Annotated in this window: 87 protein-coding genes, 2 tRNA genes and 1 other annotated feature (2 of these 90 cut by a window edge); of the genes, 50 read left to right on the top strand and 39 right to left on the bottom strand. The window is 67.0% G+C overall.

All coding sequences use genetic code 11. The features are described 5' to 3' along the window. Together GGQ62_RS08345 and GGQ62_RS08340 are read left to right on the top strand one after the other, a co-directional pair. On the top strand, window positions 1-108 hold the 3' end of the coding sequence (locus GGQ62_RS08345) for a catalase (RefSeq protein ID WP_152578476.1). The gene continues 2,007 nt to the left of window position 1, outside the view; 108 of the gene's 2,115 nt are visible here — the last part of the coding sequence; its start codon lies beyond the left edge, outside the window; the stop codon is at window positions 106-108. 146 nt (window positions 109-254) lie between these two features. Then, window positions 255-1,388 (top strand): aldose epimerase family protein, encoded by a 1,134-nt coding sequence (locus GGQ62_RS08340; protein WP_152578475.1) that lies wholly within the window; start codon window positions 255-257, stop codon window positions 1,386-1,388. Here GGQ62_RS08340 and GGQ62_RS08335 read toward each other — a convergent pair. From GGQ62_RS08335 to GGQ62_RS08280, 12 genes are all read right to left on the bottom strand, one after another. Next, complete coding sequence (locus GGQ62_RS08335) at window positions 1,378-2,643, bottom strand: sugar MFS transporter (protein ID WP_152578474.1); 1,266 nt, start codon at window positions 2,641-2,643, stop codon at window positions 1,378-1,380. The two genes, GGQ62_RS08340 and GGQ62_RS08335, sit on opposite strands and share 11 nt — an antisense overlap. Continuing rightward, window positions 2,636-3,559 carry a Gfo/Idh/MocA family protein gene (locus GGQ62_RS08330; RefSeq protein ID WP_152578473.1) on the bottom strand — a complete coding sequence of 308 codons (924 nt, stop codon included), beginning with the start codon at window positions 3,557-3,559 and terminating at the stop codon, window positions 2,636-2,638. Before GGQ62_RS08330 ends, GGQ62_RS08335 begins: the two co-directional genes overlap by 8 nt. Continuing rightward, entirely contained in the window at window positions 3,556-4,533 is a 978-nt protein-coding gene (gene araD1 / locus GGQ62_RS08325) for an AraD1 family protein (protein ID WP_152578472.1), read from the bottom strand. The genes GGQ62_RS08330 and araD1 overlap by 4 nt, the downstream gene beginning before the upstream one ends. Window positions 4,534-4,620: 87 nt before the next feature. Beyond that, complete coding sequence (locus tag GGQ62_RS08320; RefSeq protein ID WP_152578471.1) at window positions 4,621-5,655, bottom strand: hypothetical protein; 1,035 nt, start codon at window positions 5,653-5,655, stop codon at window positions 4,621-4,623. After that, window positions 5,652-6,710 carry a saccharopine dehydrogenase NADP-binding domain-containing protein gene (locus GGQ62_RS08315; RefSeq protein ID WP_152578470.1) on the bottom strand — a complete coding sequence of 353 codons (1,059 nt, stop codon included), beginning with the start codon at window positions 6,708-6,710 and terminating at the stop codon, window positions 5,652-5,654. The genes GGQ62_RS08320 and GGQ62_RS08315 overlap by 4 nt, the downstream gene beginning before the upstream one ends. Further along, on the bottom strand, window positions 6,707-7,762 hold the full coding sequence (locus GGQ62_RS08310; protein ID WP_207790528.1) for a polyprenyl synthetase family protein: 1,056 nt from the start codon (window positions 7,760-7,762) through the stop codon (window positions 6,707-6,709). The genes GGQ62_RS08315 and GGQ62_RS08310 overlap by 4 nt, the downstream gene beginning before the upstream one ends. Continuing rightward, complete coding sequence (locus GGQ62_RS08305) at window positions 7,759-8,553, bottom strand: hypothetical protein (RefSeq protein ID WP_152578469.1); 795 nt, start codon at window positions 8,551-8,553, stop codon at window positions 7,759-7,761. The genes GGQ62_RS08310 and GGQ62_RS08305 overlap by 4 nt, the downstream gene beginning before the upstream one ends. A 29-nt stretch (window positions 8,554-8,582) precedes the next feature. Then, entirely contained in the window at window positions 8,583-10,763 is a 2,181-nt protein-coding gene (locus GGQ62_RS08300) for an NAD(P)-binding protein (RefSeq protein ID WP_152578468.1), read from the bottom strand. An 84-nt stretch (window positions 10,764-10,847) separates the two neighbouring features. Next, window positions 10,848-12,839: a hypothetical protein gene (locus tag GGQ62_RS08295; protein WP_167649536.1), complete on the bottom strand. Its 1,992-nt coding sequence runs from the start codon at window positions 12,837-12,839 to the stop codon at window positions 10,848-10,850. Between the two features lie 175 nt (window positions 12,840-13,014). Continuing rightward, window positions 13,015-13,158 (bottom strand): hypothetical protein, encoded by a 144-nt coding sequence (locus GGQ62_RS08290; protein WP_153401407.1) that lies wholly within the window; start codon window positions 13,156-13,158, stop codon window positions 13,015-13,017. A gap of 34 nt (window positions 13,159-13,192) precedes the next feature. Beyond that, window positions 13,193-13,345: a hypothetical protein gene (locus GGQ62_RS08285; RefSeq protein ID WP_153401405.1), complete on the bottom strand. Its 153-nt coding sequence runs from the start codon at window positions 13,343-13,345 to the stop codon at window positions 13,193-13,195. Between the two features lie 51 nt (window positions 13,346-13,396). Then, window positions 13,397-13,549, bottom strand: a complete 153-nt coding sequence (locus GGQ62_RS08280) for a hypothetical protein (RefSeq protein WP_153401403.1) — start codon at window positions 13,547-13,549, stop codon at window positions 13,397-13,399. A 427-nt stretch (window positions 13,550-13,976) separates the two neighbouring features. Between GGQ62_RS08280 and GGQ62_RS08275 the strand changes: the two genes are divergently transcribed. Continuing rightward, entirely contained in the window at window positions 13,977-14,312 is a 336-nt protein-coding gene (locus GGQ62_RS08275; RefSeq protein ID WP_152578466.1) for a UrcA family protein, read from the top strand. Between the two features lie 69 nt (window positions 14,313-14,381). On the opposite strand, the gene GGQ62_RS08270 is transcribed toward GGQ62_RS08275, so the two are convergent. The 6 genes from GGQ62_RS08270 to GGQ62_RS08245 all read right to left on the bottom strand — a co-directional run bounded on the left by GGQ62_RS08270 (window position 14,382) and on the right by GGQ62_RS08245 (window position 23,285). Further along, window positions 14,382-15,788, bottom strand: a complete 1,407-nt coding sequence (locus GGQ62_RS08270; protein WP_152578465.1) for an alpha,alpha-trehalose-phosphate synthase (UDP-forming) — start codon at window positions 15,786-15,788, stop codon at window positions 14,382-14,384. Next, complete coding sequence (locus tag GGQ62_RS08265) at window positions 15,785-17,596, bottom strand: glycoside hydrolase family 15 protein (RefSeq protein WP_152578464.1); 1,812 nt, start codon at window positions 17,594-17,596, stop codon at window positions 15,785-15,787. Before GGQ62_RS08265 ends, GGQ62_RS08270 begins: the two co-directional genes overlap by 4 nt. Continuing rightward, entirely contained in the window at window positions 17,593-18,336 is a 744-nt protein-coding gene (otsB, locus tag GGQ62_RS08260) for a trehalose-phosphatase (RefSeq protein ID WP_152578550.1), read from the bottom strand. The genes GGQ62_RS08265 and otsB overlap by 4 nt, the downstream gene beginning before the upstream one ends. A gap of 176 nt (window positions 18,337-18,512) precedes the next feature. After that, window positions 18,513-19,355 carry a universal stress protein gene (locus tag GGQ62_RS08255; RefSeq protein WP_152578463.1) on the bottom strand — a complete coding sequence of 281 codons (843 nt, stop codon included), beginning with the start codon at window positions 19,353-19,355 and terminating at the stop codon, window positions 18,513-18,515. Between the two features lie 9 nt (window positions 19,356-19,364). Next, on the bottom strand, window positions 19,365-20,849 hold the full coding sequence (locus GGQ62_RS08250) for a SulP family inorganic anion transporter (protein WP_207791810.1): 1,485 nt from the start codon (window positions 20,847-20,849) through the stop codon (window positions 19,365-19,367). A gap of 70 nt (window positions 20,850-20,919) precedes the next feature. After that, window positions 20,920-20,972: a sequence feature (sul1 is cis-regulatory element that is thought to sense ions involved in sulfur or methionine metabolism; They are found in Alphaproteobacteria), on the bottom strand. Between the two features lie 63 nt (window positions 20,973-21,035). Further along, window positions 21,036-23,285 carry a fused MFS/spermidine synthase gene (locus tag GGQ62_RS08245; protein ID WP_341533749.1) on the bottom strand — a complete coding sequence of 750 codons (2,250 nt, stop codon included), beginning with the start codon at window positions 23,283-23,285 and terminating at the stop codon, window positions 21,036-21,038. 923 nt (window positions 23,286-24,208) lie between these two features. Here GGQ62_RS08245 and GGQ62_RS08240 point away from each other — a divergent pair. The 3 genes from GGQ62_RS08240 (at window position 24,209) to GGQ62_RS16605 (ending at window position 32,664) form a co-directional block, all read left to right on the top strand. Continuing rightward, entirely contained in the window at window positions 24,209-24,679 is a 471-nt protein-coding gene (locus GGQ62_RS08240) for a hypothetical protein (protein WP_152578462.1), read from the top strand. 763 nt (window positions 24,680-25,442) lie between these two features. Then, window positions 25,443-26,564, top strand: coding sequence for a D-alanyl-D-alanine-carboxypeptidase/endopeptidase AmpH (gene ampH, locus GGQ62_RS08235; RefSeq protein WP_207791809.1), 1,122 nt, complete (start codon window positions 25,443-25,445; stop codon window positions 26,562-26,564). Window positions 26,565-26,586: 22 nt separating this feature from the next. Continuing rightward, on the top strand, window positions 26,587-32,664 hold the full coding sequence (locus GGQ62_RS16605) for an autotransporter outer membrane beta-barrel domain-containing protein (RefSeq protein WP_167649534.1): 6,078 nt from the start codon (window positions 26,587-26,589) through the stop codon (window positions 32,662-32,664). Window positions 32,665-33,028: 364 nt separating this feature from the next. On the opposite strand, the gene GGQ62_RS08225 is transcribed toward GGQ62_RS16605, so the two are convergent. Next, on the bottom strand, window positions 33,029-35,185 hold the full coding sequence (locus GGQ62_RS08225; protein ID WP_152578459.1) for an alpha-galactosidase: 2,157 nt from the start codon (window positions 35,183-35,185) through the stop codon (window positions 33,029-33,031). 146 nt (window positions 35,186-35,331) lie between these two features. Between GGQ62_RS08225 and GGQ62_RS08220 the strand changes: the two genes are divergently transcribed. Beyond that, the gene (locus GGQ62_RS08220) at window positions 35,332-37,284 is read left to right on the top strand and encodes a beta-galactosidase (RefSeq protein WP_152578458.1); all 1,953 of its coding nucleotides are present in this window, start codon (window positions 35,332-35,334) and stop codon (window positions 37,282-37,284) included. 25 nt (window positions 37,285-37,309) lie between these two features. Here GGQ62_RS08220 and GGQ62_RS08215 read toward each other — a convergent pair whose 3' ends face one another. Then, window positions 37,310-37,543 carry a hypothetical protein gene (locus GGQ62_RS08215; RefSeq protein ID WP_152578457.1) on the bottom strand — a complete coding sequence of 78 codons (234 nt, stop codon included), beginning with the start codon at window positions 37,541-37,543 and terminating at the stop codon, window positions 37,310-37,312. A gap of 252 nt (window positions 37,544-37,795) precedes the next feature. On the opposite strand from GGQ62_RS08215, the gene GGQ62_RS08210 reads away from it, so the two are divergent. Continuing rightward, the gene (locus tag GGQ62_RS08210; protein ID WP_341533837.1) at window positions 37,796-39,175 is read left to right on the top strand and encodes a sodium:solute symporter family transporter; all 1,380 of its coding nucleotides are present in this window, start codon (window positions 37,796-37,798) and stop codon (window positions 39,173-39,175) included. 245 nt (window positions 39,176-39,420) lie between these two features. Here GGQ62_RS08210 and GGQ62_RS08205 read toward each other — a convergent pair whose 3' ends face one another. Then, window positions 39,421-40,005, bottom strand: a complete 585-nt coding sequence (locus GGQ62_RS08205; RefSeq protein ID WP_152578455.1) for an NAD(P)H-dependent oxidoreductase — start codon at window positions 40,003-40,005, stop codon at window positions 39,421-39,423. A gap of 111 nt (window positions 40,006-40,116) precedes the next feature. After that, window positions 40,117-41,754: an OFA family MFS transporter gene (locus tag GGQ62_RS08200; RefSeq protein WP_152578454.1), complete on the bottom strand. Its 1,638-nt coding sequence runs from the start codon at window positions 41,752-41,754 to the stop codon at window positions 40,117-40,119. A gap of 566 nt (window positions 41,755-42,320) precedes the next feature. Here GGQ62_RS08200 and GGQ62_RS16695 point away from each other — a divergent pair. From GGQ62_RS16695 to GGQ62_RS08145, 12 genes are all read left to right on the top strand, one after another. Further along, window positions 42,321-43,643 (top strand): tyrosine-type recombinase/integrase, encoded by a 1,323-nt coding sequence (locus tag GGQ62_RS16695; RefSeq protein WP_152578453.1) that lies wholly within the window; start codon window positions 42,321-42,323, stop codon window positions 43,641-43,643. A gap of 74 nt (window positions 43,644-43,717) precedes the next feature. Beyond that, on the top strand, window positions 43,718-44,677 hold the full coding sequence (locus GGQ62_RS08190) for a hypothetical protein (protein WP_152578452.1): 960 nt from the start codon (window positions 43,718-43,720) through the stop codon (window positions 44,675-44,677). Window positions 44,678-44,771: 94 nt separating this feature from the next. Continuing rightward, a complete protein-coding gene (locus GGQ62_RS08185; protein WP_152578451.1) occupies window positions 44,772-45,020 on the top strand; it encodes a helix-turn-helix domain-containing protein in 249 nt (82 codons plus the stop codon). Window positions 45,021-45,238: 218 nt separating this feature from the next. Further along, window positions 45,239-45,562: a hypothetical protein gene (locus tag GGQ62_RS08180; RefSeq protein WP_152578450.1), complete on the top strand. Its 324-nt coding sequence runs from the start codon at window positions 45,239-45,241 to the stop codon at window positions 45,560-45,562. Beyond that, window positions 45,559-45,939: a hypothetical protein gene (locus GGQ62_RS08175; RefSeq protein ID WP_152578449.1), complete on the top strand. Its 381-nt coding sequence runs from the start codon at window positions 45,559-45,561 to the stop codon at window positions 45,937-45,939. The genes GGQ62_RS08180 and GGQ62_RS08175 overlap by 4 nt, the downstream gene beginning before the upstream one ends. Beyond that, window positions 45,936-46,895 carry a CHC2 zinc finger domain-containing protein gene (locus GGQ62_RS08170; RefSeq protein ID WP_152578448.1) on the top strand — a complete coding sequence of 320 codons (960 nt, stop codon included), beginning with the start codon at window positions 45,936-45,938 and terminating at the stop codon, window positions 46,893-46,895. The genes GGQ62_RS08175 and GGQ62_RS08170 overlap by 4 nt, the downstream gene beginning before the upstream one ends. Beyond that, a complete protein-coding gene (locus GGQ62_RS08165; RefSeq protein WP_152578447.1) occupies window positions 46,892-48,406 on the top strand; it encodes a DUF3987 domain-containing protein in 1,515 nt (504 codons plus the stop codon). The genes GGQ62_RS08170 and GGQ62_RS08165 overlap by 4 nt, the downstream gene beginning before the upstream one ends. 294 nt (window positions 48,407-48,700) lie before the next feature. Beyond that, window positions 48,701-49,363 carry a hypothetical protein gene (locus GGQ62_RS08160; protein WP_152578446.1) on the top strand — a complete coding sequence of 221 codons (663 nt, stop codon included), beginning with the start codon at window positions 48,701-48,703 and terminating at the stop codon, window positions 49,361-49,363. Next, entirely contained in the window at window positions 49,284-49,484 is a 201-nt protein-coding gene (locus tag GGQ62_RS16770; RefSeq protein WP_424022219.1) for an HGGxSTG domain-containing protein, read from the top strand. Before GGQ62_RS08160 ends, GGQ62_RS16770 begins: the two co-directional genes overlap by 80 nt. A 115-nt stretch (window positions 49,485-49,599) precedes the next feature. Next, on the top strand, window positions 49,600-50,271 hold the full coding sequence (locus GGQ62_RS08155; RefSeq protein ID WP_152578445.1) for a recombinase family protein: 672 nt from the start codon (window positions 49,600-49,602) through the stop codon (window positions 50,269-50,271). Between the two features lie 996 nt (window positions 50,272-51,267). Further along, window positions 51,268-51,603, top strand: coding sequence for a hypothetical protein (locus GGQ62_RS08150; RefSeq protein WP_152578443.1), 336 nt, complete (start codon window positions 51,268-51,270; stop codon window positions 51,601-51,603). Further along, entirely contained in the window at window positions 51,600-51,836 is a 237-nt protein-coding gene (locus GGQ62_RS08145) for a hypothetical protein (protein WP_152578442.1), read from the top strand. The genes GGQ62_RS08150 and GGQ62_RS08145 overlap by 4 nt, the downstream gene beginning before the upstream one ends. A 136-nt stretch (window positions 51,837-51,972) precedes the next feature. On the opposite strand, the gene GGQ62_RS08140 is transcribed toward GGQ62_RS08145, so the two are convergent. After that, a tRNA-Thr gene (locus tag GGQ62_RS08140) sits at window positions 51,973-52,048 on the bottom strand. Between the two features lie 129 nt (window positions 52,049-52,177). Here GGQ62_RS08140 and GGQ62_RS08135 point away from each other — a divergent pair. Together GGQ62_RS08135 and GGQ62_RS08130 are read left to right on the top strand one after the other, a co-directional pair. Next, window positions 52,178-52,750 carry a hypothetical protein gene (locus tag GGQ62_RS08135; RefSeq protein ID WP_167649533.1) on the top strand — a complete coding sequence of 191 codons (573 nt, stop codon included), beginning with the start codon at window positions 52,178-52,180 and terminating at the stop codon, window positions 52,748-52,750. A gap of 62 nt (window positions 52,751-52,812) precedes the next feature. Further along, window positions 52,813-57,588: an NAD-glutamate dehydrogenase gene (locus tag GGQ62_RS08130; protein ID WP_243446676.1), complete on the top strand. Its 4,776-nt coding sequence runs from the start codon at window positions 52,813-52,815 to the stop codon at window positions 57,586-57,588. 19 nt (window positions 57,589-57,607) lie between these two features. Here the strand turns inward: GGQ62_RS08130 and GGQ62_RS08125 are convergent, their stop codons facing one another. Then, a complete protein-coding gene (locus GGQ62_RS08125; RefSeq protein ID WP_152578544.1) occupies window positions 57,608-58,480 on the bottom strand; it encodes a P1 family peptidase in 873 nt (290 codons plus the stop codon). 86 nt (window positions 58,481-58,566) lie between these two features. On the opposite strand from GGQ62_RS08125, the gene GGQ62_RS08120 reads away from it, so the two are divergent. From GGQ62_RS08120 to GGQ62_RS08085, 8 genes are all read left to right on the top strand, one after another. Further along, window positions 58,567-59,661, top strand: a complete 1,095-nt coding sequence (locus GGQ62_RS08120) for a type III polyketide synthase (RefSeq protein WP_243446232.1) — start codon at window positions 58,567-58,569, stop codon at window positions 59,659-59,661. Window positions 59,662-59,672: 11 nt separating this feature from the next. Then, complete coding sequence (locus tag GGQ62_RS08115; RefSeq protein ID WP_243446231.1) at window positions 59,673-60,371, top strand: methyltransferase domain-containing protein; 699 nt, start codon at window positions 59,673-59,675, stop codon at window positions 60,369-60,371. Continuing rightward, window positions 60,368-61,474 carry an NAD(P)/FAD-dependent oxidoreductase gene (locus tag GGQ62_RS08110; RefSeq protein ID WP_152578440.1) on the top strand — a complete coding sequence of 369 codons (1,107 nt, stop codon included), beginning with the start codon at window positions 60,368-60,370 and terminating at the stop codon, window positions 61,472-61,474. Before GGQ62_RS08115 ends, GGQ62_RS08110 begins: the two co-directional genes overlap by 4 nt. A 53-nt stretch (window positions 61,475-61,527) precedes the next feature. Beyond that, on the top strand, window positions 61,528-62,598 hold the full coding sequence (locus GGQ62_RS08105) for a succinylglutamate desuccinylase/aspartoacylase family protein (RefSeq protein ID WP_167649532.1): 1,071 nt from the start codon (window positions 61,528-61,530) through the stop codon (window positions 62,596-62,598). A 34-nt stretch (window positions 62,599-62,632) separates the two neighbouring features. Further along, window positions 62,633-62,707, top strand: a tRNA-Thr gene (locus tag GGQ62_RS08100). Between the two features lie 25 nt (window positions 62,708-62,732). Then, on the top strand, window positions 62,733-64,019 hold the full coding sequence (locus GGQ62_RS08095) for an MFS transporter (RefSeq protein WP_167649531.1): 1,287 nt from the start codon (window positions 62,733-62,735) through the stop codon (window positions 64,017-64,019). Then, window positions 64,019-64,360: a TIGR04076 family protein gene (locus tag GGQ62_RS08090; protein ID WP_152578437.1), complete on the top strand. Its 342-nt coding sequence runs from the start codon at window positions 64,019-64,021 to the stop codon at window positions 64,358-64,360. The genes GGQ62_RS08095 and GGQ62_RS08090 overlap by 1 nt, the downstream gene beginning before the upstream one ends. After that, entirely contained in the window at window positions 64,357-65,418 is a 1,062-nt protein-coding gene (locus GGQ62_RS08085) for an aldo/keto reductase (protein ID WP_152578436.1), read from the top strand. The genes GGQ62_RS08090 and GGQ62_RS08085 overlap by 4 nt, the downstream gene beginning before the upstream one ends. A gap of 48 nt (window positions 65,419-65,466) precedes the next feature. Here the strand turns inward: GGQ62_RS08085 and GGQ62_RS08080 are convergent, their stop codons facing one another. Then, a complete protein-coding gene (locus tag GGQ62_RS08080; protein WP_167649660.1) occupies window positions 65,467-68,748 on the bottom strand; it encodes an amidohydrolase family protein in 3,282 nt (1,093 codons plus the stop codon). A gap of 217 nt (window positions 68,749-68,965) precedes the next feature. On the opposite strand from GGQ62_RS08080, the gene GGQ62_RS08075 reads away from it, so the two are divergent. Then, window positions 68,966-71,827, top strand: a complete 2,862-nt coding sequence (locus GGQ62_RS08075) for a TonB-dependent receptor domain-containing protein (RefSeq protein WP_152578435.1) — start codon at window positions 68,966-68,968, stop codon at window positions 71,825-71,827. Between the two features lie 192 nt (window positions 71,828-72,019). Here GGQ62_RS08075 and GGQ62_RS08070 read toward each other — a convergent pair whose 3' ends face one another. Together GGQ62_RS08070 and GGQ62_RS08065 are read right to left on the bottom strand one after the other, a co-directional pair. Beyond that, window positions 72,020-73,471, bottom strand: coding sequence for a KAP family P-loop NTPase fold protein (locus tag GGQ62_RS08070; protein ID WP_152578434.1), 1,452 nt, complete (start codon window positions 73,469-73,471; stop codon window positions 72,020-72,022). A 79-nt stretch (window positions 73,472-73,550) separates the two neighbouring features. After that, window positions 73,551-75,254 carry a DUF885 family protein gene (locus tag GGQ62_RS08065; RefSeq protein ID WP_152578433.1) on the bottom strand — a complete coding sequence of 568 codons (1,704 nt, stop codon included), beginning with the start codon at window positions 75,252-75,254 and terminating at the stop codon, window positions 73,551-73,553. Between the two features lie 147 nt (window positions 75,255-75,401). Between GGQ62_RS08065 and GGQ62_RS08060 the strand changes: the two genes are divergently transcribed. The 3 genes from GGQ62_RS08060 to GGQ62_RS08050 are packed head-to-tail and all read left to right on the top strand — an operon-like array spanning window position 75,402 to window position 80,828. Further along, window positions 75,402-76,175 carry an ImuA family protein gene (locus GGQ62_RS08060; RefSeq protein ID WP_152578432.1) on the top strand — a complete coding sequence of 258 codons (774 nt, stop codon included), beginning with the start codon at window positions 75,402-75,404 and terminating at the stop codon, window positions 76,173-76,175. Beyond that, the gene (locus GGQ62_RS08055; RefSeq protein WP_152578540.1) at window positions 76,129-77,598 is read left to right on the top strand and encodes a Y-family DNA polymerase; all 1,470 of its coding nucleotides are present in this window, start codon (window positions 76,129-76,131) and stop codon (window positions 77,596-77,598) included. The genes GGQ62_RS08060 and GGQ62_RS08055 overlap by 47 nt, the downstream gene beginning before the upstream one ends. Then, complete coding sequence (locus GGQ62_RS08050; RefSeq protein WP_152578431.1) at window positions 77,595-80,828, top strand: error-prone DNA polymerase; 3,234 nt, start codon at window positions 77,595-77,597, stop codon at window positions 80,826-80,828. The genes GGQ62_RS08055 and GGQ62_RS08050 overlap by 4 nt, the downstream gene beginning before the upstream one ends. On the opposite strand, the gene GGQ62_RS08045 is transcribed toward GGQ62_RS08050, so the two are convergent. From GGQ62_RS08045 to typA, 4 genes are all read right to left on the bottom strand, one after another. After that, window positions 80,822-81,460 carry a beta/alpha barrel domain-containing protein gene (locus tag GGQ62_RS08045; protein WP_152578430.1) on the bottom strand — a complete coding sequence of 213 codons (639 nt, stop codon included), beginning with the start codon at window positions 81,458-81,460 and terminating at the stop codon, window positions 80,822-80,824. The two genes, GGQ62_RS08050 and GGQ62_RS08045, sit on opposite strands and share 7 nt — an antisense overlap. Window positions 81,461-81,524: 64 nt before the next feature. Next, window positions 81,525-82,106, bottom strand: coding sequence for a urate hydroxylase PuuD (locus GGQ62_RS08040; protein ID WP_152578429.1), 582 nt, complete (start codon window positions 82,104-82,106; stop codon window positions 81,525-81,527). Window positions 82,107-82,551: 445 nt separating this feature from the next. Next, complete coding sequence (gene folE, locus GGQ62_RS08035) at window positions 82,552-83,166, bottom strand: GTP cyclohydrolase I FolE (protein ID WP_152578428.1); 615 nt, start codon at window positions 83,164-83,166, stop codon at window positions 82,552-82,554. Between the two features lie 171 nt (window positions 83,167-83,337). Then, complete coding sequence (typA, locus tag GGQ62_RS08030) at window positions 83,338-85,173, bottom strand: translational GTPase TypA (protein WP_152578427.1); 1,836 nt, start codon at window positions 85,171-85,173, stop codon at window positions 83,338-83,340. Window positions 85,174-85,443: 270 nt separating this feature from the next. On the opposite strand from typA, the gene GGQ62_RS08025 reads away from it, so the two are divergent. From GGQ62_RS08025 to ftsH, 4 genes are all read left to right on the top strand, one after another. Continuing rightward, window positions 85,444-86,334: a helix-turn-helix domain-containing protein gene (locus tag GGQ62_RS08025; protein ID WP_152578426.1), complete on the top strand. Its 891-nt coding sequence runs from the start codon at window positions 85,444-85,446 to the stop codon at window positions 86,332-86,334. Window positions 86,335-86,340: 6 nt separating this feature from the next. Continuing rightward, the gene (locus GGQ62_RS08020) at window positions 86,341-87,243 is read left to right on the top strand and encodes a tetratricopeptide repeat protein (protein ID WP_152578425.1); all 903 of its coding nucleotides are present in this window, start codon (window positions 86,341-86,343) and stop codon (window positions 87,241-87,243) included. Window positions 87,244-87,250: 7 nt separating this feature from the next. After that, on the top strand, window positions 87,251-88,249 hold the full coding sequence (gene tilS / locus GGQ62_RS08015) for a tRNA lysidine(34) synthetase TilS (protein WP_152578424.1): 999 nt from the start codon (window positions 87,251-87,253) through the stop codon (window positions 88,247-88,249). A 63-nt stretch (window positions 88,250-88,312) separates the two neighbouring features. Then, the gene (gene ftsH / locus GGQ62_RS08010) at window positions 88,313-90,262 is read left to right on the top strand and encodes an ATP-dependent zinc metalloprotease FtsH (RefSeq protein WP_152578423.1); all 1,950 of its coding nucleotides are present in this window, start codon (window positions 88,313-88,315) and stop codon (window positions 90,260-90,262) included. Between the two features lie 202 nt (window positions 90,263-90,464). On the opposite strand, the gene GGQ62_RS08005 is transcribed toward ftsH, so the two are convergent. From GGQ62_RS08005 to GGQ62_RS07995, 3 genes are all read right to left on the bottom strand, one after another. Next, complete coding sequence (locus tag GGQ62_RS08005; protein ID WP_152578422.1) at window positions 90,465-90,953, bottom strand: GNAT family N-acetyltransferase; 489 nt, start codon at window positions 90,951-90,953, stop codon at window positions 90,465-90,467. Next, window positions 90,953-92,290, bottom strand: coding sequence for an MFS transporter (locus GGQ62_RS08000; RefSeq protein WP_152578421.1), 1,338 nt, complete (start codon window positions 92,288-92,290; stop codon window positions 90,953-90,955). The genes GGQ62_RS08005 and GGQ62_RS08000 overlap by 1 nt, the downstream gene beginning before the upstream one ends. A gap of 83 nt (window positions 92,291-92,373) precedes the next feature. Then, window positions 92,374-92,850 carry a MarR family winged helix-turn-helix transcriptional regulator gene (locus GGQ62_RS07995; protein WP_152578420.1) on the bottom strand — a complete coding sequence of 159 codons (477 nt, stop codon included), beginning with the start codon at window positions 92,848-92,850 and terminating at the stop codon, window positions 92,374-92,376. A 245-nt stretch (window positions 92,851-93,095) separates the two neighbouring features. Between GGQ62_RS07995 and GGQ62_RS07990 the strand changes: the two genes are divergently transcribed. Genes GGQ62_RS07990 through GGQ62_RS07980 form a run of 3 tightly spaced genes read left to right on the top strand, consistent with a single transcriptional unit; the run spans window position 93,096 to window position 98,969 of the window. Then, window positions 93,096-94,331 carry an efflux RND transporter periplasmic adaptor subunit gene (locus GGQ62_RS07990; RefSeq protein WP_207790524.1) on the top strand — a complete coding sequence of 412 codons (1,236 nt, stop codon included), beginning with the start codon at window positions 93,096-93,098 and terminating at the stop codon, window positions 94,329-94,331. Window positions 94,332-94,335: 4 nt separating this feature from the next. Continuing rightward, the gene (locus GGQ62_RS07985; RefSeq protein WP_152578419.1) at window positions 94,336-97,545 is read left to right on the top strand and encodes an efflux RND transporter permease subunit; all 3,210 of its coding nucleotides are present in this window, start codon (window positions 94,336-94,338) and stop codon (window positions 97,543-97,545) included. After that, window positions 97,542-98,969 carry an efflux transporter outer membrane subunit gene (locus GGQ62_RS07980; RefSeq protein ID WP_152578418.1) on the top strand — a complete coding sequence of 476 codons (1,428 nt, stop codon included), beginning with the start codon at window positions 97,542-97,544 and terminating at the stop codon, window positions 98,967-98,969. The genes GGQ62_RS07985 and GGQ62_RS07980 overlap by 4 nt, the downstream gene beginning before the upstream one ends. A 299-nt stretch (window positions 98,970-99,268) precedes the next feature. Here the strand turns inward: GGQ62_RS07980 and GGQ62_RS07975 are convergent, their stop codons facing one another. Continuing rightward, a complete protein-coding gene (locus tag GGQ62_RS07975; protein ID WP_152578417.1) occupies window positions 99,269-100,327 on the bottom strand; it encodes an alpha/beta fold hydrolase in 1,059 nt (352 codons plus the stop codon). Between the two features lie 103 nt (window positions 100,328-100,430). Between GGQ62_RS07975 and gatC the strand changes: the two genes are divergently transcribed. From gatC to GGQ62_RS07955, 4 genes are read left to right on the top strand one after another with little or no spacing between them, the layout of a single operon-like run. Next, complete coding sequence (gene gatC / locus GGQ62_RS07970) at window positions 100,431-100,718, top strand: Asp-tRNA(Asn)/Glu-tRNA(Gln) amidotransferase subunit GatC (RefSeq protein WP_152578416.1); 288 nt, start codon at window positions 100,431-100,433, stop codon at window positions 100,716-100,718. Continuing rightward, window positions 100,719-102,185, top strand: a complete 1,467-nt coding sequence (gene gatA, locus GGQ62_RS07965) for an Asp-tRNA(Asn)/Glu-tRNA(Gln) amidotransferase subunit GatA (protein ID WP_152578415.1) — start codon at window positions 100,719-100,721, stop codon at window positions 102,183-102,185. A 4-nt stretch (window positions 102,186-102,189) separates the two neighbouring features. Beyond that, window positions 102,190-102,612 (top strand): GtrA family protein, encoded by a 423-nt coding sequence (locus GGQ62_RS07960; RefSeq protein WP_167649530.1) that lies wholly within the window; start codon window positions 102,190-102,192, stop codon window positions 102,610-102,612. Next, the gene (locus GGQ62_RS07955; RefSeq protein WP_152578413.1) at window positions 102,609-103,556 is read left to right on the top strand and encodes a glycosyltransferase family 2 protein; all 948 of its coding nucleotides are present in this window, start codon (window positions 102,609-102,611) and stop codon (window positions 103,554-103,556) included. Before GGQ62_RS07960 ends, GGQ62_RS07955 begins: the two co-directional genes overlap by 4 nt. Window positions 103,557-103,558: 2 nt before the next feature. Here GGQ62_RS07955 and GGQ62_RS07950 read toward each other — a convergent pair whose 3' ends face one another. Both GGQ62_RS07950 and GGQ62_RS07945 read right to left on the bottom strand, forming a co-directional pair. Then, window positions 103,559-104,194, bottom strand: a complete 636-nt coding sequence (locus GGQ62_RS07950; RefSeq protein ID WP_207790523.1) for a class I SAM-dependent methyltransferase — start codon at window positions 104,192-104,194, stop codon at window positions 103,559-103,561. A 19-nt stretch (window positions 104,195-104,213) separates the two neighbouring features. Further along, the gene (locus GGQ62_RS07945) at window positions 104,214-105,893 is read right to left on the bottom strand and encodes a hypothetical protein (protein ID WP_152578411.1); all 1,680 of its coding nucleotides are present in this window, start codon (window positions 105,891-105,893) and stop codon (window positions 104,214-104,216) included. A 187-nt stretch (window positions 105,894-106,080) separates the two neighbouring features. Between GGQ62_RS07945 and gatB the strand changes: the two genes are divergently transcribed. After that, a complete protein-coding gene (gatB, locus tag GGQ62_RS07940; protein ID WP_152578410.1) occupies window positions 106,081-107,592 on the top strand; it encodes an Asp-tRNA(Asn)/Glu-tRNA(Gln) amidotransferase subunit GatB in 1,512 nt (503 codons plus the stop codon). A 22-nt stretch (window positions 107,593-107,614) separates the two neighbouring features. Next, entirely contained in the window at window positions 107,615-108,358 is a 744-nt protein-coding gene (locus tag GGQ62_RS07935; RefSeq protein ID WP_152578409.1) for a dimethylargininase, read from the top strand. On the opposite strand, the gene GGQ62_RS07930 is transcribed toward GGQ62_RS07935, so the two are convergent. Further along, complete coding sequence (locus GGQ62_RS07930; RefSeq protein WP_152578408.1) at window positions 108,355-109,614, bottom strand: cysteine desulfurase-like protein; 1,260 nt, start codon at window positions 109,612-109,614, stop codon at window positions 108,355-108,357. The two genes, GGQ62_RS07935 and GGQ62_RS07930, sit on opposite strands and share 4 nt — an antisense overlap. Window positions 109,615-109,726: 112 nt before the next feature. Here GGQ62_RS07930 and GGQ62_RS07925 point away from each other — a divergent pair, with 112 nt between their 5' ends. Further along, window positions 109,727-112,471, top strand: coding sequence for a TonB-dependent receptor (locus GGQ62_RS07925; RefSeq protein ID WP_243446675.1), 2,745 nt, complete (start codon window positions 109,727-109,729; stop codon window positions 112,469-112,471). 4 nt (window positions 112,472-112,475) lie between these two features. On the opposite strand, the gene serB is transcribed toward GGQ62_RS07925, so the two are convergent. After that, window positions 112,476-113,366 (bottom strand): phosphoserine phosphatase SerB, encoded by an 891-nt coding sequence (gene serB / locus GGQ62_RS07920; protein WP_243446230.1) that lies wholly within the window; start codon window positions 113,364-113,366, stop codon window positions 112,476-112,478. On the opposite strand from serB, the gene miaA reads away from it, so the two are divergent. Both miaA and GGQ62_RS07910 read left to right on the top strand, forming a co-directional pair. Further along, complete coding sequence (gene miaA / locus GGQ62_RS07915) at window positions 113,350-114,264, top strand: tRNA (adenosine(37)-N6)-dimethylallyltransferase MiaA (protein ID WP_341533836.1); 915 nt, start codon at window positions 113,350-113,352, stop codon at window positions 114,262-114,264. The two genes, serB and miaA, sit on opposite strands and share 17 nt — an antisense overlap. 276 nt (window positions 114,265-114,540) lie before the next feature. After that, window positions 114,541-115,343, top strand: partial view of a collagen-binding domain-containing protein gene (locus tag GGQ62_RS07910; protein ID WP_167649529.1) — the 5' portion only. It continues 352 nt past the right edge of the window; 803 of the gene's 1,155 nt are visible here — the first part of the coding sequence; the start codon lies at window positions 114,541-114,543; its stop codon lies off the right edge, out of view.

Raw genomic sequence — 115,343 nt, 5'->3', positions numbered from 1 at the left:
GCCGATGAAGGCGTGGCGACGATGGATGGCGACGCGGCGGGCTTTGTCGAAGCCGCCGCCGGTGGCCGCGTCTGGGCACGCGAGCCGGATGTGCGCACGGTCTATTGATCGACCGCCAGGGCGTTGCGCAGGTCAGGGCCGGATGCAGCACATCCGGCCCTGATGCTGTCCGGACGGGCGAAGGAGGCTTGAATGGCGCCGCCGGAGCCGGCAACCGTAACGCGGTGACCCGGGTCTGCCGGTGGGGAGAGTTCATGCGGTCTTTCGTTGTTGCAGCCGGCTTCGGCGCGGCCCTGGTGTCGGGGGTCGGCAACGCCGCCACCGCCGAACGCACCCGCTTCGGGACGATGCCCGACGGCCGGGTGGTCGAGGCTATCACCCTGACCGGCCGCAACGGCGTCAGCGCGCGCATCATCACCCTGGGCGCCACGCTGCAGGCCTTCCACGCGCCGGATCGCAACGGCCGCGTCGCCGATGTGACGCTGGGCTATGACGACCTTGCCAGCTATGTGGCGAAGCCGAATTACTGGGGCCAGACCATCGGCCGCTACGCCAATCGCATCGCCGGCGCGCAATTCGTGCTGGACGGCAAGACCGTCCGCCTCGATCGCAACAATGGTGTCAACGCACTCCATGGCGGCGCCGATGGCTTCGACAAGCGGCTGTGGAGCGTCGAATCGGTGACACCCGGCCCCATAGCCCGCGTCGTGCTGGCGCTGACCAGCCCCGCCGGCGACCAGGGTTACCCTGGCAAATTGTCGACGCGGGTGACCTATGCGCTCGACGACCAGGGCGCGCTGACCATCGATTTCGATGCGACCAGCGACGCGCCGACGGTGGTCAACATGACCAACCATGCGCTGTTCAACCTGGCCGGCGAAGGCGGGCCCGATGGCACGGCGCGGCACCGCCTGACCATCCCGGCGCAACGCTACACCCCTGTCAACGCCGTGCTGATTCCGACCGGCGAGCAGCGCCCGGTTGCCGGGACGGTGTTCGACTTCACCCGCCCGCGCCCGTTGTCCGACGGGCTGCGCGACGGGCGCGACCCGCAGATCGTCTTTGCCCGCGGCTGGGACCATAATTGGGTCCTCGACAAGGGCCAGACGGCGGAGCCCGGCCTGGCGGCGCGGCTCGAAGACCCCGAATCGGGCCGGGTGCTCGAAGTGCTGACCACCGAACCCGGCGTGCAATTCTATGCCGGCAATTTTCTCGACGGCAGCCTTGTCGGCAAACAGGGCCATCTCTACCGCATGGGCGACGGCGTCGCGCTGGAGCCGCAGAAGTTTCCCGATACGCCCAACCAGCCGGCGTTCGGATCGGCGCGGGTCGATCCCGGCCGGCCCTATCACCACCGCATGGTCTATCGCGTCTCCGTCATGCCCTGACAGCCGGCGTCCGCGCCCCCCAGAGCGCGTAGAACAGCACGTAAAGCTCGCACGCCGCCGTCAGCAGGAACGACCGCTGCAGGCCATAGCGGTCGGCCAGCCAACCCTGGACAACGACCAGCGCGCCGCCGGCGATCGCCATGATCAGCAGCCCCGATCCCTCCTCCGTCAGTGGCCCCAGCCCGCGGATGCCGAGGGTGAAGATCGTCGGGAACATGATCGAATGGAACAGGCCGACAAGGATCAGCGCCCACATCGCCACCAGCCCGGTGCTGAACACGGTTACCATCATGACGATGAAGGCACCGACCGAAGCCGCGGCGAGCAGCGTTTCGGCGGGGATCCGCTGCATGATCGCCGCGCCCGCAAAGCGCCCGACCATCATCCCGCCCCACAGCAGCGTCAGGTAGCGACCGGCCTGTTCCGCCGTCAGATCGGCGATGTCGGGCTGCGACACGAAGTTGACGAACAGGTTGGCGACGCCGATTTCGGCGATCAGGTAGATGAAGATCGCCGGGATGCCGAACACCAGGTTGCGGTGGCGCCACAGCGAATGCTGGCGGCGGTCGGCCTTGGCGGCGCGGCGGGTGGCGCTGCCCATCGCCGGCAGCGGGAAGCGCGCGATGACCACGGCGAGCACCACCAGCACCACCGCCACGATGGCATAGGGCAGGATCACCGACCGGGCGTCGGCAAGGCGTTCGGCACTGGTCAGCACCGTGCCGCTGCGGGCCGTGCCGCCGACCGATCGGCCGAGGATGAGATAGGCGCCGAACAGCGGCGCGAACATGGTCCCGGCCGAATTGAGCGCCTGCACCAGATTGAGCCGCGACGACGCCGTTTCGGGCGGGCCGACCACAGCGACATAGGGATTGGCCGCCACCTGCAGCAAGGTGATGCCGCTGGCGATGACGAACAGCATCGCCAATGTCACGCCATAGGACGGCAGGCTCGCCGCCAGCGTCATGCCGAGCGCGCCGGCCGCCATGACCAGCAGCCCGATGACCAATGATCGCTGGTATCCCACCCGCTCGATGAGCTTTGCCGAGGGTATCGACGCGACGAAATAGGCGATGAACCAGACGCTCTCGATCAGCGTCGTCTGGGTGTAGCTGAGGTCGAAGACGCTGCGCAGGTGCGGCAGCAGCGTGTTGTTGATGACGGTGATGAACCCCCACATGAAGAAGAGCGTGGCGAGCAGGGTCAGTGCCGCGCGGTAGTCCGCCGCTGGGCGAGCGGCCGCGGGGTCAGTCATCGAACGCCTCGACCTCGCGGCGAGTGGCCCGCAGAAAGGCATCGGCGACATGCCGCAGCGGCGCCACATCGACATCGCTTTCACCCGCCGCGACCAGATCGGCAAAGTGATCGTAAAGCCCGCGATATTCCGCCTCCGGCGGCAACGGCTGCGCCGCACCATCGATCGTCAGCATGCTGCCGCCTTCGGACAGCACCGCGCGTCCGGCGTCGGTTTCGATCACGATATCCCAAGTCTGCGGCCCGGTCTGGCGCCAGTCGAAAACAGCATGGATCGGTGTTCCCGCCGCATCGGCAAAGGTCAGGTCGGCGGCGATCGGCGCGGCGCGGTTGGCCGGCACTTCGAGCGTCCCGTCCGTCAGGAAGAATGGCGGCAGGATCGCGGTGGCGATCGACAGCGCGTTGATGCCGGGGTCGAATACCCCCATGCCGCCGGCCTGCCAGATCCAGTCCTGCCCCGGATGCCAGTAGCGGACATCCTCCTTCCAGGTGATCGCGACCCGGCGCAGCGTCTTGCCATCGCACCACGCCCGCGCCGGCGCGACGCCTGCGGCATGGCGCGAATGCCAGCTGGCGAACAGCGTCACGCCCTGGTCGCGTGCAACGGCGCGCAAGATCTCGACTTCGGCAAGCGTTGCGCCCGGCGGCTTTTCGAGCAGCACATGCTTGCCCGCCAGCAACGCCGTGCGCGCCGCGGCAAACCGGACCTGCGGCGGCTGGCACAGCGCCACGGCATCGATGGTTTCGGCCGCGAGCATGTCTTCGAGGCTGGTGTGGCCGGGCAGGCCTTCGACCCGGCCATGGCGACTGGCGCTGGCGACCAGGGTGAAGCGCGGCGACGCCCGCAGGACGGGAACATGCTGGTCGCGCGCGATCTTGCCGATGCCGACAAGGCCGATGCGGATCGGGTCGCTCACAGGCTGCGGACCGTCACCGTTTCGGGCTGGACGATCGCGATCGGGTTGCGCACCGGCAGGCGGAACGGCGCCGCCGCGATCTCGAAGACATCGCCCTCCTGCGTTTCGACCTCGCCGAACGACAGCGTCGCGGTTCCGAAGAAATGGACATGGAGGTCGCCCGGCCGCCGGAACAGCCCGTATTTGAAATGGTGATGCTCCAGATTGGCGATGCTGTGCGACATATTGGCTTCGCCCGACAGGAATGGCTTTTCCCAGATCACCGAGCCTTCGCGCCGGATGCGGCTGGTGCCGCGCAGATCCGCCGGCAGGTCGCCGAGCAGCAATTCGGGACCGAGCGCCGCATTGCGCAGCTTGGAATGCGCCAGCCACAGATAATTGCCGCGCTCGGTGACATGGTCCGAAAATTCATTGGCCAGGGCATGGCCGAGCCGCACCGGCTGTCCGGCATCATCGATCAGGTAGATGCCGGCAATTTCGGGCTCCTCGCCCGCGTCCTTGGCAAAGGCTGGCGACAGCAGCGGCGCATCGGGGCCGACGAGTTGCGAGCCATCCCCCTTGTAGAACCATTCGGGCTGGACGCCGGCTTGGCCGGGGCCGGGCTTGCCGCCTTCCACCCCCATCAGGAACATCTTCATCGAATCGGTCGGCGCCGGATTTTCAACCGCGGCGCGGTGCATCCGGTCGCGCCCTTCGGCCGACCCCAGATGCGTCAGCCCGGTGCCGGTCAGCAGCAGGTGCGCGGGGTCGGGATGGTCGATCGGCGCCAACAGCGTCACGTCGGCAAGGTCGATGGCCTCGCCCGGCCCGCGGCGTTGGACCAGCTGCCGCAGCGTCGTGCCCGCCGCCAGCGCCGCCTGCGCCAGCGCCAGTACGCTGTCCGCGCCGGCCACCTCCCGGACGCCATCGTCGCTCAGCGCCGCGACGCCGCGGCTGCCGTCGGGGCGGCGAAATTGCACCAGGGATATTGTCATCGCAGGGCTTCTCCGGTCGCGTCACGTCTGGAAGCGTGTCTCGCATCGGCCGGCTGGTAACGCAATCATCGCGCGTGCCCGCGCTGGTCAAAGACCCAGGTTCCTGAGGTCGCCGAAATGAATGTCGACCTGCATTTCGAACGCCGCAAGGGCCTTGAACCGCTCGCTGCGCGGCGCTGCAACCGCCGGCGCCAGCGGGCCGCCGGCGTCCGGCGTCGGTGCCGATATCACAGACGGCGGCGGGATCGCCGTGCCATCCGCCAGCCCCAGCGTGGCGATGATGTCGACACTGGCATTGTCGAACACATCGACTTCGCCGCCGGAAAATTCGATCGACGAAAGCGGGTCGTCGATCTGCCACTGCGCCGACACCAGCGACTGGAAACAGGCCTGGGTCGGGTCCTCGGCATCGCGGATCTGCTTGAGTACCGTCGTCGAATAGAGTCCGGGGATCAGGTCGTCGAGGAATTCGAGGATTTCGTCCTCGATGTCGGTGATCCCCGTGCCGGCGTGGAGCAGCGACCAGGGGAAGGACAAGGTCGCGGCCGGTGCCGCGCCGGAGACCGGACCGGTCGGCGCCGACTGCTGAAGCGGCGCGTCGGTGCGCATCGCGATGATCGGCATCTGCCGCTGCTGCGTATTGCTGTCGAACACCGGAAAGCCGGGCATCTCGACCTCGCCGTGAAACGCGCCGCCGGACATGGTCGTGCGCGTGATGCTGCCGACCATTTTCGGAAATCCGATCACCGTCTGGCCGCTGATCGCCGAAGTGCCGTTGGTGACGCCGATGAACGGGAAGCCCCAGGTCAAGCCGACGGGGATCCAGAGATTGAAGAAATTGCGATAATGGACCAGCGGCACCATGACGAAATACTCGTCTTGGATAGCATAGCCCATGTTCTCGTGGCCGGCGCAGAACATCTTGGGATAATGACTGATTCCGACATAGACGAATGGCACGAGCGGCTTGAAGCGGTGGCCGTTGCCAAGGTTGAGGAAGGTGTTGCACCACCGCTGCAGATTGTCTTGCGTCGCCTTCAGCACACAGGCGTTGACGCTGACCTTGGGGAAAAAATAGGGCGGCGGGTTCTGCTGCCCGTCGAAGGATTCGACATAGGTCATGGCTGCTCCTTGAGCACTTCGGCACAGCCGAGCTTGAGGATGAAATCCCCGCCGAACCGCCGGGTCGGGGTGGAAAAGCCGGGCGCGCGGTTGCCGGCAAGCACCGCGCGGACGATGGCATCGGTGGTGACCGCGGTCACATCATGGCCGTCGTCGACGCGCAGGCGGAGGCGCGTGACGCGGCGCCAGCGATCGTGGCAATGGGCGACAAGGACGAAGCCCGTGTCGAGCCCCGCCACGTCTTCCTCGCCGGTCGCCGGCCACAGTTCCGCCAGCGCTGCCGGCCAGCCTGCCGCCGGGCCCTTCAGGTGCGGTGCCAGCAGGCCACCGGCGCGCACCAGCAGCTGGGCGGGCCGCGCGGCCTCGGCATAGGTTTCGATATTGGCGATTCCTGTGCTGAACTCGCCGGTGATGACTTCGGGCCAGGTCACTGCCACCGCGTCCACGGGACCTGCGCCGAAATCGAACTCCCGAACCCTGTGGCCCGATGGCGAACAGACGATCTGCCCGCCGCGCCGCGCCCGCACATGTTCGTCGTTCATCGCCACGATCGTCCGCACCGATCCGCGCACCAGGCGGCTGTGGCGCGACGCTGCCAGCTGCACCGCCACGGTGTCGGGGTGGCGCGCTGCGGCAAGCGCCAGAAGGCCTTCGGTGGCGACGATGCAGACCCCGGCGCCGGGCATCAGCATGACACCCGCCGCTGCGGCCGCCTCGGACAACGCCATGGCCTCGGCGAACACCGGCCATTCCCCGGTGATGTCGAGATAATCGGCGCCGACCCGCAGGCACGCTGCCATCATCGGCCCGGCGGTGTGGACGAACGGCCCGGCGGCGTTGACCACCACCGCCATGCCCGCCAGCCCGGCGTCGATCGCCGCCGGATCGTGCAGCCCGAACGCCCGCCACGGCCGGCCGAGGCGTTCCCCCAGTGCTGCCAGCAACGCCGCGTTGCGCCCGGCGAGGGTGAAATCGACGCCACTGGCCACCAGCCGCGCCGCGATCAACGTCCCGCTGAAGCCGGTCGCGCCGTAAAGAAGGACCCTGCCGGTCATGTCCGTTCGAACACCCAGGGCACCAGCCCTTCCAGAAAGTCCCTGTCGCGCGATGGCGGCAGATGGCCGAAGGCACGGTCGAATTCGTGCGATGCGGCGCCGGCCAGCGCGACCGCGACCTCGCGGACATGGTCGATCGACCCGGTGCGCGCGATGACCCCGGCAATCTCCTCCACCATCGCCGGCGTGCGGTCGGCGCGGGCAAGCGCGAGGAAGGCGTCGATCGCCCGGCGGTCGGCATCGTCCGCAACCGTGCGCGCATGGATCAGCACCAGCGTCCTCTTGCCTTCGAAAAGATCGCCATTGGCTTCCTTGCCATAGGCGGCATCGGCGACAAGGTTGAGCAGGTCGTCCTGGATCTGGAAGGCGGCGCCGAGGAAGAAACCGAAGCGTGTCACCGCCGCGCCGTGCGCTTCGAAGCCGCCGGCACCGATCAGCACGCCGATCCGTGCCGGCCAGATCGTCGACATCCACGCCGTCTTCTTCAGCACCATCTCGAAATAATCGGCCTGGGTCAGGTCGACCCGGTTGCAGTCGCGCCAGCCGAGTTCGAGCGCCTGGCCTTCGGCGGTTTCGCGCGCCATCTGCTGGGTCGCGGCAAGCACCTGCCAGGCGACCGCCGCGCCATGGTCGCGGACATTGTCGATCAACGGCTGCAGCGCCATGACGATCATCGCGTCACCGGCGTTGATCGCCAGCGGCACGCCATGCGCGACATGCAGCGTCGGTGCGCCGCGGCGCACCTCGCTGCCGTCCTCGATATCGTCATGGACCAGCAGCGCATTGTGGAAGATCTCGATCGCCGCGGCGCTGCCGACCACGTCGGCCAGCCGCGCACCATGGGCGCAGGCCGCGGCGATGCAGATCGATGGGCGCATCATCTTGCCGCGCCGGCGCGGATAGTCGGTGACGAGATCGCCGAGATAGGGCGCCTTCGCCGACGCTGCCAGATAATGATCGACCCGGGCCCGCGTCGCGGCGCCATATTCGCGCAGCAGCGCCGGCACGATGTCCGGCGTCTGCCGCGCGGGCCCGGGCTGCGCGGCCATCATGCCGCAGTGTCGCCCGGCTTCTCCTCCGGCGTCCCGTCCGTTCCGCCTGTCGGCTCGCCGCCCGGCGCCTCCGGCAGCACCTCGATGGCGAGCGTGCCGAGGAGCTGGCCGGTGCCGGCATCGGTGATGTCGCCGGCATAGGCGCCGGCCGGCTGGTCGTCGGGGATGGTGATCAGCGCGATGATGCCGCTGCCGACATGCGCCGCCCGAAGGCTGACCCGGGTGATCGGTAGCGCCGTGCCGGCAACCGGCGCCAGTCCCGCGATCGACAGCATCGTCGGCGCATCGGGCTGGCGCAGCGGTACCGGCACCGCCGTTGCCTTGCGGCGGCCGCGAAACAGGCACGCCAGCGTGGCCGGCTCGGGCGGCGGCGGCTTGCTGGGGGTCGGTGTGCCACCCGGCTGGATGGCCTTGCGGATGGCGGGGTCGTTGAGCACCGCCGCCATCAGATCGAAGCCGGTGACGCTCAGATCCTGCGCCAGCTTCAACACCCGCTTGCCGAGGCGCGTCACATCATTGGGGACATCGTCGACATGGTAATTGCCGGCGCTGAACCGGTCTGCAGCGGCGCGGCCATGGGCAAGATTGAGGCCGATGACGTCATAGCCGATCCGCACCGCATCGGCGACGATCCGGCTGACTTCGGGCGAGGTCGCGATCGCTTCGGGTTCGGGACAATCGACGCCCGGGCCGTCATCATCGCCGCTGCCCTTGCGCCAGCCGGTGCGATCAGGCGCCGTGCGCCCGGGCTCGGGGCGTGCCTTGCGCGGGGGGTTCGTGTCGCCTGCCATGCCGCCTGTCCTTGCTGTATCGGGGATGCCTAGGGGTGGTCGTAACCGATGATCCGTTCCAGAGCGGGGGCGCCCGACAGGGCATGTGCGGCCAGCCGCCCGGCCATCACCGCTGCCTCCGTACAGCCGGTGTTGAGCCCGCAATCGGTCCAGTCTCCGGCGATGGTCATGTTGTCGTAGGTCATGTCCAGCGGCGAGATGCGGTACGCCAGGCTGCCGGGAAGGGAGAGCACATAGCGGTCGCTGGGGTTGACGTTGGCGCGCCAATATTGGCTGTCGAAGCGCGCCGGTCCGCTGGACTTGTCGTCCGGATCGGGGCTGGCGAGCAGGTCCCAGCGAAAGCCGTCGGCGACCGCACCCGGCCACAAATGCCCGGCCTGTCCATCCAGGAACCGGATGGCGCTGGCCTTGACCTCGGCCGCTTGCTGCCCCGGAAAACCGGCATCGGACGCGCCTGCCGCATCGGGCAGCACGCCGCAGAAATAGACCGACGTAGCCGGCGGGACCGGCCAGGCTTCCTCCGGCACGACATGCGCCATGTCGCACCAGGTATCGAACGGCTTGGCGAACGCCGATGCCAGCCATGGCGGGCCGTCCCAGCCGAGCTGTTCCAGATCCTTGTCGAGCCAGATCTGGAACGCCTGTGTGGCAACGGTCTTGACCCTGGCGACCATGTCGCGCCAGCGGGCATCGCGCGCCAGGATCTCGCCAGCCACATCGGGCACCGCCCCAACGCTGACCCCCAGCACCACCATGTCGAAATCGCGGCCGACCTCGAGCCGCAGCGTGCCCGCCCGGTGCGTGTTCCAGTGCGATTCGAAATCGATTCCCGCGGCCGCCAGCTTATCCCCGTCGACCAGCTGGTCGAATTGCGGGGCCGCCGGCCAGCACGGCCGCCCGGCCACCGTCACCAGCGGATCATAGTCGCCGTGCGTTTCGGCCTGCACATCGAAATCGAGCGCGGTGACATGGGTCCGCTCCCCCGCCGCCAGCGCGCCGCCGGGCGGCACGCCGATATTGGTCAGCCGATGGAAGAAGTTGAAGCGCACCCCGCGTTCGCGCAGCACATGGTAAAGCGGCGCGAACACCACATCGCCCATGCCGGCGCGCATCCGCCAGAACATCGCGCCGCGATAGCCGAAGAACATCCGCAGCGCGCCGCGCATGCCCTGGCCCGCGGCGATCCCGGGCTTGGCCGCGTCACCGTCTTCATAGGCGAGCGCGAGGTCGTACAGTCCCTGGACGAACGGCGACGTGACGGCGCGTTCGGACGCGCCGTGCCGGCGCAGCCATTCGCGGCAGTCGTAATCGTTGATCGCGTCGAGCCCGCGCGCGTCGGTCAGCAGCCCGTCGCGGAAACAGCCCACCATCGTTGCGACCACCAGATCGGCCATTTCCCAGACATGCCGGTGCGGATCATCCGCCACGACATGGGCTTCCAGCCAGTCGCGCAGGCCGCCGGCGACGCCATCGACGAGCCGCAGCAGCAGCGAATCATAGCCCTTGGGCAGATTGCCGATCGCCACCCGCAACAGGCCTAGGGCCTCGACCAGAACAACGCCGCCGGCAAAGGCGCCGCGGCCGAGAAGGTCGCGCACCGACTGGACCACTTTGTCGGGATCGGGGTCGGGGTCGGCCGCTTGCGGCGGGCAGGGCCGGGCGCCGCCGACCCGGCCGACGTCGACGTCGAGCAACAGGGTCATCAGCAGATTGACCGCGGCGCCCAGATATTCGGCCAGCGACGATACCCGGTGCGGGGTTTTCGAATCGGAGAGGGCCAGGTCTCCGGGCCGTCCAGGGCGCGATGCGAAACGCCCGTTCCAGCGTTGCCAGCCGCCGTCCTCATGTGCAGAAAACAGCCCGATATCGGGTTCAGGCAGGAAGGCATCCTGCCAGTCGCCGAAGTCGGGCGTGGACCGCGCCGCTTCGGCATAGGTCTCGCGCATCAGCGCAAAGGCGTTCTCGTAAAAGCCCATCCAGACATGCAGGCCATGTTCCTCCACCCGCCCTGCCGGCCCGCGACCCGACGCGCCCTTGCCGCCGAGCCGCCAGCCTAGTTGATAGACGGTGACTTCGAACTTGCCGGCGTGTTCGGGGCGAGTCAGCTCATAGGCCGCCGCCATCGCGCCGCAGCCTCCACCGACAATGGCGATCCTGGTCGGTGTCGACAGATGCCCCCCCCCTTCATTCGAAGTGTTCAAACGGAGCATAGCCCAATTCGCCAAGAAACGATCTATTCCTTTGGAGTATCGCCCGATGGGCAGCGAACGTGAGCCCCTCGTGATTTCGACCTGCTACGCCACCGCGGCGGACGGGCGCAAATCCGTGCTGCCGCGATCGCGATCGAGTAGCGCAAAGGCCGCGCGCAGCTGCTTGCGCTGTTCGCTGCTGCGAAAATACCAGAGGCCGAGCGCCGCGCCGCCGAGCGCGTCGAACTCCAGCATCGCGGTGCGGCCTTCGGCCAGCCGGCCACTGCGCGCGAGGCTGGCAACCTTGACGGCATGGGCCGGCAGATAGCCGGGCCGCACCCGGATCGCTTCGGCCTGCACGATCGCTGCCTCGTCGAACCGTTCGAGAAAGAACAGGCAATTGCCCATGCCCGACAGCTGGAACGGCCGATAGACCGAGCGGGGGTTGAGCCGCAGCGCCTTTTCGAACCGTTCGAGTCCGCGCGCCGGATTGCCGAGTTCGACATCGAGCCAGCCGCCCCAGAAGATGCTGTGGACATGTTCGGGGTTCATCGCCATCGCGCGTTCGATCAATTCGCGCGCCGGTGCCAGGTCGGCGCCGATATTCATCATCATGCCGCCGACATTGACCAGCACGGTCTGGTCGTCGGGGCTGAGCTGCAGCGCGATCTCCCCCAGTTCGCGGGCGCGGCTGGTGGCGCCGTCCAGATCGTCGGTCCATTGGTTGAGGCGCAGGGCGCCGTGGCAAAAGGCAGCGACCGAAGCGGCCCAGCCCGATCGCGGGTCGAGCGCGAAGGCACGTTCGGCGACGTCCCGTGCCTCCGTGATCGAGGCGCGCGAATAGGTGTTGAGCAGGCCGGATGCCCGCATTGTCAGCTCGTAGGCGCCCGCCGTCGCCGCCGGGCGCACCGTGGCGCGGCGCATTTCGGCTTCGGTGATTGTCGAATCGATCGCGCTGGCCGCGGCATTGGCAACCCGGTCCTGCAGGTCGAAGACGTCGGCGAAATCGCCATCGAAGCGCTCGGCCCAGATCTGCTCGCCGCTCATGGCCTCGATCACCTTGACCGAAATCCGGACCTTGTCGCCGCCCTTGCGGACACTGCCTTCGAGCAAATAGCGAACACCGAGTTCCCGGCCGATCTGCTGCACCGTGCGCCCGCTGTCGCGATAGCTCAGGCTCGATTGGCCGGCGATGACGAACAGCGACGAAAAGCGCGACAGCACCGTGCTGATTTCCTCGACCATGCCGTCGGCGAACACTGTCTGCGACGGGTCGCCCATCAGGTCGGCGAACGGCAGCACCGCAATCGACGGCTTGTCGGGCAGTGCCATTTCGGCACCGGTCGCCAGCGCCACCGCGGTGCTCGGAACGACCAGGGGTTCGGGAACCGCTTCGATCGCAGCGCGCAGGGCGGCACTCGCCGGCCCGTCTCCATCACGGGCCAGCATATCCTCGAACAATCGCAGCCGCCGGCGCGCCGCCGCCGTGTTGCCGCGCGCCATTTCACAACCGATCGCCGCCGCCGCCACGGCTTCGTCGCGCGGGTCGCGCAGTAGCCAAGCGTCGGCCATGGCCAGCGCGGCGGGTACATCGCCGGCGGCGCGGGCCAGCGCCATGTGGCGCAGCACGGCGGCGGCCAGGCGGGCATCGAGCGCGGCACGGCATCCGCGCAGCCAGTCATCGAACGTGTCACCGAATTCATGGCCGTCGAGAAGCGGCTCCGCGCCGATCCGCGTAATGGCTTCGGCCAGGCCCGCGGCGTCGTCGCTCTTCAGCGCCCGGTCGAGGGCGTGCCAATCGCCATCGAGCCCCGAGCCGAGGCCGACCCATTCGCGGTCGGCAATGATGGCGTTGCCCAGGGCGCCGCGCAATTCCACCAGGCACTGGCGCAGGCTGGCGCGCGCCTGTTCCTCGGCACGGTCGGGCCAGAACAACCCGGTCAGGCGTTCGCGGCTGGCGCGCTGCTGGTTGGCGAGGGCGAGATAGCCGAGCATCGCGCGGGCGCGCCGGCCGATGGTGACGGCCCGGCCGTCGACCGACAGGCTGGGGCTGCCGAACAGGCAGAGGGTCGCTGGCCTGGGTTCGACGGACTGCATGTTCCCACCATTGCCTTGGCAACCGGAGATCGCGCGGTCGCTATTCCCCGATGATCGGCCGGAAAATATCTTAACCATGTCTGTCCGGCAAGGTTGTGCGCCGGGCCTTTGCGCCGCAGGCAATATCGCTGCGGGGCGGGGCCCGGCGCACGACCGGCCGGGGACGCGAATGGCATCATGCTTGCATTGTCGTATCGGGCATGACGAGCAGCGCGACCTGGGTCACGGCGGCAGCGGGCCGGTCGAGATCGACGATGGCGGCGCTGACCGAAGCCAGGCTGAAAACCAGGGCGGCGACGGTTGCGAAGAAGGTCTGCATGGCGTGTCTCCTGTGAAAATGGGGTTGGGCGGGGTCAGGCGCGCAGCGACGCTTCGATGCTGGCGAAGGTGACGGGCGCGGGGTTGCTCGCCAGCGCCGCGACGGTGGCATCGACATCGATGGTGGCGGCGCCGACCGAGGCAAAGCTGAGGACGGCGGTGACGAAGGTGGCGATCAGGGTCTTCATGGGATGTCTCCAGGAATTGGCGGTTGGAAGGGTAAGGCTGTGGCGGACGGTTCAGGCGCGCAGCGATGCTTCGATGCTGGCCAGGGTCGTGGGACCGGTGTTGCTGGCGAGAGCGGCCGTGGTGGCGTCGAGATCGATCGTCGCGGCGCCGATCGACATCAGGCTGAGCGAGAGGGCGGCGACGAAGCTGAAAATGGCGTTCATGGTGGGTCTCCTCGGGGTTCGGCTGGGAACCATTTCCCGTTTGCCGATGCCCCGGTTCTAGGGAGGCGCCGTGAAGCCAGGCCGCGACGCGGCGTGAAACGCGCGTGATTTCGCGTCAAAAGTTCGGAACTTGCAGAAAAATGTGCGTGGCCATCCGGCCCGGCGGCGGGGGCGAGCCATCCGTTGCGACGCGGGGCCGTCGTGCCCGGCGCAGCGCGGCCATCATATTGGCCGCTATAATGGCGACTGTGCAGCCGGCGCGTGTCCGGCGTCTTTTAGCGACCTTTTGACGATTGTTTCACGCAACGATGCCGTGTCGGTTCACGGCGCCTTGCGACAAGGCGGCATCCGGAATGGCCCAGCCCTTTCGGTACCGCCGGGGCACCCTCGCCCCGGCGGGCTTCAACGAGAAAAGGGAGTTTCCGCCATGACCACCCCCGCCTTCGCCAAGCCCGCCTTCAAGTCGATCGTCCTGCTGCCGTTCACGATGCTCGCCCTCGCCGGCGCTGCTGCTGCCGTCGAGCAGCGCTCGGTCCAGGTCAGCTACGCCGGCCTCGATCTCGCCACGCCGGCCGGTGCCGCGATCTTCCAGCAGCGGATCGATTCCGCTGTCCGTTCGATCTGCGCGCCCGCCATCAGCGGCGTCCGCGGTGTCGCCGATTCACAAAATTGCCGGCGCGAAGCGGCTGCCGGCGCCCGCGCCCAGCAGCGGCGGGTGATCGCCGACGCCCAGCAGGAGCGCCAGGTTCTCGCCTCGCGCTGAACCCATTTGTCTCGTCGCGGCGCAACGCCTCCGTATCACCCGATACGGAGGCGTTGTTGCGCATGCCGGTCAGGCGTGGGCGTGACCCGCTGTGTCCGCGCGGAGCGGCAGCTGTTCGAGCGTGGTGACGAAATCGGTGCGCCACTTGACGACATCGTCGGTGACGACGCCTTCGATCATCCGCGTCCAGCGGCGCTGGCGCTCCTCGAGCGGCATGGCAAGCCCGACCTTGATGGCGTCGGCGATCTCTTCCTGGCTGTAGGGGTTGATGAGCAGCGCTTCGGGCAGCTGCAACGCCGCGCCGGCGAATTTCGACAGGATGAGGACGCCGGGGTCGGCCGGGTCCTGGGCCGCCACATATTCCTTGGCGACAAGGTTCATGCCATCGCGCAGTGGCGTGACGATGCCGATCCGCGCGCTGCGGTAAATGGCAGCGAGTTCATGACGGCCATAGCCGCGGTTGACATAGCGGATCGGCACCCAGTCGATTTCGGCATAGGCGCCGTTGATGCGGCCCGACAGCGTGTCGAGCTTGCTGCGGATTTCCTGGTAGGAGCCGATGTCGCCGCGCGTCGGCGGCGCGATCTGCAGCAGGAACACCTGCTGGCAAAGATCCGGATTGTCGGCGAGAAAGCGCTCGTAACCCAGAAAGCGCTCCTCGAGACCCTTGGAATAATCGAGCCGATCGACGCCGATGATCATCTGGCGACCGTCGATGCTCGCCGCGATGCGTGCGCGGGTGGCCAGCGCCGCAGGGCTTTCGGCGGCGGTCTGGAAGGCCGCCGTGTCGATGCCGATCGGAAAGGCGCCGATGCGGATCGTCTTGCCGAAGGCGGTGACGCTGCCGTCCTCGACCGGCGCTGCGACCTCGCGCGCCAGATAGTCCTGGAAGGCCTCCAGCCATTCGCCGGTCTGGAAGCCGACCAGATCATAGTCGAACAGCGTGGCAACCAGCGCCTGGTGATGGGGCAGGGTGGTCAGCAGGCGCGGTGGCGGCCAGGGGATATGGAGGAAAAAGCCGATGCGGTTGGTGATGCCGCGTTTGCGCAGTTCCATGGCCAGCGGGATCAGGTGATAGTCATGGACCCAAATGACGTCATCGGGTTCGATGATCGGCACCAGCGTGTCGGCAAAGCGCTGGTTGACGCGGGCATAGCCGGCATCGAAGGTCCGGTCATATTCGGTCAGGTCGATGCGATAGTGGAACAGCGGCCACAGGGTCCGGTTGGCATAGCCGTGATAATATTCGTGGATGTCCTGTTCTTCAAGGTCGATGGTCGCCGTCGTGATGCCATCCGTGCGCGCCAAGTTGAGATGGCCGGTGAATTCGGCGGTGCTCTGGCCGCTCCAACCGAACCAGAGCCCGCCATATTCACGCAGCGCCTCGGCGAGCGCGACGGACAGACCGCCCTGGCCGCCGACCGGCTGCCCCGACGGCGCGGTGACGCGATTGGAAACGACGATCAACCGGCTCATCGCACAGCGCTCCATCGCTTGCTCAGCATCGCGGCACAATTGATCAGGCCGACGAGCGAATAGGTCTGGGGGAAATTGCCCCAGGGTGCCCCGGTTTCGAAATCGCTGTCCTCCGACAACAGGCCCGAATGTGTCAGCCGGCTGATGGCGGTGTTGTAAAGGTCGCGCGCCTCGGCCGTCCGCCCGACCAGGTGCAGCGCCTCGATCAGCCAGAAGGTGCAGAAGTTGAAGGCCGTCTCGGGCGTGCCGAAGTCATCGGCATCGGCGTATCGCAACATCGCAGTGCCGCGCCGCAGCACCTTTTCGATTGCGGTGAAGGTCGCGAGGAAGCGCGGATCATCGGGCGCGAGAAAGCGCAGCTCGATCATCTGCAACAGGCTGGCATCAAGCTCGGTGCCGCCGAGCGTCGCCGTGAAATGGCCGAGATCGGCGTTCCACGCCTCGGTCTCGATGCGGTCGCGGATGATGTCGGCGCGGGCCTGCCAATGGGCGGCACGTTCCGGCAGCCCCAGCACGCCCGCGGCATTGGCGAGCCGGTCGCAGGCGGCCCAGCACATCAGCACCGAATAGGTATGGACACTCGCACGGGTGCGAAATTCCCACAGGCCAGCGTCGGGCTGGTCGTGAACCGCAAAGGCACGGTCGCCGACGCGTTCGAGCGACTGGAAGTCGGCCCGCGTCGCCGGGCGCAGCAGGCGCTGGTCGAAAAACGCCTGCACGTTCGACAGCACGACCTGGCCATAGACATCGTGCTGGATATGCTCCTGCGCCTGGTTGCCAACGCGAACCGGCCCCATGCCACGATATCCCGGCAGGTCCGCGGCGATGCGTTCCGGCAGCAAGGCTTCGAAGCCGACACCATAGAGCGGCTGGATATGGCCACCCTGGGTCTCGTCGACGATATTGCGCAGGAAGCCGAGATAATTTTCGAGCACGTCGAGCGCGCCGAGCCGGTTGAGCGCCTGAACGGTGTAATAGGCGTCGCGCAGCCAGCAGAAGCGATAGTCCCAGTTGCGCCCGCTGTCGGGAGCTTCGGGGATCGATGTGGTCAGCGCGGCGACGATGGCGCCGGTTTCTTCGTGAACGCAGAGTTTCAGGGCGATGGCGGCACGGATGACGACACCCTGCCATTCGAGCGGCGTGGCAAGGCCGCGTGCCCATTCCTGCCATTCGGCCAGCGTGGCGTCGTGCATGTCGCGGGCGGTCGACCGCAAACTGCCGGCAAAAGGCTCGTCGGGACCGAGGAAGAAGCTCGTCTCCTGCTCCAGGCGGAACCAGCGCTCATCGAGGACATGGCCGATCGCGGCGTCGGTCGTCAGCCGCATCGGCTGGCCGGGGACAAGGTAGCGGATATGGTTCGACCCCGATGTCCGCTCGGGCGCTGCGCGACTCCAGCCCATGGTCGGGCGCAGGCGGACGCGAACCCGCGGCGTCCCGCGCAGCGGGCGAACCTGGCGCAAAAAGGCCGTCGGTCGATAGGTGCGGCCCTGGCGCGCGAACCGCGGTGCGAAATCGACGATCTCGATGCTGCCGCCGTCGGTGTCGGTCAGGATGGTGTGCAGGATGGCGGTGTTGCGGCGATAGCTCTGGGTGGCCGATGCGAAATTCTCGATATCGATCGCCCAGATGCCATGGGCATCATCGGCGTCCGGATCACGGCCACCGAGCAGCGCCGAAAAGAACGGATCACCGTCGACGCGCGGCAAGCACGCCCAGACATAGCGTCCCTGGCGGTCAACAAGAGCCGTGACGGCACAATTTCCGATCGGCGCGAGGTCGATCGTGCCCCATTGTTTCGCATCGCTCATGAAAATTCCATCGCCTTGACGCTTTCGGCCAGCCACATTTCGACGGCGGTGACATCGTCGAGACGGAAGGTCGCCGCCGTAGGTCGCGGTTGCGCGACCAGCACGCCATGGCCACCCAGCCGCGCCGCCGCTGCAAAGCCCGCCTCGTCGGTCACGTCGTCGCCGACAAAGATCGGACGGGCGCCGTGGAACGGTGGTTCGGCCATGAAGGCGTCGACGGCGCCGCCCTTGTCCGGTCCCGGTTCGCGGATCTCGATCACCATCTTGCCGGATTGCAATTCGAGCCCATGGCGGGCGGCCGCTTGCTGCGCGGCGTCGCGCGCAGCGGCTTCAAGATCGGGCGCGGTCCGGTAGTGCAGGGCCAGGCTGGCGCCCTTGTCTTCAAGCAGCAGGCGCGGCAGGCCGGTCACAAGGGCGAGCAGTTCGCGGCGCGCCTCGGCAAGCCCGGCACCTGCCATTGTTCGTGTTACCAGCCCCTTAGCGCTGCGACGTTCCAGCCCATGGACGCCGGCAATTGCCAGCCCGGGAATGGCGACGATGCGATCGATCGTTGCGATACTGCGACCGCTGACGATGGCCAGGCGCCCCTCCAATGCCTGCTGCAAGCGGATGATCAGCCGGCGGATCGTCACGCCCAGGATCGTGTCGTCCGGGCGCGGAAACAGCGGCGCAAGCGTACCGTCGAAATCGAGAAACAGGGCGTCCTGGCCGGCGACAACGGCTTTGGGCCGTTCCAGCATGTCAATCACGAATAGTCCCCACGGATCACGGAGTTCGATGATTACAACTCCGCAATGGCCGTTCGGTTGCACGAATACCGAAATCCAGATCGCGCAAGCCGCTTTGCCGGCACGGCTTGGGCACCCGATCGCTGCGACTGAAGTGGCGTTTCCAGTGGCTGCGGGCCGCCTGCAAGCTATCGGACCAGCAGGATCGGCACGTGCACGGTGCGAACCATCGCCGTCGTCGTGCTGCCGACAATCAGGGTGCGCAACGGCGAATGGCCATAGGCGCCCATTACCAGCATCGTGTCGCCAAGGCCGGCGACAGTTTCGGCAATGGCCTTTTCGGGGCTGTCGTCGATGATATGGACCTCGGCATCCGGGAGCCGGGTCGTCGCCGGTGCCAGCCGGTCACGGTGGGCATCACCCTTCGCCCCGGCCATGACGATATGGACGGGCAGACCCGCGAACAACGGGGACTCCGCCACCTGCGCGACGGCCTTGATCGCCGACGCGCTGCCGTCGAAGGCAATGGTGACGCTGGTCGGCAGCTTTTCCCAGCGCGATGCGATAAGCACCGGGCGTATGCTCGCCCGGACGACGCGTTCGACACTCGATCCGATATGGTCCTGGGCCATCTGGTGGTCCGACCCGCGCTTGCCGATGATGACCAGCGTCGCGTCGGCCTCGCGCGCGGTGACGGTTTCGACAACGCTGCCGTGGCGCAGCAGCGATGTGACATCCGACACGCCCGCGTCCCGCAGCCTCGCTTCGGCATCGGCGAGGATGCTGCGCCCCTGCGCGATCGCGATGCGGCCGGCGGACTGGTCGATTCGGGTCAACTCCTCGAGCAGCTCCGATTTGACCCCGAGGCCGATGGCACCGCTGAGATCGTGCCGCGCTGCCACGGCATCCTTGCGCTGGACAACGTGGAGCAGTTCGACCGAGGCGGACAGCCGGGTCGCGACCCAGGCCGTCAGATCGATGACGCTGACGCCATAGGCCGACGCGTCGAGGCAGGCGAGAATGTGGCGCATGGCGAATTCCTAATGGGCAGCAAGGCTGGCTTCGGCGCCGGAGTTGTCGTGAATGGCGAAGCGTTCGACCAGCGTGGCGCTGGCATCGCTCAGGCCGAGCACCTCGACTTCGGCACCTTCGCGGCGGAACTTGAGGATGACCTTGTCGAGGCCACCGACCGCCGAAATGTCCCAGAAGCGGGCGTTCGACACATCGATGACGACGCGATCGACGACCTCCTTGAAGTCGAAGGCCGCGACGAAGCGGTCGGTGGAGGCAAAGAACACCTCGCCGGTCATCGTATAGGTGCGGGTGCGGCCATCGCTCGAAAGTGCCGGGATGACGGTGAACATGCGCTGCACCTTGCTGGCAAAGAACAGTCCGCTGAGGATCACGCCGGCAAGAACGCCTTGCGCCAGATCATGCGTCGTCACGACGACGACGACCGTGGCCAGCATGACGACGGATGACTGCCACGGATGGACCCGCAGGTTGCGGATCGAGCTCCAACTGAAGGTGCCGATCGACACCATGATCATCACGGCGACCAGCGACGGCATCGGGATGCGGCTGACCAACGGGCCGAGGACGACGATGAGGAACAGCAGGAAGACACCCGACACCATCGTCGACAGCCGGGTCGAGCCGCCCGATTTCACGTTGATCACCGACTGGCCGATCATCGCGCAACCGCCCATGCCGCCCAGAAAGCCAGTGAAAAAATTGGCGATGCCCTGGCCCTTGGTTTCGCGGCGCTTGTCGCTGCCGGTATCGGTCAGATCATCGACGATCTGCGCCGTCAGAAGCGATTCGAGCAAGCCGACGGCTGCCATCGTCAGCGAATAAGGCAGGATGATCTGCAGCGTTTCCCAGGTCAGTGGCACATCGGGAATGAAGAAGAACGGCAGCGCCGAGGGCAGTTCACCCATGTCGCCAACGGTGTTGACCTGAATCCCGCCGTAGATCGCCAGCACCGTCAGCACGACGATTGCCACGAGCGGTGACGGTACGGCCTTTGTCAGCAGCGGGAACAGATAGATGATGGCAAGGCCACCGGCGACCATCGCATAGGTCTCCCAGCCGACCCCGGTCAGCTGCGGCAGCTGCGCCATGAAGATCAGGATCGCAAGCGCGTTGACGAAGCCGGTGATCACCGACCGCGACACATATTGCATCAGCAGGTCGAGCCGCAGAAAGCCGGCGATGATCTGGATGACGCCCATCAGGATGGTGGCCGCAAAAAGGTAGTCGAGGCCATGGTCCTTGATCAGCGGCACGACCAGCACGGCGATGGCGGCGGTGGCGGCCGAGATCATGCCGGGCCGACCGCCGACCAGCGCGGTGATGACGGCAATCGAAAAGGAGGCGTAAAGCCCGACCTTGGGATCGACGCCGGCGATGATCGAAAAGCCGATGGCTTCGGGAATCAGCGCCAGCGCCACGACGATGCCGGCGAGGATATCCCCGCGCGGGTTGGAAAGCCATTCGCGGCGAAGCGAGGCGATGGACAGCATTGAGAGTGTAACCTGATAGAATGGCGGGGCCGTCGGGCCCATAGTGGGCGCGATCAACAGTGCCGCCAATGGTTGTCCGAGGGATAGGCGCCCGGCCGAGCCACCCGGTCAACCGGGTCCGTCACATCCGCGCCATAGCCTGTCGCGGCACCGGATGGCAATGGCATTGCCGGCACGGCCGGAATCCTATTCGATATCGGGCTTGAACTTGAGGATCGGCAAGACGCTGGCAAAATCGTCGCTCCACGCGGTCACGCCGCTGCGGCCCTGCACCGGGCGCCAATCCTGCGCCGGGCTGCTTGCCTGCAGCGCGTCGAGGCGTTCGGGATTGCGGCTGAGCGCGATCCATGTCGACGCGGAGAACATTTCGCCGGGGCGCTCGACGCCGGGGTGATAATCGCGCAGCACCGCGGTCCAGCCTTCCTGTGCCGCGATCGCCGCAATCATCGGCTCGAGATCGAGGAAGCGGTTGGAGACATGGACGAGCAGCAGGCCGTCGCGATCGAGTGCCCGGCCATAGACGCGAAAGGCCTCGCGCGTGACGAGGTGCAGCGGAATGGCGTCGGACGAAAAGGCATCGACGGCAAGGATGTTGAGCCCGGCAGCCGGCGCCTTGGCCAGCGTCAGACGGGCGTCGCCGATGACGATGGCCAGATCGGGATTGCAGCGCGACACATAGCTGAAGCGCTGCCGCGCGATGCGCACGATGACCGGGTCGATTTCATAGGCGATCCAGCGCTGGCCGGGGACAGCATAGCAGCTGAGCGTGCCGGTGCCGAGACCGACGAAGCCGATACGCGCCGCCGGGCCGTAAAGGCGCGGCGCGGCGGCCATCGCAAGCCCGACACCGCTTTGCGGGGCATAATAGGTCATCGGCACCGCCGCCAGCGCCGGGACCAGTGATTGCTGGCCATGCATTGTGGTGCCGTGGAGGAGGGTGCGGCTGAACTGGCTTGGGCGGTCCTCGATCGTGTAGACACCGAAGAAGCTGCGCTCGCGATTGTCGTTGCGCGATGTCTGGTACCAGCCGCCCAGCGCCATGATGATCATCGCAAAGATCCAGGCGAACAGACCGCGCCGGCCGATCGCGGTGACGGCGACCGCAGCCAGCGCAAGGACGACCAGGATGGTGGCGACGGGCAGCCGCGCAAAACTGTAGGCGGGGGCGATCCCCAACCCGCCCGCGGTGCTGGCCGAGGCGACCAGCGCCAGCACGGCGCAGGCAAAACGCGCGCCCGGCCGCGCCCAGAGCCGATGGGCCCAGGGGCCGATGTTCTGCGCCGGCACCACCAGCGCGGCGGTGACGAGCAGCAGCGGGTGTTCGAATGGCCAGCGGAAGATCTGCGGCGCCACCAGGGCGCAGAACACCCCGCCAAGCGCGCCGCCGACCGACAGCCAGAGGTAGAAATCGGTCAGCGCGTCGGCGCCGGGACGCTCCTGCGCCAGCGTGCCGTGCAAGGCCAGCGCGACGATGAACAGCAGCAGGATACCCGCCGCGGCAAAGATCGTCGCGGCGGCAGGACCGGAGGCCAGGCACGCCCAGCTGCCGAACAGCAGCAGCGCCGGCGGCGCCAGCCGAACAGCGATGCGCGTGTACATGGCCCCCCGCGCGGCAAAGGCCAGGACGAAGCTGAGCAGATAGACGCCGAGCGGCACCACCCACAGCAGCGGCATCGCCATGATGTCCGTGGTCAGGTGCGTCGTCGTCGAAAGCAGCAGCGCCGATGCGATGAAGGCAAGCAGGGTCCAGCGCCCGCGCATGGTCCAGGTGATGACCGAAGGGGTCGCCGCGGCCGGCGCCGCGCTGCCCTGGCCCACCGCCAGGCCGCAAAGCGCCACCAGCACGCCAAGGCAGACAAAGCCCGCCGACCAGAACAGCGACTGGTGCCCCAGCCGCAGGAACGGTTCAACGAGCAACGGATAGGCGACAAGCGCTGCAAAGCTGCCGAAGTTCGACGCGGCATAGAGAAAATAGGGGTTTGCGGCGTCACGGTCGGAGGAGCGCGCGAACCATGACTGCATCAACGGCGCCTGCGCCGACACCGTGAAGAACACCGGCCCGATCGACACCGCGAGCAGCCCGATCAGCCACAATGTCTGCGACCCCGCCGCCGCCGGATACCAGCGGGCAATGGCAATCGGCAGGGTCAACGCCGCCGCCGCGAAAACGGCGAGGTGGATTGCCAACTGTCGTCTGACCGCCAGCCGCGACAAGGCATGAGCGTAAAGATACCCCGCGAGCAGGGTCACCTGGTAGAACAGCATCGCCGTGTTCCACACCGACGGCGACCCGCCGAGCACCGGCAACACGCTGCGCCCGAACATCGGCTGCATGAGGAACAGCAGGAACGATCCGAGCAGGATCGTGAAGGTGAACAGCGGCCGAAGGCGCGTGGACAGGCCCGCAGGGCGGGTAGGCGCGATGGCTTCGGTCACGAGCAGGAGATAAGCGGCCGTCTGCCCAACCGGCAAGCACCAATGCAGCCGGCGTGGCATCGCGTCAGTCGCGAGGCAGTCGATCTGGCCATCGCGTCAGCCGCGTTCAGGGGATTGCGAATGGTGCGCTTGGGGGCATCGAAAATCCTGCCTATCTATATGGTTCTGATAACCAAAATTCGACTGCGAAACAGCAGGCCCCAAAAGCCCCCAAAGAAAACTCTCTCGCACTTGGGCGAGCATTTTCGGTCGCCCGACGTGCTGTTCGGCGAACGCATTTCGCACCGATCGTCTGCGTCGCGGACACCAGCGGATGCGCTGGTTGCTCGCCTCTTCCGTCGCGCTAGACCTCAAGCGCGATGCGCCACCGTATCATGTGGTGTGCCAGACCAAATCAGCCTGTGCATCCCACCTTGCACGACCGACTGCATCACGTTTGGCCGCAGGGCTGCGATGCAAGTTCCTCCCGAATGGCGGGCGGTGGGGCAAATGTTACCGTTGAGATCCGCCGCCCGGGCCTGAGGCCGTGGCGGGCAATTGCTGCCGTCGGACACATTACACTGCCGCCGGGGCGGTTTGTGGGCTGGGTGAGCCAGGGGGCGGGACGCAGCCGGGCCGGCATGCCCGGGCGCCAGGCGCGGCCGGGTGCCAGATCCTCAACTGCCATCGGGCGTCTACGATCACCGCTCTCTGCTCGTGTGAACCGCTGAGTTCCGTCGGACCAAGGGCAGGCGAAAACATGCCTGCGCACCGCCTTGCCTGACGCACAGCCATCTCAATGAGGAGGAATGGATCATCTCAGCGAGGAAAGCGCCACGGCTTTTGGAGGCGCCCAATTGGCTCACGGATGTCGAGCGCCTTGTCTCGAACGGCGAGACGGTTTAATTTGTTAATCATCGGTCAATCATCAGCCGGGGGGATCGATGAAAGCCAGGACGATACTGCCAGTACTGGTTCTCTTCAGCGCGTCGCCGGGGTCGGCAGATGCCTTGCACCTTAGTTGCGAAGGCAGTGGCAATGCCACCGATTCGGATTACGTCAGAACCGAGACGCGGAGTTCGGACGGAAGGACAAAGCAATCCAGCACACTGGTCGATAATTTGAAGAGTTTTTCCGGGGAAGTAAAGGTCGAAATCGTCGATGGTGCCGGCCGCGCCTACCTGCCGCGCGCATTTCTGCCGGCACTGACCCGTGGCAAGGACGGGTGGTTCGACCTGAAGAATTTGAGCGAGACCGACAAGGCCGTCACGGCGAAGATCGCCGTCGGCATGATGAACAGACCCAATTTGCAGATCGATCGGTTGACCGGGTCGATCGCCGTGGACGGCAGCATGGGTAATTTTGCCGGTCATTGCCGGCCTTATGATCCGGCTACATCAAAGCGGGCCTTCTGAGCGCATGACTTGCCGGAGCCACGGTCATGTCGGGCTACAGCCTTGCGAACAAGCCTCGCAGTGTTCGCGGCCTCGCTGACAAAAGCGGGTGTTCCGTCCGCAGCTTTGCCGGCCGCGTCGCCGTCACTGCCGGCTCTCGAGGCCATGCTGGAGACAGGACCGGCCGGAACGCGCAACGGCCTCGTTCTCACCATGCCGGACGGCGCGCCGCTGCGATCGCGCCGGACGAACAGAGAATCCCGCCGCAAATACCCGGATATTCGCGAAAGCGACCGGCTATGCCGACCCGTCCGTCCTGCAGCGCGCCACAAAGGGAACCGGGATCCGGCGTGAACGCGCGGACCGGGCGCTGTCCGGCTGTCTGATCACGAAAAACGGGCGCACGCCGGTCCTTTTGGTGCTTGCCAAGGACATGCCCGACGGCACCGACGCGCAGGCAAGTGCCGGTGTCGACAAGGCACGGATTGCTATTGCCAAAGCCTTTTGAGGGCAAATTTGTCAGCGTTCTGGCTCAAGGATTCGTTGGAATACCAAGTGAGCCGAAACGGTGCAGGCAGGGCGGAATAGTACAGGTTCGCAAAAACCGGATCTGCCCGCCTTGCTTGGAGACAATATTTGAATGGGAAACGGTGGCCGTCCGGATGCCGCGAACCGAATATCATAGAGCCGCGGCAAGCCGAAGACTGTTACATCGACTGGTGTTCCATTTCTCAAGATCGATGCATATTTACCTTCAGGCAAGATATGCGGGGGGTTTGGGGACATGGCGCGAACTTTGGTGAAATCCGTCCTGGCGATGGTTGGCCTCCTGATGTCGGCGCGGGGCCTTGCAGCGCCACCGGCGGATCGGGTCGTCGAGGCGGCCGGATTGGCCGGCGAGGTCATGTTCCTCGAGTCGGGGGCGCCGGGCATGGTGCTTACCATCGTGCGCAACGGCCAAAGCACGGTGCTGGGCTATGGTGAAACCGAAAAGGGCAATGGCAAAGTGCCGGATGGCAGGAGCCTGTTCCGGCTCAATTCGGTCACCAAGGTCTTTGTCGGCGAAGTGGCGGCCGCGTTGGCGGCGGAGGGCAAGCTGCACCTCAGCGATCCGTTGCAACGCTATGCCGGCAGTTACAAGGTGCCGGCGTCCGGCGTGCGCCAGGTCACCTTGCTCGACCTCGCCACCCATTCCGCTGCGATGCCGCGCGAACTGGACGATATGCCCGACGGCGCCAATCCGCGCGCCTGGCCGACCCGCGCCGACCGATGGAAGTGGTTGCCCGGCTATGATCTGCCCTGGGCACCGGGGCGCATCGCCTCCTATTCCAATGTCGGTTTCGATCTGCTGGCGGACGCCGTGGAGATTGCCGGCGGGCGGCCCTATGCGGACCTGCTGAAACTCCACGTCACCGGCCCGCTCGGCATGGTCGACACCGGGCTTGTTCCGACACCCGACCAATGCGCGCGGCTGATGGTCGGTTCAGGGCTGGGTGGTAGCTTTCCCTGCGGCGACACCCGCGCCACCGGCGGCAGCGGCGGGCTGTACAGCACCGGCGACGACATGGGTCGCTGGCTGGTCCATGAACTCGCCGATCCCGATGGCAGCCTGGGCGTGAGCCATGCCGTCTATCGCCAGCGGCAGGCGCTGCAGGCGGCGATCGGCTTCGACGAGGCCGGGCCGATGGCGGGGCTGGGGATGGGCTGGGTCGCCGTGGACGGCAACGGCATCACCCCGGCGCTGCTGACCAAGACCGGCGGCGGGCTGGGCTTCATGACCTATATGGCGATGGCACCGGGGCGCGGCGTCGCGGTGTTCGTCGTCGTCAACCGCGCCGACTTCGCGATGTTCGGGGATATCACCCGGATGGTCAACGGCCTGATCGCCAACCTCGTGATACGCTGAGGGCTTGCCGGGGGAGAGGGCGATGAACCAGCTTCGGGGGGGGCATATGCTGGCGATCGGCGGCAGTGCCCTGCTGCTGCTTCCCGCGCCCGTTCGCGCGCAGTGCAGCAACAGCCCGGCCCCTGCGCCGCCGCCGCCGCTGACGTTCGACGTCGGCAACCAGGGCTTTGGCCCCGGCGTGCCGTATAATCTGGTCAACAACGGCGTCGAAGGCTGTGCCGGCAGCGATGGCGGCGTGGACACCGACGGTGGCCCTGGGTTTGCGGGGCAAGCGGCGGGGCCGATCAGCAGCACTGCGACCAACATCGCCATCGGTGGCGCGTCGGTGTCGGCGCCGGGCGAATATGGCTACGGGCTCGAAATCGTCGCCGGCGGCGGTGCCGGCGGCAATGGCGGCGATGCCGGCGCCGCGGCGTTTTCTTCGGTCAGGGGTGGGGACGGGGGTGCCGGCGGCGCGTCGGCACGCATCGATATCGCCTTTTCGGGGACGATCGGTCCCAGTGCCGGCGGCAATCTGGCGGAGACGGGCCTGTATGTCGTGGCGCGCGGCGGCAACGGCGGCAGCGGCGGCAGCACCGGCACCTTCGGGGCGGGCATGAAGACCGGCGGCACCGGCGGCGCCGCCGGGGCAGGGGGCACCATCCTGGCGTCGGGCAGCGGCAATGTGACCGTCGCCGGCTATGCCCTGACTGCGCTGGCGATCGGCGGCACCGGCAGCAGCGGCGGTTCGATCACCACGACCGATGCGGTCAACGGCCTGCAGGGCGGCGCCGGGGGTGCCGGCGGCCTAGGCGGCAGCGCCGCGGCGCGCTGGGGCAATGGCAGCATTTCGGCGGGCTATGGCGGGCTGTTCGTGACCGGCAGCGGCGGCGATGGCGGTGCCGGCGGGTCGGCCGGCGGCGCGTCCTCCAACGCCGGCGGCGACGGCGGTGCGGGCGGCAATGGCGGCAGCGCGTCGGCGATCATCGACACGGCGACGATCAAGGTATCCGGCGGCTTCACCCCCGCCGATGGCGGCATCGTCGCCTGGGCGGTCGGCGGTGCGGGCGGCGCCGGCGGGTCGACCGGGGGCGCCATCGGGTCATCGGCTGGCAATGGCGGCAATGGCGGCGGCGGCGGCACCGCCGCCGCATCGGTGCTGGGTGGTGCCGACGTCACCGGCGCGGGCAAGGACCCGATCTCGGCGATTTTCGTCAACGCCAATGGCGGCGCCGGCGGTGCCGGCGGCAGCGCCGATTCGGTCGTCGGCGAGGCGGGCGGCGGCGGTTACGCAGGTGCTGGCGGCAGCGCCTCGCTCGTTGTCGGCAGTGCGACGCAGACCGGCACCGTCACTGCGCGCGGCGCGCTGACCAATGCTGCGCTGGTGCAGAGCGTCGGCGGTGGCGGTGGCGGTGGCGGGCAGGCCGATTTCAACGCGCAGGGCGGTGCCGGCGCGGCGGGCGGCAACGGCGGCGTTGCCAGCGCCCAGATCGTCAACGGCATCATGCTCGCCAATGGCGCGTCGAGCAGCGCGCTGATCGTGCAGAGCATCGGCGGCGGCGGCGGTGTCGGCGGCAACACCGTCGACATTGCCCTCGGCTACAGTGTCGCCATCGGCGGCAACGGCGGGCTGGGCGGCGACGGCAATGCCGTCACGCTCACCCTGGGGGCAGCGAGCATCCTCGGCGCGCTCGATCCGTTCGGCGACGGCGGAGTCCTGGCGCAAAGCATCGGCGGTGCGGGTGGCGCGGGCGGCAGCGCGACGTCGACCGGCAGCGCCGCGTTCAGCATGACCATCGGTGGCGACGGCGGTAGCGGCGGCATCGCCCGCGACGTGCTGGTCACCAGCGCGGCACTGGTCGGCACCTATGGCGACCATGCAGCAGGCATCGAGGCGCAATCGATCGGCGGCGGCGGCGGCAAGGGCGGCGCGGCGACGTCGTTCAACGTTACGCTCGCGGTGCCGGCGGTGGCGATCGCGGTCGGAGGCAAGGGCGGCATCGGCGGCGTCGCCGGCAACGCGACGATCGACAACACCGGCGAGGTTTCGACCTTCGGCGCCGATGCCTATGGCCTGAAGGCGCAATCGATCGGCGGTGGTGGCGGCAGCGGCGGTGCGGCGGTGGCGCGGGCGGTGACGCTGTCGCCCGACAAGCGCATCCCGGCGGTGTCGATCTCGGTGGCGATGGGCGGGTCGGGCGGGTCGGGCAACCGCGGCGGCACGGCGAGCCTCACCAACGGCGGCATCATCACCACGGCGGGCGACGGCGCGCATGCGATGATGGCGCAATCGATCGGTGGCGGCGGCGGCACGGGCGGGGACAGCACCGCCGCGTCCTATTCGGGCGGCGACGACGGCGCCGTCAAGATTTCGGTGGCCGTTGCCGTCGGTGGCGCCGGCGGCGAAGGCGGCATCGGCGGCGCCGCAACCGCGACGAACAGCAACCTGCTGCTGACGCTGGGTGCCGATGCCTATGGGCTGGTGGCGCAAAGCGTCGGCGGCGGCGGTGGTATCGGTGGCGGCGGCGATGCCACGGCGACGGCAGGCAAGGCCAAGGCCGGGTTCAGCGCGGCGATCGCGGTGGGCGGCGGCGGCGGCACGGGCGGCAACGGCGGGACCGCCGGAGCCACCAACAGTGGCGGCATCGCGACCGGCGGTGACGGCGCCGACGGCATTTTCGCGCAAAGCGTCGGCGGCGGCGGCGGTGCGGGGGGCGGCGGCGTCGGCGCCGCCAATGGCCCGACCCTGTCGATCAGTGTCGGTGTCGGCGGCAATGGCGGCGCCGGCGGCGATGGCGGCGGCGTCAGCGTGCAGAACGCCGGCGGTATCGTCACCCGCGGCACCGACGCGGCGGGCCTGTTCGCGCAAAGCGTCGGCGGCGGCGGGGGCAAGGGCGGCAAGGGCGGGGCGACATCGGGCGGGGTCAATCCGATCAACCAGGCCAAGTCGCTCGCGGATACGCTCGCCGCCGGCTTCAACCTCGGCGGCAACGTCACGCAGCCCGTCGACGGCATTTTCAAGATTGCCGGCATCGGCAACGAGATCCTGAAATCGGCGCAGGAGCTGTCCGCAATCGCCAAGCAGCTTGCCGGCGGGCCATATAGTATCGGCGCCGCCGCAAACCTCGATGTCGCGGTGTCGGTCGGGGGCAGGGGCGGCGCGGCGGGGACGGCCGGCGGCGTGCAGGTCGCCAACAATGGGCAGATCGCTACCTTCGGGGCCCAGTCCGACGGCATTTTCGCACAAAGTGTCGGCGGCGGCGGTGGCAAGGGCGGCGCTGCCAGCTCCACCGACAAATCCGCCGACGATGGCCGCAACCAGGCGGCAGTGGGTGTGGGCGGTGCGGGCGGCGCCGGCGGCAATGGCGGTGTCGTCGATGTCAGCAATGCCCGGGACGCACGGGTCGATACGGGCGGCGTGCTGGGGTTCGGCATCGTCGCGCAATCGGTCGGCGGCGGCGGCGGCGGCGCGGGGTTGGCGGGCACGGTGGCGGGTTCGCTGCGCAGCCTGTCGGTCAGTGTCGGCGGCAGCGGCGGGGCGCAGGGCAGCGGCGGCGCCGTGGCCATCGAGAACGACGGCATCGTCAGCACCGGCGGCAAGCACGGCATCGGCATGTTGGTGCAATCGATCGGCGGCGGCGGCGGGCTGGTGCGGACGATGACCACCGACCAGACCTTCGACCCGGCGCTGATCGTCGACAACCCACAGGGGCGGCTGGGCGATGTCCACGGCCTGACCCTGTCGTTCGGCGGCGGCGGCAACCCCGTCGGCAACGCCGGAACCGTGGTGGTCGACATGGCGGGCAGTGTCGCCACGGCGGGGCGCACCGCCCATGCCATCGTCGCCCAGTCCATCGGCGGCGGCGGCGGCGCGGTGTTCGGCGGACAGTTGCTGGCGAACAACGTCGCGACCAACACCGGCACCGGCAACGGCGCTGCGGTCGCGGTCACTTTGACCGCCGGTGCCAGCATCGCCACGATCGGCGACGCGGCCTATGGCATATTGGCGCAATCGATCGGCGGCGGCGGCGGGCTGGCGGGGGACCTTGCCAATGTCGGCAATGCCCGGACCGGCGTCGACGCCAGCGGTATCATTGCGGCGGGGACCGGATCGGCGGCGAATGTGACCGTCGCGCTGACGGGCGCGAAGCTTGCCACCCAGGGCCGTTATGCGCCGGCGGTGCTTGCGCAATCGGTCGGCGGCGGTGGTGGCCTGCTGGGGTTCGCCGACCTCCTGATGGCGGGCACCGCCGGCGGCAGCGGTGCCGCCGGCGAGACGGTCATGGTCAAGCTGGTGGCGACCAGCATCAGCGCCACCGGCGTGCGCTCGCCGGGAATCGTGGTGCAGAATGCCGGATCGACGAGCGGCACATCGGTGCTCAGCATCGATGCGACCAGCGCCGTGACGGGCGGACTGTCCGACGTCCCGCAATCGCCGCAACCGGTGATGGCGGGGGCGATCGCGATCCTGGGCGGTGCCACCAACACCATCAACAACGCCGGCCTTATCGCCGGCATCGACGGCACCGCTGCCGCGGCCATTGCAATCAATTCGATCGGCGGGCCGACCGTCCTCAACAATTCCGGGACCGTCACCGGCTCCTTCCTCAACGGCGCCGGGGCCAATGTCGTCAACAATCTCGATGGCGGTGTCTTCGACGCGCGCGATGTCATCAACCTTGGCGTCGGCGGCCGCTTCAACAATCTGGGAACCCTGGAGATCGGCGGGGTGGGGCGCAACGCAACGACGGTCCTGACCGGCGATTTCGTTCAGGGCACGTCGGGCCGGCTGGTGATCGCAGCGGACATCGTCACCGGCGCGTCCGATGTGCTGGCGATTACCGGGCGCGCCCAGATTGCCGGCGCGATAAATGTTCACCCCACGACCGTGACCAATCGTTCGGTCACGGTGCTGACCGCCACCCAGGGCGTGACGCTCGATCCGGCGCTTGTGGCCGCACCGCGGATCGGGCTCTATGCGCTGCCGGTGACGGTTGTCGGCAACGCCTTGCAGATACAGCCAAGGGCGTTCTTCAGCGAAAGCGCCACCGGCCTGGGGCGCAATCGGCGGACGGTTGCAGACCACCTCCAGGCCCTGTTCGAAAGCGGCGCCAGCTTCGACGCCGGGTTCAACGCGCTCGCCGCGGTTCGTGATCTGGCCGATTACGACCGGGCCTTGTCGAGCCTGTCGGCAGGCGCGCCGGGGGCAATCGCGGCGTTTCGCTTCGTCGCGAGCCAGGACTTCGTCGCCAATATGGAAAGCGGCTGTTCGACGTCGCACAGCGTCCAAGGGAACTGCGTCTGGTCACGCGCGCTCGGCAGCAGCACGGTCCAGCAAGGTTCCGTCGATTCAGCCGGGTTCAACGTCCGCGCCGGTGCGTTGCAGATCGGCGCGCAATTCCAGGTCGCCGATGACTGGTCGGTCGCCGCGTCGGTGGGTTATGAGCACAGTCGCTTCAGCGGCGAGACCAGCCCGTTCGAGGCGGATGGTGATTCGGCGCTCGTCGGCGCCCATGTTCGCTATCGCCAAGGGCCATGGCAGATCTCGGGAGCGGTCGACGCCGGCTACGGCTGGTATTCCGGCACGCGGACCATCGCCGTGGCGCAAACCGGCAGCAGCGCGACCGCCTCGCGGCGCGTCTGGCAGATCGGCACGCATGGACGCCTGGCGTATGAGCAGACCATCGGCACCGCTGCGTTCATCACGCCCTTCGCCGACTTCCACCTCGTCCATGTCCGGAGCGGTGGCTATACCGAGCGCGGCCCGTCACCCTTCAATCTCACCGTGCTGTCGCACGGCCGCGTCGCTCTCGGCGGCACCGCCGGTGTCGAGGTCGGCGGCAGGATCGCACTGTCGGGCGACAGGATCATGCGCCCGTTTGCGCGTGCAGCAGTCGCGCGTCTCAGCAATGACTGGACCGTCGAGGCACGATTGGCGGCGCTGTCACCGCAGACGCCGACATTCCGCATTGAAACGCCGACCCCGGGCACGCTGGGCCGGTTCGCCATCGGCGCGGAGCTGCTCGGCAAGCGCGTCGACTTGCGCGTGCAATATTTGCCGGAATTTGGTGCGAACTATCGTGTTCACGCAGGGATGGCGCGATTGTCCTACCGGTATTGACGGACGGCGGGAAGGCGACTTGCCGCGCAATCCGTCGCGCTGGGCAAGGTCGCATCGCCAATTGATCCAATTTGCGATGTCGCCGAACAGGTTGGTTGCAGAGGGTCACTGGAAGCACCGGAGCCGCCCTCGAGCGGCTCCGGCGCTCTGGACCGAGGGTTGACGGCGCTGCCCGGTCCGCCCGCTTTTATGTAGGCGTTGGTCAGCTTGTCCGCCTGCGGGACCGTGAAAGGGCGTTGCAGGCGATGCGGTGTTCGCGCGAGCACCTTGTTGCCACATGCAGTGGTGACCATCGACCCGACTGTCCGATCATTGAAAAGTCACCTCTATCGGTGCAGCAATGCAAGCCTCACCCACCCCTGATTCAAGCAAAGTTGTTGTGACTGCTGCTTGCCTGCGGGGCGCAACCTTCAATGCGCCGAAGGTGCAGGATGATCGCCGTCCCCGGATGCAGCCGCGGCATCTGCACGCCGGCCTGCATCAGGGCCGCGCCGCTGAACACGCCGCCATCGGCAAGCGGCCACGGCGTGCGCAGCGGCTGCGGCCAGACCGGCTTCAGCGCATAATCGGCAGCGGCATCGAGCCCCGCCAAGCGCAGGGGCTCGGCGAAATAGCCACGCTGTTCCGTCACCAATGTCCAGGATACCAGCGCGTCGCTGCGATCGGCGGCGACGATGGCGAAGGCGTTGGCGCCGGCCATCGCCTCCAGCCGGACAAGATCGCCCGAATGGATCAGTGTGCGGTGCGCCTTGTGCAGCGCGACGCCCGCGGTCAGCTCGATAGCGTCCGCTGCATCGACATCACGCAGGTCGAGTTCCATGCCCATATGGCCGAACAGCGCCGTTGCAACGCGGAGCGCCATCGACAGCTTGCGACCGGTGATATGGCACGTGGCGGGGCCGACATGCGCGCCCATCACCTCTGCCGGAAAGAAATGCGAAAAGCCGCGCTGGATGGCAAGGCGATCGAGGGCATCGTTCGAATCGGAGGTCCAGATCCGGTCGGTACGAGCAAGCACGCCATAGTCGGCGCGGCCACCGCCCGACGCGCAGCTTTCGATCTCCACCCCGGGATGCGCCGTCCGTAGCTGGTCGAGCACCGCGTACAGGCCGTCGACATGCGCCACTGCCCCTGCGCGACCGTCGGCGCCGCCGGGGTGGCTGAGGTCGCGGTTCATGTCCCATTTGAGATAGGCGATGGGATATTCGCGGAGCAGCGTGTCGATCGCGGCGAACATGTGCGCACGCACCGCCGCCTGGCCGAAATCGAGCACCAGCTGGTTGCGGAATGACAGCTGCGGCGCCGGCGGCGCCCCGAGCACCCAGTCGGGATGAGCGCGATAGAGATTGCTGTCGGGATTGACCATTTCGGGCTCGACCCAGAGACCGAATTCCATGCCGAGCCCGGTGACATGGTCGACGAGCGGGTGCAGGCCTTCGGGCCAGACGGCAGGGTCGACAGTCCAGTCGCCGAGCCCGGCGCGATCGTTACGGCGCCCCAGGAACCAGCCGTCATCTAGGACGAAACGTTCGACCCCAACCGCGGCGGCGCGGCTTGCCATGTCGATCAGCACCGCCGGATCATGATCGAAATAGACGGCTTCCCAGCTGTTGTAATGCACCGGGCGCGGCTTGGCGCGCAACCGGTCGTGTTCGGGCCGGGACCGCAGGTAACGGTGGAAGTGCTGCGACAGACCCGACAAGCCAGCCTCCGACACGCTGGCGAACAGCGGCGGCGAGGCGCGGGTCGCGCCAGGCGCCAGCCGGACCTCGCCGGGGAGGAACAGCGCGCCCATGGCGACGCTCCCCCGGCCGTCGGCGAGGGTTTCGACCGCCAGCCGGTGGTTGCCGCTCCAGCCGAGGTGAAAGCCATAGGCAAGGCCGTGCGCCTCGGTGACATCTGCACCTGTCGCGATCAGGCCGGGGAAACTGTCATGGCTGGTGCGCCCGCGGCGGTTCTCTCGCAGCCAGATGCCCATGCTGCGGTGGAGCGCCCGGGTCATGAACTCACCGGCCCAACGGCCCTCGAAGCCGATGATGCGATCGACGCATCCCGGTAGCGGCAGCACGGGCGCCGCCAGCTCGTCGACGGTCAGCGCGGCGTCGCCATTGTTGGTCAGCGTCGTCGTCGCCGCCAGCACGTCGCCATGGAGCGCCAGCGTGTGCACCAGCGTGAGGCCGTGCGCCGGGTCGACGCTGGTGATGACGAGATGGCCGGGTCCGGCGTCGACCGCCGTGACCAGCGCCCAGCTTGCCCAGTCGCGGCCGTCGCGGTGCGCCGCAAGGCCCGGTCGCCCGGGACTGCCCTGGCCGGCAAGCGGGGTCAGCGCCAGCACTGGCTCCACCGCCGGCGAAGCATTGGCCTCGGCCCGCTCCCCCAGCCTTGTCAGCGCGCCGAGGTCGGTGTGATCGGGCAGCCGGGGGCCCCAGTACGTCACCGTCGGCAGGCCGCTGGCGAGGCCCAGCACAAGCGTGACCCCGGTTCCGTCGATGCGGACATGGTCGGGCAGATCGGCGGCCATCGGCAATCCTTTGTCGCGCGCTGTGCCGCGCCCTGTTCAATTATATGATAAATAGGCTGGAACTGTCCACCGCGGCAGGGCAATGGAGCGCATTCACCGCTGCCGCAAGTCGTGCTGTCTTGCGATCGCTTCGACAGGAACCCGCTATGCTCGGCGTCTGCTATTATCCCGAACATTGGCCCGAGGACCGGTGGGCCAATGATGCCGCGCGCATGCAGCAGTTAGGGCTGCGTTATGTCCGGATCGGCGAATTTGCGTGGAGCCGGATCGAGCCCGACCCGGGCCGCTACGACTTCGCCTGGCTCGACCGGGCCATCGCGACGCTGGGCGACGCCGGACTGAAGGTCGTCATGTGCACGCCGACGGCGACGCCGCCGAAATGGCTGATCGATGCACATCCTGAGATCCTTCCGGTCAACCCTGGCACCGGCCGGGTGCGCGGCTTCGGCTCCCGCCGACACTATGACTTTTCCAGCCCGGCCTGGCTGGCGGCCGCGCGCACCATCACCGAGGTGCTGGCGAAGCGCTATGGGGACAACCCGCACATCGTCGGCTGGCAAACCGACAATGAACTCTGCTGCCACGACACGGCGCTCAGTGCCTCGCCGGCAGCGCGCGACGGCTTTCGCGCCTGGCTTGCCGAGCGTTATGGCAGCATCGCGGCGCTCAACACCGCCTGGGGGAATGTCTTCTGGGCGATGGAATATCGCAGCTTCGACGAGATCGCGCTGCCCGTCGCCGCGGTCACCGAAACCAGCCCGGCGCACCGCATGGCCTGGTACCGCTATGCCTCCGCCGCTGTCGTCGCCTTCCACGATGATGCCGTTGCGATCCTGCGTGCCCATGCCCCCGGACGCTTCATCACCCATAATTTCATCCCGATGCACGAAACCGGCGTCGACAATCATGCAGTGGCGGCGTCGCTCGATTTCGCGTCCTACGACAATTACCCGCTCGGCCGCGCCGACTTGGCGCTCGCCGACATGGCGGCGGAGGATTTCCGGCCGTGGATGCGGACCGGCCACCCCGATTTCCAGGCGGTGCTGTTCGACCAGACACGCGGGCTGACCGGGCGGCCGTTCTGGATAATGGAGCAACAGCCCGGGCCGGTGAACTGGGCCCGTCACAACCCGCGCCCGGCCCCCGGGATGGTGCGGCTGTGGAGCTGGGAGGCTTTCGCCCATGGCGCCTCGGTCGTGAGCTTCTTCCGCTGGCGCCAGGTGCCCTTTGCCCAGGAGCAGATGCACGCCGGTCTGCTGCGCCCCGATTCGACCGAGGCCGAAGCCTGGCCCGAGATCGCCCGGCTCGCTGCTGAGCTGAACGACATCGGGCTGCCCGCACCCACCCCCGCGCCGGTGGCAATGATCGTCGACATCGAGGCGCAATGGCTCTCTGCAATCGAGCAGCAAGGCGCCGGCTATGACTACACCGCCATCCTCTGGGCTTGGTACGGCGTGCTGCGGCGGCTTGGCCTGGACGTCGATTTCGTGGCCCCCGGCGCCGACCTGTCGGCGTACAGGCTTGTGGTCGCGCCCTGCCTCGCGATGCCGACGTCCGACACGGTGACGCAGTTGCGCGACACCCCGGCCATGGTCGTCATCGGGCCGCGATCGGGTGCCAAGACGCGCGATGTTACCATCCCCGACGGCCTGGCACCGGGGCCGTTGAAATCGCTGGTCCCTGTTCGGGTGTTGTCGGTTGAAACGCTGCGACCCGATTGCCCCGGCAGCATTTCGTACGGCAATGCCGATCATGCCTCGACGCGCTGGCGCGAAGCGATCGACCCGGGCACAACCCGGATCCTTGGCCGCTATGAGGACGGCACGCCGGCGCTGGTTCGCCAAGGGCGAGTGCATTATCTTGCGACGCTGACCGATGACGCGTTCCTGACAGCGTTCCTTGCCGATTTGTGCAGCGAAGCCGCAATTCCAGTTACACCGGTCGGTGGCGGCTTCCGGCTGCGCCGCCGGGGCAACCTGACGTTCGCCATCAATTATGGCGACACACCGGTTCTGGCCCCCGCCCCCGACGGCGCCGCGTTCATCCTCGGTGACCGCACCGTCGGCGCACGCGACCTGTCGATCTGGACGGTTGGCTGAACCTGGATGCCATCGTACGCCGCTGTCAAAAGGCGACCGCAGCACCCCCGATCCGCGTGCCTTTAGAGAAGGCGTCGGTGACCAGCCAGGATGGCGTCAAATGACACTCATCGCGGCTGGCGGCGATCGCCGGCAGGTTTCGGCCACGCGCGTTTTTGCCGATGCCGACCAGCGCCAGGCCAGGCCAATGGGTTTGTCCATGGAAGACCTTTCCGCTACATTTGTCTGATAAATCGCCGGTCTGGTCACGAATTGTCATTCCGGGGGGGGTTCGAAGGGGCACGCATGACTGACAACACCGCGCACGGCGCGCCGGCGGCAACAACGCCCGCCGGCGAGAGCGATGTCGCGATCGATCGTCCGCTGCGTCCTCGCGCCTGATCCAGTGCCACAGGAAACGACAGCGGCCGGTCAGGTCGCGGTGTTCATCGCGATCACCCTGCTTATCGGCATTGCCACCTGGCTTAAGGTCCGGGGACCGGCCACGTCCCGGGATCGCACAGGCAAGGACGTGTTTCTTGCCGGCGGAACGCTGACCTGGCTCTATATCGCGGGTTCGATAACGTTGACCAACCTGTCGACGGAGCAGCTCGTCGGCATGAACGGAAACCAGATGCTGCTGCTGGCATGGTGGGAACTTGCCGGCTTTCTCGGCTTGATGATCCTCGGTTTCGTGTTCGTGCCCATCTATTACCGGAACAACTGCACCACCGTCACCGAACTGCTCGAGCGGCGGTACAAGGGGGGCAGCATCCGGACGGTCATTTCGGCGATCTTTCTGCTCGGGAATCTTCTCATCTATCTGCCGGCCGCGCTCTATTCGGGCAGCCTGTTCCTGAAATCGATGTTCGGGGTCGATTGGCCACTGCTGTGGTTCGCCATTCCCATGGCGGTGATCGCCGCGCTCTACACGATCAGCGGCGGGCTGAAGGCGGTGGCGGTCATGGACACATTTTCCGGCATCGGTGTTCTGGCGATCGCGCTGCTGGTCGTGGTGCTGGCGCTATACGCGGTCGACTTCGACCTTTTCAGCGGCGTCCCTGCCGAGCGCGTTTCGATGATCGGGTCCAACCAGTCGCCGATTCCATTTCACACGCTCTTCACCGGCATGCTCTTCATCCAGATCTTCTACTGGTCGACCAACCAGAACATCACGCAAAAGGCGATGACGGCGCCGTCGGTGCGCGAGGCGCAGAAGGGCGTGCTTGCGGCGGCGGCCGTGCGCGTCGTGGTGATCCCGGCGATCGTCGTCATTCCTGGCGTTGTCGGCTACAAGCTCTTCGGGCCGATGGGCGATGCGAGCTACGGCCGGGTTGTCGCGCATGTCCTGCCCGGCTGGATGTCGGGCGCATTCGCCGCCCTGATGGCCGCCGCGGTGATCGCCCATACCAGCGCCATCCTCAACAGCTCGGTCGCGCTCTATGCGCTGGATTTTCATGACAAGTTCGTCCGGAAGGTCGAGAACTTCTGGAAGCTGGCTGCTTGGGCGTCGGCCATTTTCACCATTTCGTCGATCGCCTTGGTGCCGGCCTTTGAAAGCGCGAAAAGCATCATCAATTTGCTGCAGGAGCTGAACGGCCTGTCGTCGATGCCGATCCTTTCGGCCTTCATCGCGGGTTTGCTGTTCGTGAATGTCGACGCGCGCGCCGCGGTGATCGGCCTGCTTTACGGCGTTGCCGCCTATGCGGTGCACAGCTTCATTCTCTACAAGCCCGGAATGCTCTTTCCTGAGCAAACCTTCTACCAGCACATCGGCCTTCCCTGGCTTCACTACATCGATGTCATGGTCGCGGTGCTGGCCAGTTCGGTGCTCGTTGCACTCGCCGCCAACCGGCTGATTTTCGGTAATCGCGCGCGCTATGTCGGACCGGGGGCGCGATCGCGTCGGTAAAGCAGAAGGGTTGTTGGCCCATCTGCGCCACGGAGACGCCAAGACCAAGCACGCCGCGCTGGCCGTTGCCGCGTGTGACGATCCGCACGCCACTTGCGCCATTCGGCGCCGGCGAGACGCCGCCCGTCACCATGTCGCTGAAGAACCGCCATCGGCTCGCGGACTCGTCGGCAAGGGTCTCGATCACTTCGTCGGTTCCACTGCGACCGTTGCCGGCGCGCAGGAACGGCAGGCCTGGTGCAGGGTCACGACACCAGCTTGCGCGCCGCGGCCTTGAACCCGTCGATCATCGTCGGCGTGGCGCCGCGGATCGGGCCGATGGTTTTCATATGGGTGACCTTCAGGCCGACGAAATCGAGTATCTGCCGGCGCAGGACGTTCAACCAGCCGTTGCGATAGCCGAACCACAAATACCATCCCGGCGTGTCGGTGGTGATCAGCACCCGCGACGTCCGGCCTTCGAACAGCTTCTTGGGGAAATGCCCGTCGCCTTCATAGGCAAAGGCGATGCCGGGCAGGAAGGTCCGGTCGATCAGGCCCTTGAGCTTGGCCGGCGCGGCACCCCACCACATCGGGTGGACGAGGATCAGCGTATCGCACCAGCGCAAGGCATCGAGGAACATGACCAGATCGGGCTCATGTTCCTGCCGCGTCCTGTAACCACCGGCGAGATTGGGATCGAAGGCCAGCGCCGAGAGGTGCAGGGTCTTGACCGCGGCTCCGCGTGCCTCGGCCGCTTCGGCGGCGATCGCCGCGAGCGACCCGCACAGCGATCCGGCATCCGGATGGCCATCGAGGACGAGCACGCGAGACGCGGCAGATATTGTCATGATGCGGTTTCCCCGGCGTAGATCGCCCGCCGGTTACGAAATTTGGCGGCAAGGGGATAGGTGAGCGCCGTTCGGTGCGACCTTGCGGCCCGGTCAGTGTTGGGCCTGCTCCTAATCCAGCAGAACCGCCACCTTCTCCAACGTCCGGATGATGCCCCAGGCAATGGGAACAAGAACCGCGGCCCAGCAGATCGCAAGGACTATGGTTATCCGGCCGCTTCGCGTTAACGCTTGGTTGGTACTGACCGCGGTCGTCGGGGCCGGAACCGTATCCGCTGTCTCTTCCGCGCAGTGAAATCGCTTATCGACGGGGCGGATCATCAGATTGGCGATAAAGGCGGTCAACAAGAGTGCCGCCAGCGCCTGATAGATCGACGGGTAGACCAGATCGCGCGGCGTGCCGGCGGCCAGGGCGGTGTCGCGCATGCGGCTGACGATGAGGGGGCCGATGATCCCGGCCAGCGACCAGGCGCTCAACAGGCGGCCGTGGATGGCGCCGACATAGCGTGTTCCGAACAGGTCGGCGAGATAGGCCGGCACGGTGGCAAAGCCGCCGCCATACATCGACGCAAGGGCACAGAAGACGACAACGAACAGGCCGAGGCTGGTCCCGGTCAGCGTCGGCGCAACGAAGCCATATAATAGGGCGCCGAGCGCGGTCATGATCGCAAAGGTCGCCTTGCGCCCCAGCCGGTCCGATGCCGACGACCAGAGCGGCCGGCCGCCGATGTTGAACAGGCTGATCAGCCCGACAAAGCCCGCACCGACCGCAGCCGCGGCGGCCTTCTGATCGGTGTCGAAGGCGGTGAAGGCGACATCGGCACCGATAAGACGCCCGCCAAAAATCTCCTGCAGCATCGGGGAGGCGATGCCGATGATGCCGATGGAGGCCGAGACATTGAGCAGCAGCACCAGCCACACCAGCCAGAACTGCGGTGTGCGGTGCGCGTCGCGCAGATGCACATGGAAGCCTGTCCCGACACCGGTTTCAGCACCGGGCGATGTCCAGCCGGCCGGAGCCCAACCGGCGCGTGGCACGCGGTAACCCAACGCCCCTGCCATCATGAAGACGAAATAGATCGCAGCAAGGCTGAGCATGGTCTGCCAGACGCCGACCTGGCTGTCGTCGGCGAAGTGCCGCATCAACAGATCGGCGAGCGGGCTGCCGACCATGGCGCCGCCGCCAAAGCCCATGATCGCCATTCCCGTCGCCAGGCCGCGCCGATCGGGAAACCATTTGATGAGCGTCGATACCGGCGAGATATAGCCGATCCCGAGGCCGATCCCGCCGATCAGCCCGGTGCCGAGCCAGATCAGCCAGAGCTGGTGAACCGCGACGCCATAGGCGCCGATGGCCATGCCGCCGCACCAGCAGCAGGCAGCGACCACACCGGCGCGGCGGGGGCCGACGCGTTCCAGCCAGCCGCCCCAGAGCGCCGCGGCTGCGCCCAGGACGACGAAGAAGATCGAATAGGTCCAGACGAGATCGCCGACGCGCCAATCGCAAGTGGTCGTCGTCAGCGCGTCGGCCAGGGTCATGCCGGTGCAGACGACCGGGTCGCTGACGCCGATTGCGCGGGCAAGCGGCAGCCAGAAGACGCTGAAGCCATAGGCCATGCCGATACACAGGTGGATCGCCAGCGCACAGGGCGGCACCAGCCAGCGATTAAAGCCAGGCGATGCCACCGTTCGGGCCGCGTCGAGCCATTTCAAGTCGCCTGGCGAGGCGCGGCCAAGGGCCTCGGTCATTGCGTACCCTTGTTGGCGGTGACCACCGTCGGAGGTGGTTGGTCTTTCCCATGTGTTTAGCGGCAGCCACCCGGGATGGGCAAGCGGCGGGCGTGTGGCAATGCAACGCCCCAATCCTGGACATTTGGGGGCGCTTGGCCGCCTCGCGGAGAAGACGTGTTCATCCTGGATTGATGGTGGGCGCCAGCTGCTCCGATACGCCGACGGCCGGACGAGGCGTGCCATGGTTGACGCCGTGGGTGACTTGAGACTCAGGCAACTGCTGTGCCGCGCACGCCTGCCCCCCGGCGACGCCTACGACGCGCATCGAATGACCAATGTCGCGCACCGGCAAACAGTCTGAAAAGCGGACTGTGGCGAACGGAGAAATGGTGCCGCTTAGGTGACTCGAACACCTGACCCCATCATTACGAATTAGGTGTTTTGCCCGATCGCATGTTTTCTGTGGTCGGTCATGGCCTGCTTTACCCCCATGAAAAGCTTGGCACTCTGAAAGTTTTGTATCGCATCGCTTGTTGTGGTTTGATATGCCGTGATTGTCCGGTGATTGACGGGAAGCGAATACGGTGGCGGTCGGGAAGCTTACTAAACGGTCGGTCGAGGCGCTGGCGACGCCTGAGAAGGGGCGGGCGTTCCTGTGGGATGATACCCTGAAAGGCTTCGGGGTGATGCTGACGCACAAGGGGCAACGCTCCTACGTCGTGCAATACAGGATCGGCGGCCGGGAAGGTACGACGCAGCGCGCCACCATTGGGCAGCACGGCAACCCGTGGACGCAGGAAACCGCGCGGGCGCGTGCTGTCGAACTACTCGATTTGGTCCGCCGCAAGATTGATCCGGTGCAAGCCGATCGGGACCGGCTGGCGCTTGAGCGGGAAGGCAAGGCTAACGACGAGCGTTACGCGTTCTCGACGGCCGCAGACCTGTACATTGCGCACCTTCGGCAAAAGGGTCTGAAAAGCGCCGACGAGATTGCAGCAATCTTTGAGCGCGACCTGAAGCCTCATTTTCTGCAAAAGCCGCTGCACAGGATCAAGCGCGCCGATATCCACACCTGCACGGCGGCCGTTGGCCTTCGTAGCAAGTCATCTGCCAATCGCGCCCATAGTTGGCTTCGCGCCATGCTCAATTGGGCAGTCGATCAAGACCGCTTCGGCATTCACGTTTCGCCTATGGAGAAGATGGCGCAACCGTTCGAAAGCGGCAAGCGCGAACGGGTGCTGACGGATGCAGAGTTGTCGATAATCCTCGACTGCATTCACGAACTTTCAGAGCCGCATTCGTCGTTCATGCTCATGCTCGTTTTCACGGCGCAACGCCGGAACGAGGTCGCGGGTATGCGCTGGGAGGAACTTGATATTGATAGCCGGCAATGGCTGATTCCTGGCTCCCGCACCAAAAACAAGATTGAGCATCTGCTCCCGCTGAGCCTAAGCGCGGTCGAGGCAATCGAACTGACTGAGCCGGAACTTGCTCGTAGGCAGGGTTTCGTTTTCACGTCGAACGGCAAAAAGGCCGTGGCCAGCTTCTCTGAGTGCAAGCGCAACCTCGACAAGCTTATCGCCGATCGTCTCAAGCGCGATGCCGACGAGGCCGGCGTTGATTACGTGCCCATGCCTAGCTGGGTGCTGCATGATCTGCGGCGGACGGTCGCCACGGGCCTGCAACGAATGGGCACAAGGATTGAGTACACAGAGGCGCTTCTCAACCATGTGTCCGGGTCGACTGGCGGCCTCGTCGGGATCTATCAGCGTTACAAATACTGGCCTGAGAAGGTCGACGCCATGGCCGCTTGGGATCGCCAGATTGATGAGATTCGCAGCGGCAAAGGTCTAACTCATGCAGCCGGGCGGGATAATCCGACCGCGCCGCAAGAGCGTGCCGCATGAAAGGGGCGTCTGTGCCAGCCGGGCCAGTTCGCCGAATTACGGCCAAGGTTGTTGCGGAGGGAGAAAACGCCGCGATGGCGGCGCACATCGCCGGGCCTGCGCGCTACGGGGTGTTGCAGGGAATTGAGGTCGACTTCAGGAATTCACAAATTCCACCTGACTGGGAGCCTTACGCCTGGTGGTGTGTGTGGGACGGCGGCCGGACGCGGCCGAGCCTGTTGTTTCCAAACGAGGCGGCCTTCGGGCTTGCTCATTTGCGCGACGCCAAGGGGTTAGCCGACGACACTGCGGAGCCGATATTGCTGCAACCGGGCGACAAGATTTCCGTCGATCGCGTCGAAACCGAGAAAACCGATAACCGATTCCATCATCCTCACGACGCCGAAACAAAGCTGGTGTTTCTGAAGGTTGTCCGCGCTGATGGCACGCAGGAACTGCCCCCGGTGCCGCTGCCCTTCTACGGCACGTCGCGCATGTTGAGGGGTGCCAAGCGTTCCAATTTCGATAACATTGTCGAGAGGGCGATTGCGTCAGCATCGATGGGAGCGGACAACCCGGCCGACGCTTGGGACAATCCGTATGTTGACTGGTGGTCGAAGCCTCTGGCGGTCCATGCTGCAAGCGAAGCGCGGGAGGCGCACCGGGCGTACTGGGAATTGCATTCGAAACTTGGGGCAGACAGTGGCGGCCTGCTGATGGCGCACGTTCGGCAGCTTGCTAACAGCGCCGCACTTGCTGGTTTCCTAATGGCAAAAGCTGAGGCGGAAAAGCCCGAGCGCATGGCCGCGCCTATTTTTTCAGCCGGCCAAAAGGGGGCCGACGCGGTGCGCCGCGATGACTGGCGCGATAAGGCGCGGGCGCTTTGGATCGAGCACCCTACGGCTACCGTCAACTTCGTTGCCGTGAGGATTGCGGAAGGGACTGAGGACGAAGTGCGCTCGATTGCGCGGGCAATAAAGTCGCTGGCACCGGCTTCATCCCGCACGAACACTAGGACGAAAAGAAAACCTGACAGCCCGGCGGGCCGTCCATGACAGTCCGCTAGCTAGTCGTTCAAGGTCCCTGAAAGAGCCGGCATTCCCCCTGTTGTGGTTGGACTTGACCTTCCACAGCGGCAGGGAGATTGCCATGTCCGACAACGCCTTTCCCAAGTTACCAGTTGAACTTCCATCCGGCGCAAGGCCCGCGCTGAACACCGAACAAGCGGCCGCTTACTGCGGCCTCGCTGCAACAACGATGGAAACCCTGCGCTGTCGGGGCGGTGGTCCGCGCTTCGTCCGCTACGGCCGCAAAGCAATCCGGTACGTCATGTCCGATCTTGACCAATGGATGGCGGCTCGCACCGTTGGCAGCACGTCCGAAAACCTTGCAGCGTAGGTGGACGCTGAAAGGGGGACGCCCCAAAACGTAGCGGCCCGGCCACTTTTGACAGTGAACCGGGCCGGAATGGTTAAGAATATGCTCGCCAGCTTTCCTGCCAATCTCGATACCGCAGAGCGCAGCGCGGCGCAACATTTCCACGATCGGCTGGTAGCGGCGCGGGGCCTTTGGTTGCAGCAAAAGCGCGGCGCACTCCCACAACGGGAGGGCTCCAAATGAACAAGGGGCCTAGCGATTACTTCGCAGCCGACACGCCGGACGATTGGTCCGCTGGCGTCGTTGTGCGGCTTCCTCGACAAGTGCGCCGGGGGATCGTCATCGAAGCCAGAGAGGGCGTCTTTGCGAACGGCTCTCCCTACGCGTTTGTCTGGTACGAATTCCAGCTTGGGCGCGGCACGATCGGCAAAGTCTCGGGCTATATCTGCCCGGTCAAGTCAATGTCCGAAGCCAAGCGCCTTGCGAAAGAGCGCGGGTTGCCGTTCATCGACCGCACCCGCGTTACGTCAAGTGCGCCGGCTCCGCTTCCTGGTGCCGCATGAGCGCTGGTCTCAGCACGGATGACGCCGCACGCGTCGGCAAGTTGCTTGCACATCGTGACAGCGTCTGTGGTCCTGAGCGGGCTGCGGCCGAAGGCCGTATCGAAGCGATAGCCGGTCGGTATGGGCTCACGGCGGGGCAGGCTGTTGCGGCCGTCCGGCGGCCTATGTTGTCGGCTGGGTGGCGTTCGCTGCCGGTGGCGCTTGAGCCTAACTGGAAGCGCAAAGTAACGCTGTGCCGCGATTGCATTGATCTGTTCACCAGCCGGGAGCGCGACTTCATACGGTCGATCGACAGCCAGCGCGCCGCGCCTTCGGAGCGGCAAGCGTCGTGGCTGGATGCTCTGCACAGGCGGGCACTGAAGGCGGTGCAGCCATGAGTCCGCTGCAACGTATCGATATCGACGCCCTCAAGGCAAGCGTGTCGCTTGCCGATGTTGTCGGCCGCCGGGTGAAGCTTCGGCGTGTCGGTCGCGAGCTGGTCGGCCTGTGTCCGTTCCATGACGAACGGACGCCCTCGTTCGGCGTCAACGATGACAAGGGCATGTTCCATTGCTTCGGCTGCGGCGCGAATGGTGACGTAGTGCGCTTCGTGATGCAGAGCGAAGGCCTGTCGTTCCTCGACGCGGCGCGCTGGCTTGGCGCTGGCGAGTGGCCGGCGGTCGATCCTGTGACACGTCAAGCGGCCGTGGTGGCTGACAGTGCCGAACGTCTCGCCAAGATTGCCGACGCCAAGGCGCTATGGGCCTCTGCCATAGGCACGCCCTCGACGCCGGCCGAATACTACCTCCGGCATCGCGGCATCGTCATGCAAGCGCCCTGGTCGATCCGCTACGCCTCGACATGGTTTTGGAAGGACTACGAAACAGGCGAATGCAGCGCCAACCGGCCCGCGATGATCTGCGCTGTTCAGGACGTGGCCGGGCAAGTTGTCGGGGTGCAGCGGGTGTTTATTGATCCGCACGGCCGGGGCAAATTCCCCATGTCGAACCCCAAGCGCAGCCTTGGCCGCATCATCGGTTGCGCGCTCCGGCTTGGGCCGCCGGCAACCGATCATGTCATTGTCTGCGAAGGCCCTGAGGACGGGCTAACGCTGTCGCAATGCCTGCCTGCCGTGCCCGTATGGGTGGCCATGGGCACTTCAGTCATGCCGCTGCTTGAACTGCCCGATAGCGTCCGGGTGGTCACGCTGGCGGGCGACAACAACGCGCCGGGGCGGGCCGCTGTCGACGCCGCAGCCGCAGCCTTTACCGGCAAGGGCTTGGAGGTCCGGACGATGTTTCCGGATGCCGCCTTTGCCGATTTCAACGACGAGTTGAGGAATATTCGCAAATGAGCAACGCAGCCGCGCGAGCCTTTGAGGCCGCAGCGCCGGTTAACCCGGTGCCCGATATGTCGGTGCTGTCGGCCGGGCGTCGGGAGCCTCCCGCGTTCCCGACCGATCTATTCTCGGAACGCCTTTGGCAGATTGCCAGAGAGTATGCGGACGGCGCTGGGGCACCCGTCGATTATGTGGCTTCGGCGATGTTGTCAGTAGCGGCGGCAACAATCGGCGGCGCTCGCAAGGTGCAGCCGTTTCGTGGGGTGTCCTGGTACGAATCGTCAATCTTGTGGATTGGCGCGGTCGGTGATCCGTCATCGAACAAGAGCCCGGCACTCGGTGCCATTGTCGAACCTTTGCGCGATATCGAGCGCGACCTTGCACCGGGCTACGCAGACGATCTGCGCCGCTGGGAAACCGACGAACTGACGGCCAAGCTTGAACATGACGCATGGGCCGCGACGGTGAAGGATGCCAATAAATGCGGGCACTCTGTCCCGGTCATGCCGCAGTCTGCGGTTGCACCAGCCAAGCCGCAGCGGCCTCGTCTGATGACACAGGACGCCACGCCGGAAGGCATCGCGGCAATCATGTTCACCAATCGCCGCCTGGTCTGTTATCGCGACGAACTCACCGGCTGGTTTCAGAGTTTCGAGCGATATTCGCCTGGCGGTCGGACGCAGTGGCTAGAAGCGTATGGCGGGCGTCCGCTTGTTGTCGATCGCAAGGGCGCTGATGCGCCGCTGGTGATCCCGTTCAATGGCGTGTCTGTTCTCGGAGGCATCCAGCCGGACAAGCTAGGGTCGATCGTATTGGCGGGCGATGACGACGGCTTGGCGGCCCGGTTTCTGTGGGTCTGGCCTCGCCCTATGCCGCAGAAGCGGCCTCGTCCGCACTCCGACGAATCCTTGTGGCCGGTGATGCTGCGAAGGCTTGTCGCGCTGCCTATGAGCGTCAGTGAGAGTGGGCACCCATGTTCCTTAATCTTGCCGCTCGATGACGACGCAGCGGACGCGTTCGACCGTTGGACGGCGGCAAACAAGGCCTGCGCCCATGACGGCGGCGCGCTCTACAAGGGCTTCGTCGGCAAGCTGACTGGCGCTGTTTTGCGAATTGCGATGGTGCTGCAAATGCTCGATTGGGCGGAATGGGGCGGGCCTGAGCCTCAGTCGATTGCGCTATGCCATGTGGCGACGGCCTGCACCTTCGCAGACAGTTATGCAAAGCCGATGGCGCTCCGGGTGTTTGGCGATGCCGTGTTGCCTCTGCCTGAGCGCAACGCCGCGACAATGGCGCGGTGGATTGTCGATAATCAAAGCCGATCGATCAACCTTAGCGCGCTCCGCCGGCTCAAGCTGCCCGGCTTACGCGACGAGGCGGCAATCGACGCGGCAACAAAGGTCCTGGTCGACGCGGATTGGTTGACGTTCACGGGGCAACGCGCTGGCGACACGCCGGGCCGCGCTCCGAAAAACTACATGGTCAATCCGCTCGTCCACACTCTCGACCGGGGGGCGCAAGAATGACGGACGATACCCCCGTGCAGTTAGTGCAGATAGGTCAGATAGCGCCGGTTAGCGGGCGTTCCAGTCGGCCACGGGGCCTATCTGCCCTAACTGACCTATCTGCACGCACCAGCCGTCGCGCTCTGTCGGGCGTCGATCATGCCGCGCGGCGGCTCCCCCAGTCCGTGAAACTGAAAGGAAATGCGAATGGCGACTAGGAAACGGAAACTGCCGGCGGCTCCCGCTCCGGTGCCCGTATCGCCGCGCGTGCCAGATAGCGACGAGCGGAAGGCAATTGCCGTAGCCGCTGGCAGTGTGCTGAAGCGCAAGCGGCGCTTTAACATCGAACTGACTGGCAACGTCATGTCGGCTACGCATGACGATACAAACGGGTTTAGCGCGCGGGCAATGGACGCGTTCGGTACATCATCGCCCGAGTTTGCGTCGCACATCATGGGCAGGCTCTCTGTGTGCCTGCGAGCGCATCAAGGGGACGGGCCGTCGACGCAAGCTAGCCAGCAAGAGATCAACGCCGCGCTCGCATTTGTCGACGGATATGAACCGGCCAATGAGGTCGAGGCGATGGCGGCGGCAACGCTCTATGCGGCGAACGATATGGCGCTGGTGATGCTGGCGCGGGCCAAGCAAGCCACCGACATTGCGAACCTGGAAGTGGCGGCATCGGTGGCGCTGCGCCTGCTGAGGGCGACGACGGCGCAAATGGAGGCGCTGGCCAAGCTGAAGCGCGGCGGCGAACAAACAGTGAGGGTAGAACATGTGCACGTTCATGCAGGCGGACAAGCTATCGTCGGAAACGTCACCGGGGGAGGGGGTGCCGGAAATAGCATCGGACAATCCCACGAGCCCGGCCGATCGCCTGAGGGCGTCACCCCGTTGCTTGGCGTCGACCCGGCGGGGGACGTTGTGTCAGTCGCCGGCCATGCCGAACGGGCGCTGTCGGATTCACGGCGGGCTTAATCCGGGAGCGCCGAAGGGCAACCGCAATGCCTGGAAGCATGGTCGACGATCGCGCGAGGCAATCGAGTTGCGGCGGCTGATGCGGTTGCTGGCGAAAGATTGTCGAGACGCTCTGTCGTGATCGGGCGCGACATGGGCGGGAAACAAAATCGTTACGCAAGGATACAATGATGCCGATAGCCTCTTGTGCAATCTCAATACATCCGTATAGTGATTATACACATGGGGACGAGACGATGAAAACGCTGGTTTCATACATCCGGGTTTCGACACAAGCGCAGGGGCGTTCGGGCCTTGGAATCGAAGCGCAGCGCGAAATGCTTCGCCGGTTCGCCGACGCAGAGGGCTGCGAAGTCATCGCCGAATATGTCGAGGTCGAGACTGGCAAGGGCGGTGACGCCTTGGAGCGCCGTCCGCAGTTGGCCGCCGCATTGGCCGCAGCGCGCAAGGCTGGCGGCGCGGTCCTGGTTGCCAAGCTTGATCGCCTGTCGCGCGACGTCCACTTTATCAGCGGCCTGATGGCGCAGCGCGTGCCGTTCGTCGTTGCTGAACTTGGTGCCGACACCGACCCGTTTGTTCTCCACCTCTATGCTGCCCTTGCCGAAAAAGAGCGGGCGCTCATTTCGGAGCGGACCAAGTCCGCGCTGGCGGCCAAAAAGGCGCAGGGCGTAAAGCTGGGCAACCGTACCAACCTTGGCGAAGCGCAGGCGTTGGGATCGGATAGCAACCACCGGGCCGCCGTTGCCTTCGCTGCCAACGTGCTGCCGATCGTTCGCCAGATTGAGGCAAGCGGCGCGACATCGCTTCGTGCGATTGCGGCGGCCCTGAACGCTCGCGGCATTCGGACGGCTCGCGGCGGGGATTGGCACCCTACGACGGTGCGGAACTTGGTTGCGATGGCGGCCTAGTTAGCCGCTGGCGACGCCTTCCAACGACCGTCGCGGCCGCCATTTCATTTTCGGGTTTCCTCACAAACGTTTCCGCTAAACGTCGGGTGAGGTTCGCACTTGAAGCCGCACTCATAGTCGGCGCTGTCCGGATCGGGCATCAAGCGCGTCGCATTGATCGCCGATTGTTGGCAGGCCTCGAATGTCTGAAACGGCCCGATCGTCTGCGAGACGGCAAGGTTGTTTTTGTCAGGGTACACCCATGCTTTCCAGTCCGCAGATGGGGAGCAAGCGGGAACAATTACCATGGCTGTGATTACAGCGGCCCGGCACCTGCTCATGGTTTTGGACGTTTTTCAGGGTCCAAGCCAACCGCCCGCCTGAACCGGGCCATTGTGCTTTGGACCGAGCGGCCTGTATTTAAATCCAAAATAGCCATCGCTGTGTGCATGCGTAAGATTGGCGGCATATCCTGGTCGCGCCCTGCCGCCGCTAAAGTTGCCATCGCATCATCGGCAGATAAGTTGCCGGCAAAGCGTGACCGCAACTCTTTTAATCGCTCCGGGGTCACAGAATTTTGCATAATCTGCTCCGAATAATATTGCCGGTGAATTTACAGGATAACCGCTTGCCGCGCGAAAATTGTTGGCGAGGTCATTCTAAATCGCATTTAGGGTAGGCTAGACTAGACGACCAAAGCTTTGCCGATGATCCGCCGCACAGCCTCTGGTCGCGATGGCGAATCCGCCTGAGCCGCTGCCCACAGGTCTAGCGCGGCAAGCTGCGCCGGCTGTAACCTCACGACTACTTGCACACCCTTACCAGTCGGCTTTGGGCCGCGTTTCCGTGCTAGCAAAGTTTCTTGTTCGGTCATTTCATCCGTGGTAGCACGATTGCGAGCGGGGCGAAAGTTAGGGCTCTCGATCCGGCTCTAACTTCAAATGTCGCGGGGAAACTAAAATGGCTAACACCTCACTACGGGCGGAATCCGCCTGCTCCACTGTCGCTGGCGACACTGTGGCGGCGCTCTTTCCGCAATGGGTTGAATCAGTGCGGACCTATTCTGCTCTCGACGGCGAAGCCGACAACCCGGAATGGCGCGGCCTGGTCGAACGTGCCGACGAGGTGATGTTGAGGCTGATGCGAGTCCCGGCTGCGACTGTCGAGGACATGGCGATAAAGTCCTATCTCGCTATCCGGCATGAACTCGGGCCTTGCCGCACCGAATTTGATATCGACTTCAGCGGCGGCCTGATGACTGACGCGACCCCGCATCGGGCGCTGATCGCGGACGCGGTGCGGCTTTCGCCGACGCTGGCGGTTGCGCTTGCCCATTTTGCGGCGGGCGTATGACGCTGCTCTTTGTCGACGGTAAACCGTCAATCGAGCGCCGGGGCGACATGTGGCAAGTGACGCTCACCAGCGGCGATACCTGCCACCGCTTTGCGCTGACGCGGCATGCTATGAGCCACCTAGCCCACGTCGGCAGTCTGCTAATCACCGAGGCGACGGCGATCGATAGAAATGCCCGGCTTTCAGTCGTGAACATCGATCAATCAAAAAAACGCAGCGGCCGAAAGAAGTGAGCGGCGCAGCTTCGGTCTGCCGATGATATCTGAACGAATGCGGGCGCGCGGCTGCACGGCGCTTGTCCGGTGATTGTCCAACCAATCGCCGCGCCGGCTGGCTCGTCGAATTTCAGGGCTAAGTCATTGAAAAGAATGGTGCCGCTTAGGTGACTCGAACACCTGACCCCATCATTACGAATGATGTGCTCTACCGGCTGAGCTAAAGCGGCATGTCCCGGGTATCGGGGGCGCATAACAGCCGGTTTCGCCAATCGCAAGCGCGGTGCGTGGCCGGCGCGGCAAATCGTGGCGCACGGCGCCGTTATGGCAGGGGTAACGTTGACTGGCAGGACCGGTACATGCGCGCCCGAACGATCATTTCCGCCGATTCGAACTTCGACATGCCGCCGCGCTTTCCGGCGCCAGAGCGAAGGCGGGCGGGGCAGGCGGTGGCGGCCTGGGCGGCGGCGGGGGCGGCAGCGGGCGCCGGGGAGGTGCCGGGGTATGACAGCCACAGCATCATCGTCGATGATCCGGGCGGTGCCGCCTGGATGCGGCGGGTCGGCGGCGCGATCACCGACACCTTCGGCCTGGTTGCCGACCTGCCGCTCGACCGGCGCGATGCATTGACCGGCGAATTGTGCGCCGCGTGCGACCTGCTCGCCATCCATCCCGCGCCGCTGCATTTCGACGCCAGTCTGACGGGGCCGCAATCGGCGTGGATCCTGCTTCGCGGTGTCGCGCTACCGCTGGCACAGGGCGCGCGGGCGCAGATCGTGCTCAGCTGGCGCGAAGTGCTCAATCGCACCGCAACAGCACGACTGCGACGCGATTTGACCTCGGCGCTTGAACTTTCCGGTCGATTTTCGACAAGTTTGGACCCTTTTGCACTTGAAACGCTGCCGAAACCGCCCGACGTGTCGCCAAGATAAGCTTGCCCCCGCCCGAATCCCGGACGCATAAGCCGCGCGCAAGCCCCAGCCGGAGCAGAGACGTGTCGGTCAAGCCAAAACCATCTTCCCGCCCGATCCTGCCCGAGGTGGCGCGGCCGCTGGAACGCGCCCTGTTCGAAACGGCGCTACCCGGCGAAATCGACGATCTCGACGCCGACAGCCGCGCCGCCATCGCCGATTTCGTTGCCGCTGCCGCCAGCCAGCGCGCGCCCGGTGTCGCGATCGTTCATCTCGAGCCGGCGTCAAACGACGAGACCGCGCCCGGCCGTCGCCGCATGATGCTGGCGATGGTCGGCGATGACCGGCCGTTCCTGGTGTCCTCGGCGTCGGCGGCAATCACCGCCGCCGGGCTCGATATCGAACGGCTGCTCCACCCGGTCGTCGACGTGCGCCGCGATGCCGATGGCCGGCTGCAGGACGTCGTCGGGCTGGCCAGCGGCGCGGTTGCCCCCGGCGTGTCGCGCGAATCGCTGATCTATGTCGAGATCGAGCGCACCGGAGCACGCGCGCGCGCCGAACTCGTCAGCGCGCTGGAACATGTCATCGCCGATGTCGCGGTGGCGGTCGATGACTGGCCGGCAATGCAGGCGGCGTTGCGCAAGGCGGCAGCGGAACTGACCGAGAACCCGCCGCCGGTCGCCCCGCATCGCGCTGCCGAGGCCGTGGCGTTCCTCGAATGGCTTGCCGCCGACAATTTCACCCTGCTCGGCGTACGCCGCTACGAATTGTCGGGGGATCTTGACGATCCGACGATGGTCCCGGTCAGCGACACCGGCCTCGGCCTGTTGCGCGACCCCGATTATCCGGTGTGGACGGGTGAACGCGGCCCGTCCGACACGCCGCGCGCGCTGAAGGCGCTGCTGGCGACGCCCGAGCCGCTGCTCATCACCACCGCCGGCGCCGTCGTCAGCGTCCACCGCCGCGTCAACGGCGACCTGGTCTCGGTCAAGGGCTTCGATCGCCAGGGCCGGGTGGTTTCGGAAACACGCTTCCTCGGCCTTTACACGTCCGCTGCCATTTCGGCGTCGCCGCGCCAGGTCCCGGTGCTGCGCCGCAAGGTCGCCGAAGTCATCGACCGGCTCGGCTTCGGCGCCACCGGCCACAGCGGCCGCACGCTGCTGCACGTCATCGAGACCTTTCCCCGCCAGGAGCTGACCGAAGCCAGCACCGAGCGGCTGGAGGTCATGGCGCTCGGCCTGTTGTCGCTGCTCGACCGCCCGCGGCCCAAGCTGTTCGCCCGCGCCGACCCGTTCGGCCGCTTCATGTCGGTCCTCGTCTATGTGACGCGCGACAGCTACACGAGCGCGCTGCGCGAATCGGTCGGCAACATGCTGGCCGACGCGACCGGCGGCACCGTCAGCCGTTTCGAGATCGAGCTGCGCGCCGAAGGCCTTGCCCGCGTCCATTACATCGTCAACGTTCCCGATCCGGCGCGCTTCGACTGGGTGTCGGAAGCCGAGCTCGACCGCCGGCTGCGGCAGCTGGTGCGCGGCTGGGAACAGGATCTGCAGTCCGCGCTCGTCGCCATCGCCGGCCCGACACGCGCCGCCCGGCTGACCATGACACATGGCCGGGCGTTCTCGCTCAGCTATCGCGCCCAGCATACCCCGGCCGAAGCCGCGGCCGACATCGTCGCGCTGTCGACGCTGCACGAGGAGGCCGGCCGTGTCGTCCGCATGTTGCCCAACACCACCGATTCGCAAGGGCAGGTGCGGCTGAAGATCTATCGGCTCGGCAAGATCATCTCGCTGTCCGAAGCGGTGCCGGTGCTGGAAAATTTCGGCCTCAACGTCATCGAGGAGTTTCCATTCGATCTGGCCGGCGGGGCGCTCGGCCGCATCCATGACTTCATGCTCGAAGTCGGCGATTCCGCCGTGCTGGACGATTGGGACGCCTTGCGCGCCCGCGTCGAACCCGCGCTGACAGCGGTGCTGACCGGGACGCATGAAAACGACCTGTTCAACGCGCTGATCGTCGCCGCCGGGCTGGAGGCGGAAGCCGCCAACTGGCTGCGCGCCTATTTCCGCTACATGCGCCAGACCGGTGTCACCTATGGCGTGGCCACTGTCGTCGATGCGCTGCGCCGCTATCCGGCGATCACCCGCGACCTGGTGCGGCTGTTCGAAACCCGCTTCCGCCCGGATGTCGCCGATCGCGCCGCCGCCGAAATCGCCTGCCTGGCCGAAATCGAAACCGGCCTCGCCGATGTCGCCTCGATCGACGATGATCGCATCCTGCGGCTCTATCGCTCGATCATCCTCGCCACGCTGCGCACCAATGCCTTTGTGCCCGGCGGTCCCGAGGCGCTGGCGTTCAAGCTCGACAGCCATTGCGTCCCCAATCTGCCGCCGCCGGTGCCCTATCGCGAAATCTGGGTCTATTCGCCGCGCATCGAGGGCATCCACCTGCGCGGCGGGCCAATCGCCCGCGGCGGGCTGCGCTGGTCCGACCGGCGCGACGATTTCCGCACCGAGGTGCTGGGGCTGGTCAAGGCGCAGAAGGTCAAGAACACCGTCATCGTCCCGACCGGCGCCAAGGGCGGATTCTATCCCAAGCTGCTGCCCGCGCCCGCCAATCGCGACGCCTGGCTGGCGGAAGGGACACAGGCCTATCGCATCTTCATCCGCGCGCTGCTGTCGCTCACCGACAATCTGGCGCCCGACGGCACCAATATCCCGCCCGCCGATGTCGTCTGCCATGACGCGCCCGATCCCTATCTGGTCGTCGCCGCCGACAAGGGCACGGCGACCTTTTCCGACACCGCCAACGGCATCGCCAAGGCGCATGGTTTCTGGCTGGGCGATGCCTTCGCCAGCGGCGGCGGCAACGGCTATGACCACAAGGCGATGGCGATCACCGCCCGGGGCGCGTGGATTTCGGTGCAGCGGCACTTCCGCGAAATGGGTGTCGATGTGCAGACCCAGCCGATCCGCGTCGCCGGCGTCGGCGACATGTCGGGGGATGTGTTCGGCAACGGCATGCTGCTCAGCCCGGTCATCAAGCTGGTTGCCGCCTTCGACCACCGGCATTTCTTCTTCGATCCCGAACCCGATGTCGCCGCCGCCTTCGCCGAACGCCAGCGCATGTTCGCGCTGCCGCGCTCGTCGTGGGACGATTACGACCGGTCGAAGATCTCGCCCGGGGGCGGCGTCTTCGCGCGCAGCCTCAAATCGGTGCCGCTGACGCCCGCCATCAAGACGATGCTCGGCGTCGCCACCGACAGTCTCAGCCCGTCGGACCTGATCGCCGCGATCCTGAAGATGCCCAGCGACCTGCTCTGGTTCGGCGGCATCGGCACCTATGTGAAGGCGGCGAACGAAAGCAACGCCGATGCCGGCGACCGCGCCAATGACGCACACCGCATCAACGGCGCCGACATCGGTGCGCGGGTCGTGGGGGAAGGCGCCAATCTGGGCGTTACCCAGGCCGGCCGCATCGAATTCGCGGCACAGGGCGGGCGCATCAACACCGACTTCATCGACAATTCGGCCGGCGTCGACTGTTCGGACAACGAGGTCAACATCAAGATCGCACTCAACGGCGAAGTCCTTGCCGGCCGGCTGGCGGAGGCCGATCGCGACGCGCTGCTCGTCGAAATGACCGATGATGTCGCCGGCCTCGTCCTGGTCGACAATATCCTGCAGACCCAGGCGCTCAGCCTCGCCGAACGCGACGGCGCCGCCGCCGTGCCCGGCCATGTCCGCCTCATCCAGACGCTGGAGGCCAGCGCCGCCGAGCTCGACCGCAAGGTCGAAGGCCTGCCCGCCGACGACCTGCTCATCCAGCGCGGGCGCGCCGGCCATGGCCTGGAACGCCCCGAACTGGCGGTGGTCATGGCCTATGCCAAGATGGCGATCTATGACGCGCTGACCGAAAGCCGCGCCCATCCGCTCATCGACGATGCGCTGCTGGTGGCCGACCTTCATGCCGCCTTTCCGACGGCGATGCGTAATCGCTTTGCCGGCGCCATCGACCGCCACCGGTTGCGGCGCGAGCTGATCGCCACCAAACTGACCAACGAGATCGTCAACCGCGGCGGGCTGGCCCTGGCGTTCGAACTCGCCGAGGAACTCGGCGTCGGCCTTGTCGATGTCGCATCGGCCTTTGTCGCGGCGCGCGACCTGTTCGACTTCCGCGCGCTCTGGGCCGCCATCGATGCGGCGCCGGTGGCCGGCAGCGTCCATCTCGACCTGCATCTCGCCGGCATCGACGTGTTGCGCACCCAGATGGCCGACCTCATCCGCTGTGCCCCGGGCGAAAATCCGGCGCAGCTGACGGCGCGGCTGAAGCCCGGCGTCGGCCGGCTCGGCGCCGAAATCGACGGGCTGCTCCGCCCCGAACCGCGCGCCCAGCTCGATCGCTTTGCCGCGCGGCTGCTGGCGCTCGGCGCGCCGGCCGACATCGCCGCGGCGCTGGTCCGCATCGACGCGCTCGATGGCGCCGTCGGCGTCGCCCTGCTCGCCAGCGATACCGGCGCCAGCGAAGCCGCCACCGCCGGCGCCTATACCGCGCTCGGCGAAGCGACGGGGCTCGATTGGGCCAAGGGCGCCGCCACCGCGCTGGCGCCCACCGACCCCTGGGAACGGCTGCTCAAGGCCGGGCTGGTCCGCGATTTCGAAGCGCTGCGGCTGGAACTGCTGCGCCGCATCGCCCCGGCCGGCACCGACCCCGCGGCCGCTGTGGTGGCGTGGTTGCAGGACAATGGCGAACGCCTGTCGCGCATCGCCGGCCCGGTCGCCCGTGCCCGCGCCGGCGGCGATGTCACCACGGCGATGCTGGCGCATCTCGCCGGCCAGGCGCGGGCCGTGCTGGTCTGACCGGTCCAGGAACGTTCGCTCAACCCCGGCCGAAGACCGCCCGCCGCACGGCCTGCGCCACCAGGTCCGCCGCGATCGTGCCGATCTCCACCAATGCGACAGGGTCGGACGCGCCATCCGCCGCTGTCGACAGCACGAAGATCGTGTCGCCATCGAAAGGCGTGTGGATCGGCCGGATGCAGCGCGCCAGCCCGTCGTGCGCCATCATCGCCACGCGCCGCGCCTGGGCGCGGGTCAGCGGTGCGTCGGTCGCCACCGCGCCGATGCAGGTGTTGCGCCCGGCCCGTGCCGGCTTGGGCATCGCCACCATGCCATCGGGCGGCGCGCCCTCGTACACCTCGCCGAAGCTGTTGACCGCGATCAGCACGCCGATCCGATGGCCGGATGTCAGCACGCCGCCGGCATTGCCGATGCCGCCGGCGCGGCTCCCCGCCCGCGCCCCGCGCCCGGCGCCGATCGGCCCGGACCGGTCATCATGGCCCAGCGCCGCAAAGGCCTCGCGCGCCAGCCGGCGATAGGGCGGCGCATCGCCCCAGCGCTTGTCGCCGCCATTGCCGAGGTCGAACAGGATCGCGCCCGGCACCACCGGCACGCGCGGCACGCCTGCGCCCATGTCAAGGCCCGCGCCGGCTGCCGACAGGCACAGCACCGCCTCGTCGGCCGCCGCCAGTCCGAACACCGATCCGCCGGCCAGCGCCAGGCCATGGACGCGCTCGACCAGCGCCGAGGGGTCGAGCGCATCGGTCTCGCGCGTCCCCGGTCCGCCGCCGCGCACATCGACCGCCATCACCACCGGCGCGTCCGGAATGACCAGCGTCACCCCGGTGCACACATGGTCATCGGCGGCATGGCCGACGCGAAGCCCGGGAACTGCGCTGAAACTTTCGCCCATCACGGGGCGTATAGCAGTGACACCACGCCCGCTTGCAACTTTTTGGTCAAGCGCGCAGCACTGCTTGCGGGATCGGGAGAACATCATTGGTCACCGCGCACATCAACCGGATCGGCACTGCCGTTCCGCCCAACGACGTCCATGACGCCTTCGTCCGTTTCGTCGGCGGCATGATCGACGATCGCCGCAACGCCGCCATCTTCAAGCGCATGGTCGGCCGCGCCGGCATCGACCACCGCTTTTCCTATTTCGTCCCCGAAACCGACCCCGATGGCTTTACCGCCGATACCGAGGGCTTTTACCGCCCCGGCCAGTTTCCGGGCACTGCCACCCGCATGGCGCGTTTCGAAAAGACCGCCCCGATGATCGCCGAACAGGCACTCGACGCGCTCGGCCTCGATGGTGAGCGGGAGCGGATCACGCATCTTGTTGTCGCCTCGTGCACCGGGTTCGTCGCGCCGGGCATCGACCAGCTGATCGTCAAGGCCGCCGGCCTCAACCCCGGTGTCGAACGCACCGTCGTCGGCTTCATGGGCTGCTATGCCGCGGTCAACTCGCTGCGGCTGGCGCATCATTTCGTGCGCTCCGATCCGGCGGCACGGGTGCTCGTCGTCAATCTCGAACTCTGCACGCTGCATTTCCAGGAAACCGGCAATATCGAGCAATTGCTGTCGATGCTGCTGTTCGGCGACGGCTGTTCGGCAGCGCTGGTGACCGCCGACGAAACCGGCATCGCGCTCGACGATTTCCGCGCCACCACCATTGCCGATTCGGCCGATGCGATTACCTGGCGTATCGGCGACCAGGGCTTCGACATGCATTTGTCGGGCGAAGTGCCGGGCAAGATCCAGCGCGCCCTGAAATTCGAAACCGAACGCAACGATGGTGATGGCCTGCTGCGCGGCACCCGGCCGGAGGACTATGGCGTCTGGGCCGTCCACGCCGGCGGCCGCACCATCCTCGACGCGGTGGAAAGCGGCTTCGGCCTGCCGGGTGACGCGCTGCACTGGTCGCGCGGCGTGCTCCGGGATTTCGGCAACATGTCGTCGGCAACGCTGATGTTCGTCCTCCAGCGCGTGCTCGGGCAAGCCGGCCTGTCGGTCGACCGCGCCACCAAGGGGTTTGCCGTTGCCTTCGGGCCGGGGCTGGCAGCGGAAAGTTTCCGGTTCACCACGGTTTGACGGTTACAGCCATGACGGTCGATTTCGGCCAGCGCCACCCCGGACCCGAGTTGATGGACGCCGATGACCTGGCGCCCGAAACCTATGCCGATGTGATCGCCGACCTCGCCCGCGTCAACACGATCACGCTGGCCCGACCGATGACGCTGGCCTGGTTGGCGCGGGCGACCCGCGGGCTCGACAGTTTCAGCGTCGTCGATGTCGGCTTCGGCCATGGCGACATGCTGCGCGCCATTGCCGGCTGGGCCAACACCACCGGCAAGGCGGTGCATCTGGTCGGCGTCGATCGCAACCCGCGCAGCGCCCCCGTGGCCGATGCCGCGACCGATCCGATGCTCGGCATCGATTTTCGTACCGGCGACGCGCAGGCGCTCGATTTCGCACCCGACTTCATCATTTCGTCGCTCGTCGCCCATCACATGACCGATGCCGAACTGGCCGATTTCCTGCGCTGGATGGAGGCCACCGCGCAGCGCGGCTGGCATATCAACGATCTCCACCGCAACCGCATTGCCTGGGCCGGCTTTCGCGTCCTCGCCAAGCTGTTGCGCTGGCATCCGATCGTCCGCCACGATGGCGCATTGTCGGTGCGCCGCGCCTTCATCCGCGCCGATTGGAAGCGGTTGCTCGCTGCCGCCGGTCTTGCCGGCCTGCCCGTCACCCTGCGCTGGCATCCGCCGTTCCGCTGGGGCGTGGGTCGCATCAAATGACGCGGACGGTCATCATCGGCGGCGGCCTCGCCGGCGGCGCCGCGGCGGCAAGGCTGGCGTCGCTCGGTGCGGCGCCGCTGCTGCTCGAACGCGAAACCGCCGCGCACGACAAGATCTGCGGGGAATTCCTCTCGGTGGAGGCCGGCGCCCATCTGTCCGCGCTGGGGTTCGACGTCGCCCGGCTCGGCGGCGCCCGCATCGACCGCGTCCGTCTTCACGCCGGCCATCGCAGTGCGGAGGCGAAACTGCCCTTCACCGCCACCGGCATTACCCGCCGCAGTCTCGATTGGGCACTGCTCGAACATGCCGAACGGCGCGGTGCGGAGGTGCGGCGCGGCACCGCCGTCCGCCGCATCGCAGATGGCGAAGCGGTGCTCGCCGATGGCAGCATCGGCGGCCGCCTGCTTCTCGCCACCGGCAAGCATGAAGTGCGTGGGCAGCCCCGCGACACCCGCGGCACGATCGCCGACCTGATCGGCTTCAAGACGTTTTTCCGCGCCACGCCGGTGCTGGCACGGTCGCTGTCCGGTGCCGTTGCGGTGACCGTGTTCGACGGCGGCTATGCCGGGTTGCAATGTGTCGAGGGCGGCCGGCTCAACCTTTGCCTGCTTATCGATCGCCACCGCTTTCGCGACCTTGGCGGCACCTGGGCGTCGCTGTTCACGGCGCTGCTGCGCGAACCCGGGCTTGCGGCGCTCGCCGATGCCGAAATGCTGCTGCCCAGGCCGCTGACCATTTCCGCCGTCCCCTATGGCTTTCTCGTCCGCCCGCGCGCCGATGACCCGCTCTGGCGCCTCGGTGACCAGGCCGCGGTCATCCCCAGCTTCTGCGGTGACGGCATGGCGATGGCGCTGCACGGTGGCCGCCTTGCCGCCGACATGGTGGACGCCGGCGCCACCGCGGCCGCCTTCCAGGCGCGCCTGCGCCAGGACGTGGCGCGGCAGGTGCGGCTGGCAACGACGCTGCAACGTCTCGCCGGCAGTCGCATCGGCCGCTTCGGCCTCATCGCCGGGCTGGGGGCGGCACCGGGCGCGCTCGCGGCGCTGGCCCGCTGGACCCGGGTGACCCCCGGCGCTGTCGCACGGGCCACGGCTCCGGCGTGACGGCCAGCATCGGCGCCCCTATGGTGGCGCCGGTTCGACATCGAGGATTTTGCGTGAAGGTCATTTTCGCGGCGCTGGCCGTGTTGCTTGCCAGCCCGGCGTTCGCTGCCACCGAACGCGTCGGCAGCCTTGACGGCGTGCCGATCATCGACCGGCTCGATGTCGCCGACCTGCCCGCCGGCACCACCCAGCGGCTGTGGTTCCGCGCCGGCACCTCGGCACTGGCGCAACCCTGGCTGGTTCCGGTCATCGTCATTCGCGGCGCCCGGCCCGGCCCCAGGCTGCTGCTCACCGCCGGCATCCATGGTGACGAACTCAACGGCATCGATGTCATCCACCGGCTCGCCTCGATCGACCCCGCCACGCTCGCCGGCACGCTGACGATGGTGCCGGGGCTCAACACCCCGGGCCTGCTGCAGTCGGTCCGCGAATTCACCCCCGGCAGCAGCCGCAGCGCCCCCAATCTCAACCGCGCCATACCCGGCAGCGATGGCGGCCGCGGCGTGGAGGATTATGCCGGCCGGCTGTGGTCGCGGCTGCTGCGCCCCAATGCCGACCAGGCGGTCGACCTCCACACCCAGTCGCGCGGCACCGCCTATCCGCTCTACGCCTTTGCCTCCACCCCGCGCACGCTGGCAATGGCGCAGTTGATGGCGCCCGACATCATCAAGCTCGATCCCGGCGAAAAGGGCACGGTCGAAAACGAGATGGTCCGCGCCGGCGTTCCCGCCATCACCCTCGAACTCGGTCGGCCCGAAGTGTTCGACACCGAACAGGTCGGGCGCGGCGTCGGCGGCATCGTCAACCTGATGCGCGAGATGGGCATGATGACGGGTCCCGTCATCGCGCGATCGCCGATCACCTTCGTCGGCAACAGCCTCGCCGTCGCCCGCGTCCCGCGCAGCGGCTTCGCCGTGCTGCGCGTCAAGCTCGGCGAAGCGGTGACCAAGGGCCAGGAAATCGCCATTGTCAGCGACGCCTTCGGCCGCGTCACCGACAGCGTCACCGCGCCGGTCAGCGGCCGGGTATCGGCCATCGCCACCGACCCGCGCGCCGAGCGCGGCGACATGGTCGCCCGCATCATCTGGCAGTCCGACGACCCCAAATGCGCGATGGGCTGTTGATCGCGGCGCCGGTTGACGATAGCGGGAATGCGTCGCCGGATTAGCTCAGCGGTAGAGCAGCGGTTTTGTAAACCGAAGGTCGGGGGTTCAATCCCCTCATCCGGCACCACCGATATCATCCGTGGCGGGGGAGCATGACGATCATACCCCGCGATGCGGCGCCCTATCCTTCGCCGGCGCGCGCGTGGACGACGGTCCTCGTCCTCTTCCTCACCGCCGTCCTCGCCTATACCGACCGGCAGGTGCTCAGCCTGCTCGTCGATCCCATCAAGGCGGAGCTCGGCATCGACGATACGGGCATGAGCCTGTTGCTCGGCACCGCCTTCGCCGTCATCTACGGCATTGCCGGCATCCCGCTCGGCATCCTTGCCGACCGCCGCTCGCGCCGCAACCTCATCCTCGCTGGCGTGGCGATCTGGAGCCTGGGCACGCTGGGCTGCGCGGTCGCACCCAGCTTCGGCTGGTTGTTCGCCGCGCGCATCGTCGTCGGGCTGGGGGAGGCGGTGCTGTCGCCGGCCGCGATCTCGCTGATCAGCGACAGCTTTGCCCCCAACCGGCGCGGCACCGCCGTCGGCGTCTATTTCACCGGCATCGCCATCGGCGTCGGCGGGTCGATCATGATCGGCGGCGCCGTGCTCGATATCGTCGGGCGCGGGCTGTTCGCCGGCACGTCGCTGGCGGACTGGTCGCCGTGGCGCCAGGTGCTGCTCGCCATCGGCGCACCCAGCCTGCTCTGGGCGCTGGTGCTGCTGGTGGTGCGGGAACCCGTCCGCCGCGACGATGTGGTCGCCGATGGCCCGGACGCCGTCGCCGCACCGACCGGCTTGTGGACGGGCATCGCGCCCGTCTTCCTCATCGTTGCCGTCGCCTCGATGGTCGACAATGCCGTCGGCGCCTGGGCGCCGTCGCTGCTCATCCGCCAGTTCGGCGTCGATCCAGCCACTGTCGGCGTGCAACTGGGGTTGCTGCTCGTGCTCGGCTACGGCGGCGGCATGCTGGCCGGCGGCATGCTCGCCGACCGGTTCGCGCAGTGGCGCGGGGCGCGCGGCAAGATCGAACTGTGCGGCCTTGCTGCCATTGCCACCCTGCCGGCGGCGATGCTGATCAACAGCGCCAGCCTGTCGGCGGTGATGACGGCGATCCCGGTCTATTTCGCTTTGTCGGCTGTCGTCACCGCCTCGGGCCTGTCGGCGATCCTCGACGCCACCCCCAACCGCCGGCGCGGCCGGGCGATGGCGATCAGCTTCTTCCTCAATGTCGCCATCGGCGCCGGCATCGGCCCGACGCTGGTGGCGCTGGCGGGGCAGCATGTTTTCGGCGCGGGCGCAGGCCTCGGCCCGGCGATCAGCCTGACGGTGATCGCCTCCTATCTGCTGGCGACGCTCGCGCTGCTGCCCGCCATCCGCGCCCGGAGACCTTGATGACCGACGACAGCTTCGACCTGTACGACCTGCGCGTCGAAGTCGTCGCCCCGCCGGGTGCGCGCCTCTACTGCTCGGCCCAGGCCGGGGACTGGTTCGAACTGCGCGGCGAAAACCTGTTCCTGCCGGAGGGCCAGGGCTTCTCCATCTATTCGCTCGCCGCCGTGCTGCCGCTGCTCGCCGCCAAGCAGCGCCAGACTCACGACAATGACTGGATGACGACCGATGCGGAGGTCGCCTGCCCCGACCCCAATTGCCCGTCGCGCCTGCGCATCACCCGGATCGGCACCCGCCGTTTTCACCACGCCGACACCACCGCCACGCGAAAGCCCGACGCATGACCTTCACCGAACGCTTCGACATCGCCCCTGATGCCAATATCTCGCGCGTCATCCGCGGCGGCTGGCAACTCGCCGGTGACCATGGCGCCGTCGACGCCGCCACGGTGACCGACGACCTCGCTGCCTTTTACGACGCCGGCATCACCACCTTCGACTGCGCCGACATCTATACCGGCGTCGAAACCATGATCGGTGACTTTCGCGCCGCGCTGCTCGATCGCCGCGGCGCCGATGCGCTGGCGCGGCTGCGCGTCCACACCAAATTCGTCCCGGACCTTGCGCTGCTGCCCCATATCACCAGCGCCGACGTCCGCCGCATCATCGATCGCTCGCTGACCCGGCTGCGCACCGACCGCCTCGACCTCGTCCAGTTCCACTGGTGGGATTACGACCAGCCGCGCTATCTCGACACCGCGCGCCACCTCGCCGACCTCCAGGCCGAAGGCAAGATCGGCCTGGTCGGCGGCACCAATTTCGATGCCGGCCATGTCCGCGAAATCGCCGACGCCGGTGTTCCCTTTGCCACGCTGCAGGTGCAATATTCGCTGCTCGACACCCGCCCGGCCGGCGCCCTTGCCGACGTGTGCGGTCCGCTCGGCACGCATTTCCTCTGTTATGGCGCGCTCGCCGGTGGCTTCCTCACCGATCGCTGGCTCGGCCAGCCCGAATCGACCGCGCTCACCAACCGCTCGCTGGTCAAATACAAGCTGATCATCGACGATTTCGGCGGCTGGGACCTGTTCCAGGCGCTGCTCGCGACGCTGCGCCGGGTCGCCGACCGCCACAGCGCCAGCATCGCCAACATCGCCGCGCGCCACGTCCTCGACCTGCCTCTCGTCGCCGGCGTCATCGTCGGCGCCAGCCATGCCCGCCACCTGCCCGACACGCTGCGCATCGGCGATGTGCGCCTCACCCCGCAGGATCGCGCCGACATCGACACCGTGCTCGCCCGGCGCCAGGGGCCGACCGGCGAAGTCTATGCGCTGGAACGCGACCGCACCGGGCGGCACGGGTCGATCATGAAGTACAATCTCGGCGACGCCCCGGCGCGGGCGTAAGGGCCTCCGGCGGGCAGGGGCTGAGCCCCTGCACCCCTTCGGACGGGCTTAGTGGCTGTGTCCCGCAGCGATCGCCTGCGACGACACGCTGCCGTTTTCCCCCGCCGCCTGCCACCAATAGGGCGCCCGTTTGCGCGTGCCGGTGCCGACCTCGTTCAGCGTCGCTGCATCATACATCCGCCCACCGAGCATCACGGCATTGACCTTGTCGCTGTTGCGGATATCGACCGTCGGATCGGCGTCGAGCACCACCAGGTCGGCCAGCTTGCCGACTTCGAGCGAGCCCACATCCTTGGCATAGCCCAGCGACGTCGCCGGCATGATCGTCCCGGCGCGCAGCGCCTCGATGGGCGTCCAGCCGCCGCGCACGAACGACCATAGCTCCCAGTGCGACCCCAGCCCCGCCTGCTGGCCATGCGCGCCGATCGACACCTGAACGCCGCGGTCGGCGAGCTTCTTGGCTTCGCGCGCGCTGGCGCCGTCGACATAATCGGCCTCGTCGATCATCTCGCGCCGCACATTCTGCGCTGCGAGCAGCGCCGGCGGCGCGTGGCGCGACAGCAGCGGGTGTTTCCACACGTCCATGTTCTGGCGCCAATAGGGGTCGCCGCCGGGGCCACCGAAGGTGACGACCAGGGTCGGGGTGTAATTGGTCTTCGACTGCGCCCAGAAACTGACGAGATCGTCATAGAAAACCGCCAGCGGGATATTATGCTCCACGGTCGAATTGCCGTCGGCAACGAGCGTCACCCCCTGGGTATAGAGCGAGCCGCCCTCGGGGACGACCTCCATCCCCTCGCGCTGTGCCGCCGCGACGACCATCTGGCGCTGGTCGCGGCGCGGCTGGTTGTAGTTCTTGACGCTGTGGGCGCCCTCCGCCTTCAACCGCCGGACATGCGCCAGCGCATCGTCGATGCTGTTGATCTCGGCATAGACGTCGGGTGCCTTGGCGCCATAGATCACCTCGCCGGTCGAAAAGGTCCGCGGCGCCAGGATCTTGCCGGCGCGCTGCATCTCGCCCGCCACGAAAATCTCGGCGGCGCGCGACGACGGGTCGTGGATCGTCGTCGTCCCCAGCGCCAGATTGGCCATTGCCGACCAGTTCTGCTGCGGCACGATATCGTCATCGCCCTGCGGCCCATGGGCGTGGGCGTCGACCAGGCCGGGGATGATGGTCTTGCCGGCGACGTCGATCGTCTTCGCGCCGGCCGGAATCGCCACGCTGCCGCGCGGGCCGATCGCCACGATGCGGTCGCCGCGGATGACGATGACGCCATCGTCGACGATGCCGCCGTCCGTGTCGGCCATCGTCACCAGCCGCGCGCCGGTCAGCGCGATCGTCGCGGTCGGCTTGTCGGCCGCGACCTCCATGCCCAGCGCAACGCCGGTCGTCGGTGCCGTGAACTTCGGCGCCCCTTCCGCTGTCGGCGCACTGCCGAACAGCGCCGCCGTATCGGCGCTGAACAGCGTCGGGCCGTTGCTCCAGTGCAGCCGGGTGCCATTGTTCGACCAGTTGAGGAAGTCGGCGCCATCGCCGCTGACGCGGGTGACGGGCAGGGGCCCACCCTTCTGGTCGGCGGCGACGTCCTGCGTGCCGGGCAGCAGCGGCATGACATAGGCCTGGTAATTCTGGCGGAAGGCGACGAACTGGCCATCGGGCGACACGCGATAGTCGGTGATCAGGTCGCCCGTCGCATGGACGCGCTTCGCCTGACCGCTGAGGTCGGTGCTGACCAGCTGGCGCTTGCCCTTTTCGGACTGGATCATGAACAGCCGGTCGCTGTCGGCGCCGAACTGCGGCTCGCCGCCCTCGCGCGCCACCAGCGTCGCCGCGCCGCCGCCCGCCGCCATCCGGTAAATGCCGGGATTTTCCGACCAGCGGCCCGAGGTCAGATAGCCACCCTTGCCGCTTTCGAAGACGATCGCCTTGCCATCGGGGGCAAAGCGCGGCCGGGCATAATGGCCGGGGTGCGCCGTTAACGTCTTGGCCGTCCCGCCACCGGCCGCAACGCTGCGCACCTGCCCCAGTCCCGCGTCGGTCCAGCCGACAAAGACGATCGTCTTGCCATCGCGCGACCAGGACGGCCACAGCTCCAGATCGTCGGCATCGCCCGTCACCAGCCGCTGCGGCGTGCCGCCGGCCACCGGCTTGGTCCACAGCTTGCCCAATGTCTCGAACACCACGGTGCGGCCATCGGGCGATACGCTCGCCCAGCGCGGCATCCTGGTCGTGAACCGGTCGGGCGCCACCTCGACCTGCGGGTGCGTTGCCTCGACGATGGTCCGGTTGTCGTCGATGCGGAACGGGATGTCGCGCACGCCGCTGCCATCGGCGCCGATGCTGCGGATCTTGCCGCCGGCCCAGAAGACGATGCGCCCGCTGTCGGGCGTCCACGCCATGTTCGGATAGACGCCGTTGACCGCCCAGGTTTCCTGCACATCCTGGTCGAGCGCATCATATACCTTGCGCTCGGTGCCCGACGTCAGATCTTTCACGTACAGCTTGGATTTCGCCCGTTCGCGGCGGACAAAGGCGATGTAGCGGCCATCGGGGGAGGGAGTCGGCCGCACCGCACCACCGGCGCCGGTCACTGCCTTGGTCACTTCCCCGCTGTCGAACTCATAGCGCTCGATGTCGAACAGGTCGGTGTTGCTGTTCTGGGCATATTCGAAGATCGGCCCCGGCGTGACGTTGCGCGTGTAGAACAGGCTCTTGCCGTCGGGCGCATAGATCGGCTCGCCCAGCTCCTTCTGCAGCTGCTCGCTGGCGCGCTTGACCAGCGGCACCCCGGCCCCGCCCGAGACATGGTAGAGCCAGACTTCGCCGGTGCCGAGCGAGCGGCCGGTGGTGAAATGCTTCTTGGCGATGATGAAGCGGCCGTCGGGGCTCCAGCTCGGCTGGTTGAGCAGGCGGAAATCCTCTTTCGTCAGCTGGCGCTTGTCGCTGCCATCGACATTCATGATCCAGATATTGTCGCCACCGCCGCGGTCCGACGTGAAGGCGATGCGCTTGCCATCGGGGGAAAACCGCGGCTGCTGTTCATAGGCCAGCCCTTCGGCGATGCGTGTCGGCGTGCCGCCGGTGATCGGCATGGTGTAGATGTCGCCAAGCAGGTCGAAGGCGAGGGTGCGGCCATCCTTCGACACGTCGATGTTCATCCAGCTGCCTTCCTCGACCCGGATCGGCACGCTGCGCGTCGTCATCCCGGGCGGGGCATTGACGTCCCATTTCGGCGGCTTGGCCGGTGTCGCTGCCGCCGCCCCCGCGACAGGCTGGGCGAGGGCCGGAGCGGCAAGAACGACCGCAAGCGCGGTGGCAGCGCGAAACATCATGCAGCGAAACTCCCATTGCTGTTCCGCGACATAGGTCGGGACCGCGGCGCGGTCACCGCCTAATTTCGGTTGGCCGGACACCGCTTCCGACGACGTAACCACAGTTGCAAATTTGTTACAGCTGTGACCGAAACGAGCACGGCCGTGAGAATATTGTTGCGCTGCAACAGGTAATCTGGACAATTTCCTTGCACGCAAACAGGGGAAACAGGCCATGCAGATCAAATCCATTCTGGCAGCAAGTGTCGCGTTCGGGGCACTGTCCACCGGCGCCGGCGCCCAGACCACCACCGCCGCAATCGCTGCCGATGGCGATACCGATGCGATCATCGTTACCGGGTCGCGCATTCGCCAGGATCCGCTGGCGCAAAGCTCCCCCGTCATCGTCGTCGACCAGACGTCGATCGCGCGCACCGGCATTTCTTCCATCGCCGACATTCTGCAGCGCTTGCCCAGCGCCGCCGGCGGCCTCAACACCCGCGTCAACAACAGCGGCAACATCGGCAACCCGCCCGATGGCGGCGGCGTCGGCGCCGGTTCGGCGAACATCGACCTGCGCTATCTCGGTGCCAAGCGCACGCTGGTGCTGGTCGACGGCATCCGCTTCGTCAGCGGCACCTCCGCCAGCGGCATCCCGGCCACGGTCGATCTCAACACCATCCCGGCCAACATGATCGAGCGTATCGAAGTGCTCCAGTCGGGCCAGTCGCCGCTCTACGGGTCGGACGCCATCGCCGGCGTCGTCAACATCATCACCCGCGAAAACCAGGAAGGCCTGCAACTGTCGGGCCAGTTCGGCACCTACCGCCAGGGCGACGGCCATACCCAGGATTACCAGGCCAGCTATGGCATCAAGGGGCCGACGACCAGCGTCGTGTTCGGCGCCAGCTACGTCAAGCAGGAGTCGGTGCGCACCGCCGACCGCTCGACCTCGCAATTCCCCAACCCCGGCCAGACCAGCTGCGGCGATCCCATCGGTGGCTGCAGCAGCGCCATCCCCAATGGCCGCTTCACCGTGCTCGGCCTGCCCAACCTGACGCTGAAGGCCCCGGTCCCCGGCCGCCCCCGCTTCGATGCCGCCAACCCCACCGGGCCGAACAGCGATTTCCGCGCCTTCACCACGGGGGATTCGTTCAACTTCGCGCCGCTCAACTATTTCCTCACCCCGTCCGAACGCTATGGCGGCTGGATCAGCGCGAAGCAGGAGCTGAGCGAAAGCGTCAACTTCCGCGTCAAGGCGCTATACAACCGCCGCAATTCGCAGAACCAGGCCGCCTTCCTGCCGCTGTTCGTCGGGCCGGACGCCGGCAACGGCAATCTGCTCGATACCATCTCGATCGACGCCACCAACCCGTTCAATCCGTTCGGCGTGACGCTGTCGGCCGGCAAGCCCGGTGAAGCCCCCGCCAATTATTCGACCGTCCGCCGCCGCCTCAACGAGGCCGGGCAGCGCACCTATACCCAGCAGGTCGATACCATGTCGCTGACCGGCGGCTTCGATGGCTCGTTCGATGTCGGCGGCCGCAAATGGTATTGGGATGCCAATGCCGTGATCGGCTTCAACAACGCCCGCCAGCTGTTCACCGGCAACGTCAACGCCGCCAAGCTGGCACAGGCGCTGGGGCCGGTGTCGCTGTGCACCGGCGAATGCGTGCCCTTCAACATCTTCGGCGGCCTGGGTTCTGTGACGCCCGCCATGCTGTCCTTCGTCGGTTTCGATGAACGCAGCCGCAGCAGCCAGGAACTCCAGGACTATACCGCCAACCTCAGCGGCGACCTGTTCGATCTGCCCGCCGGCGCTGTCGGCTTCGCCGTCGGTTACGAACATCGCTACCAGAAGGGCACCTACGACCCCGATCCGATCATCGTCGCCGGCCTCGGTTCCGACATTCCGTCGCAGCCGTCGCGGGGCGCGTACAATTCCGATGAAGTCTATGGCGAATTGCGCGTGCCGCTGCTCGCCGACAAGCCATTCTTCCAGCTGCTCGAAATCGATGGCGCCGTCCGCCACGCCAATTATTCCACCAGCGGGTCCAGCACCACCTACACCGGCAGCGGCCAGTGGAAGCCGGTCGACGACCTGCTGCTGCGCGCCTCCTACGCCACCGGCTTCCGCGCGCCGAGCATCGGGGAACTGTTCGGCGCTGCCTCGCGCAGCGACGCGCCGATCGACGACCCCTGCACCAATGTCGCCGGCTCGCCGTGGCAAACCTCGGCAGCGGTGCGCACCAACTGCATCGCCAACGGCGTGCCGGCCAACGGCAGCTATCAGGAACCCAATGGCGGCCAGGTTTCGGTCACAACCGGCGGCAACACCGCGCTGCGCCCGGAAAAGTCGCGCACCTGGCTGTTCGGCGGCGTCTACAGCCCGGTCTGGGCGCGTGAAAGCGGCTTTGCCAGCGTGCTGAGCCTGGAGGCCAATTACTACGACATCAATGTCACCGGCGCGATCGCGCCGATCGACGCCGCCATCACCCTGCAGCGTTGCGCCTTCGGCGGCGAAGCGCTCAGCTGCTCGGCGATCAGCCGCACCCCCAACGGCCTCATCACCCGCGTCAACGGCCTGCTGCAGAACATCGGCGAAGTCCGCACCAAGGGCATCGACGTGATGTTCAACTATCGCAGCCGCGCCACCTCGGCGGGTGCCTTCGGCCTGTCAGTGAACGGCAACTTCCTGCTCAAATATACCGAAAGCACGCCGTCGCAGAACGGCTTCACCGTCACCGATTACCGCGGCAAGACCCGCGGCTTCCCCGACCAGTCCTACCCCAAGTTCAAGGGCATCGCGATTGTCGACTGGCAGATCGCCGACTTCGGCGCCGCCTTCACCGGCCGCTATATCGATGCGGTGTTCGAAGCCGATGGCAAGAAGCTGAAGGGCACTTTCTACGGCGACGTCCAGCTGTCCTACAATCCGTCGTTCCTCGACAAGCGGATGGCCTTTACCGTCGGCGTCAACAACGTCTTCAACCAGAACCCGCCACCGTGCTTCAGCTGCACCGGCCCCAACTACGACCCCACGACCTATGACGTGCCGGGGCAGTTCGGTTATTTGCGGATCAGTTACAAGATGTAGGGGTCGGCGGTATGCGACGGGGGGAGGAGGCTCGGAGCTCCTCCCCTAATGGTGATCAGTGCCATAATTAGGATCGCAATGCTTGAGAAATGAGGGAGCTACATACTGACTGAAGGTCACAGCGAGAACGACCCACTATCCATCTTCAATCAGGAAAATATTACAGCAATTGTAGCGACTTATGAAAATATATCAGTTAGTGTCAAAACGGGCGACTGTCGAAATCAACTCTTGGTAATTCGCTGGATCCGCTAAGCGCAAGCTTTTTCCCTTTGCATAGCCTCTTAAAGTAAAAACCAAATCGACTAAGTGATCATATCTATTGTTCATAATGCGCGAAAGCGAAATGTCTGATTCGACAGAATAATCAAGCATCCTTGCCGCATAATCTTCAATAGTCCAGCTATCAAAATCTCGAGTATTTTCATTATAGCCCAAAACAAAGTGAGGTTTAATGACCGCTGGGATGGGTGTATTAGACCTCAATACTATCCCGCAAATTAGCGGCATAAGCAGTCCAAGATGGAGTGTCGCATCTCCAGTCAACGCTAGTGAGATATGTAGCATTTCGAAAGCGCGGAATGCATCTCTAGGTGCAACTCCAAACGCAGCAAGATATAGGGTAATTGCCTCGCTAGGAGGCAATGGTGGAACTCGCTGGCCGGGCACGTTCGTTGCCGTCAGTAACGGCGATTGCAGTCGTTTTACATCAAGGGATAAGTCACGCATCGCTTTGTCGACCAACTGCGCCAGCGAGACCGACTTTAGCGAGTAACGACGATGAATAAAACGACGGAGGTAATCACTTGCAACGAATCTTGCGCCATAAGCCTTCGCTACTGAGTGCGCGAGTTGATCACCGTGCATGCCGAGCACAAAAACAACGCCTCTTGCATCAAAAAGATGCTTGACTTCTTCCAACAGCTTGATTGCATATGTCGGACGACATCGGTCAAGTTCATCTATAATTATGACGATTGGCGGATGCGTGTCGACTTGATCGAGCGCCTCAACAACCGCTTCCAAAGCCTTTTTGAGTCCATCGATGGCAGCGCGTCCTTTTCGGAATGTCGCGATACGTGCATCCATGACGGCTTCGCCTGTTTTCAGGCCTGCGAAGATTTTGTCTGGGATATCCTCCCCTGCTTTTTTGGCAGCTTCGTTCGCAAAATCTCTCTCAAGTTGCTCAGGGGTGAGTAGTTGATGCAACTCGTCGGCTGCAACTTGAGTGATCGCTAAACCGATTACTCGCCGGACGGCGCCGCCTGCAGCGATTTTGAGCACGTCGCCTGCCTTTGCACGCAGGTTTGCCATCCGCTCTCGGATCGCTGGTGACTTCTCGACATATTTCTCTAAGGCGTCTTCAAGTGTCGCGGCTATAGCTGTGAGAGGTTGATCCTCAAGATCATCGCGCCACGCGTCGACGTAAGCGACGGGGTGGTTCAATGCGAGTTGATCCGCGAGCTTTTGAAGAAAGAACGTCTTACCCTCGCCATACCCCGCATCGATTGCGATCACATGGGCATGGTCGCCCACAGATAAACGCGGCCGGGCTGCGACGCATTCTATGTAGCCAATAAGGGCAGCAGCCTCAGCCTTCCTGTCAAGTAGGTCATCGGCCCAAATTTCATCGACGCTTGGCACTTCTCAAACTTCCCTCTTTCGAGTCGGAGGGCCCCTCCGCCATGCCTTTGAATTCCCAGAAAATCGGATGGCGATCAGCTCACCGCGGTCCCGCTGCCGGCACCAGCTCCGCCTCGATTAGCGGCACCGGGATGACTCCCGCGTCCATCACCCGCCCGATCACGTCGCGCATCACGAACGGCCGCCCGGCGCGTTCATCGGCGTGCGACACGGCTGCGAGCAGCTGGTCGAACTGCAGCTTGCCGGTGACATAGCTCGGGCCATAGCCGGGCTGGCGCGCATAGAGCAGCTGTTCGAAGCCGACGAGGCGGCTATCGGGGTCGGACCAGCCGCGCGGGGTCCATTCGGCGTGGAATTTGCCGGCCTGGTCGAGGTTCATCTCGTTCGACTGGACATACAGCGACGCCAGCCCGCGCGCCGCGCGGTTGGCGAGCATGATCCACACCAGCTCGCGGCCGTGCGGAATATCGTCGTACAGCCCGGCGTGCATGAGGATCTCCTCATAGGCAGTGGCAAAGCCTTCGGACCGGTTCGAATATATGGTGAACAGCGGTGGCACCCGGCGGATCGGGCTGGCGTGCGGCGCCTCGCGCATCCGCGCCAGGTCGATCCAGTGGGTGAAATGCGACATCAGCGGATAGGGGTCGCCGGCGGTGACATGATCGAAGAAGTTGCGCTTGTCCGGCGCCACGAAATCCATGCCCTGGTTGGCGATCGCTGTGCGTGACCAGGGCGCGTCGGGGATCAGGCCGGTGTCGGCGAGGAACTGGCTGAACTTGGCCTGCCGTGCCTTCAGCAGCGTCTGGAACGCAGCAGGGTCGGTCGCCGGGCTGGCCGGCGGCAGGTCGCGGTTGCGCACCTCCTCGATGCGCAGCGCCGCGATCGAACGGTCGAGCTCGCGGCGCAGCAATGCCACCTGCGCGTCCCAGTCCCAGGGCAGCAGCTCGACATTCTTCACATACCAATTGTAATTTTCCTTGCCGATCCCGGTGGCGCCCGTCTTCTTCGGCGCCTCGGCCGCGACCCAGCGCGCGAAGTCGTCGGTGGCGGCCCTGGCATCGGCAATCGCCTTTTTCAGCTGCGGGCTGGCGCCGGTCATCACCGCCGGGATCGGGCCATCGAGCGTGCGCATCACCAGCGTGCCGTCGCCCAGCTTGGCCAGCGTCTCGCTCTGTTCCTCGAAGGCGCGGCTGCCGTATTTCCACAGGTCGCGGGCGTTGCCCCCGGCCAGATTGGCCTTGGCCGCCGCCAGATTGGCCGGCACCGCGGCGAGCAGCGTGGTCAGCCGGCGCGCATCGGCGGCGTTCAGCGGATATTTGAACTCGTACAGGTTGATGTTGGGATGGGCATAGGGGCCTTCGTGCGCCGGCACGTCGCTCCAGTCGGCAAAGACATTGGCGTAGAAACTCGGGTCACGCGCCCAGGGGGTGAGCACCCGCAGGTCGAAATCGAGCCCGTTCATTTCGGCCTCGACCAGCTTGTAATCGGTCTGGGCGGCGATGGGCCAGCCGCTGCGGTCGATCGCCGCCAGCCGCTGGCGATAGGTCTTGAGGCCATCGCCGAGTCGCGCCATCGCGGCGGGGGAATAATCGGCGCGGCCATCGGCCAGTTCGGGCAGCAGGGTGCGCCGCCAATCCTGGAACAGGCTGGCCAGCGCCGGATAATTGGCCGGCATCGTCGCCGCCGCGGCCGCCGCCGGGGCCTGTGCCAGGGCCGGCATCGGCACCATGGCGGTACCGGCATAGAGCATTGCCGCAAAACCAAGAATCCGCCGTGTCATCATGCCCCCGATATGTCGATCGCCCGCGTGCCGGGCCGCAACGATAGTGCGGGGCGGGGGCAGCCAGGTCAATCACCCTGCCGCAGGGCCGCGCTTGCCCGCTTGACTCGCCGCAGGGGAACAAGGTTAGTAGAACAAAATAGGAACATCATGCCGCGTCCCGCTCTCCCTCCCGCCGTGCTGAAGGCGCTGCTGCCCGCCGTTGGCAGTGCGGCGGCAGCGCAGCCGGCGGTGACGATCGGGTCGGCCAATGTCGATGCCCGGCTCGGTGGCGGGCTGGCGCGCGCCGCGCTCCACGAGGTCTTTGCCGCCGATGCCGATGATGCCAGCGCCGCCGCCGGCTTCACGCTGATGCTGGCGCTGCGCGCCGGGGTCGGCAAGCCGGTGATCTGGATCCGGGAGGATCGCGGCGAGCGCTGGCAGGGCCGGTTGCACGCGCCGGGGCTGGTCGAACTCGGCGCCGATCCGGGCACTATCCTGCTCGTCACCGGCGTCGATGCCCTCGCCGTGCTGCGCGCCGGGGCGGATAGCGTCGGCTGCGGCGCGCTGGGGGCGGTGGTCATCGAACCCTGGGCCAAGGCGCCGCTGCTCGACCTGACGGCGTCGCGCCGGCTGGCGCTGGCGGCGGCGCGGTCGGGGGTGCTGACCCTGGTGCTGCGCGCCGGCGCCGATCCGGGGCCCAGCGCCGCTGCGACCCGCTGGCGGGTCGGCGCCGCGCCGTCGCCGCCGCTGCCGGCGATGGCCCCTGGGCGGCCGGCATTCGATATCAGCCTGTTGCGCCATCGCAGCGGCATTGCCGGGTTCGATGCCCGGGTGGAGTGGGACCGTGATCGACGAAGCTTCTGTGACCCGGTGCTATCTGGGCGTCTTCCTGCCGATGTTGCCGGCCGAACGGCTGCTGACCTCGGGCGGCGCGCCGCCTGATGCGCCCTTTGCCCTGGTCGAAACCCAGCGCGGCGGCATCCGCCTCGTCGCCGTCGACGCTGCCGCCCAGGCGCTCGGGCTGGCGCCGGGGCTGACGCTCGCCGATGCCCGCGCCCGGGTGCCCGAGCTGGTGGCGATCGACCATCAGCCCGCCGCCGACGCCGCGCTGCTCGGCTGGCTGGCCGATGCCTGCGACCGTTATTCACCCTCCGTGGCGACCGACCCGCCGCAGGGGCTGGTGCTCGACATCAGCGGCTGCAGCCACCCCTATGGCGACGCCGCCGGCCTCGCCGATGACCTCGCACGGCGGCTGGCGCGCCACGGGCTGACGGCGCGGCTGGCGACCGGCGACACCCCCGATGCAGCGCTGGCGCTGGCGCGCTTCGGCGCCGAAAATGTCCGCGCCCTGCCGGTTGCAGCGCTGCGCGTCGATGCAGAGGCGCATCTGGCGCTGCGCCGCGCCGGGCTGCGCACCATCGGCGACTTGGCGGTGCGCCCGCGCGCGCCGCTGGCGGCACGGTTCGGCACGGTGCTGCCAACGCTGCTGGCGCAAATGCTGGGGGAGGCCGACCCGCACATCGTCCCGCGTCGCACCCCGCCGGCGATCAGCGCCGAAGCGCGGCTGGCCGAACCCGTTGCTCATAGCGACCATGTCCTGCAGATCATCGATCGGCTGGTCGTCGATGCCGGTCGCCAGCTGGTGGCGCGCGGGTGCGGCGGCCGGCGGTTCGACGTCGCGCTGTTCCGCGCCGATGGCCATGTCGCGCGATTGGGCATCGAAACCGGGGCGGCAACGCGCGACCCGGCAGTGCTGGCGCGGCTGTTCCGCGAACGCATCGATGCGCTTGCCGACCCGCTCGATCCCGGCTTCGGCTATGACCTCATCCGCCTCGCCGTGCCGGTGGTACTGCCGATGGGGATCGAACAATTGCGCCTCGATGGCGGCGCCGTCGGCGATACCCAACTCGCGGCACTGCTCGACCGGCTCGGCACGCGGCTGGGGCGCAGCCGCGTCCGCCGCCTCGCCGCCGGCGACAGCCATATCCCCGAACAGGCGGCATTCGAGCTGCCGATCGGCGATGCGCCGCCGCCCATCGCCTGGCCGGCCCCCGAACCCGGCGAGCCGCCGCTGCGCCCGCTCCACCTCTTCGACCCGCCGCAACGCATCGAGGTGCTCGCCGAAGTCCCCGACGGCCCGCCCCGCCGCTTCCGCTGGCGCCGCGTCCAGCACGACGTCACCCGCTTCGAAGGGCCGGAACGCATCGCCGCCGAATGGTGGCGCCGCCGCGACGGCCAGGGGCTGACGCGCGACTATTACCGGGTCGAGGATGCCCGCGGTCGCCGCTTCTGGCTGTTCCGCCACGGGCTTTACGGGACCGAAAAGCCCGACCCCGCCTGGTATGTCCACGGCCTGTTCGCATGACCATGCGCTTTGCCGAACTCGCCGCCGCGACCAATTATTCCTTCCTCCATGGCGCCTCGCACCCGTCCGACATGGTCGCCGAGGCGCTGGCGCTGGGCCACACCGGCATCGGCATCGCCGACCGCAACACCGTCGCCGGCGTCGTCCGCGCCCATGTCGCGCTGCGCGATGCGGTGGCGGCGGCCGGCACCGCGATCGACTTCCGGTTGGTCGTCGGCGCCCGGCTGGTGTTCGCCGATGCAACCCCCGACATCATCGTCCATCCGGTCGACCGCGCCGGCTGGGGGCGGCTGACGCGGCTGCTGACGCTCGGCAATCTGCGCGCCGAAAAGGGCGGCTGCACGCTGTTTTTCGCCGATCTGAAGGCAGTCGTCGCCGGCATGGCGCTGATCGTGATGGGAAGCGACAGCAATAGTCATCGGGGCGTCCTCGAATCCCTCCACCGCCGCAATCCCGGCCACACCTGGCTCGGCGCGACGATGCACCGGGGCGGGCGCGACCGGCGGCGGCTCGCGGCGTTGCAGGCGCTGTCCGCCGCCACCGGCGTGCCGCTCATCGCCGTCAACGCGCCGCTCTATGCGACACCCGGCGACCGGCCCCTGCAGGACGTGATGACCTGCATCCGTGAAAAGACCACCATCCACGCCGCCGGCCGCCGCCTCGCCGCCAATGCCGAACGGCATCTGAAGCCGGCGGCGGAAATGGCGCGGCTGTTCGCCGGCGCTCCCGAAGCGATCACCGCGACGCAGGACCTGCTCGCGCAGATCCGCTTCAGCCTCGATGACCTGACCTATGAATATCCGCATGAACCGGTGCCGCCGGGGTGGACGCCGATGGGCTGGCTGATCCGCCTGACGATGCGCGCCGCGCGCGACCGCTATCACCGCCAGCGGTTGCCGGCGAAGGTCCGCGCCATGCTCGCCGACGAATTCATGCTGATCGCCCAGCAGAACTACGCCTTCTACTTCCTCACCGTCCATGATCTCGTCGCCTTTGCCCGCGCACAGGACCCGCCGATCCTGTGCCAGGGACGGGGGTCGGCGGCCAATTCGGTGGTCTGCTTCCTGCTCGGCATCACCTCGGTCGATCCGGTCGCGCACAACCTGCTGTTCTCGCGCTTCGTCTCCGCCGATCGCAACGAGCCGCCCGACATCGATGTCGATTTCGAACACGAGCGCCGCGAGGAGGTGATGCAATATATCTACCGCCGCTATGGCCGCCACCGCGCCGGCATCGCCGCCACCGTCGCCCATTACCGGCCGCGCAGCGCCGTGCGCGAAGTCGGCAAGGTGCTCGGGCTGAGCGAGGACATCACCACCCGGATGAGCTCGACCGTCTGGGGCAGTTTCGCCGCGACAATGGACGAGCGCCGCATCCGCGAAACCGGCTTCGACCTCGCCAACCCCGACATCGCCCGGCTGACGACCCTCGTCGGCCGGCTGCTCGGCTTTCCGCGGCACCTGGGTCAGCATGTCGGCGGCTTCGTCCTCACCCAGGACCGCCTCGATGAAACCGTGCCGATCCACAACGCCGCGATGGCCGACCGCACCTTCATCGAATGGGACAAGGACGATATCGATGCCTTGAAACTGATGAAGGTCGATGTGCTGGCGCTCGGCATGCTCACCTGCATCCGCAAGGCCTTCGACCTAATGCGCGACCATGGCCTTGGCAACCACACGCTGGAGGTCGACCTGATGGCCGACGATCCTGTGGTCTATAACATGCTGTGCAAGGGCGACAGCATCGGGGTCTTCCAGGTCGAAAGCCGTGCCCAGATCAACATGCTGCCGCGGCTGAAACCGCGCAAGCTCTACGACCTGACGGTGCAGGTGGCGATTGTCCGGCCGGGGCCGATCCAGGGCGACATGGTCCACCCCTATCTGCGCCGCCGCGCCGGCATCGACCCCGTCGAATATCCGTCGCCCAAGCCGCCGCACCCGCATGACGAGCTCGAAACCCTGCTCGGCGCCACCTTCGGCGTGCCGCTGTTCCAGGAACAGGCGATGAAGCTCGCCATCGTCGCCGCCGGCTTCACCCCGTCGCAGGCCAACCAGCTGCGCCGGTCGATGGCGACCTTCCGCCATGTCGGCGGCATGGACCGGTTCCGCGAAAAGCTCGTCGGCGGCATGACCGCGCGTGGTTACCAACGCGACTTTGCCGAACGCTGCTATGCCCAGATCGAAGGCTTCGGCAGCTACGGCTTTCCCGAAAGCCATGCGCTGTCGTTCGCGCGGCTGGTCTATGTCTCGTCGTGGATCAAATGCCACCAGCCGGCGGTGTTCGCCTGCGCGCTGCTCAACTCGCAACCGATGGGCTTCTACGCGCCGGCGCAGATTGTCCGCGACGCGCGCGAACATGGCATCACCGTGCTGCCCGTCGATGTGAATGCCAGCCACTGGGACAACAGCCTGTCCGGCCCGGCGCTGCAACTCGGCCTGCGCCAGGTCGACGGCTTTCGCGAAATATGGGCCGAGTCAATCGTCGCCGCCCGGCCCTTCGACAGTGTGGAGGCGCTGGCCCGGCGCGCAAGGCTGCCGGCGCGGGCCCTGCGGCTGCTCGCCGACGCCGATGCCTTTCGCTCGATCGCGCTCGACCGGCGCCAGGCCCTGTGGGACGTGCGGCGCACGCCGGCCGATACGCTGCCGCTGTTCGCCGCCGCCGATGCCCGCGAACTGGCGGCGGAGGCCGATGTCGCCTTGCCCGAAATGACGCTGGGCGAACATGTCGCCGCCGATTACCAGACGCTGCGGCTGTCGCTGAAGGCGCATCCGATGGCGCTGCTGCGCCCGGTCTTCGCCGGCGAAGGCGTGCTCAGCTGCGCCCAGACGGCGGCGGCGCGCGACGGCCGGCGGGTGAAGACGGCGGGCGTCGTGCTGGTCCGCCAGCGGCCGGGCAATGGCAATGCCATCTTCATCACCATCGAGGATGAAAGCGGCGTCACCAACATCGTCATCTGGGCGCGGCTGTTCGAGATTTACCGACGCGCCATCATGGCATCGCGGCTGATGGTCGTCGAAGGCACCATCCAGCGCAGCCCGGAAAATGTCGTCCACCTGATGGCGACGCGGATCATCGATCGATCGGAGGAACTGTCCCGGCTGTCGGACACCCAGGCCACCCGCACCGCCCCCGCCCATGCCGACGAGGATCTCCACCCCGGCTATCCGCAGACCCATGGCCACCCGCGCAATGTGCGGGTGCTGCCGCGGTCACGCGACTTTCACTGATCGCGCTCGGCCGCCATTGCCGCGACCAGCCGCGCCGCCGCTGCGCCCATGTCGTCGGTCGTCATCCCCGGCCCGAACATCGCCGTGCCGATCACGAAGCCATCGGCGCCGGCCGCCGACCAGGCACCGATCCCGTCCGCGGTCATTCCGCCCATGGCGAGCAGCGGCACGGTGCGCGGCAACACGCTGCGCAGCGCCCTGACCACCGCCGGCGATCCGGCCTCGGCGGGGAAAAAGCGCAAGGCATCGGCCCCTGCCGCAATCGCCGTCATCGCTTCGCTGGGGGTGAAGATGCCGGGCACTGCCGCCAGGCCCGCCGCCACCGTTTCGGCGATGATCGCGGCATCGGTGCCGGGCGAACCGACCATGCCGCCGCCGGCAGCCACGACGCGCTGGACGCTGTCGATATCGAGAACACCGCCGGCGCCGATCATGATGTTGTCACTCGCCAGCGCCGACAGTCGGGTGATCGATTCATAGGCATCGGGGGTGGTCAACGGCACTTCCAGGATATGGATGCCGGCGGCCACCAGCGCTTCCCCAGCCGCCACCACTTCATCGGGGCGCACACCGCCCAGCACGGCGATCAGCGGGCAGGCCGCGAAGGCGGCGTCGAAAATGGCGTGAGTCATGATGTCATCCCGTCGTGCCGCATCGGCCAAATGCCAACGCCTGCCGCAGCCGCCCGGTTGCCGGTCAGCCGAGGACGCCGCGCGTCACCATGCAATAGAGCATCGGGAAGCTGAGGACGAAATTGGTGCGGCTGAACAGCATCGCCGTCTTGCCGGCCTTGGCCTTGGCATCGGCATCCGCGTCGACCAGCCCCAGCGCGATCTTCTGGTTCGGCCAGATGAACATCCAGACATTGGCGGCCATGATGATGCCCAGCCACATGCCCAGCCCGATGTTGCGATAGCCTTCCTGGAAGGTCAGCGCCTCGACCAGATATTGCTGCTGCGGCGCGCCGGCGATGGCAAGGCCGATGACCATGGTGGCGAGCGCCGACCAGCGGAACCAGAACAGCGCCTCGGGGGCGATATAGCGGGTGATGCCGGGCTTCAGCTCGGCCGGCACCTTGGGCATCGTCGGGATCTGCACGAAGTTGAAATAATAGAGCAACCCGATCCAGACGACGCCGACCAGCGCATGGAGGAAGCGCAGGAAGGCGTTGACCCAGTTCAGGTCGAGCGCATTGCCATTGAGAATGACAATCGCCAGCGCCAGCAACACCCCGCCGAGCAGCAGCGATCGATTGAGATTGCCGAGAATATTGGCCATGCCGGTCGCGCCCCCTGAAAACCTGTCGACCCGGCTATAGGCGGTGAACCCGCAATTGTTAAGCGCGGCACATGTCCGCATTCCCACGCCGAAACGGGCATGGCGATGACAACCTCGGACCATTTGCTATCAACACCTTCGACGGCACGCGCCGGCCTGGCAGCCGGCGTCAATCCGTCGTCAGAAGGAGGTGTTTGTATTGACTGTATATGAAGTTGCGATGGTCGTGATCGCGTTCGCAGCACTGGTGGTTTCGATCATCAAGGCTGCGCGCGGCTAACGGCCAGGGGCGGGCGGCTGGCACCGCTCGCCCCAAAAGATTGGGCCTCGCCCACTGGCATGGACGAGGCCCAGAAGACGATGCGTTGACTGCACCGAAGTTGCCCAGTGTCATTACGCCGAAAAGGCGCAAAATGCAATCAGCCCCGGTTCGTGAACCTGGCTTCTAACCCTTGCCCATCAGTGCCAGCACTTCCTTGCGGCTGCGGTCGTCCTCGCGGAACACGCCCATCATCCGGCTGGTGGTCATGGTCACGCCGGCCGTCATCACGCCGCGGGCCGACATGCAGGCATGGGTGGCTTCGATGACGACTGCGACGCCGACCGGGTCGAGGTGCTTCTGGATACAGTCGGCGACTTCCGCCGTCAGCCGCTCCTGCACCTGCATGCGCTTGGCAAAGCCCTGCAGTACCCGCGCCAGCTTGGAAATGCCGACGACGCGCTTGTTCGGCAGATAGGCGATATGCGCCTTGCCGATGATCGGCGCCATGTGGTGCTCGCAGTGCGACTGGAACGGGATATCGCGCAGGATGACGATCTCGTCATAGCCGCCGACTTCGCCGAAGGTCTTGGAAAGATGGACCCCGGGGTCTTCCTGATAGCCGCGGAAATATTCGCGATAGGCCCGCGCCACCCGCGCCGGGGTTTCCAGCAGCCCTTCGCGATCGGGGTCGTCGCCGGCCCATCGGATCAGCGTGCGAACGGCGTCTTCGGCTTCGCTCTGCGGAATCGGCTCGACATGCGGCGCCGGGGCGGCGGCGCCGTAATCATCATCGTCCATCTGTTCGTCCCCATTGTTTCGCGTGCCGGTTTCGCACGCTCGTTTCGTGTGGGCGATCAAATGAGGGCGAGCGCAGGGCTGTGCAACCTTGCAAGTGTCGCAGGCGGCAGAAAGCGCCGGCGTGGAAACGTCCCGAACGGCGTCCGGCGCAAGGGCCGGACGCCGCGCGTATCAGTCGCGCTTGGCGCGCGACGCCTTCTTGCGCTCGTTGGGGTCGAGGTGGATCTTGCGCAGCCGGATGAAGTTCGGCGTCACTTCGACCAGCTCGTCCTCGTCGATATAGGCGATCGCCTGTTCCAGCGTCAGCCGCTTGGGCGGGCTCAGCTGGATGGCGTCGTCCTTGCCGCTGGCGCGGAAGTTGGTCAGCGCCTTCGACTTGAGCGGGTTGACCTCCAGGTCCTCGTCGCGGGCATTCTCGCCGATGACCATGCCCTGGTAGACGGCTTCGCCCGGCTCGATCATCAGCGTGCCGCGCGGCTGCAGATAGCCGAGCGCATAGCCGACCGCCTCGCCGGTCTCGGTGGAGATCAGCACGCCGTTGCCGCGGCCCGAGACACTGCCCTTGTAGGGGCCGTATTTCTCGAACAGCCGGTTCATGATGCCGGTGCCGCGCGTGTCCGACAGGAATTCGCCGTGATAGCCGATGAGGCCGCGGGCAGGGGCCGAAAAGGTCAGCCGGGTCTTGCCGCCGCCCGACGGGCGCATGTCGGTCATCTCGGCCTTGCGGCCCGCCATCTTCTCGACAACGGTGCCCGAATATTGCTCGTCGACGTCGATGACGACGGTTTCGTACGGCTCGGTGCGCTTGCCGTTTTCATCGGTGCCATAGATGACGCGCGGCCGGCTGATCGACAGCTCGAAGCCTTCGCGGCGCATCGTCTCGATCAGCACGCCGAGCTGCAATTCGCCGCGCCCGGCGACTTCGAAGGCATCCTTCGATGCGCTTTCGGTGACCTTGACCGCGACATTGCCTTCGGCCTCGCGCTGCAAGCGGTCGGAGATCATCCGGCTGGTGACCTTGGAGCCGTCGCGCCCGGCATAGGGCGAATCATTGACCGCAAAGGTCATGCTCAGCGTCGGCGGATCGATCGGCTGGGCGTGCAGCGGCTCGGTGACGCTGATGTCGGCGATGGTGTCGGCGACGGTCGCCTTCGAAAAACCCGCCAGCGCGATGATGTCGCCGGCCTTGGCTTCATCGACCGGCACGCGCTCCAGCCCGCGGAACGCGAAGATCTTCGACGCCCGGCCTTCCTCGACGACCTTGCCGTCGGGGCTGAGCGCGCGGATCTGGGTGTTGAGCCGCAGCGTGCCCGACAGGATGCGGCCGGTGAGGATACGGCCGACGAAATTGTCGCGGTCGAGCAGCGACACCAGCATCTTGAATTCGCCATCCACATCGGCGGCCGGCGGCGGCACATGCGCGACGATGGTTTCGAACAGCGGCGTCAGGTCGCCCGACCGGACCTCGCTGTCGCGCCCGGCATAGCCGTTGCGGCCCGAGGCGAAGATCACCGGGAAATCGAGCTGGTCGTCATTGGCTTCCAGCGTCACGAACAGGTCGAAGACTTCGTCGAGCACTTCCTGGGCGCGCGCATCGGGGCGGTCGATCTTGTTGACGACGACGATCGGGCGCAGGCCGAGCGCCAGCGCCTTGCCGGTGACGAACTTGGTCTGCGGCATCGGGCCTTCGGCGGCATCGACGAGCAGCACGACGCCATCGACCATCGACAGGATGCGTTCCACCTCGCCGCCGAAATCGGCGTGGCCGGGGGTGTCGACGATGTTGATGTGGGTCGTCTCGTTGTTCGACTTGTCGGTCCATTCGATCGACGTGCACTTGGCGAGAATGGTGATGCCGCGTTCTTTTTCGAGGTCGTTCGAATCCATCGCGCGCTCGGCAACGCGCTGGTTGTCGCGAAAGGTTCCCGATTGGCGGAACAGCTGGTCGACCAGCGTGGTTTTGCCGTGATCGACGTGCGCGATGATCGCGATGTTGCGCAAGGCCATTGAAGCGTATCCTGATTGGGCGAAGACACGGGCCCATCGCCCGCTTGCCTGACAAGCGCGGCCCCATAGCCGCTTTGTCGCGCCGCAACAAGAAGCGGCGTGATATTGGCGACGCCGGCGGCGGGCGGCCGGCAGTTTCCGCCCGGGCTTCGGCGCGGGGCGTTTCGCCGCAGCACCGCATTGACAGCGACCGGCCCCGGCGGCATCGATGCGCGCAGCATTTGGCGGCCGGCGCCCGATAAGCGGCCGGCTGGAAAGGACATATCCGTCGTGGAAGCGATCGAACCCGGCGCCCAGCGGACGGGAGCCATTCTGGCAGCAGCCCGTCAGGCCGCCGGAATCGACCTGGTCGACATGGCGCGCGAAACCCGGGTGCCGTTGCGCCATCTCAAGGCCATCGAGGACGACAGCCACGCCAGCCTGCCGGCGCTGCCCTACACCATCGGTTTCGTCAAAACCTACGCCCGCGCCGTGGGGCTGGACCCCGAAACGATGGCGGCGCAGTTCCGCGCCGAAACGTCCAAACAGGCGCATGTGCCGAGCGTGCCCAGCCTGGAACCGCTCGACGAACGCCGCGTGCCGTCGAGCCGGCTGGTCCTTGCCAGCGTCGCTGTCATTGCGCTGATCATCGTCGCCCTGTCGGCCTGGGGGGCGGGCCTGTTCGATCCCGTCCCGTCGGCGGCCCCCGTCGTGGCCGTCGCCGACCCCGTGCCGGCACCGGCCGTGACCGAGGCGCCGGCCGCCGATCCCGTCCCTGGCGCCGTGCTTGACCCGGCCGCGCCCGCCGCCATGCCCGATCCGGCCGCGCCCGCCGCTGTCGCGGTCGCCCCCGGTGCCGCCGGGCCGGTGGTGCTGACCGCCACCGAGGATGTGTGGATCAAGATCTACGACCGCGCGACCAAGACCAGCGCCAAGATCGGCATCCTGAAGAACGGCGAAAGTTTCGCCGTGCCCACCGACCGGCCCGGCCTGCTGCTGTGGACGGGCAAGGCCGGCGCGCTCGCGGTCACCGTCGGTGGCCGCCGCATCCCGCCGCTCGGCGGCCCGGTCGAAACCATCCGTGATCTCAGCCTCGCCGGCCCCGACCTGCTGGCGCGCGCTGCCCCGCCCGCCGCTGCCGTTTCGCCGGCCGCTGCCGGCCCCGCCGCCCCCGGAGTCTGACCTGCCATGCGTTGCCTTGCGTTGTTGCTGCCTCTCCTCCTCGTCACCGCCAGTCCGCTGGCGGCGCAGGAAACCGATGTCGTCCGCATCGACAAGCGCGTCGGCAAGCTGGAATCGGAACTGCGCGCCGTCCAGCGCAAGGTGTTTCCCGGCGGCGAATCGCGCTATTTCGAACCCGAGATCACCGCCCCGGCGGCGGCGCCGGCCCCCGTCGTCGGCACCCCCGCCACCGCACCGCTGACCGACCTGACCGATCGCCTCGGCGAGCTCGAACGCCAGCTGCGCACCCTGACCGGCCAGGTCGAGGCCAACCAGTTCAAGCTCCGCCAGCTCGATGAGGCGATGACCAAGCAGCGCGCCGATGTCGAATTCCGGCTGGGCGCGCTGGAAACCGGCGGCGCCCGCCCTGCCACGGCTCCCGGCACCGCCCCCGGTACGCCCGCGGCACCGGCCGCCGAACTCCCCGCCGAAGCCCCGCCACGCGCCCCCGCCAAGCCCGCATCCTCCCCCAAGGCAGCGACTGCCGACGCGGCATGGAAGCAGGCCTATGCCAATGTCACATCGAAGGACTGGCCGGGGACCGAAGCGGCGATGACGGCGTTCATCGCCGACTGGCCGAAATCGACCCGGCAGACCCAGGCGCAATATTGGCTCGGCCGCAGCCACGCCGAACGCGACCAGCACGCCCAGGCGGCGCGCGCCTTCCTCAAGGTCTATGAATCGGCGCCGCGCAGCGCCCAGGCGCCCGACAGCCTGCTCGGCCTTGCCGACGCCATGTTCGGCCTCAAAAAGCCGACCGACGCCTGCCGCGTGCTCGGCGAGCTCGATAGCGCCTATGGCGAAAAGCTCACCCCGGCGCAGACCGCCGAGGCTACCGCGGCCCGCAAACGCGCCAAATGCCCGGCGTGATGCCGGCATGCCCGATATCCGGCCCGATATCGGGACACTGACGGAGGCAGCGCTCGGGCGGGCGCTGGCTCCCGGCGAACCGCTGGCCCTGGCGGTGTCGGGCGGGCCCGACAGCCTGGCGCTGCTCAAGCTGGCCACCGATGCCTTTCCCGGCCGGGTATCCGCGCTGACCGTCGACCACCGCCTGCGCGCCGCATCCGCTGCCGAAGCCGCCGGCGTTGCCGCCCTGTGCGCGGCGCTCGGCATCCCCCATGCCGTGCTCGACTGGGAGGCGCCAAAGCCCGGCGCCGGCGTCCAGGGCGCGGCGCGCGCCGCGCGCTATGCGCTGATGGGCGGCTGGTGCACCGCCGCCGGCATCGGCCTGCTGCTGACCGCGCATCATGCCGACGACCAGGCCGAAACGCTGCTGATGCGGCTGGCGCGCGGCAGCGGCATCGCCGGCCTGTCAGGTATCCGCGCCGCCCGGCCGCTGTGTCCCGGCGTCACGCTGGTCCGGCCGCTGCTGCCGCTGCGCCGCGTCGATCTTGCCGCCATCGTCAGCGCGGCCGGCTGGACCGCGGTCGATGACCCATCGAATGTCGATCGCCGCTTCGAACGCGCCCGCGTCCGCGCCCTGCTGGCCGGCGCCGACGCCCCCGACGCCGTGCAACTGGCGGCATCGGCCCGGCATCTGGCCGCCGCCGAGGCGGCGCTGCAATGGGCGGCGGACCGTGCCTGGGCCGGCGGCGCGACCGTCGCCGGCGACGGCGTCGGGCTCGATATTGCCGGCCTGCCCGACGAACTGGTGCGCCGCCTGGTGCTGCGCGCGATCGTCCTGGTCGACCCTGCGGCCAATGTCGACGGCAGCGCGATCGCCACATTGGTTGCCCGGCTCGCCGCCGGCGACACCGCGACGCTGGCCGGCGTCAAGGCCCGCGGCGGCCGCGTCTGGCAGTTCAACCCGGCGCCGCCACGCCGCAAAACAGGACGGATCGCACCGCAGGCGAGGCAGAATCGCACAGGCTGATTGCAAGCGCGCGCAAGACGCTTATCTTGAGGGTCGAGTCCTTTGCGAGAAAGCCGTCATTTCATGGCCGACAACAACAAAAAGCCGCCCGCACCCTGGATGAAGAATCTCGGCCTGTGGTTCGTCATCCTTCTCGGCCTCGTTGTCGTCGTCAACCTGATGCAGGGGTCGTCGAAATCGAGCGGGTCGGGTGCGACCATGGCCTATTCGGACTTCCTGACCAAGGTCGATGAAGGCGGCATCCGCTCGGCGGAAATCCGCGGGCCCGAAATCGTCGGCAAGACCTCGTCGGACGAGGAATTCCGCACCTACAACCCCGGCGACAGTCAGCTGATCCAGCGGCTGCGCGCCAAGAACGTTCGCTTCGACGCCAAGCCCGAGGAAAGCCGCAGCCTGCTGGCCCAGCTGTTCTTCAACATGCTGCCGTTCGTGCTGATGATCGGCATCTGGATTTTCGTGATGCGCCAGATGCAGAACGGCGCCGGTCGCGGTGCCATGGGCTTCGGCAAGTCGCGCGCCAAGCTGCTCGTCGCCAAGGAAGGCCGCGTCACCTTCGACGACGTCGCCGGCATCGATGAAGCCCGCGAGGAGCTGCAGGAAATCGTCGACTTCCTCAAGGATCCGGGCCGCTTCCACCGCCTCGGCGGCAAGATCCCCAAGGGCGCGCTGCTCGTCGGCCCTCCGGGCACCGGCAAGACGCTGCTCGCCCGCGCCATCGCCGGCGAAGCCAATGTGCCGTTCTTCAACATCTCCGGCTCCGACTTTGTCGAAATGTTCGTCGGCGTCGGCGCCAGCCGCGTCCGCGACATGTTCGAACAGGGCAAGAAGTCGGCGCCGTGCATCATCTTCATCGATGAAATCGACGCCGTCGGCCGCTCGCGCGGTGCGGGCCTCGGCGGCGGCAACGACGAGCGCGAACAGACGCTCAACCAGCTGCTGGTCGAAATGGACGGCTTCGATGCCAATGAAGGCATCATCATCGTCGCCGCCACCAACCGCCCCGATGTTCTTGATCCTGCGCTGCTGCGTCCCGGCCGTTTCGATCGCCAGGTCGTCGTCGGCCGTCCCGACATCGAGGGCCGCGAGAAGATCCTCGCCGTCCACATGAAGAAGGTGCCGCTGGCACCCGACGTCAATGCCCGCACCATCGCGCGCGGCACGCCAGGCTTCTCGGGCGCCGATCTCGCCAACCTCGTCAACGAGGCGGCGCTGCTCGCGGCCCGCCGTGCCAAGCGCCTCGTCTCGATGCGCGACTTCGAAGATGCCAAGGACAAGGTCCTGATGGGTGTCGAGCGCAAGTCGATGGTGATGACCGAGGACGAAAAGAAGATGACCGCCTATCACGAGGCCGGCCATGCCGTCGTCTCGATGCACGAGGCCGCGTCCGACCCGATCCACAAGGCGACGATCATCCCGCGTGGCCGTGCGCTGGGCATGGTCATGCGCCTGCCGGAACGCGACCAGTACAGCTATCACCGCGACAAGATGTACGCCAACCTCGCCGTGTCGATGGGCGGCCGCGTCGCCGAGGAGATCATCTTCGGCCATGACAAGGTCAGCTCGGGCGCGTCGTCGGACATCAGCTATGCCACCGATCTTGCGAAATCGATGGTGACGCAATGGGGGATGAGCGAAAAGCTCGGGCCGTTGAAGTACGCCGACAACCAGGAAGAAGTCTTCCTCGGCCATAGCGTCTCCAAGACCCAGAATATCAGCGAGCAGACGGCGCAGATCATCGACGCCGAAGTCCGCGAGATCGTCACCACCGGCTATGATCGCGCCAAGCATGTGCTGACCGAGAATATCGACCAGCTCCACGCACTGGCCGGTGCCCTGCTCGAACTCGAAACCCTGTCGGGCGACGAGATCAAGAAGGTCCTCGCCGGCGAAGCGATCGAACGCGGCACCGGCAACGGTATCCCCGCCGCCCGTCCGTCGCACGGCGTCTCGGCCATCCCGAAATCGGGTCGCCGCGGCGGCTTCGGGGAACCGGCACCGGCACCCCAGGCCTGAGCCTGGGACAGGAATGAGGGGCCGTCCGGCAACGGGCGGCCCTTTTTTTGCCTCCGGCAGGCAGGGGCGTGGCCCCTGCACCCTTTTGTTGTCCGACCCATGTCTTCTCTCCCCTCCTTGAGGAAAGGAGGGGAGCAGCCACAATTCCCGACAAGGTCACGTACCCAACAACGGGGTGCAGGGGCTCAGCCCCTGCCTGCCCTTAAAGGGGGAACACCATCGCCACATCGCAGCGCGCATAGGCGCTGCCGAACCGCGCCATGATGTCGGCGCTGTGCACGAACCCCAGCTTCTCGTACAAATGGATGGCTGCTTCCGACCGCTTGTTGGTCAGCAGGTAAAGCTCGGTTAGCGTGCCTTCGGCCTGCATGTCCCGCGCCCGTGCGATCGCCCCGGCGAGCAGGAATTCGCCCGCCTTGCGCCCGCGCGCCGCGGCCAGCACGCCCATCTTGGTCAGTTCGAAGGCCCCGCCCCCCGACGGCCGCAGTGCGCAGGTGCCGATAATGCCGACATCGCCGGCGCGGACGAACAGGATGTCGCCACCGGCATCGATGATGCGGGCGCGCGGGTTGCCGAGCACGTCGCGGTCGGTCGCTTCCAGCGTGTACATGGCGGCGATCCATTCGCTGTTGATCGCGGCAAAGGCGCCGGCGAGGTCATCGCGGAACGGCACCAGCGTCAGGTCGTGCATCACTGGTCCTCGTGGATGGTGACGGTGCGCAGCGCCCGGTTGCCCGCGGCAAAGACCAGCAGAATCGTCAGCGCAATGCTGCCGAGCAGATAGGGCAGGGTGGGGCCCAGCTGGTACAGCCCAATGCCGATGGCGGGCGCCAGCACGAAGCATGATCCGTTGATCGACGTGACGGCCCCCGCGACGCCGCCCTGTTCGGCGCGGCCGACGGCCAGGCTGGCACCGGCGGTGAACCCCGGCCGGGCAAAGCCATAGCCCAGCGACGCCAGCGCGAAGGCGACGACGAGCGAATGAAAATTCTGGCTGATCGCGATTCCGGCGGTGCCCAGCGCGGCAATGCCTGTCCCCCAGCGCATCAGCAGCGGCGGGGTCATCTTGAAGGTCGGGATCAGCCCCCATTGCGCCAGCAGTGTCGCGCCGGCGCCGGCCATGAAGACGATGGCGATTTCGCCCTGCGCCGCTTCCGGTGGCCCATCGAACCGGTCGATGACCAGAAAGCCCATCGCTTGGCCGGTGGCGGCCTGGATCGACCCCGAAAAAAAGCCGAAGATCATGAACGGCAGGATGCGCGGGTCGCGCCACGACAGCCGCGGGGCGCGGCCCAGGGCAGCGGCGCGGGCGCTGGCGCCGGTGGCGCCGCCGGCGACGCTGGGCTCGCTCGCCGGGGCGCCATGGGGGACGCCGGGGTCGCTGTCCGCGCCGGCACCCGCCCCGATGGCCCCCGGAAAATGCCGCGGATCATCGTCGGGCAGGTAGCGCCGCACTGCCAGCAGCACGATCACGGCGACGATGGCAAAGGCGAAGAAGGGCCCGGCCAGCCCGACGGCGCCGATGATGAACAGCGGCGCCACCGCCGGGCCGATGATCGTGCCGAGGCCGAAGGCAGACGACAGCGTCGACAGTGCATTGGTGCGGTTGGCCTCGCTGGTGCGCGCGGCGACATAGGCCTGGGCGGCGGGGTTCGATGCCGACCCGAAGATGCCGAACAGCGATCGCAGGCCGGCGAACAGCGCAAAGGTCGCCACCGGCACCAGCAGGCCCTTCAACCCGGCATAGACGACGATGCCGCAGCCGAGCATCGACACGCCGAAGCCGATGACGCCGACCTCGGTCAGCCGCCGCCGGCCGCGAATATCGGACTGGCGCGCCCAATAGGGGGCGCTGAACGTCCACAGCAGCGCCGAAAAGGAAAAGATGATCGCCACCAGCATGTCGGGAATGTGGATGGCGCGGGCGATGCCGGGCAGCACCGTCTGCATCGCCGTATTGCCCGCGGCGACGGTCAGCAGCACGGCGAACAGGACGCCGAATTCGCGGGCGGGAAGGGCAAAGCGCATCGGCTTTGCTTGGCCGACGCCGGCCGACTTGCCAAGCCGTGACGGCGGCTTCACGGCGCCACCCTCCTCAATTGCGCAAGGGCTCAGGCCTTTGCCGGCGTGCCGGGGCAGGGGCCGAAATGCGCGATGAGATGGTCGAGCGCGGCGTTGAACACCCCCAGCGCCTTGCCGGTTTCGGCGAGCTGCTCGTGCGGCACGCCGGAGAAAAAGCAGCGAATCGCGCCTTCGATTTCCGCGTCGAGCGCGCGCAGCTCGCCGAGTCGGGTCGCGCAGATCAGCAGCTCGACCGATCGCCGGTCGGCACAGCCCCGGTGGCGCTTGACGAACCCCGCCGCTTCCAGCCGGTCGATCAGCGCCGTCACCGATCCGCTCGTCAGGCCGGTATGGGCCGCCAGTTCCCCCGGCGTCGTCGGGCCGAGTTCAAGAAACTTCAGCGATCGCAGGTCGTTGCGATGAACACCCAGCCGTGCGGAAATCAGCCCGTCGATGACGTCCACCGCCGCATGGATGCGGCGGCCGGCGTTCAGGACCGCCTGCAGATGCTCTCCGTCAGCCACCATTGTCCTGCGAACTTCGCCTCCGAAATATCTTGACCATCAAGTTTCTCGGCGATAATCATATGCCATAGACGGGCCCCCCGTCCATCCCGGCCTGCCCTCCCTTTTCGATGAGCCTCCTGCCCATGATGTCCCAGTCCTGTCATGCCCGGCGCACAGGCAATCCCCGGGCGGCGGCACACGCGCCGGCCGCATTTACGCCGCACCGCAACGCGGATAGGCTGCAGCCGAACCGGGGGAAAAGCGGCATGTACGCAAGACTGGCGTTGACCATGGTGCTGGCCGCAGGCTTGGCCGCCTGCGGCAAGAAGGAGGAGGGCCCCCAGGCACCGGGCGCCGGCGCCGCACCGCCGGTCACTGTCGCGCCGCCGCTGGTCAAGCCGATCGTCGACTGGGACGATTACATCGGCCGCTTCGAAGCCCGACAGAGCGTCGAGGTCCGCCCGCGCGTCACCGGCCAGGTGTCGCGCATCGCCTTCCGCGACGGCCAGTTCGTCCGCGCCGGCGACCTGTTGTACGTCATCGATCCGCGGCCGTTCGAAGCGGCGCTGGCGCAGGCCCGCGCCGAAGCGCTGCGCGCCCGCGCCACCGCCGACCTGGCCAAGACCACCTTCGCGCGCACCCAGAAACTGCTCGACGAAAACGCCGTCAGCCGGGAAGAGTTCGAAACCGACCGAGCCACGCTCGCCCAGGCGCAGGCTGCGCAGGCGTCGGCCGAGGCCACGGCCCAGGCGCGCGCGCTCGATGTCACCTTCACCCGCGTCACCGCGCCCATCGCCGGCCGCATGTCGGACCGCCGCACCGATGTCGGCACCTTCGTCACCGCCGGCACGACCCTGATGACGACGGTCGTGACGCTCGATCCGATCTACTTCGTCTTCACCGGTTCCGAAGCCGTCTATCTGAAATACCAGCGCGCCAACCAGGCCGGCACCCGCCCGTCGTCGCGCGTGTCGCCCAACCCCGTCGACATCCGCCTCGCCGACGAGAATGAATATCGCTGGAAGGGCAAGATGAACTTCGTCGACAATGCCCTTGATACCGGTTCCGGCACCATTCGCGGCCGCGCCGAGGTGCGCAATCCGCAGGGCTTCCTCACCCCCGGCATGTTCGGCCATATGCGGCTGCTCGGTTCGGGCAGCTACCCCGGCATGCTGATCCCCGAAGACGCGATCGTCACCGACCAGAGCCGCAAGGTCGCGCTCGTCGTCGGCGCCGACAATATGGTGTCGGCGCGGCCGCTGACGCTGGGGCCCAATGTCGAAGGGCTGCGCGTCGTGCGCAGCGGCCTCAACCCCGGCGATCGCATCATCATCGAAGGCGTCCAGCGCGCCCGCCCCGGCATGAAGGTCAGCCCCAAGGCCGGCAAGATCGTGCCGCCGGCGCCCGGCACCGGGCCGACCGTGCCGCCCTTCACCGAACCGCCGGCGGCATCGGCGACATCCGCCAGCGCCGCCACCAGCAGCAACCCGGCGGCGCAGTAAGGCCATGCGCTTTTCGCATTTCTTCATCGATCGGCCGATCTTTGCCGGCGTGATCTCCACGCTGATCGTGCTCATCGGCATCTTCGCCTATCCGACGCTGCCGGTCGCGCAATATCCCGAAATCGCCCCGCCGACGATCTCGATCACCGCCACCTATCCGGGCGCTTCGGCCGAAGTGCTGGCGGACACCGTCGCCGCGCCGCTGGAACAGGAAATCAACGGCGTCGAGGACATGATCTACATGACCTCGTCGTCGACCGGCAACGGCGTCGTCACCATCAACGTCGTCTTCAAACTCGGCACCGATCTCAACAACGCCCAGGTACTGGTGCAGAACCGCGTCGCCTCGGCGGAACCGCGGCTGCCCGATACCGTGCGCCAGCTCGGCGTGACGACGCGCAAGAACTCGCCCGACATCCTGCTCGTGGTGTTCCTCAGCTCCCCCGACAACAGCCTCGACCGGCAATATGTGTCGAACTATGCGACGCTGCAGCTGAAGGACAAGATCGCCCGGCTGAAGGGTGTCGGCGGCGTCCAGGTCTTCGGCGCGCGCGATTTCGCCATGCGCATCTGGATCGATCCCGATCGCGCCGCGGCGCGCGACCTTACGGGGCCGGAAATCGTCAACGCCCTGCGCGCCCAGAACGTCCAGGTCGCCGCCGGCAGCATCGGTGCGCCGCCGTTCGGCACCGGGGGTTCGGGGTTCGAGCTCAACGTCCAGGCGCTCGGCCGGCTGACGACGCCGGAAGAATTCGGCAACATCATCGTCAAGACCGATGGCGCCGGCCGCCAGACCCGCGTCAGCGACGTGGCACGGGTGGAACTCGGCTCGCAGGACTATACCGTCAACACCTATGTCAACGGCGTCGCCGGCGTCGGGCTGGGCATCACCCAGCTGCCCGGATCGAACGCGCTCGCCACCGCCGACGAAGTCATCGCGGTGATGGAGGACGCCAAGAAGTCCTTCCCGCCGGGCCTTGCCTACAGCGTCCCCTACAACCCCACCGAATATGTCCGCGCCTCGATCGAAAGCGTCCAGGACACGCTGTTCGAAGCGGTGGCGCTGGTCGTCCTCGTCGTGCTCATCTTCCTGCAAAGCTGGCGGGCGGCGCTGATCCCGGTGCTGGCGATCCCGGTGTCGCTGATCGGCACCTTCGCGGTCATGGCGGCGTTCGGCTACAGCCTCAACAACCTGTCGCTGTTCGGGCTGGTGCTCGCCATCGGCATCGTCGTTGATGATGCCATCGTCGTCGTCGAAAATGTCGAACGCGAACTGCGGCTGGGCTACAGCCCGCGCGACGCTGCCTATCGCACCATGGACGAAGTCGGCGGTGCCCTTGTCGCCATCGCCCTGACCCTGTGCGCGGTGTTCGTGCCGACAGCGTTCATCAGCGGCATTTCGGGGCAGTTCTACAAGCAGTTCGCGCTGACCATCTCGGCGGCGACGCTGATCTCGTGCCTCGTGTCGCTGACGCTGTCGCCGGCGCTGGCGGCGCTGCTGCTGAAACCGCACGAACCGGACCATGTCGTCACCGGCTGGCGGCGGCTGCCCAAGAAGCTGGCGGACGGCTTCAACAACGGCTTCGACCGGCTGTCGCACCGCTATGGCCGCGTCACCGCACGCGCGGTGCGCAGCGTCGGCGTCATCCTCGTGGTCTATGTGCTGTTGCTCGGCGTCGCCGGCTGGCGCTTTGCCGCGACCCCGGCCGGCTTCATCCCGGCGCAGGACCAGGGCTATCTGATCGGCGTCGCCCAATTGCCGCCGGGCGCCTCGCTCGACCGCACCGATGCCGCCGTGCGCCGCTCGGTCGACATCATCCGCAAGACCGAAGGCGTCAAGCTGGTGGTGGCGATCGCCGGCCTCGATGGCGCCAGCTTCTCCAACGCCCCCAACGCCGGCACGATGTTCGTCCAGATGGACAGTTTCGCCGACCGCAAGGAACATGGCCAGACCGGCGAATCCATCCTCGGCGACCTGCGCAAGAATCTGGGTGCCGTCACCGAAGCCAACATGCTCGTCATCCCGCCACCGCCGGTGCGCGGCATCGGCACCGGCGGCGGCTACAAGATGATGGTCCAGGACCGTGCCGGCAAAGGCTATCAGGCGCTTGAGGCGGCAACCTTCCAGATGATGATGGCCGCCAACCAGACGCCCGGCCTGACATCGGTGTTCACCCTGTTCAACACCGGCACGCCGCGCATCTTCGCCGATATCGATCGCGACAAGGCGCAACAGCTGGGGGTCGACCCCACCGACATCTTCGGCACGCTGCAGACCTATCTCGGGTCAAGCTATGTCAATGATTTCAACCTGTTCGGCCGCACTTACCGGGTCACCGCCCAGGCCGATGCCGGCGCGCGCAACGAACCGTCGGACATCCTCAACCTTCGCACCCGCTCGGCGAGCGGCGCGATGGTGCCGCTGGGATCGGTGGTGACGCTGCGCGACACCAGCGGGCCCTATCGCGTCGTCCGCCACAATCTGTTCCCCACTGCCGAGCTGCAGGGCGACACATTGCCCGGCTATTCGTCGGGGGAGGCGCTGGGTGCGATGGAGGCGCTGGCCGCCAAGAACCTGCCCGAAGGCTTCGGCTTCGAATGGACCGAGCTCGCCTATCAGCAGAAGACTGCCGGCAACACCGCCACCATCGTCTTCGCGCTCGCCGTGGTCTTCGTCTTCCTGCTGCTGGCGGCGCAATATGAATCGCTGGTGCTGCCGCTGGCGGTCATCCTGATCGTGCCGATGTGCCTGCTTGCCGCCATATTGGGCGTCAACCTGCGCGGGTTCGACAACAATATCCTCACCCAGATCGGGCTGGTGGTGCTCGTCGGCCTCGCCGCCAAGAACGCCATCCTGATCGTCGAATTCGCCAAGCAGGCGGAAGAACGCGGCATGGAACGCCATGCCGCTGCCGAGGAAGCCGCCCGCACCCGTCTGCGGCCGATCCTGATGACCAGCTTCGCCTTCATCCTGGGCGTCGTGCCGCTGGTCATCGCTTCGGGTCCAGGCGCCGAAATGCGCCAGGCGCTCGGCACCGCGGTATTCTTCGGGATGATCGGCGTCACCATCTTCGGGCTGCTGTTCACCCCGGTCTTCTATGTCATCGCCAGCTGGGCAGGGTCGAAGCTGGCACGCGTCCGCGGCCGCAACCGCGCCGGCCCGGGACCGACCCCCGAAACGCCGCCCGCACCGGTGCCGGAGCCGCTGGCATGATCCGCTCGTCCGCCCTCATCGGCCTGCTGCTGCTGTCGGCCTGCGCCATCGGCCCGGATTATCGTCCTGCGCCGGTGCCGCCGGCGGCGACCGCCCCGTTCACCACCACGGCGACGCCGGCCACGGCCAGCGGTGCCGCGGTGCCCGACGCCTGGTGGCGGCTCTATGCCGATCCGGTCCTCGATGATCTCATCGGCCAGGCCTTTGTCGCCAATACCGATCTGCGCGTCGCCACCGCCAATCTGCGCCGCGCGCGCGCCGTGCTGTCGGAATCGCGCGCCGGCCGCTTCCCGACGACGCAGATCAGCGGCAGCGCGGTGGAGGCGCGGCAGACGGTGTTCACCGCCAATGGCCCGGTGCCGTTCGAGAGTCCCTTCTACCGGCTCGGCATCGATGCCAGCTACGAAATCGATCTATACGGCCGCGTCACTCGCCAGATCGAGGCGTCGCGCGCCGATGCCGATGCCGAAGCCGCCAACCGCGACACGGTGGCGATCAGCGTCGCTGCCGAAACCGCACGCGCCTATGCCGATGCCTGTTCGGGCGCCCGCCAGCTCGCCGTCGCCGAACGCTCGCTCAAGATCCAGACCGACAGTTTCGGCCTGACCGAACGCCGCGTCGCCGCCGGGCGCGATTCGCCGCTCGACCGTGCCCGCGCGCAGGCGCAACTCGAAGCGACGCGCGCCACCCTGCCGACGCTGCGCGCCAACCGCCAGTCGGCGCTGTTCCGCCTGTCGGTGCTGACCGGCAAGCCGCCGACCGAGATCGATCCGCGCGCCGCCGCCTGCACGGCGCCGCCGCAGCTGAAACAGCCGATCCCGACGGGCGATGGCGCCGCGCTGCTCAAGCGCCGGCCCGATGTCCGCCAGGCCGACCGCCAGCTGGCGGCGGCAACGGCGCGCATCGGCGTCGCCACCGCCGATCTCTATCCGCAGATCAACCTCGGCGGCTCGGCGTCGGCGTCGGGCGTGTCGCCGGGCGCAGCGTTCAGCAACAACGGTTTCGCCTTTTCGCTCGGGCCGTTGATCAGCTGGAGTTTCCCCAACATCCTGGTGGCGCGCGCCCGCATCAACCAGTCGAAGGCCAGCAGCGAGGCAGCGCTCGCCAATTTCGACGGCGTCGTCCTGGCGGCGCTCAACGAGACCGAGACCAGCCTGTCGGACTATGCCGGTGTCATCGACCGCAACCGTGCCCTGCGCGCCGCCCGCGACCAGAGCGCCGACGCCGCCCGCATCGTCCGGCTGCGTTATGGTGCCGGCGCCGAAAACTTCCTCGCCGTGCTCGATGCCGAACGCACCCTGGCCACCGCCGACGCCGATCTGGCAAGCAGCGACGCCGCGCTGACGACCGCCCAGATCGCGGTGTTCAAGGCACTCGGCGGCGGTTGGGAAGGCGTGCCGGTCGACCCGACCCGACGGCCGTAACCCCGTTCGCGTCACGCCCGCGAAGGCGGGAGCCCATCTCCGAAAAAGCGGAAATGGAACCTCCCCCTTCGCAGGCGCGGTTACCGTCAACAACCTGTCCTACACGAACCCAATGGGTTATAGGACGCGGGTTGCTCTTTGAATCACGGAAAATCCTGTCATCGCGGGCGCCACGCACGGCCCGGGGGTCCTGTCCCGGACGCGCGCGAAAGAGGCGCGTCCCCATCGACAACCGCTGTAGGAAAAACCCCGATTCGGTGTGACTTTCGAGACTTTCCTAAAATCCGTTAACCTTGCCGCTACTCCGAGCGCTGGAGCAGATCGACCAGCTCCTGCTTCCAGAATTTCGCCCAGGTGTGGGTGCTGTGGCCATGGCTGTCGGCGGTTTCGGGGACCAGCACGAAGCGGGCGTTGGGCATCCGCGCCACTTCCGCTTCGGTCAGGTGAAGGCCCGGCGGGTTGATGAAGTCATCGGCGCTGTTGATCCAGGTCACCGGCACGGTGATCCGCGCCAGTTCGGGCGACGGGTTGTAGTTTCGCGACGCTTCCAGCCGATAGATCACGTCATTGGCGTCCATGTCGGCGATCGCGGTGTCGACCTGGCCCTTGATGCCGGCCTCAGCGGCGGCGCGCGTCGGGAAATCGGCCTGCTGGCGAACCGGCGCCGACCCGGCGATCACCGACAGCGCGGCGACGGTGCGCAGCCCGAGCACCGGCTGGACGGTGTAATTGCCGCCCTGCCACGCCGGATCGGCCATGATCGCGTCGATGCTCATCCGCCGCCAGATGCGGTTGCGCCCGGCCAGTTCGACCGCCTGGCACGCGGTCGGCATGATCGCCCTGGCAAAGCCCGGATGGCGGGTGCCCCAGACGAAATCCATCATGCACCCCATCGACGTGCCCATCAGCAGCCGCAACTGCTTGACCTGCAACGCTTCGGTCAAAAGCCGGTACTGGGCATCGACCATGTCCTGGTAATCATAGCGCGGAAACGCCATCCGCATGCCATTGCTGGGCTTGGACGACCCGCCATGGCCGATGGCATCGGGCAGGATGATGTAATAGCGGCTGATGTCGAGCGGCTGGCCGGGGCCATAGAGTTCATCGGCGAACTGCGGGCGCAGGAACTGCGCGCCGGTGCCGCCGGTGCCGTGCAGCACCATGACGGCGTTGGTGATATTGCCCTTGCCGTCGCGCCGCGGCGTGCCGAGCGTGCGGTAATGCTGCCTGATGTCGAGCGTCTCGCCGGTGCCGAAGCGAAAGCCCTTCAGCACCGCTTCGCCCTCGGTCACCGGCCAGGCCTGCGCAGGGGTTGCGAGCAAAAACAACAGGACGCCGAGGATCGCCGGGATTTTCATGACGCCCCTGCTAACCCAAGGCTTTGAATTGGGGAAGATGGTTGAGCCGATGGGGGGCGGCGTGCTAGCTGCGATGCAGCATGACCCGACTTGAAAGCTGCTGATGTCCGTCGACGCCGAAACCGTGCGAAAGATTGCCCGCCTGGCGCGGATCGGCATCGACGACGCCCAGGTCGCGCCCCTCGCCGGGGAACTGTCGACCATTCTCGGCTGGATCGAGCAATTGGGCGAAGTCGATACCACCGGCGTGGCACCGATGACGGCGGTCATCCCCAACCACCTCGCCTGGCGCACCGATGCCGTCACCGATGGCGACATCCAGGCCAAGGTGCTCGCCAATGCCCCCGACGCGACCAGCGGCTTCTTCGCCGTGCCCAAGGTGATCGAATAAATGACGGCGCTTACCGACCTGACCATTGCCGGCATGAAGGCCGGGCTCGCCGCGCGTGACTTTTCCGCCGCCGAACTGACCGCTGCGCATCTGGCGGCCATGGCAGGCGCTCGCGACCTCAACGCCTTCATCGTCGAAACGCCGGAGATCGCCGCGGCGCAGGCCGCCGCCGCCGATGCGGCGCTGGCGCGCGGCGAAGCGCGGCCGCTGGCCGGCATCCCGCTCGGCATCAAGGACCTGTTCTGCACCGAAGGCGTGCAGACGACGGCGGGGTCGAAAATCCTCCAGGGTTTTGTGCCGCAATATGAATCGACCGTGTCGGGCAAGCTGCTCGCCGATGGCGCGGTCATGCTCGGCAAGCTCAACATGGACGAATTCGCCATGGGCTCGTCGAACGAGACCAGCGCCTATGGCAAGGTCATCTCGCCGTGGAAGGCCCGCAATAGCAACCGCGAGCTGGTCCCCGGCGGCTCGTCGGGCGGCTCGGCAGCAGCAGTCGCGGCGCGGATCGCGGCGGGCGCCACCGGCACCGATACCGGCGGCTCGATCCGCCAGCCGGCCAGCTTCGTCGGTATCGCCGGCATCAAGCCGACCTATGGCCGCTGCTCGCGCTGGGGCGTCGTCGCCTTTGCCTCGTCGCTCGACCAGGCCGGGCCGATGGCGCGCACCGTCGAGGATTGCGCACTCCTGTTGACCAGCATGTGCGGCTACGATCCCAAGGATTCGACCAGCCTGAACGTCGCCGTCCCCGATTTCACTGCCGGCCTGACCGGTGACTTGCGTGGCAAGCGCATCGGCGTGCCCAGGGAATATCGCCTCGACGGCATCGACGCGACGATCGCCGCGCTTTGGGACCAGGGGCTCGAATGGCTGAAGGCCGCCGGCGCCACCATCGTCGATGTGTCGCTGCCGCACACGCGCTATGCGCTGCCGGTCTATTACATCATCGCCCCGGCGGAGGCGTCGTCGAACCTCGCCCGCTATGACGGCGTGCGCTACGGCCTGCGAGTCACCCCGCCGGGCGGCAATCTGGCGGACATGTATTCGGCAACCCGCGCCGCCGGCTTCGGTGCCGAAGTCCAGCGCCGCATCATGATCGGCACCTATGTGCTGTCGGCGGGTTTCTACGACGCCTATTACACCCAGGCGCAAAAGGTCCGCACCCTGATCGCGCAGGATTTCGAAAAGGCGTGGGACGTCTGCGACCTGCTGCTGACGCCGACGGCGCCCAGCGCCGCCTTCGCCTTCGGTGACAAGGCCGATCCGCTGGCGATGTATCTCAACGACGTCTTCACCGTGCCGGCGTCGCTTGCCGGCCTGCCGGCGATGTCGGTGCCGGCGGGGCTTTCGGCGGACGGCCTGCCGCTCGGCCTGCAGATCATCGGCCGCCCGCTCGACGAGGCCGGCGTCCTCGATGCCGGTCTGGCGATCGAGCGCGCCGCGGCGTTCACGGCGCGGCCGGCGTGAAACGATGCCGGCCATGACCTCGGCGCTGCGGCTCGGCAATCCGGCGCTGCGCCAGTTCGTGCGCTTCGGCATCGTCGGCGTTGCCAACACCGCGGTCTGCCTCGCCGTGGTCTGGACGGCGCAGGGCGTGCTCGGGGTGCCGGTCTGGCTGGCGGGTGCGCTCGGCTATGGCGTCGCCATGGTGCAAAGCTATCTCGTCAACCGCAACTGGACCTTTGCCGGCGGCGGCACCCTGCCGGTCGGCTCGCAGGTGGTGCGCTTCATCCTCGTCAACATCGTCATGGGGACGATCTTCTCGGTATCCACCGACCTGCTGGCGCCGCAGTTCGGGGTGCGGCCGGCCAGCCTGATCGTCATCGTACCGCTGACGGTGCTCAGCTTCCTCGCGACCAAGTTTTTCGTTTTCGGGCGGGGATCGCGCGCATGACCTTGCCGCTGCTCAGCATCGTCGTCCCGGTGTTCAACGAGGAAGCGACGATCGACCTGTTCGTCACCACCATCACTCCGGTGCTCGACGCAATCACCGCCGATTGGGAAATCGTTTTCGTCAACGACGGCAGCCGCGATTCGACCCTGTCGGTCATCCGGGTTGCCCATGACCGCGAACCCCGGGTGCGCGGCATCGATTTTTCGCGCAACTACGGCAAGGAGATCGCGCTGTCGGCCGGGCTCGACCATGCCCGCGGCCGCGCCGTGGTGCCGATGGACGTCGATCTGCAGGACCCGCCCGAATTGATCGCGCCGATGGTCGAACAATGGCGCGCCGGTTATGACGTCGTCCTCGCCCGCCGGTCCGACCGGTCGAGCGACAGCGCACTGAAACGCGGCACCGCGCAGGCCTTCTACAGCGTCATCGCCAAGCTGAGCGACACGGTCATCCCCGCCGATGTCGGCGATTTCCGGCTGATCGACGCCCGGGTGGTCGAAGCGCTGCGCAGCTATCCCGAACGCATGCGCTTCATGAAGGGCATCTTCGCCGATGTCGGCTTTCGCACCACCAGCGTCAGCTATGTCCGCCCGGTGCGCGCCGCGGGGGAAACCAAGTTCAACGGCCGCAAGCTGTTCAACCTGGCGCTCGAAGGCATCGTGTCCTTCTCCACCGTGCCATTGAAGATCTGGACCTATGTCGGGCTGGCAGCGGCGCTGCTGGCCATCGCCATGCTCGGCTACATCGTCATCACGACGCTGGTCAACGGCCGCGACGTGCCGGGCTATGCCTCGCTGATCTCGGTCATCCTGTTCTTCAACGGGCTGCTGCTGATGGGCCTCGGCGTCCAGGGCGAATATATCGCGCGCATCTTTGCCGAGGTGAAGGGGCGGCCGCTGTATCTGGTGCGCGAGCGCATCGGCTGCCCACCGCCGGAAGCCTGACGTCAGGGCTTGTGCGCACGCACGAGCACGCTGGTGCCGGCGAGCCGGTTGTAGCGCATGATCGCGACCTCCAGCCGGCAGACGGCATAGAGCAGCGAGTTGACCGCGGCGCTGTAGGTCCGCATGTCGCTTTCGGGGTGGCGCATCCCGCCGGCCAGCCGCTTTCCGGCCCGGACGCCCACCACCAGTGGCAGCACGGACGCATAGAAATACTGGCCGGCGTCGACAACGAGCCCCGCCGCCCGGAGCACGCCCGTCAACTGCGCCAGCGTGTAGCGGCGATAATGTTCCAGGAAGACATCGTGCCCGCTCCACAGCCACATGAAGGCCGGAACCGTGACAATGAAGTTCGTGCCCGACCGGACCTTGCCGACATATTCGGCGACCAGGGCCACGTCGTCCTCGACATGCTCGATGACGTCCATCATCAGCACGAGGTCGGCATCGCTCGCGCAGATCGTCTTGCGAAAGGCGACAGGCTTGCCGGCGATGCTTTCATCGCGATCATCGGCATAACCGCAATCGACGCACAGCGCGGATAGGCCGTCTGCCTGTTCGAGAAGCGCCTTTGAAAAATATCCCGATCCGGCGCCGACATCCAGAATCTGCTTCGGGGGCGCATCGCGGATCGTCGCCATCAACGCCGCTAGCTTTGCCTTATAATACCAATGCGTTTTGACCATCTGTCCGAGCAGATGTTCTTCCTTGAGATCCATCGTCCGGCCCCCGCCGCTTCTGTTCAAATCTTATCAAACTGAAACGACCATTACGAGCGACAACTTTAGCCGACGGCGGCAATGCTTTCGTCAGCCGGTCGGCATCGCAAACCAGTCCCCAAGGGAAATCGCCCTGCGCCGTCGCGGCAACGACCTTGTCGAAAAAGCCCATCGACTTGTCATGGCCGCGGGACGGCCGGTCGAACGAGGCAATGGCGCGCTGCAGCGGTCCGGTGATGACCAGCGGCTGCTGGTCCTCGTTGGCGAACAGCCGGCCGACACCGCTGTGGTCGGTGATCAGCAGCGGGCCGAACATCGTGCAGCGCCGCCGCGAATAATCGAGCCGGTCACCGCCGACGACGATATTCTCGATCAGCGCGCCGGCCGGCAGCGCCGCGGCGACGCTGTCGAAATCGCGCTTGTCCTGGGCATAGGCCGACCAGGCGAGCGCGATTCCCGCCAGCCGCAGCGCCACCAGGCCGGCCATGGCGGTGAACACCAGCGTTTCGAAGCGGTCGAACTGCCGTTTCAGATCGAGCGCGCCGACCAGCAGCATCGCCAGCACCAGCGGCATGCGATCGGCGACATAGCCGACGCCGAACAACGCCGGCGGCACGACGATGACAAGCAGCGCGAAGACCAGCACCGCCGGCACCGCGACCGGCGCGATGCGCAGCCGCTTGCGCAGGATGAGCAGCGCCAGCAAGACCGTCATGGCGACCAGCGCTGCGATGTCGAACGCAAGGCTCGGCCCTTCGGCGACCCGCACGATGGTCGTCAGCCGATATTCGAGCAGCGCCCACAACCGCGCCGCCAGCCGGCCATTGTTGGCAAGCCGCGTCAGCGCCTCGTCGGCATTGGTCAGGCCCTGGCTGTTCTGGCTGGTCTTGGCCATCAGGAACAGCATCGCCGGCACCACCGCCTGCACCGCCAGCGCCACCAGGCCGGTGATCAGCGGCGGCAGGCGGCGCTGCGGGGACTGCCACCATCGGCCGATTTCCAGCATGCCGGCCAGAACACCATATAGCGCGAACGCCAGGCCGTGGACGAAGAAGATAACCGCGGCCAGCACGCACGCCACCGGCACGGCCACGACAAGGCGATCGCGCTGGCTGACCCACCAGCCGGCCGCACCGAAGGCCAGGCCGATGCCCAGCAGGAAATTGGCAAACCCCCAGTTGAGGATGAAGCTGTAGAGCAGCGGCACCGCAAGCAGCGCCGTGATCACCGAGGCGCGGCCGGTCAGTGCGCGGTTGAAATAGAGCAATCCGGCATATTGCACCGCGAAGATCAGGATGACGGTGGTGCGCGGCACGGCGGCTTCGGGCAGCAGCCGGGTCAGCGCGGTGACGATGACGTCGAGGCCGATGTTGGGCAGGATCGACCAGTTGGCGCGGTAGTTCTGCTGCAGCAGGACATCATGGTCGATATTGGCGAGCACATAATAGCGCGCGATGTGATTGTAGAAATCGATGAACGGCAGCACCGGTGTCGCGAACAGCGGGATCAATGCCAGCACGAAGATGCCGGCGATCAAAAGCCGATTGTCGATACCCGACGCATCGGCCCGTGCAGGGGAAAAACCGCGCCGTTGCGCCAGATCGGACCCTGCGGATGCCATTTGCCGGTCAGACTCCCAGTTTCGCTCTGCCCGCCGGATTTGCCAAGGGCGCTGGCCAACAGCAAAATGCCTGTCGGAAGCCCTATCGGCCACGCCCGGGCACGGCAACCGATTTTGTGCTGCGCTGCAATGAAGATCCGGGCGCCCGCCGCTTGCCAATCGCCCCTGCGCGACGCAAAAGACGCGCATGACCTACACCGACAATGGCAGCCGCAGTGCGTATCGCGTCGAGGGCGCCACCGGCCCGTTCGAGATCGTCGTCGGACTGGAAGTCCATGCCCAGGTGACGGCGCAGTCAAAGCTGTTCTCGGGCGCCGCCACCACCTTCGGTGCCGAGCCCAATTCGCAGGTCAGCCTCGTCGACGCCGCCATGCCGGGGATGCTGCCGGTGCTCAACGGCGAATGCGTGCGCCAGGCGGTGCGAACCGGGCTGGCGCTGGGCGCGCAGATCAACAAATGGTCGCGCTTCGACCGGAAGAATTATTTCTACGCCGACCTGCCGCAGGGCTACCAGATCAGCCAGCTCTACCACCCGATCGTCGGGGAAGGGACGCTGGCAATCGAGACCGAGGCCGGCGAGAAGAGCGTCGTCGGCATCGAGCGCATCCATCTCGAACAGGACGCCGGAAAGTCGGTTCATGACCTTCATCCGACCATGTCCTATGTCGATCTCAACCGGTCCGGCTGTGCGTTGATGGAAATCGTGTCGAAGCCCGATATCCGCTCGCCGGCCGAAGCCGGCGCCTATGTCGCGGCGCTGCGCCAGCTGCTGCGCTATGTCGGGTCGTGTGACGGCAACATGGACGAAGGGTCGATGCGCGCCGACGTCAATGTCTCGGTACGGCGGCCGGGTGAAGGTTTTGGCACGCGCACCGAAACCAAGAACGTCAATTCGGTGCGCTTCATCATGCAGGCGGTCGAGGTCGAGGCACGGCGCCAGGTCGCGTTGATCGAGGCGGGCGGCAGCGTCGTGCAGGAAACCCGGCTGTTCGATCCGGGCACGGGCACCACCCGGTCGATGCGGTCGAAGGAAGACGCGCACGACTATCGCTATTTCCCCGATCCCGACCTTTTGCCGGTGGAATTCGACGATGCCTATGTCGCCGATTGCCTGGCCAGCCTGCCGGAACTGCCCGTCGCCAAGCGCGAACGTTATGAAACGGCGCTGGGCCTGACGCCTTATCTCGCCAATGTGCTGATGGCGGAAAAGGAAACTGCCGCCTATTTCGAAACGCTGCTGGCGGCGTCGGCTGCGGCGCAGGGCAAGCCCGAGGGCGAAGTGGCACGCGCCGCGGCGAACTGGGTGTCGAGCGACCTGTTCGGCGCGCTGAAGCGGCTGGGGCTCGAGATCGAGGCGTCGCCGGTGTCGCCGCTGGCAGGTGCCGAGCTGCTGGCGTTGCAGGCCGATGGCACCTTGTCCGGCCCGCTCGCCAAGCAGGTGTTCGAGATCATGCTGGAAACCGGCGAGGCGCCCGGCGCCATTGTCGAGGCGCGCGGCCTGAAACAGGTCACCGACACCGGCGCGATCGACACCGCGATCGCTGCGATCATCGCGGCCAATGCCGACAAGGTGGCCCAGTACAAGGCGGGCAAGGACGCGCTGTTTGGCTTCTTCGTCGGCCAGACGATGAAGGCGATGGGCGGCAAGGCCAATCCGGCGGCGGTCAACGAGCGGCTGAAGTCGGCACTGGCGGGCTGATCTGATCCACGCGCTCACCCGCTTGCCAGGGCCGCTGGCGCGTGCCGAACTGACGCATATCGACCGGGTGCCGGTCGATATGGCGCGGGCCTATGCGCAGCACGACGCCTATCGCGCCGCGCTGGCGGCGGCGGGCGCGGTGGTCACGGTCCTGCCGTCGCTCCCCGACTTTCCCGATTGCTGCTTTGTCGAGGATACGGCGGTCATTCTGCCCGAATTGGTGATCCGGACCCGGCCGGGCGCCGTGTCGCGGCAGGGCGAAGTGGCGGCCATCGCACCGCATCTGCCGGCCGATCGCCCGCATGTAACCGTCGCCGCGCCCGGCACGGTCGATGGCGGTGATGTGCTCGTCGTCGGCCGCGACATCTTCATCGGCCTGACCCTGCGCAGCAATGCCGCCGCGGTGGCGCAGGTCGCCGAGGCGGCGGCGCCATTTGGTTACCGCGTGACCGGCGTGCCGCTGGCACAGGCGCTGCACCTCAAGACGGCGGTGTCGGCGCTCGCCGATGACCTGGTGCTGGTCAATACCGACTGGGTCGATCCGGCGATCTTCGGCCGGCGCCATATCGCCAGCGCGCCGGGCGAGCCCTTTGCCGCCAACAGCCTGACCATCGGAACGACGGTGTTCCATGCGGCCGGTCCCGCCACGCTCGCCCGGATCGCGGCGGCCGGCTTCGATGCGCGCTACCTCGACATCGGCGAATTCGCCAAGGCCGAGGCCGGGCTGACCTGCCTCAGCCTCGTCTTCCGCCCCGTGGGTTTTTAGCCGCTTGTGATTTCGCCGAGCGCGGCGATCAGGCGATCGACTTCGCCGGCGGTGTTGTAGTGCGACAGGCCGATGCGGACGGCGCCGGGCCCGTCGCGCAGCGCCAGCACGGTCGCCGGTTCCCAGGCGTAGAAATAGCCTGACCAGCAGAAGATGTTGCGCGCCGCCAGCGCCTGCGCGACCGCGGTGGACTCGTGGCCGGCAAGGGTGAAGGTGAACGTCGGCACCCGCGACGCCAGCCGGTTGGCGTTGCCGATGCCGTGCAGGGTGACGTCGGGAAGCGTCGCGAGGCCGGCGAGGAAATGCCGCATCAGGTCGGTTTCATAGGCGTTGACGGCATCGAAGCCCGCCATCAGCCGGGTCCGCAACGGCGCATCCGCCGCGGCGCCGCCGGCGCACACGCCCAGCCAGGCGAAATGTTCGATGGCGGCAAGGGTGCCGGCCTGCGCCTCGAAGCTCGGGGTGCCGGGCGAAAAGCGGGTCGGCATGGTGTCGGCCGACGGACGCACCTTCCACGGCTGCAGGCGGCCCTGCAGCGCGCGCGACAGGAACAGGGTCGCCGCATGCGGGCCGAAATATTTGTACGCCGAGGCACAGAGGATGTCGCAACCAACGGCGCGGACATCGATGGCGATATGGGGTGCCGACTGGACCGCATCGACGACCGTGACGGCGCCGACCGATCGTGCCGCGGCGCAGACGCGTGCGACATCGTTGATGGTGCCGAGGAAGTTGCTCGCCTGCCCGACCGCGACGAGGCGGGTACGCGGGCCGATCAGCCGGTCGAGCCGGTCGAGCCGGAATTCGAAACTGTCGCGATCCCATTCGAGCCAGCGCACGGTGACGCCCCTGTCCGCCGCCGCCTGCAGCCAGGGCGCGACATTGGCGTCATGGTCCATTCGGGTCAGGACGATCTCGTCCCCCGCCTGCCAGTCGCGCGACAGCAATGATGCGAACGCGAAAAACAGCGAGGTCGTGTTGAGGCCGAAGACGATTTCGTCGGCGTCGCAGTTGAACAGCGCCGCCGCTGCCTCATGGGCGGCGACGACGATGGCGCTGGCGGCCTGCGAGGTGCGGAAGTGACCGCCGTCATTGGCGCAGGCGTGGAGCATCGCCTCGCCCATCGCGTCGATGACGCGCCCGGCGACCTGGGTGCCGGCAGGGGCGTCGAAATAGCAGCGCGCGACGCCGTCATCGGTCAGGGCGAGCGCCGGAAAGGCGGCACGGACGGTGTCGATCGGGAAGGCGCTGGTCATCCTGCGACGTTAGACGCGATATTGCCGGCGTTGAAGCGGGGGATTCATCGCCGCGAATACGTTAGGGACGTGCCGCCGCTCCACTGTCCTGCCAGATATCCAAAGGAAATTCGTGATCAAAGGCTCTGCTCCGCGCGTTGCGGCCCCGCTTCTCCTTGCCCTGACCACGTTTTCGGCACCGTTGCTGGCGCAGGAACCGGCGTCCGTGCCGGTGGCTGCGGCACCGCCGGTACCGACGCCTGATCCCGGCGAGGACGAGGAGATCGTCGTCACCGGCACGCGGGAACGTGGTGCCGTGGTCGGCGACATTCCGCCCGAAATCCAGCTGCGCCCGGCCGATATCCGTGCCTTCGGCGCGAGCAGCATCGCCGACCTGGTTGCCGAGCTGGCGCCGCAGCTGGCCAGCGGCCGCGGCCGCGGCGGCGAGGCCCCGGTGGTGCTGATCAACGGACGCCGCGTCTCGGGTTTTGCCGAGATCCGCAACTTCCCGCCCGAGGCGCTGGCGCGGGTCGACATCCTGCCGGAGGAAGTGGCGCTGAAATACGGCTATGCCGCCGACCAGCGCGTCATCAATTTCGTCCTGCGCGAGCGCTTCCGGGCCTTTACCGGCGACGTCGACATCGGTGGCCCGACAGGCGGGGATCGCCAAAGCTACAAGGGGCAGGGCAATTGGCTGCGCATCCGCAAGGACCAGCGCATCAGCCTGGAAGGCGCGATCACCCGCGACACGGCGCTGCTGGAAAGCGATCGCGATATCCTCAGCTCGGCGCCGCTTCGGCCGTTCGACCTGGCGGGCAATGTCACGGCGATCGTGCCGGGCCAGGCGATCGACCCGGCGCTCAGCGCGCTGGCCAGATCGCCGGTCACGGTCGCGGCGGTGCCTGCGGCAGCGGCAACGGCGGCGGCCCCGCTGTCGGCCTTCGCAGGCGGCGCCAATGCGCCCAATGCCACGGACATCGGCCGCTATCGCACGTTGCTGCCCGACAATCGCGCCGCCACGCTGGCGGGCAGCTATGCGACGGCATTCGGCGACGTATCGGCGACGTTCAGTGGCGGGCTGGATATCGCCAGCACCGAAAGCCGGCAGGGCCTGCCCGGCGTCAGCCTGACCTTGCCGGCCGGCAATCCGTTTTCGCCGTTCGGCAATGATGTGCTCGTCAATCGCTATGGTCCCGGCGCGCTGATCCAGACCAACGACAATTGGACCGGCCGCGCCGGCCTGTCGCTCAACGGGGTCGTCAGCCGCTGGCAATGGGCCCTGACCGGCAATTACAACCATAGCGAATCGACGACGCTGACCGATCGGTCGCTCGATGTGTCGGCGGCGCAGGCGCGGATCCTGGCCGGCGATCCGGGCCTCAACGTCTTCGGCCCGGCCGCTGTCACCGGCGGCATCGTCCAGGACCGGGCGCACAGCAACACCGACAATGGCGACCTGGCGCTGGTCGCCAGCGGGACGGTCGTGGCGCTGCCGGCCGGACCGCTGACCGGCAGTGTCAAGGTCGGTGGGCAGGCCCTGTCGCTGCGCAGCGATGCGACGCGGCTGGGCAACGAACAATTCACCAGCCTGTCGCGATCGCAGGGCAATTTCCAGGGCAGTTTCGACCTGCCGCTGACCAGCCGCCGCAACGAGATATTGCCCGCGATCGGCGACCTGTCGGTCAATTTCAACGCCGCCATCGACCAGCTGTCGGATTTCGGCACGCTGACGACGACCGGCTATGGCCTCAACTGGAAGCCGCGGCCGGGCATTGTGCTGATCGCGTCGGTCACCAATCAGGAGGGCGCGCCATCGGTCCAGCAGCTGGGCAATCCGCAGCTGGTCACGCCCAATATCCGGGTTTTCGACTTCCGCACCGGCACCACGGCGATCATCAGTCGCATCGATGGCGGCAATGCGGCGCTGACCAGCGACAGCCGCCGGGTCTTCAAGCTCGGCGCGACGCTCAAGCCCTTTTCCGCGCGCGACCTGACGATCAGCGCCAACTTCATCAAGAGCCGCATCCGCAACCCCATCGCCAGCTTCCCGACCGCGACTGCCGAGCTCGAAGCGGCGTTCCCGGACCGCTTCGTGCGCGATGCCGGTGGCCAGTTGATCGCCATCGACAACCGGGCGGTCAATTTTGCTGAATCGGACCGCGAGGAGCTGCGCTGGGGCTTCACCTTCTCCCAGCCGTTGAAGGCCAGCGCCGCCGAACAGGCGCAGGCCGCCGCCCGGCGCGCGGCCTTCGAGGCCCGGCGCGCCGCCGGCGAAGGACCGGGCGGCGCCGGCGGCGCGCGCGCCGGGGGGCCGCCCGGTGGGCCGCCCGCCGGCCGCGGGGGCGGTGGCGGCTTCGGCGGGCGCGGCGGCGGCGGTGCGGAGGGGCGACTGCAGCTGTCGCTGTTCCACACCTGGCATCTGCGAGACCGCATCGTGATTCGTGATGGTGTGCCCGTGCTCGACCTGCTCAACGGCTCGGCGACGGGCAGTTCCGGCGGCCAGCCGCGCCACGAGATCGAGATGCGCGCCGGCTTCGGCAAGAGTGGCGTGGGCGGGCGGCTTAGCCTCAATTGGCAGAGCGGCACCCAGGTTCTTGCCGATCCGACCGGCGCCACCACGGCACCCGGCGATCTGCGCTTTTCGGGGCTGGCGACGCTCAACTTGCGGCTGTTCGCCGATCTGGGGCAACGGCCGGCGCTTGTGCAGCGGGCGCCGTGGCTGCGCGGCAGCCGCATCAGCCTGGCGGTGAACAACATCACCGATGCACGGCTCGATGTGCGCGACCGCAGCGGCACGGTGCCGATCGGTTACCAGCCCGACCTGATCAACCCGCTGGGCCGGACACTGACATTGTCGCTGCGCAAGCTGTTCTTCTGAGGCCTCATGCCCAGTCGCGGCGGGCATAGCCCTGGGCGCGCAGCAGCACGGTGAGGTCACCGTGACGAACGGCGGCGGCCGCGGCGGCGGCAGCGCGCGGTTTGGCGTGGAAGGCGATGCCGAGGCCGGCGGCTTCCAGCATCGGGATATCGTTGGCGCCATCGCCCACCGCCAGCGTGGCGGCAAGGTCGAACCCGGCGCCAAGCAGCGCGGCGCGCTTGGCGGCGGCATCGACGATCGGGCGTTCGACATGGCCGGTCAGGCGGCCGTCCGCGATGCGCAGGACATTGGCGTGGACGGCGGCAAAGCCGATTTCGGCGGCGACAGGTTGCGCAAAGGCGGTGAAGCCGCCGGAAATGAGGATCGAATGGGCGCCGGACGCGGCCATGGTGCGGACCAGCGTGGTGGCGCCGGGCGTCAGGCGGACGCGTTCGCGGCGACACTGGTCGATGACGGCGGCGTCCATGCCGGCAAGCAGCGCCACACGCGCATCGAGCGCAGCGGCGAAATCGAGGTCGCCGCGCATGGCAGCTTCGGTGACGGCTGCGACTTCGGCCTTCAACCCGGCATAATCCGCCAGTTCGTCGATACATTCGCACTGGATCATCGTCGAATCCATGTCGGCGATGATCAGCGCCTTGCGGCGCGGCGCGTCGGCCGGCTGGACGATGATGTCGAGATGCGGCAGCGCCGCCTCCAGCACGGCGCGCGTCGTCGGCTGGTCGGCGCCGGTCACCCCCAGGTCGAGTGCGTCGCCAGGGTCGATCCAGGCAGGCCTGCCGGGCGCTGCGCCAAGGCCGTGCAGGGCGTCGCTTGCCACTGCCGCGTCGCCAGCCGACAAGGCGCCTTCGGCAACCAGGGTGATGAGAAGCGGTGTGGTGACGGAACGGCCCATGGTGGCGGTCATTGCAGGGCCGACGGCGAGCGGCAAGTCGGCAATGGCGATAATGATTGCCGAAGCGATTATGGGCACGATCATCAACGCCGATGCCAGCCAGCTTTACGCCGACCTGCACATCGTCAGCGCCCGGCCGGCGGTGGACGACGAGGCGCGGGTTCCGCACCGGCTCTACGGGGTGCTCGACGGGGACGATATCGCCAATGCGGCGCGCTGGGCGGCGATGGCGCGCACGGCGATCGCCGAAACGCTGGCGGCGGGCCGCGTGCCGCTACTGGTGGGCGGCACCGGCCTGTACCTGACGACGCTGATCGATGGCATCGCGCCGGTGCCCGATATCGACCCCGATGTGCGCGCCCGGGTGCGCGCGCTCTCCACCCCTGACGCGGCAACGGCACTGGCGCAGGAAGATCCGCCTTTGGCAGCGCGGCTGATGGCGGGCGACCAACAACGGCTGATGCGCGGGCTGGAGGTGGTGCGATCGACCGGCCGGTCGTTGCTCGCCTGGCAGGCGGAACGGCAGGGCGGGATTGCTGCCGACCATGATATCCGGGCGCTTGTGGTCGATGTGCCGCGCGAGGCGCTGCGCGCCCGGGTCGAACCGCGCCTGCGCGCGATGCTGGCGAGCGGTGCGGTTGCGGAGGTGTCGGCGTTGCTGGCGCGCGGGCTGGACCCCGACCGGCCGGTCTTGCGGGCCTTGGGCGTTGCCGAGTTCGGCGCCGTCGCTGCCGGCACCTTGACCGCCGAAGCCGCAATCGCGTCCGCCGCCACGGCGACCCGGCGCTACCAGAAGCGGCAACTGACCTGGGCGCGTTCGCAGGCCGCATCCTGGATCCGGGTGGCCGACACCGATTCGGCAATGGCCGCTTTGGCGAGGCGTGATCCACCCGCGTGATTCGCGTTGGCCGAAAGCCGCTGTGATTCGACCCTGAGTTACCGCCGCCGCCCGGCACGGCTGCATGCCAGGGCCGCTGCCGAACGCCCCAATACCACCTTTGCGCAGGCCCGCATCCGGCCGGTGCCGAACGGCGCTCGCGATTTTCTCAAATTAAGCATCATTTTACACTTGTGATCGTTACCCGAAACGTTTAGGCAGAATCCATAAGTATTAATCAGGGATGAAATCACAATGTCGCGCTTCGCTCTTTCGTCGGTTGCCGTTCTTGCCCTCTTGACTGCCGGTCCTGCCGCTGCAGCTGGCAATGCCAGCGCCGGCCTGCAGGCGATGCGCGAATTGAACCTGATCGTCCTTGGCGACATGAAGGCCGGCCATGAAACCGAGGGCAAGGCGTTCATCGGCGGCAATGTCACCGGCAGCACGTCCAACTTCGGCATTGGCAACGCGTCGCAGGGCGCAGCGGTTTCGACCCGCCGGACGCTGACCGTCGGTGGCGACGTGGGGCCGACGATGAACATCAACCAGGGGTCGAACGGCGGCAACGGCAATGTCGCGACGTCGCCGGGGATCCTGATCGGCGGCAATTATGCCGGCGGCAATTTTAACGTGGCGGGCGCCGCCATCGACATCGGCGGCAACTTCAGCAGCGGCAATGTCAATCTGACCAACGGCCAGACCGTCAATGTCGGCGGCAACATCACCGCCAATGCCAATGGCAACAACAACAGCCAGACGGTCAACGCCGGTGGCAGCATCAACGGCAACGCCAATGGCGCGGTCTTCAATGCCAACAAGGGCGCCGGCTGGAACGCGGCAACGACCAGCCTTGCGGTCGCTGCCGAGCGCGTGCAGCTGCAGTCCGACCTGCAGGCCTTGTCGTCGACGCTCAGCGGCCTTGCCAACACGAGCAATGTCACGTCGTCGGGCGCCAACAATCCGGTCATCCATGCCGTCGACGGCGGCCAGGGCTATGCGGTGCTCAACCTGACATCGGCGTTCTTCACGGATTATGCCGGCCAGCTCAGCTATGACCTGCCGTCCACCAGCCTGCCGCTGATCGTCAACGTTGCCGGCAC

The sequence above is a fragment of the Polymorphobacter fuscus genome (assembly GCF_011927825.1).
Lineage (GTDB): Bacteria > Pseudomonadota > Alphaproteobacteria > Sphingomonadales > Sphingomonadaceae > Sandarakinorhabdus > Sandarakinorhabdus fusca.
The sequence above is the reverse complement of the archived record's forward strand: the minus strand, read 5'-3'. Positions and strand labels throughout refer to the sequence as shown.

Coding starts and splice junctions, on each gene's coding strand:
- GGQ62_RS08340 (WP_152578475.1), top strand. CDS start 255: ATGCGGTCTTTCGTTGTTGCAGCCGGCTTCGGCGCGGCCCTGGTGTCG.
- GGQ62_RS08335 (WP_152578474.1), bottom strand. CDS start 2,643: ATGACTGACCCCGCGGCCGCTCGCCCAGCGGCGGACTACCGCGCGGCA.
- araD1 (WP_152578472.1), bottom strand. CDS start 4,533: ATGACAATATCCCTGGTGCAATTTCGCCGCCCCGACGGCAGCCGCGGC.
- GGQ62_RS08320 (WP_152578471.1), bottom strand. CDS start 5,655: ATGACCTATGTCGAATCCTTCGACGGGCAGCAGAACCCGCCGCCCTAT.
- GGQ62_RS08315 (WP_152578470.1), bottom strand. CDS start 6,710: ATGACCGGCAGGGTCCTTCTTTACGGCGCGACCGGCTTCAGCGGGACG.
- GGQ62_RS08310 (WP_207790528.1), bottom strand. CDS start 7,762: ATGATGGCCGCGCAGCCCGGGCCCGCGCGGCAGACGCCGGACATCGTG.
- GGQ62_RS08305 (WP_152578469.1), bottom strand. CDS start 8,553: ATGGCAGGCGACACGAACCCCCCGCGCAAGGCACGCCCCGAGCCCGGG.
- GGQ62_RS08300 (WP_152578468.1), bottom strand. CDS start 10,763: ATGCTCCGTTTGAACACTTCGAATGAAGGGGGGGGGCATCTGTCGACA.
- GGQ62_RS08295 (WP_167649536.1), bottom strand. CDS start 12,839: ATGCAGTCCGTCGAACCCAGGCCAGCGACCCTCTGCCTGTTCGGCAGC.
- GGQ62_RS08290 (WP_153401407.1), bottom strand. CDS start 13,158: ATGCAGACCTTCTTCGCAACCGTCGCCGCCCTGGTTTTCAGCCTGGCT.
- GGQ62_RS08285 (WP_153401405.1), bottom strand. CDS start 13,345: ATGAAGACCCTGATCGCCACCTTCGTCACCGCCGTCCTCAGCTTTGCC.
- GGQ62_RS08280 (WP_153401403.1), bottom strand. CDS start 13,549: ATGAACGCCATTTTCAGCTTCGTCGCCGCCCTCTCGCTCAGCCTGATG.
- GGQ62_RS08275 (WP_152578466.1), top strand. CDS start 13,977: ATGACCACCCCCGCCTTCGCCAAGCCCGCCTTCAAGTCGATCGTCCTG.
- GGQ62_RS08270 (WP_152578465.1), bottom strand. CDS start 15,788: ATGAGCCGGTTGATCGTCGTTTCCAATCGCGTCACCGCGCCGTCGGGG.
- GGQ62_RS08265 (WP_152578464.1), bottom strand. CDS start 17,596: ATGAGCGATGCGAAACAATGGGGCACGATCGACCTCGCGCCGATCGGA.
- otsB (WP_152578550.1), bottom strand. CDS start 18,336: ATGCTGGAACGGCCCAAAGCCGTTGTCGCCGGCCAGGACGCCCTGTTT.
- GGQ62_RS08255 (WP_152578463.1), bottom strand. CDS start 19,355: ATGCGCCACATTCTCGCCTGCCTCGACGCGTCGGCCTATGGCGTCAGC.
- GGQ62_RS08250 (WP_207791810.1), bottom strand. CDS start 20,849: ATGCTGTCCATCGCCTCGCTTCGCCGCGAATGGCTTTCCAACCCGCGC.
- GGQ62_RS08240 (WP_152578462.1), top strand. CDS start 24,209: ATGAAAGCCAGGACGATACTGCCAGTACTGGTTCTCTTCAGCGCGTCG.
- ampH (WP_207791809.1), top strand. CDS start 25,443: ATGGCGCGAACTTTGGTGAAATCCGTCCTGGCGATGGTTGGCCTCCTG.
- GGQ62_RS16605 (WP_167649534.1), top strand. CDS start 26,587: ATGAACCAGCTTCGGGGGGGGCATATGCTGGCGATCGGCGGCAGTGCC.
- GGQ62_RS08225 (WP_152578459.1), bottom strand. CDS start 35,185: ATGGCCGCCGATCTGCCCGACCATGTCCGCATCGACGGAACCGGGGTC.
- GGQ62_RS08220 (WP_152578458.1), top strand. CDS start 35,332: ATGCTCGGCGTCTGCTATTATCCCGAACATTGGCCCGAGGACCGGTGG.
- GGQ62_RS08215 (WP_152578457.1), bottom strand. CDS start 37,543: ATGACAATTCGTGACCAGACCGGCGATTTATCAGACAAATGTAGCGGA.
- GGQ62_RS08205 (WP_152578455.1), bottom strand. CDS start 40,005: ATGACAATATCTGCCGCGTCTCGCGTGCTCGTCCTCGATGGCCATCCG.
- GGQ62_RS08200 (WP_152578454.1), bottom strand. CDS start 41,754: ATGACCGAGGCCCTTGGCCGCGCCTCGCCAGGCGACTTGAAATGGCTC.
- GGQ62_RS08190 (WP_152578452.1), top strand. CDS start 43,718: ATGGCGGCGCACATCGCCGGGCCTGCGCGCTACGGGGTGTTGCAGGGA.
- GGQ62_RS08185 (WP_152578451.1), top strand. CDS start 44,772: ATGTCCGACAACGCCTTTCCCAAGTTACCAGTTGAACTTCCATCCGGC.
- GGQ62_RS08180 (WP_152578450.1), top strand. CDS start 45,239: ATGAACAAGGGGCCTAGCGATTACTTCGCAGCCGACACGCCGGACGAT.
- GGQ62_RS08175 (WP_152578449.1), top strand. CDS start 45,559: ATGAGCGCTGGTCTCAGCACGGATGACGCCGCACGCGTCGGCAAGTTG.
- GGQ62_RS08170 (WP_152578448.1), top strand. CDS start 45,936: ATGAGTCCGCTGCAACGTATCGATATCGACGCCCTCAAGGCAAGCGTG.
- GGQ62_RS08165 (WP_152578447.1), top strand. CDS start 46,892: ATGAGCAACGCAGCCGCGCGAGCCTTTGAGGCCGCAGCGCCGGTTAAC.
- GGQ62_RS08155 (WP_152578445.1), top strand. CDS start 49,600: ATGAAAACGCTGGTTTCATACATCCGGGTTTCGACACAAGCGCAGGGG.
- GGQ62_RS08145 (WP_152578442.1), top strand. CDS start 51,600: ATGACGCTGCTCTTTGTCGACGGTAAACCGTCAATCGAGCGCCGGGGC.
- GGQ62_RS08135 (WP_167649533.1), top strand. CDS start 52,178: ATGCGCGCCCGAACGATCATTTCCGCCGATTCGAACTTCGACATGCCG.
- GGQ62_RS08125 (WP_152578544.1), bottom strand. CDS start 58,480: ATGGGCGAAAGTTTCAGCGCAGTTCCCGGGCTTCGCGTCGGCCATGCC.
- GGQ62_RS08115 (WP_243446231.1), top strand. CDS start 59,673: ATGACGGTCGATTTCGGCCAGCGCCACCCCGGACCCGAGTTGATGGAC.
- GGQ62_RS08110 (WP_152578440.1), top strand. CDS start 60,368: ATGACGCGGACGGTCATCATCGGCGGCGGCCTCGCCGGCGGCGCCGCG.
- GGQ62_RS08095 (WP_167649531.1), top strand. CDS start 62,733: ATGACGATCATACCCCGCGATGCGGCGCCCTATCCTTCGCCGGCGCGC.
- GGQ62_RS08090 (WP_152578437.1), top strand. CDS start 64,019: ATGACCGACGACAGCTTCGACCTGTACGACCTGCGCGTCGAAGTCGTC.
- GGQ62_RS08085 (WP_152578436.1), top strand. CDS start 64,357: ATGACCTTCACCGAACGCTTCGACATCGCCCCTGATGCCAATATCTCG.
- GGQ62_RS08080 (WP_167649660.1), bottom strand. CDS start 68,748: ATGTTTCGCGCTGCCACCGCGCTTGCGGTCGTTCTTGCCGCTCCGGCC.
- GGQ62_RS08075 (WP_152578435.1), top strand. CDS start 68,966: ATGCAGATCAAATCCATTCTGGCAGCAAGTGTCGCGTTCGGGGCACTG.
- GGQ62_RS08065 (WP_152578433.1), bottom strand. CDS start 75,254: ATGATGACACGGCGGATTCTTGGTTTTGCGGCAATGCTCTATGCCGGT.
- GGQ62_RS08060 (WP_152578432.1), top strand. CDS start 75,402: ATGCCGCGTCCCGCTCTCCCTCCCGCCGTGCTGAAGGCGCTGCTGCCC.
- GGQ62_RS08055 (WP_152578540.1), top strand. CDS start 76,129: ATGTTGCCGGCCGAACGGCTGCTGACCTCGGGCGGCGCGCCGCCTGAT.
- GGQ62_RS08050 (WP_152578431.1), top strand. CDS start 77,595: ATGACCATGCGCTTTGCCGAACTCGCCGCCGCGACCAATTATTCCTTC.
- GGQ62_RS08045 (WP_152578430.1), bottom strand. CDS start 81,460: ATGACTCACGCCATTTTCGACGCCGCCTTCGCGGCCTGCCCGCTGATC.
- GGQ62_RS08040 (WP_152578429.1), bottom strand. CDS start 82,106: ATGGCCAATATTCTCGGCAATCTCAATCGATCGCTGCTGCTCGGCGGG.
- folE (WP_152578428.1), bottom strand. CDS start 83,166: ATGGACGATGATGATTACGGCGCCGCCGCCCCGGCGCCGCATGTCGAG.
- typA (WP_152578427.1), bottom strand. CDS start 85,173: ATGGCCTTGCGCAACATCGCGATCATCGCGCACGTCGATCACGGCAAA.
- GGQ62_RS08020 (WP_152578425.1), top strand. CDS start 86,341: ATGCGTTGCCTTGCGTTGTTGCTGCCTCTCCTCCTCGTCACCGCCAGT.
- tilS (WP_152578424.1), top strand. CDS start 87,251: ATGCCCGATATCCGGCCCGATATCGGGACACTGACGGAGGCAGCGCTC.
- ftsH (WP_152578423.1), top strand. CDS start 88,313: ATGGCCGACAACAACAAAAAGCCGCCCGCACCCTGGATGAAGAATCTC.
- GGQ62_RS08005 (WP_152578422.1), bottom strand. CDS start 90,953: ATGCACGACCTGACGCTGGTGCCGTTCCGCGATGACCTCGCCGGCGCC.
- GGQ62_RS08000 (WP_152578421.1), bottom strand. CDS start 92,290: ATGCGCTTTGCCCTTCCCGCCCGCGAATTCGGCGTCCTGTTCGCCGTG.
- GGQ62_RS07995 (WP_152578420.1), bottom strand. CDS start 92,850: ATGGTGGCTGACGGAGAGCATCTGCAGGCGGTCCTGAACGCCGGCCGC.
- GGQ62_RS07990 (WP_207790524.1), top strand. CDS start 93,096: ATGTACGCAAGACTGGCGTTGACCATGGTGCTGGCCGCAGGCTTGGCC.
- GGQ62_RS07985 (WP_152578419.1), top strand. CDS start 94,336: ATGCGCTTTTCGCATTTCTTCATCGATCGGCCGATCTTTGCCGGCGTG.
- GGQ62_RS07980 (WP_152578418.1), top strand. CDS start 97,542: ATGATCCGCTCGTCCGCCCTCATCGGCCTGCTGCTGCTGTCGGCCTGC.
- GGQ62_RS07975 (WP_152578417.1), bottom strand. CDS start 100,327: ATGAAAATCCCGGCGATCCTCGGCGTCCTGTTGTTTTTGCTCGCAACC.
- gatC (WP_152578416.1), top strand. CDS start 100,431: ATGTCCGTCGACGCCGAAACCGTGCGAAAGATTGCCCGCCTGGCGCGG.
- gatA (WP_152578415.1), top strand. CDS start 100,719: ATGACGGCGCTTACCGACCTGACCATTGCCGGCATGAAGGCCGGGCTC.
- GGQ62_RS07960 (WP_167649530.1), top strand. CDS start 102,190: ATGCCGGCCATGACCTCGGCGCTGCGGCTCGGCAATCCGGCGCTGCGC.
- GGQ62_RS07955 (WP_152578413.1), top strand. CDS start 102,609: ATGACCTTGCCGCTGCTCAGCATCGTCGTCCCGGTGTTCAACGAGGAA.
- GGQ62_RS07950 (WP_207790523.1), bottom strand. CDS start 104,194: ATGGCGACGATCCGCGATGCGCCCCCGAAGCAGATTCTGGATGTCGGC.
- GGQ62_RS07945 (WP_152578411.1), bottom strand. CDS start 105,893: ATGGCATCCGCAGGGTCCGATCTGGCGCAACGGCGCGGTTTTTCCCCT.
- gatB (WP_152578410.1), top strand. CDS start 106,081: ATGACCTACACCGACAATGGCAGCCGCAGTGCGTATCGCGTCGAGGGC.
- GGQ62_RS07930 (WP_152578408.1), bottom strand. CDS start 109,614: ATGACCAGCGCCTTCCCGATCGACACCGTCCGTGCCGCCTTTCCGGCG.
- serB (WP_243446230.1), bottom strand. CDS start 113,366: ATGGGCCGTTCCGTCACCACACCGCTTCTCATCACCCTGGTTGCCGAA.